The organism is Streptomyces sp. NPDC004732 (assembly GCF_040609235.1).
Lineage (GTDB): Bacteria > Actinomycetota > Actinomycetes > Streptomycetales > Streptomycetaceae > Streptomyces.
In genome coordinates this window covers 55,972-171,314 of sequence record NZ_JBEXJR010000001.1, presented here as the reverse complement: position 1 = coordinate 171,314, position 115,343 = coordinate 55,972, and the positions used below count along the sequence as shown (strand labels likewise).

Below are 115,343 nucleotides of genomic sequence, written 5' to 3'. Positions count from 1 at the left end.
CTCCAACGGCTCCGGCAGGCCCGATCGGCCCCGCCCCGCTGCCGGACGCGGCAGACCGGCGCCATCTGCGCGAGCGCTGGGGACTGACACCGCAGCAACTCGCCTCGGCTTTCGGCGTGACGGCGGAAACGGTGCGGTCCTGGGAATCGGGGCGCACCTCGCCCCGGGGAGAGCGACGCCGGGCGTACGCACTGTTCCTCGCGGGCTTGGCCCAGCGGACGGCTCCCGCGCACCCGCCACGCGCCGACCGCCCGGTGCCCGGGGTCGTGCGGGTGGTGGCGGTGCGGCCGGGCGCGGCGCCCATGACGACCGGCCGCCCTGTCCGGGGGGAGCCCGACCCCGTCTGCCCGCGGCGCCTGCGCAGGCTGCGTGTGGTGGCCGCGGGGGTCGGTCTGTGGAGCATTTTCGTGCACCTCATGGTGACGTCCCCTGTCCCGCCTCTCTGAGAATCGCTCCCAGGTTGCGCGGGTACGGACGGCCACCTCGCGGGGTGCCCACGGCAGGGCGGGGGTCACCTGCCGCACGCAGTGCGACGTACGGCAGGTGACAGGCGGAAGAGGCCGACGGCCGGCTCCGGGCGGAGGGATTCCCGTCCTAGTCCGCCGGGAGTGCTCAGGCCGTCGGCGTCTTCCGCGCGCGGGCCCCTCACGAGCCCGTCACTGATGATCCGTAGCCGACCGGGCCGTGGATTGGTGCGGATTGCCGCATCTCGTCGGGGGCCGCATCCGAAGCCGGGCCCGTGCCGGTATCGCAGGTAGACCGTCGAGCGCGCAGGAGGCTGTGTCACTGATGACCTTCACGATGGTGCGTGCTCTCGACGCGGTGCGTGAGCGCGCCGGACAGGCGCTGTTCGCACGAGTGGCGGGCCCGGAGGGCCCCAGGAACAGGCAGCGGATCCATGGCACTCCAGGGCCCCGGTGGTTCGAGCTCGGGAGCCCGATCCACCGTGTGCACGGCGACAGCTCCATGTTCATCGGCGGCCTCTCCGCGCTGTTGCTGCAATCGCTCCACCCGGTGGCCATGGCGGCTGTTGCCGCCCACTCCGGGTATCGGGGAGACCCCTGGGGTCGCCTTCAGCGAACCAGTACGTTCCTCGCCACCACGACCTACGGCACGGCCGAGAGCGCGCAGGCGGCCTGCGCCCGGGTGAGAGCCGTTCATGCGGGAATCGGCGGAGTGACCGCGCGGGGAACGCCCTACCAGGCATCGGACCCCCACTTGCTGCTCTGGGTGCACGTGGCCGAGATCGACAGCTTCCTGAGGGCCCATCAAGAGTTCGGCGCGCGGCCCCTGACGCCGGGTGAGTGCGACGTGTACGTCGACCAGACGGCGCACATCGCGGGCGCCCTCGGGGTTCCTGACCCGCCCCGGTCCCTCGACGCGCTGCGACAGTGCCTCGACCGGTACCGCGGCGAGCTGCGGTGCACGCGGGAAGCGATCGAGACCACGCGCTACCTCCTGTTCAAGCCGCCCATTCCGCTGTCGGCCCTGCCGTTCTACGCCGCGCTCGCCACCAACGCCGTGGCGCTCCTCCCCGGCTGGGCGGCCTCGGAACTGCGCCTCGCGCGTGCCGCCCCCGTCGACCGATGGATCGTGCACCCGACGGGGCACGCCGTCACCGGTCTCATCCGGTGGGCGATGCGGGAAGGGCCGGGGTCGACGGCGTGACGGCGTGACGGCGTCGGGCAGGCCCGCCGCGGAAACCTGCTCGTGCCGGGCGCTGACCGCGGCATAAAGTGGCCGGTGTGCTGCGTGAAGTGACTGCTGTTCGCTATGTGAACCCGCTGCGGACCGGCGGCTCGGTGCCCGGTGTCGTCGAGGCCGACGACCTCGGGACCTACGTCGTCAAGTTCACCGGGTCGGCCCAGGGCCGCAAGGCGCTCGTCGCCGAGATCATCGTCGGTGAACTCGCGCGCCGCCTCGGCCTGCGCTTCCCCGAGCTCGTGCTGGTCCACTTCGACCCGACGGTTGCCGCCGACGAACCGCACCAGGAGGTCCAGGACCTGCTGCACGCCAGCGCGGGCGTCAACCTCGGCATGGACCTGCTGCCGGGCGCCGCGGACTTCACACCGGAGGCGATCGACGTCGACCCGCTGGAGGCCGGGAAGGTCGTCTGGCTCGACGCCCTCACCGCGAACGTCGACCGCACGGTGCACAGCTCGAACCTGATGATCTGGCCCACGTTCGGTGTGTACGAGCCGAAGCTGTGGCTCATCGACCACGGCGCCGCGCTCGTCTTCCACCACCGCTGGGGCGCCTCCGCCCCCGACAAGGCGTACGACTTCCAGCACCACGCCCTGGGCGCGTACGGCCCGGACATGGCGGCCGCCGACGCCGAACTGGCGCCCCTCGTCACCGAGGACGCCCTCCGCGAGATCGTCGCTCTCGTCCCCGACGCCTGGCTCGCCGACGAGCCCGGCTTCGACTCCCCGGACGCGGTGCGCGCGGCCTACGTGGACCACCTCCTGGCCCGCGCCCGCGCCTCGGCCGCGTGGCTGCCCACCTGCTTCCCCTCCCGTGACGAACTGGCGGCCGCCGACGCCCGGCGCGCCGCCGCCACCGAGAAGGGCCGACCCTCCTGGCTGAAGCGCGTCCCCGATCTGCACGGGAAGCCCGCTGCGCAGCAGGACTGGTCGACCCATCTCGGCTGACGGCAGCCGGTCTCACATCTTCGGCATCAGGACCGTGTCGATGATGTGGACGTTGGCGTTGGCCGTCTTGACGTTGCCGCAGACGACGTTCGCCGCGTCGTTCACCTTGTACGACTCTCCCGAACCGGACGTCGTGAGCTTGGACTTCTCCAGCGTCTCGTAGGAGCCGCTCGCCAGGTCCTTCGGCGCGAGCCGCTTGCCGACCACGTGGTAGGTCAGGATCTTGGTGAGCTGGGCCTTGTCGGCCAGGACCTTGTCCAGGTCGGCCTTGGGGATCTTCGCGAAGGCGTCGTTCGTCGGGGCGAAGACGGTGATGTCCTTGGCGTTGTTGAGCGTGTCGACCAGACCGGCCTTCTTGACGGCGGTCACCAGCGTGGACAGGTCGGGGTTGTTCGAGGCGGCGGTGGCCACGGGGTCCTTCGCCATGCCGTCGAAGCTGCCCTTGCCGTCCTTGGGCACGGACGAACAGCCGGGACCGAAGGGCTCCGTCATGCTGCCCATGTCCTTGGACGGGCTCTTGGAGGCGCTCGCGGTGGCCTTGTCCTTGGCGGTGTTGCTGCTGTTGTCGCTGCTGTCGTCGGAACAGGCCGTCAGGGCGACGGGGAGAAAGGCGACCGAGACGACGGCGACGGCGGCGCGGCGGACCCGGCGGGGGGTGGTGTTCATGACTTCTCCTGGTGTCGTGGTGAGATGAATGAGCTCGGGTGCGGCGCTCGACTCCGGTCTGTGCACGGAGGAGCGCGCGGGTCAGTCGACGGTGACCACCACCGAATGGCGGCCGCTCGCCCCGTCGGGGATCGTGCGGGTCCGCTTGTCGGTCTGGACGGCGCCCGTGCGGTCGGTCGCCCGCACGGTGAGCGTGTGACCGCCCGCGGTGGCCTTCCAGGGGAAGGACCACTGGCGCCAGGTGTCCCGGGTGTCCTCGGCCGCCAGGTCCGCGAGCTGCCAGGGGCCGTCGTCGACGCGCACCTCGACCTTGTCGATGCCGCGGTGCTGCGCCCATGCCACCCCGGCGACCATCACCGTGCCCGCCTTCGGCCTGGCGAACGGCCTGGGGGTGTCGATCCGGGACTGGGTCTTGATCGGCGCCTTGGCGGCCCAGTCGCGCTTGACCCAGTACGGGTCGTAGGAGTCGAACGTCGTCAGCTCGATGTCCTCGATCCACTTGCACGCGGATACGTAGCCGTAGAGACCCGGCACCACCATGCGGACGGGGAATCCGTGCGCGAACGGCAGCGGCTCGCCGTTCATGCCGAGCGCGAGCAGCGCGTCGCGGCCGTCCATCACGTCGTCCACGGGCGTGCCGATGGTCATGCCGTCCACGGACCGGGCGACCAACTGGTCGGCGGGGCCTCCCCGGGACGGCGGCTTCACCCCGCACTCGGCGAGCACATCCGCCAACCGCACCCCGATCCAGCGGGCGTTGCCCACATAGGACCCGCCGACCTCGTTCGACACGCAGGTCAACGTGATGTCCCGCTCGATCAGTTCGCGCCCCAGCAGGTCGGCGAAGGACAGGGTCCGCTCACGCGCGACGCCCTTGCCGTGGATGCGCAGCCGCCAGGTGTCGGCGTTCACCTTGGGCACCACGAGCGCGGTGTCCACCCGGTAGAAGTCCCCGGTGGACGTGACGAAGGGGCTGATGCCCGGCACGCGCAGCCGCGCGCCCTTGGGGACGGCGGAGGCGGGCGAGGCCGGAGCGGGCAGCACGATGCCTGCGCGCGAGGCGATGGCGTCCTTGCCGCGCGAGGCGTTGAACGCCCGGCCCAGGGCGCCGACCCCGGCCGACGCGGCCGCGGCCGCGGTGGCGGCGACGAGGAAGCGGCGCCGGTCCCACCCGGTTTCCCCGGGGGCCGGGTCCGCTGCGTCCGGGTCCGCCGTGCCGCCCGCCGGGACCGGAGCCGGGCGAGGCCTCAGCAGGCCCGCGAGCACGTACAGCAGCGCCGCACCGGCCACGGCGCCCGCCAGGGAGGGCAGTGCGTCCACGAGACCGGTGGAATCCGGCCGGGACGTCGCCGCGAAGGCACCGATCAGCCCGAAGAGCAGCACGCCCGCCGTGCCGACCCGACGGTGGCGCAGGGCGACGAGCCCCAGCGAGACGGCCAGGAGCGCAAGCACCGCGACGATGCCCGACTGCAGGACGAGCTTGTCGTCGGTGCCGAACTCCCGGATGGCCCAGTCCTTCACGGACGCGGGGGTGCGGTCGATCGTGGCGCCGCCGACCGCCACCACGGGCCCGGCCTCGGGACGTACCGCGGAGGACAGCAGCTCCGCCGCCGCGAGTGCGGCGAACCCGGCCAGCGCCCCGCTCAGGGCGCCCGCCGCGATTCGCCACAGGTCGCGGCGCGGTTTCGAGCGGTTCCGTTCTGTCGTCACATGGGGTATCCGAGGCCGACGGCCGTGCGGATTGGTGAGTTCCCCATCGGAATTCCCCATCGGATTCCCCATCCGATGGGGAGATCAGGCGGGCAGGTCCATCAGCGCCACGGGCGAGGAGGTCGGCTCGTCCGAACCGCCCGCCGGTTCCACCGTGACGCCCATCCCCGTCGCCTTGCCGACCCCGCCCCGCATCAGCACCGTCGCCGCCGACCGGTCGGGGTCCATGAGACCGGCCGAGCGCATCGAACCGCCGTCGTCGAACCAGAGTTGGTAGACCTTGCCGTGCGGCGGCCGTGCCATGCCGTCGGCCACGAACACGGCCTTGTCGAGGCTCTTGGAGACGACGACCGTCCCCCTGGCCCCTTCCGTGAGCTCGCCGGTACGGGTCCTGGCGTCCGGCGCGGCGAGCACCGCCGCGAGCTCCTGGGACTCCGTCCTGGCCTGCTCCTGCGCCTGCCGGGCTTCGTCGCGCGCGTCCTGCGCACGCTGGTGCTGCCAGACCGCGGTGCCGCCGAAGGCGACGGCCGCGGCGAGGCAGGCCGCAAGGGCCCAGCGGGCCGGCCCGCGTGTCCCGCGCGGCGTGGCGCTCGGCACCGGACCCGGTTCACCGCGCGGCACGTCCTGGCGGACGGTGGCGATGCGCCGCAGCACCTCGTCCTTCATGGCGGGGCGGGGCGTGACGGCCGACGCCAGCGCCAGGCGTGCGACGGTCGCGGTCAGCTCCCGTACCTCCTGGGCGCAGGGCGGGCAGAGCGCGAGGTGCTCCTCGAACTGCGCGCGCTCGGCGTCGTCCAGGGCGTCGGCGGCGTAGGCGCCGGTCAGGGTGTGCAGGTCGGCCGCGCTGTTCATGCGCTCACCCCCAGGCAGTCGCGCAGCCGGATGAGGCCGTCGCGGAGGCGGGTCTTGACGGTGCCCAAGGGGAGGGCGAGCAGCTCGGCCACCTGTCGGTAGGTCAGGCCGCGGTAGTAGGCGAGGGTCACGGACTGGCGCTGGACCTCGGTGAGGGCGCGCAGACACCGGCGCACCTGTTCGCGCTCCAGATGTGCCTCGACCTCCTCGCTGACCTCGTCGAACGCCGGGGTGCGGGCGAGCAGTGCGGCCTTCTGGTCGCGGGCCGTGGCCGCCTCCACCGAGCGGACCCGGTCCACCGCGCGCCGGTGCGCGAGCGTGAGCACCCAGGTCATCGCCGTGCCGCGGTCCGGCCGGTAGCGGGGCGCGGTGCGCCACACCTCGACCAGGACCTCCTGGGTGACCTCCTCGGACTGGGCGTGGTCGCGCAGCACTCCGCGCACGATCCCGAGGACGGGGCCCGCCACGGCGTCGTAGACACCGGTGAACGCTTGCTGGTCCCCGCGGGCGACCCGGGCGAGCAGCTCTTGCAGATCGGGGCCGGGTGCCGACCGGGACCCGATGCGGACGACTTCATTCACGCGCAGATCCTCCAGGGCGCAGACCGACGTACACCTCTGATACGTAGCCGACCGCGCCCCGGATTGGTCAACCTGCCACGCACTTCGCCCCCGGCGCTGTGCGGTGCCGGGGGCGAAGTGTCCACGTACGAGTGAACGTATGCGTGAAGGGTGTCAGCGCAGCTGCTCGTACGCCGGAAGGGTCAGGAAGTCCGCGTAGTCCGCGTCCAGGGAGACCTGGAGGAGGAGGTCGTGGGCCTGCTGCCACTTGCCGGACGTGAAGGCCTCGTCGCCGATCTCGGTGCGGATCGCGGTGAGCTCCTCGGCGGCGACCTTGCGGGCCAGGTCCGCCGTCGCCGTCACTGTCTCTCCGGCGTGCTCGAAGACGACGCCCGCGTTGATCCACTGCCAGATCTGCGAGCGCGAGATCTCCGCGGTGGCCGCGTCCTCCATGAGGTTGAAGATCGCGACGGCGCCGAGGCCGCGCAGCCAGGCCTCGATGTAGCGGATGCCGACCTGGACGGCGTTGACCAGGCCGTCGTAGGTGGGCTTCGCGTCGAGGGAGTCGATGGCGATGAGGTCCCCGGGCGCGACCTTGACGTCCTCGCGCAGCCGGTCCTTCTGGTTCGGCTTCTCGCCGAGGACCGCGTCGAACGACTTCATGGCGATCGGGACCAGGTCGGGGTGGGCCACCCACGAGCCGTCGAAGCCGTCGCCCGCCTCGCGGTCCTTGTCGTTCTTGACCTTCTCGAACGCGACCTTGTTGACCTCCGCGTCCCTGCGGGACGGGATGAACGCGGCCATGCCGCCGATCGCGTGCGCGCCGCGCTTGTGGCAGGTGCGGACGAGGAGTTCGGTGTACGCCCGCATGAACGGGGCGGTCATCGTGACCAGGTTGCGGTCCGGCAGGACGAACTTCGAGCCGCCGTCACGGAAGTTCTTGACGATGGAGAAGAGGTAGTCCCAGCGCCCCGCGTTGAGGCCGGAGGCGTGGTCGCGCAGCTCGTAGAGGATCTCCTCCATCTGGTACGCGGCGGTGATCGTCTCGATCAGGACGGTCGCGCGGACCGTGCCCTGCGGGATGCCGACGTAGTCCTGAGCGAAGACGAAGATGTCGTTCCAGAGGCGGGCCTCCAGGTACGACTCCGTCTTCGGGAGGTAGAAGTACGGGCCCTTGCCGAGCTCGATGAGGCGCTTGGCGTTGTGGAAGAAGTACAGGCCGAAGTCGACGAGCGCGCCGGGGATCGGCCGGCCGTCGACCTGGAGGTGACGCTCGTCCAGGTGCCAGCCGCGCGGCCGCATGACGACCGTCGCGAGCTCGTCGGCGCCCTTGAGTGCGTACGACTTGCCGGTGCGCTCGTCCGTGAAGTCGATGCGGCGCTCATAGGCGTCGGTCAGGTTGAGCTGGCCGAGGACGACGTTCTCCCAGGTGGGAGCGGAGGCGTCCTCGAAGTCGGCGAGCCAGACCTTCGCGCCCGAGTTGAGGGCGTTGATGGTCATCTTGCGGTCGGTCGGGCCCGTGATCTCCACGCGGCGGTCGTTCAGCGCGGCCGGGGCCGGGGCGACCTTCCAGGAGTCGTCCTCGCGGACCGCGGCGGTCTCCGGGAGGAAGTCCAGGGTGGAGGTGCGGGCGATTTCGGCACGGCGCTCGGCACGCCGGGCGAGGAGCTCGTCACGCCGGGGGGTGAACAGCCGGTGCAGCTCCGCCACAAAGGCGAGGGCCGCGTCGGTGAGCACCTCTTCCTGCCGGGGCAGGGGCTCTGCGTCGACGATGGCCAGCGGCGACGGCGCTAGTGCGGACATGTCCTGTCACTTCCTTCAGAGAGCTGCACGGACGGTGCCGGGCGAGCCGCCGGGCAGACGCGGTGGCACTGGGTGCCACAGGGGCCGAGGTACGGCTTTGGGGCCCCGTCCGAGGTAACGGGCCTTCTGGTCAGTGGATACTAGTTTCCTTATGGTGGAAGTTCAATGGTTTGTTGACGTCGAGATTCTCTTCGTCGACAGAACATGGCGCTGAGTGCCATGCCGGTCACTCCACGTGGGCCGGGGCTCAGGAAGCCCCGGAGGCCGGGGTTCCGGGGCCGGAAGGGAGGCCGGGGCCCGGGGCGAGACGGCTCAGGTCCGCCGCCGTGTCGATGTCGTACGCCTCCGCGACGTCCCCGCATTCCACGAGCGTGATCTCGCCCACGTGCTCCCGCAAGTAGTCGCGTGCCCCGCGGTCGCCGACCGCACTCGCCCCGATCCCCGCCCAGTGCCCGTTCCCGAACAGGACGGGGTGCCCCCGCTGCCCGTCGTACGCGGCCGCGGCGAGCGTCCGGGGCGAGCGGTACGCGGCACGGACCCGCGCCGTCGCCGCCGCGCCGATCCCCGGCTGGTCGACCAGCGACACCAGGGCGGCGGCCGCGTCCGTGCCCGCCAGCGAGGCGAGACCGGCGCGGAGGGACGAGCCCATGCCCTCCTCCCACTCCGGGTTGTCGACCAGCACACAGCCGGGGAGCGAGGCCCGCGCACGCACGGCGTCGGCGGACGCGCCGATGACCACGTGCACCCGCGCGCAGCCTGCCTCGCGCAGCACCCGCACGGCGTGCTCCACGAGCGGCCGCCCCCCGTGCTCCAGCAGCGCTTTCGGCCGCCCGCCGAGGCGCCGTCCGCCTCCCGCGGCGAGCAGCAGCCCGACGACCTCTCCCGCCCCGGCGGCCTGCGCGTTCCTCGGTTCTGTCGTCATGACTCCTGGATACACGAGACAGCCGCCCCGACGGCGTGTACGAAGTGGCGCATCCCGCATCAGGAACGGTTTACTGACCCGCGGCCCCCAGGTGCCCGACCAGCAACTGGCGAGTCAGTGGAATTGCACGAGAACAGCCGCACGACGGCGTGCGCAGGGGGAGCTGTGTTGCGGAGCGTGGAGCAGAGGCAAGTGACAGGGAGCGACGAGGACCCACGGGTGGCCGAACTGCGCGCCGCCGTTGCCCGGCTGCGCCGTGAGCTCGCCGCGCATCCGGCCGAGTTCACCGACCGCGGCATCGCCGAGGACGAGCTGGCCGCGCTGGCGGAGATGGCGTACGGCGGCGCCCCCGAGATCCCCAGGATGCGCAGGTCCCTGCTGCTCGTGGCGGGTGCGATCGGCTCGGTCAGCGCACTGGCGGCGGGGCTTGCGGCGGTGCGCATCGCGGTGGAGATGTTCGGCGAACCGAACGGCCGCTAGAGCTGGGGAATCGGTTCTGCTGAGGAGCGGCGCGGGGCGCCGCGGTCCCGGCCGCCGGGTTCCTCAGGGCCTAGGGGCCTAGGGCGTGTCCGATGAGTCCTGCCAGGACGCGCGGGGTCCGGCACACACGCTCGGTACTCCCGGGCAGCCACTCGGCACGACACCCGACCGGCCCCCTCGAGCACGCCCTAGCAGGGGTGATTGATGATGTGGCTGTTTGGGCAGTACGCCGGTCGGGCCGCGGCAAACGGTGTTCCACCAGAGAGGGAGCAACGGTTCCGCATCCGGGCGCATCGGCGAGCCCGAGCAGTAGCCCCCACTGCCGACGCACCGAACGAAGGAGCACGTCGTGGAAAAGCTCACCACTTTCCGGTTTCTCATCTCGCTCGGCAATTTCCAGGTGGAGACCGCCCAGAGCGTCAGTGACCTGACCTACGGCCAGGACGTTGTCGAGATCAAGCAGATGTCCGCCTCCGGAGACCTGATCATCCACAAACAGCCCGGCCCCCGCCAGAGCGGCGAAGTGACCATCACACGCGGTCTGGACAAAAGCCAGGTGTTCACGGACTGGGTGAAGAAGACGCTGGAGGACCGGGACCTCGACGCGGCGCGCGAGAACGTCACGATCACCCTGCTCGACGCCCAGGGCAACCCGGCCCGGTACTTTCACCTCTCCAACGCCTGGGCCAGCCAATGGAGCGGCCCCGGAGGCATGGACGCGTCCGGGGCCGACCCGGCCACCGAGACCGTCACCCTCCAGTACGACGACATCAGCGTCGAGTAGGCCGGGAGAACCGGATACCGAGGTGAGGGCGATGAGCGAGGAGATGGTCATCGCCTTCAAGGTCACGACCTAGGCAGAACAACCTCGATCCCGCGGCGGTTACTCGACCCACCGGACAAGCCCTAGCGGCCTCAGGGCATAGAGCCTTCAGGGCATTGGGCCCTACGCCACCCAGTGCCTACGGACCGTGTCGTCGACCGTGGGTCGGAGGTCGCCCGACAGGGCGGTCGCCAGACGGCGCACGGCCTGCTCCGCGAGGTCCGCGGAGAGCGTGTACGGGATGCGCAGCCGGTGCTCGTGCGTCCCCGGGTCCGCCCCGAACCGGGAGCCGCCCTCGATCCGCACGCCCTGCGCCAGCACCGCACGGGCCAGCGAGGACGCGATCGGCCGCCCCAGGTCCACCCAGAGCGAGAGCCCGCCGGGCGGCACCTGCCAACGCCACTCCGGCACATGACGGGCCAGCGACGCCGTGAGCGCCTCCCGCTGCGCCCGCAGCCGCGGCAGCCGCTCGCGCAGCACGTCGTCCATGCCGTGCAGCAGATGGAGCGCCACCAGCTGCTCGATGACGGGCGTCGCCATGTCGCTCGGCACCCGCTTTGTCGCCAGCTCGGTGATCAGCCTGGACCCGGCCCGCACCCAGCCGATCCGCAGGCCGCCCCAGTGCGTCTTGCTCAACGACCCGACAGTGATGACCTGTTCGCCCGCGCCGTGCGGCGCGAGCGAGGCGAAGGGCGCGGGCGGCGGTCCGTCCAGCGCGATGTCGGCGATGGTCTCGTCGATCAGCAGCCAGGTGCCGGTGGCACGGGCCGTCTCCAGGATGCGCACCCGCTGCTCGCGCGGCATCAGGCTGCCCGTCGGGTTCTGGAAGTCCGGTACGAGATACGCGAGACGGGGCGCCGCCTGCCGCAGCGACGACTCGACGAGGCCCGCGTCCCACCCGTCCTCCGTGACCGGCACGGGCACCGCGCGCAGACCGGCGCCGCGGATCGCGTCCAGGGCGTTCGGGTACGACGGGTTCTCGACCAGGACCCGGTCGCCCTGCCTGCCGAGGAGGGCCAGGGTCAGGGACAGCGCGTGCTGGGCGCCGGTGGTGATCAGGATCTGGTCGGGGAGGGTGGGCAGGCCGCGCCGCGTGAAGCGCTCGGCGACGGCTGACCTCAACTCCGGGATGCCGTACGGGTGGTAGCCCGGCGTCGGCGCGTGCTCGGCCAGCATCGCGCCCGCCGCGGCGAGCGCCGCCCCGAGCTCCGCCTCCGGCGCGCCCGGCGCCGCCACCGCCAGGTCGAGGACGCCGTCGCCCGCCGGGAACGCCGCCACGCTGGATGGCCGCTGTCCCTGCGGCAGCTCGGTCCAGGTGCCCGCGCCGCGACGGCTGAGGGCGTAGCCGCCCTCGCGCAGCACGTCGTACGCCGCCGTGACCGTGGCCCGGCTGACGGCCAGCGCCGAGGCCAGCTCGCGCTCGGCGGGCAGCCGGGTGTGCAGGGGGATGCGGCCGTCGAGCAGCAGGCGGCACACGCCGTGGGCGAGTGCGCGGTAGCCGGGGCGTTCGCCGACGGCGCCGGTCAGGAGGTGGGCCAGCTGACGGCTGCCCAGTCTCCTGTCCACTGCGTGGACCACATGTGCGTCTGCCATGCCAACTCCTGCCGATTGGCCCTGCTGCCCAGGCCAATCAGCGTACAGACTGCCGTTCGTAGCACTTCAGTCGGCTTGTTTGGCCTGGCTCGTGAGGCCCGGGGGAAGGAGCATCGATGCCGGAGCACGAAGCGGTGGTGGTGGGAGTCAGCGGTTCGCTCGCGAGCCTCGCGGCGCTGCGGGCCGGGGCGGAGCAGGCGCGGCGCGGGGGCCGTGTCCTTGTGGCGGTGCACGCCTGGGAGCCGCCGGAGGGGGAGGGGCTGTATCTGCGCCACCCGGATCCGCAGTGGGCGCGGCACTGGTGGACCGAGGCGCGGGCCCGCCTCGACCGTGCCTTCGACGAGGTCTTCGGCGGCGCGCCGCCCGGTGTCGTGTCCGAGCGCCGGGTGATCAGGGGGCGTCCCGGCCGCGTCCTGTGCGAGCTGGCGGCGCACCCCGACGACCTCCTGGTCCTCGGTGCGCGCCCCGGCAGACACCACGTGACCCGGACCCACCGTTACGTCCACACCCACGCGACCTGCGCGGTCCTCACCGTCCCCGCGCCCCCGGCCCCGAAGGGCATGCGCCGCACCCTGAGGCGCATGACGACGGAGGACTTCGCCCTGGCGAACCAGTAGGGGGTGGATCCCTACGGCGTGGGCGGGGCTCCTACGGCAAGATTGCGGTGCGGAGATACGGGTGGGCGGGTGGGAAAACACCCGCCGCGAAGCGGCGGCACCATCGCTCCCCCCCCCGGCGGAGAACCGCCCAAGGCTCAGGAGCCAGGCCCCGCACTGGCAAGCGCCGCCGAAAGCTCCACCGCCACCTGCTGCAGCACCGGCACGATCTTGTCCGTCGCCGCTTCGGTGACCCGGCCCGCGGGGCCGGAGATGGAGATCGCCGCGGCCGTGGGGGAGTCGGGTACCGGCACGGCCAGGCACCGGACGCCGATCTCCTGCTCGTTGTCGTCCACCGCGTACCCCGTGCGGCGCACGTCTTCGAGTGCGTCGAGGAAGCCCTCGGGCGTGGTGATCGTCTTCTCCGTGGCGGCGGGCATCCCGGTGCGGGCGAGCAGCGCGCGGACCTCGTCCGGCGACGTGTTCGCGAGCAGCGCCTTGCCGACGCCCGTGGAGTGCGGGAGGACCCGGCGGCCGACCTCGGTGAACATCCGCATGGAGTGCTTGGACGGCACCTGCGCGACGTACACGATCTCGTCGCCGTCGAGGAGCGCCATGTTCGCGGTCTCGCCGGTCTCCTCGACGAGCCGGGCGAGGTAGGGCCTGGCCCAGGTGCCGAGCAGTCGGGAGGCGGATTCGCCGAGGCGGATCAGGCGGGGGCCGAGCGAGTAGCGGCGGTTGGCCTGCTGGCGTACGTATCCGCAGGCGACCAGCGTGCGCATGAGGCGGTGGATCGTGGGCAGCGGAAGGCCGCTGCTGGCAGAGAGTTCGCTGAGGCCGACCTCGCCCCCCGCGTCCGCCATCCGCTCGAGCAGATCGAAGGCGCGCTCGAGGGACTGGACGCCACCGCTCGCGGCGGGGGTCTTGGAGGCGGCGGTTTCAGCAGGGGCGTCGCTGGCACTTGACGTCGGCACGGCGCGTTCCTTTCGGTGCTGGCGGGCAAGGGAGCAGCCTACCGGTCGGTTCGTCACGAGGGCTCTTGCTCGGCATGCCGTCGTCGCCGGTCAGGGGGCCTTTGTCCCCGTCTTCGCGGGGTTGTCCCGCGAACCCTCGACGCTCGCGTTGTGCATAGCTACGTTCTGGCAAGCGGAATTCTAATTCCACGTTGTGGAAACGTCCAGTCCGGGGCGAATTCGGCGCCCGCCGCGCCGGGGTGCCGAAGCACACCCTTGACGTCACGAGAGCAAGCGTGAAAACTTCTTCAACAGAACGTTGAATTCCGTTAAGCGGAAACAAAAGGTCTGTGTAGCGGAACAGAAGAGAGGGGACGCGGGTGTCCGAAAAGGACGTGGACGTGGACGCGACGGCGGGCGCGGATGTGGAACTGGTGCTCCGCTCGACCCGCGTCATCACCCCGGAGGGCACCCGGGCCGCATCGGTCGCCGTGTCCGGCGGGAAGATCGTGGCCGTCGAGGCGTACGACGCCGAAGTGCCGGACGGCGCACGCCTCGAAGACTTCGGCGACGACGCCCTGCTGCCCGGCCTGGTCGACACCCACGTCCATGTGAACGACCCGGGCCGCACGGAGTGGGAGGGCTTCTGGACCGCCACTCGCGCCGCGGCCGCCGGTGGCATCACCACCCTCGTCGACATGCCGCTCAACTCCCTGCCGCCCACTACGACGGTGGACAACCTGCGGACCAAGAAGGACGTCGCCCGCACCAAGGCGCACATCGACGTCGGCTTCTGGGGCGGCGCGCTCCCCGACAACGTCCAGGACCTCAAGCCCCTGCACGACGCGGGTGTCTACGGCTTCAAGTGCTTCCTGTCCCCCTCGGGCGTCGACGAGTTCCCCGAGCTGAACCAGGACCAGCTCACCGACTCCATGGCCGAGATCGCCGGGTTCGGCGGGCTCCTGATCGTGCACGCGGAGGACCCGCACGAGCTGGACGCCGCCCCGCACAAGAGCGGCCCCAAGTACGCGGACTATCTGGAGACCCGGCCCCGCGTCTCCGAGGACACGGCGATCGAAGGCCTCATCGCCGTCGCCAAGCGGATCGGCGCGCGCGTCCACGTCCTGCACCTGTCCTCCTCCGACGCGCTGCCGCTCGTCGCCGCCGCCAAGCGCGCGGGCGTCGAGCTGACCGTCGAGACCTGCCCGCACTACCTCACCCTGACCGCCGAGGAGGTCCCGGACGGCGCCAGCGAGTTCAAGTGCTGCCCGCCCATCCGTGAGGCGGGTAACCAGGACCTGCTGTGGGAGGCGCTGGCCGACGGCACCATCGACTGCGTCGTGACGGACCACTCCCCGTCCACCGCGGACCTGAAGACCGACGACTTCGCGACCGCCTGGGGCGGCATCTCCGGGCTCCAGCTGAGCCTGCCCGCCGTCTGGACCGAGGCCAGGAAGCGCGGTCACTCCCTGGACGACGTGGTGCGCTGGATGTCCACGCGCACCGCACAGCTGGTCGGACTCGACCAGAAGGGCGCCATCGAAGTCGGCCGCGACGCCGACTTCGCTGTCCTCGCGCCCGACGAGACCTTCACCGTGGACCCCGCGGAGCTGCAGCACCGGAACCGAGTCACGGCGTACGCGGGCAAGACCCTCAGCGGCGTCGTGAAGTCCACCTGGCTGCGCGGCGAACGCATCCTGCACGGCGGCGAGTTCAGTGAACCCGCAGGCCGCCTTCTGGAAAGGAACAACTGAAACAGTGACGGCGATACCCTCCTTCACCGGCGACGCGAGCCCCTACGGCGGCGGCGAGCCCTTTGCCGACTACCGCACGGCCGACTTCCCCTTCACCCAGTACGCCAACCTCGCCGACCGGCAGCTCGGCGCCGGTGTGATCGCCGCCAACGACGAGTTCTTCGCGATGCGCGAGAACCTGCTCCTCGCCCACCCCGCCGTGTTCGACCCCGAGCACTTCGGTCACAAGGGCAAGGTCATGGACGGCTGGGAGACCCGCCGCCGTCGCGGCGTCTCGGCCGAGCACCCGTGGCCCACCGCTGAGGACCACGACTGGGCGCTCGTCCGGCTCGGCGCGCCCGGTGTCATCCGCGGCATCGTCATCGACACCGCGCACTTCCGCGGCAACTACCCGCAGGCCGTCTCCGTGGAGGGCACCAGCGTCGACGGCTCGCCGACGCCCGAGGAGCTCTCCGGCGACGACGTGAAGTGGACGACCATCGTCCCGCGCACGCCCGTCGGCGGCCACGCCGCGAACGGCTTCGCCGTCGACATCGAGCAGCGCTTCACGCACCTGCGCGTCAACCAGCACCCCGACGGCGGCATCGCCCGCCTCCGTGTGTACGGCGAGGTCGTCGCCGACCCCGCGTGGCTCGCCGCGCTCGGCACGTTCGACGTCGTCGCCCTGGAGAACGGCGGCCAGGTCGAGGACGCGTCCGACCGCTTCTACTCCCCGGCCACCAACACCATCCAGCCGGGCCGCTCCCGCAAGATGGACGACGGCTGGGAGACCCGCCGCCGCCGCGACACCGGCAACGACTGGATCCGCTACCAGCTGGTGCAGCAGGCCGAGATCCGCTCGGTGGAGATCGACACCGCCTACCTCAAGGGCAACTCGGCCGGCTGGGCCGCCCTTTCGGTACGCGACGGCGAGTCGGGCGAGTGGGTCGAGGCCCTGCCCCGCACCCGCCTGCAGCCCGACACCAACCACCGCTTCGTCCTGTCCACACCGGCCGTCGGCACGCACGTCCGCGTCGACATCTTCCCGGACGGCGGCATCTCCCGCCTCCGCCTGTTCGGTTCCCTGACCGAAGACGGCGCAGCCAAGCTGGCGGCCCGCCACCAGGAGCTGGGCGGCTGACCCGCCCCCGCTGAACGTGGGGCGCGCCGGGTGGACAGCCCCGGCGCGCCCCGCACTCATGCCCGGACCCGTCAGGCGGCGTGACCGCCGTCCACCGACAGTTCCGTGCCCGTGATGTACGCCGCGTCGTCCCCGGCGAGATAGCCGACCAGGGACGCCACCTCGGTGGCCGAGCCGAAGCGGCCGAGGGCGGTCATGGCGCTCTGGGCGTCGGCGAAGGGGCCGTTCGCCGGGTTCATGTCCGTGTCGATCGGGCCCGGCTGGACGAGGTTCGCCGTGATCCTGCGGCCGCCCAACTCCCTTGCCAGCGCCTTGTTGAGGCCGATCAGCGCGGCCTTGCTCGTGGCGTACAGCGTGCCGCCGGGGCCGGGGACGCGCTGGGCCATGCAGCTGCCGATGGTGATGATCCGGCCGCCGTCGCGGAGCCGGGTGGCCGCCGTCTGGGAGGCCAGGAAGACCCCTCGTACGTTCACGGCCAGGACCCGGTCGATGTCGGCGAGCGACAGATCGGTGACGGGGCCGAGGACGCCGATCCCCGCGTTGTTCACCAGGATGTCCAGGCCGCCCAGGTCGTCGGCGGCGCGGTCCACCGCACCGGCCGCGTCCCCGGCGTCCGCCGCGTCCGCCCTGATGGCGAAGGCGCGCTGCCCCATGGCCTGGATCTTCGTGACCACCTCGTTCGCGGCCGCCTCGCCGTGGACGTAGGTGATGGCCACGTCCGCGCCCTCCTGGGCGAGCCGCAGCGCGATCGCCGCGCCCATGCCGCGGCTGCCGCCGGTGACCAGGGCCGTCCTGCCGGTGAGTCCGGTGTGTTTGGTGTGTTCGGTGTGTCCGGTGGGCTCGGTGGGCTCGGTGTGCTCGGTGAGAGAAGACATTTCAGAACCTTTCGCGTCATCACTAAGTGCTTGCGGGTTCAATGAAAGTCGTCCGGTGTGGGTGGAGGCTGGCGGCAATCGGACACGTAAATCCTTGCCGCCGTTCCGGCAGAGCCGGTTACCGTGTGCCCTCCGCGTGCGAGCCGCCGAAGTCTCCACACCCCCGCACCAGCCAGCCCGTTGGAGACCGCCCCCGTGTCGTCGCTCGCCGCCCCCGCCGCGCTCGCCCCGCGCCGCGCCTGGCTCACCGATCTGCCCGTCCTGCTCGTCGCCGCCGTCTGGGGTGCCAGTTACCTCGCGGCCAAGGGCATCACCACGACCCACACGGTCGTCGCCGTGCTCGTGCTGCGCTTCGCGGTGGTGCTGCCCCCGCTCGTGGTGGCGGGGCTGCGCCAGTTGCGCGCGCTGACCGCCACGCAGTGGCGCGGAGCCGCGGTCCTCGGGCTGATCCTCGGAGGGATCTTCCTCCTGGAGACGTACGGCATCGTCCACACCTCGGCGACCAACGCGGGCCTCATCATCAGCCTCACCATGATCTTCACGCCGCTCACCGAGGCCGTGCTGGAGCGGACCCGGCCGCCGCGCGCCTTTCTGGCCGCGGCGGGGCTCTCCGTGCTCGGCGTGGTGCTGTTGACCCAGGGCGCCGGATTCACCCGTCCCTCGCTCGGCGACCTGCTGATCCTCCTCGCCGCCCTGGCCCGTACCGCCCACGTACTCGCCATGTCCCGCATGAAGGCCGTGCGGGGTGCCGACGCGCTCTCCCTCACCACGGTCCAACTGGGTTCCGCGGTCGTGGTGTTCGCGGTGCTTGCGGCTGCCGGGACGGGGGAGACGCCCTGGTCCGTCGCCGGGGGCTTCGGGGCGCGGGAGTGGGCGGGACTGATCTTCCTCTCCGTCTGCTGCACGCTCTTCGCCTTCTTCGTGCAGATGTGGGCGGTGCGCAGGAGCTCGCCGTCGCGGGTCAGCCTGCTGCTCGGCACGGAGCCGTTGTGGGCGGCGGCGGTCGGGATCACGCTCGGCGGCGAACGGCTGGGCTTGCTGGGGCTGTTGGGCGGGGTGCTGGTGTTGGTGGGGACCAGTTGGGGGCGGCGGGCGGTCGGGTGAGATTCCGATCGGTGGGCTGGCCGGACCGCCAGCCCCTCATCCGGTCGTCCGGGTGACGGGACGTCTTCGGTTGGTTAACTCCCGGAAAATTTCACCAACTTGACATTGACACGCCAACCTCTACGCGCGTCACACTGGACCCATGCGAATCCCCCCACGAATCGTCAGCATCACCGCCCTGGCCGCCGCCCTCCTCGTCGGCGGCCCTGTCGCGGCCACGGCGAGCGCCGCCCCGGCCGCACCGGTCACCTCTGCCGCTGCCGTCTCCGTCTCGCACTCCATCACCGCGGTCGGTGACATCTGCCTCTCCAAGCTGCCCTCCCAGGCACACGACACCCTCGACCTGATCAAGGCGGGCGGCCCCTACCCGTACCCGCAGGACGGCACCGTCTTCCAGAACCGTGAGGGCGAGCTGCCGAAGCAGAGCGCCAGCTACTACCACGAGTACACGGTCGTCACGCCGGGCTCCGACGACCGCGGCGCCCGCCGCATCGTCACCGGCGAGAAGAACCAGGAGGACTACTACACGGCCGACCACTACGCGTCGTTCGACCTGGTCGACCACGGCTGCTGAGCCGACGGACCCGGTCAGCCGGTCCGCGGGCTCCGCACCGCGGCGAACAGCGCGCAGCCCAGCACGATCAGGGCCACGCTCGCGTACGTCTCGAAGCCGTCGAGGAACCCGAGGCGCTGCACCAGGCCCCAGCCGCGCAGCTCACCGGTGAGCCTGTGGACCAGGCCGACACCGCCCTGGAACAGCAGGGCCACACCGAGAAACTCCAGTAGCTGCTTCATGGAAAGATCCTCGCCCCGCACTTTCCCCGCGGACATCCGCCGCGAGGCGAGGATCTTCCCCGCGAAGGGGTCCGAAAGTCGGCGACCTGCGCGACTTTGGTAGCCGATCACGTGTGAGGAGCGTCCGCGCCCCCCTGCGGTGCGTAGATTTGTCGACCATGAGCGGCACGAGCGGCACTGATCCCACGCGACGGCGCGAGCACGAGCCGACGCCCCTGAGCAGCCCCCTGGCCCGGAGACCGTGGATGCTGCCCTCCGCCGTCGCCCGGGAGTTCGACCCGAGCCGCGTGGGGCGCAAGTCGCGGCGGACCGTCCGCGACTGGATCGCCGACTTCACCTGCTTCCTCGCCGCCGTCCTCATCGGGATGCTCGGTGCCGACGCGGTCGCCGACAACCCGCACATCGCCCAGGGCTACGCGGAGTTCGACCAGGTGCTCGGCGCGCTCGCCTGTGCCACGGTCTGGCTGCGCAGGCGCTGGCCCGTCGGCCTCGCCCTCGTGATGGTGCCGGTCTCGGTGGCCTCCGACACGGCGGGCGGCGCCGCGGCGGTGGCCCTCTTCACCCTCGCCGTGCACCGGCCGTTCCGGTACGTCGCGTGGATCGGCGGCGCCTCGATCGCGGTGGTACCCCTCACCTTCTGGCTGCGCCCCGACCCCGCCATGTCCTACGGGATCGCCATCGCCTTCGGCGTGCTCCTCACCGGCACCGTCATCGGCTGGGGCATGTTCGTGCGCTCCCGGCGCGAGCTCCTGCTCAGCCTGCGCGACCGCGCCGTCCGCGCCGAGAACGAGGCCGCGCTCCGCGCCGAGCAGGCCCAGCGGCTCGCCCGCGAGGACATCGCCCGCGAGATGCACGACGTCCTGGCCCACCGCCTCACCCTGCTCAGCGTCCACGCAGGCGCCCTGGAGTTCCGCCCCGACGCGCCCCGCGAGGAGATCGTCCGGGCGGCGGGCGTCATCCGGGAGAGCTCCCACGAGGCGCTGCAGGACCTGCGCCAGGTGATCGGCGTCCTGCGTGGCGGCGAGGCAGACGCCTCCGGGCGCCCGCAGCCCACCCTCGCCGCCCTGGACACCCTGGTCGCCGAGTCCCGTGACGCGGGCATGAAGGTCGTCATCGCCAACCACGTCGCCGACCCCGGCAGCGTGCCCGCCGCCCTGGGCCGCACCGCCTACCGCATCGCCCAGGAAGGCCTGACCAACGCCCGCAAACACGCCCCCGGCGCCGAGGTGACCGTCACCGTCACGGGCGCCCCCGGCGAGGGCCTGACCATGTCCGTCCGCAATCCCGCACCGCCCGGCCCCGTGCCCGAGGTGCCCGGCTCGGGGCAGGGCCTGATCGGGCTCGCCGAGCGGGCCTCGCTCGCGGGCGGCAGGCTCGGCCACGAGGCCGGGCCCGACGGCGGGTTCCACCTGGAGGCCTGGCTACCGTGGGCGTCATGAAAACGATCAAGCTGCTCCTCGTCGACGACGATCCGCTGGTGCGGGCAGGGCTCTCCTTCATGCTCGGCGGCGCGGACGACATCGAGATCGTGGGCGAGGCGGGCGACGGCACCGAGGTCGCCCCGCTGGTCGGCGAACTCCGGCCCGACGTCGTCCTGATGGACATCCGCATGCCCACGATGGACGGCCTCGCCGCCACGGAGGCCCTGCGCAAGCGTCCCGGCGCCCCCGAGGTCATCGTCCTCACCACGTTCCACGCGGACGGGCAGGTGCTGCGTGCCCTGCGCGCGGGCGCGGCCGGGTTCGTCCTCAAGGACACCGCGCCCGCCGAGATCGTCGCGGCGGTGCGCGCGGTGGCCGCGGGGGAGCCGGTGCTCTCGCCGACGGTGACCCAGCAGCTGATCACGCAGGTGACCGGCGTCGACCCCCAACTCGACCGCAGGCGGCGGGCGCTGGACCGGCTGGCGACGCTGGGGGAGCGGGAACGGGAGGTGGCCGTCGCGGTCGGCCGCGGCGGGTCCAACGCGGACATCGCGGCCCAGCTGTTCCTGAGCATCGCCACGGTCAAGGCGCACGTGTCGAGGATCCTGACGAAGCTGGACCTCAACAACCGCGTGCAGATCGCCCTGTTGGCACACGACGCGGGACTCCTCGATCAGGACAGCTGATCAAGAAGGCTGATAAGGGTGGTTATGGGGAACCGATCACCGCGCCCGGCACGTTGGCCACATGAGCCCCCGGAGGAGACAGCATGGCGGAGAGCATCGACCTGGTGACGTACGGCGCGAGATTCAGAGAGGACCCGCACTCCGTCTACGCGGACCTGCGCGCCCTCGGACCCGTCCACCGCGTCCGGCTGCCACCCCCGGAGGATATGGGCGACACCTATCTGGTGGTGGGGTACGACGAGTGCAGAACCGCGCTCCGCGAGCCCCGCTTCGCCAAGTCCGCCGCGGCCGCGGGCTTCGCCTTCCACGAGGAAGAGCTGATCGGCACGCATCTGCTGATAGCCGACCCGCCCCAGCACACCCGGCTGCGCAGCCTCGTCACCCGGGAGTTCACCGCGCGCCGGGTCGAGGCCCTGCGGCCCCGCATCCAGCGCATCACCGACGACCTCTTGGACGAGATGCTCGTCCACGGCGAGTCGGCCGGGACGCGACGGGCCGATCTGTTCGAGGCGCTCGCCTTCCCCCTGCCGATCACCGTCATCTGCGAGCTGCTCGGCGTCCCCGACATCGACCGCGCGGCCTTCCGCCGCATGTCGAACGGCGTGGTGGCGTCGCCGACGCAGGAGGCCGAGCGCGCCGCCTTCGAGGAGCTGGCGGCGTATCTTGCCGAACTGGTCGAGGACAAGCGGTCGTCGGCCCCGGGCGGCGATCTGCTGAGCGCGCTGATCCGCACCACGGGCGACGAGGACGGCGACCGCCTCTCCACCAGCGAGCTGCGCGCCATGGCCTTCGTGCTGCTGATCGCAGGACACGAGACGACGGTCAACCTGATCGCCAACGCCGTGCACGCCCTGTTCACCCACCCCGACCAACTGGCCGCGCTGCGCGCCGACATGTCCCTCCTCGACGGCGCCATCGAGGAAGCCCTGCGCTATGAGGGCCCGGTGGAGAGCGCGACGTACCGCTTCGCCACCGAGCCCACCGAGCTCGGCGGCATCGTGATACCTGCCGGTGCCGTGGTCCGGATCGGTCTCGCCGCGGCCGACCGGGACCCCGACCGCTTCCCCGAGCCCGACCGCTTCGACATCCGCCGTGCCCCGCAGGGCCACATGGCCTTCGGACACGGTCTGCACCACTGCCTGGGTGCCCCGTTGGCCCGGGTCGAGGCGAAGATCGCGCTCGGTTCGCTCCTGGAGCGCTGCCCCGGCCTCGCGCCGGACGGGCCGCCGGGCGAGTGGCTGCCGGGGACTCTGATCAGGGGGATGCGGCAGCTTCCCGTCCGGTGGTAGTAGTCGGGCATGACCGAGCCCTGGACCGAGCCACTGCCCGCGCAGCCCACCGATCACCAGCCCACCGATCAGCCGCCCATCGATCACCAGCCCGTCGACCAGCCGCCGCAGGACCTGCCCGACCCCCTGGATCTCGCCATGGCCCAGAAGGTCCTGGAGGCCCAGCCGTTCAGCCGTCTCGTGCGGGCCCGCGTGACGCGGTTCGGCGAAGGCGCGGCCACGCTGGAGATCGGCATCCGTGCGGAGCTCCACCAGCAGAACGGCTTCCTGCACGGCGGGGTTCTCGCCTACGCGGCGGACAACAGCATCACGTTCGCCGCGGGCACGACGCTCGGCCCCGCCGTGCTGACCTCCGGCTTCTCCATCCAGTACGTACGTCCGGCGACCGGCGTGGCCCTCGTGGCGCGCGCCGCCGTCGTCCACTCGGGCCGCCGTCAGGCGGTGGTCCGGTGCGAGCTGTCCGCGGTCGGTGAGGAGGGCACCGAGACGCTGTGCGCGATTGCGCAGGGCACGGTGCTGTCGACCGCCTGAGTGTCACGGCGAGGCGGTCTCCTCGGAGATCTCCGTCATCCGCACCGGCCGCCGCTCCCGCCGCGACCGCTCGCACGCCTCCGCGATCCGCAGCGCGTGCAGCGCCTCGCGGCCGTCGCAGGGGTTCGCCCGCGTCCCCTGGACGACCTCGACGAAGGCGGCGAGCTCCGCCTCGTACGCGGGGGCGAAGCGCTCCAGGAAACCGGGCCAGGGCTTGACCGGCGCGGGCGGGCCCGCCGGTTCCACGGAGGTGAGCGGCGTGCGTTCGTCCATGCCGACCACCAACTGGTCCAGCTCCCCGGCCAGTTCCATGCGGACGTCGTACCCCGCGCCGTTGCAGCGCGTCGCGGTGGCCGTGGCGAGCGTGCCGTCGTCGAGGGTGAGCACCGCGGCCGCCGTGTCGACGTCGCCCGCGTCGCGGAACATCGCGGGTCCCGCGTCGGAGCCGGTCGCGTACACCTCCGTGACCTCGCGCCCCGTCACCCACCGCAGAATGTCGAAGTCGTGGACCAGGCAGTCGCGGTAGAGACCACCGGAGAGCGGCAGGTACGCGGCCGGGGGCGGCGCCGGGTCGGAGGTGATCGCCCGCACGGTGTGCAGCCGCCCGAGCCTGCCCGCGCGCACCGCCTCGCGCGCCGCCGCGTACCCCGCGTCGAAGCGCCGCTGGAAGCCGAGCTGCAGCACCGTCCCCGCGGCCTCGACCTCGGCGAGGGCGGCCAGCGTGCCCGGCAGGTCCAGGGCGATGGGTTTCTCGCAGAACACCGGGAGTCCCGCCCGCGCCGCCCTGCCGATGAGCTCGGCGTGCGCCGAGGTCGCCGCCGTGATCACCACCGCGTCCGCCCCCGCGGCGAAGACCTCGTCCACCGAGGCAACCGCCGTCGCCCCGGTCCGCGCCGCGAGGGCGGTCGCCCGCGCGGTGTCGGCGTCGGCGATCACCAGGGACGTCACGTCGGGATGGTGGCTGAGGGCTGCCGAGTGAAAAGTGCCGATACGGCCCGTTCCGATCAGTCCGATGCGCATGGACCCACCCTCGCGACGCCGGACCGCCCTGTCAATCCTTTGTCCGGACAACAGAACTTAAGAACTTCCCGTCATCATCTCCTGGGACTACGCTCGCCACGTGTCCAAACCAGTCGCCAAAGCAGCTCAGGACAAGCCGGTCCAGGACCCCACGGTGGACCTCCGGCTCGGCGTCGACCGCAGCAGCCCCGTCCCGCTCTACTTTCAGCTGGCCCAGCAGCTCGAAGCGGCGATCGAGCGCGGCGCCCTGACCCCGGGCAGCCTCCTCGGCAACGAGATCGAGCTCGCGGGGCGGCTCGGCCTGTCCAGGCCCACGGTCCGCCAGGCCATCCAGTCCCTCGTCGACAAGGGCCTGCTCGTGCGGCGCCGCGGCGTCGGCACCCAGGTCGTGCACAGCCAGGTCAAGCGCCCCCTGGAGCTCAGCAGCCTCTACGACGACCTGGAGGCCGCGGGCCAGCGCCCCGAGACCCGCGTCCTGCGCACCACCCTGGAGCCCGCGACCGCCGAGGTCGCCGCGGCGCTCGGGGTCGCCGAGGGCGACGAGGTGCACCTCGTCGAGCGGCTCCGGCTCGCGCACGGCGAGCCCATGGCCCACCTGCGCAACCACCTCCCCACCGGCCTCCTCGACCTCGACTCCGCACGCCTGGAGGCCACCGGGCTCTACCGCCTGATGCGCGCGGCGGGCCTCACCCTGCACAGCGCGCGCCAGTCCGTCGGCGCCCGCGCCGCCACCGCGGAGGAGGCGGAGCTGCTCGCCGAGCCGGTCGGCGCCCCGCTGCTCACGATGCGGCGCACCACCTTCGACGACACGGGACGGGCCGTCGAGTTCGGCTCACACGTCTACCGCGCCTCGCGCTACTCCTTCGAGTTCCAGCTCCTCGTACGACCGTAGTCAGAATGTTCTGACAAACTTATTGACGGTGCCGCGCGCCCCCCGCTAGAACTCCTCCAGCCGCACCGAGGCGGCCGGGAGACGAGGGGTGGTCCACCATGCGCACATCCCGTACGGCCAACGGAGTCTTCGCCTGTCTGGCGGTGATCGCACTCGCGGCCGGCTGCAGCGGCTCCGGCGGCAAGGACGACGAGGACAAGTCCGGGGACGGCGGCGGTGGCGGCACGGGCGTGCACACGCCCCGCCTCAAGATCGCGATGGTCACGCACTCGGGCGAGGGCGACACCTTCTGGGACATCGTCCGCAGCGGCGCCAAACAGGCCGCCCGCAAGGACAACGTCCAGTTCCTCTACGCCAACGACAAGGAGGCCAAGGGCCAGGCCGAGCTCGTCCAGTCCTTCGTCGACAAGAAGGTCGACGGGATCGTCGTCACCCTGGCCAAGCCCGAGGCGATGCGGTCCGTGCTCGGCAAGGCGCAGGCCGCAGGGATACCGGTCGTCACGATCAACTCGGGCGGCGAGTACTCCGCGAAGTTCGGCGCGCTCAGCCACATCGGGCAGGACGAGTCCGTGGCGGGCGAGGCCGTCGGCGACGAGCTCGACAAGCGCGGCAAGAAGAAGGTGCTCTGCGTCATCCACGAGCAGGGCAACGTCTCGCTGGAACAGCGCTGCGCAGGGGTCAAGAAGAGCTTCGGCGGGTCGGTCGAGAACCTGAACGTCGAGGGGACCAACGCGCCCGCCTCCCAGTCCTCCATCAGCGCCAAGCTCCAGGCCACCAAGGACATCGACGCGGTGGTCACCCTCGGCGCGCCCATCGCCGCGTACTCGGTGCAGGCCAAGGAGGATACGGACAGCAAGGCCGAGGTCGACACCTTCGACCTGAACGCCGAGGTCGTGAAGAGGCTCAAGGCCAAGGAGGTCGGCTTCGCCGTCGACCAGCAGCCCTACCTGCAGGGTTACCTCTCCGTCGACGAGCTGTGGCTCTACAAGACCAACGCCAACGTGCTGGGAGGCGGCAAGCCCGTCCTCACCGGACCCGCCATCGTCACCGGGAAGGACGTGCCGAAGCTGGAGAAGTACACCGCTCGCGGTACCCGATGAACACACGCGTGATCCGCGTGGTCGATACTTGGGCGGCTGGGGCCGGGGATCCGGACCGGCCGCACAGAGCAGCAGAGCAAGAAGGGCACGGCGTCGTGGCAAGGGTGAAGACAGGGGTACGTACGGTGGGCGCCGTGCTGGTGGCGGTGCTCGGGGTGACCGCGGGGCTCACCGGATGCAGCAGCACCGGCGGCAAACGCGCGGAGGACGCCCGCAAGGCGGCGACCGCCCAGGGGAAGGCCGCGGTGAGCACACCGCGCTGGACCTTCGGCATGGTGACTCACTCGGGCGATGGCGACACCTTCTGGGACATCGTCCAGAGCGGTGCCAAGGAGGCCGCCCGCAAGGACAACATCAACTTCTTGTACGCGCATGACGACGAGGCCCAGCAGCAGGCCCAGCTCGTGGACTCCTACATCGACAAGAAGGTCGACGGGATCATCGTCACGCTGGCCAAGCCGGACGCGATGAAGGGCGCGCTGGCCCGCGCCGAGAAGGCCGGGATTCCGGTGATCACCGTGAACTCGGGATCGGCCGAGTCCAAGGAGTTCGGCGCGCTCACCCACATCGGTCAGGACGAGACGATCGCGGGCGAGGCCGTCGGCGAGGAGCTCAACAAGCGCGGCAAGAAGAAGGCGCTCTGCATCCTGCACGAGCAGGGCAACGTCGGCCACGAGCAGCGCTGCGAAGGCGCCAAGAAGACCTTCGACGGCAAGATCCAGAACCTGTACGTGACCGGCACCAACATGCCCGACGTGCAGTCCTCCATCGAGGCCCGGCTGCAGACCGACAAGTCGATCGACGCCGTCGTCACGCTGGGCGCGCCCTTCGCGGACACCGCGGTGAAGGCCGCGGACAGCGCGGGCAGCAAGGCCGAGGTCGACACCTTCGACCTGAACGAGAAGGTCGCGGCCGGGCTGAAGTCCGGCGACCTCGGCTTCGCCGTCGACCAGCAGCCCTACCTCCAGGGCTACGAGGCCATCGACCTGCTCTGGCTGTACAAGTACAACGCCGACGTCCTCGGCGGCGGCCGCCCCGTCCTGACGGGACCGCAGATCATCACCAAGGACCAGGCCGCCGAGCTGGAGGAATACGCGAAGCGAGGAACCCGATGACCGCGACAGCACCGGCGCCGGCACCGGGCGCCAAGACCGACGAGCGGCTCGTCAGGACCTCGCCGCTGAAGAAGCTGATGGGCAGGCCCGAGCTCGGCTCGGTCGTCGGCGCCATCGCCGTGTTCATCTTCTTCTCGTTCGTCGCGGACAGTTTCCTGCAGGCCAACAGCCTCGCGACGGTCCTGTACGCCGCCTCGACCCTCGGCATCATGGCGGTGCCGGTGGCCCTGCTGATGATCGGTGGCGAGTTCGACCTGTCGGCGGGCGTCCTCGTGACGACCTCCGCCCTGGTCTCGTCGATGTTCAGCTACCAGATGACGGCGAACGTCTGGGTCGGCGTCGGCGTCTCGCTGCTCGTCACCCTCGCCATCGGCGTCTTCAACGGCGTCATGCTGACCCGCACGGACCCGCCGAGCTTCATCATCACGCTCGGTACGTTCCTGATGCTGACCGGCATGAACCTCGGCTTCACCAAGATGATCAGCGGCACGGTCTCCACCAAGTCGATCTCCGACATGGAGGGCTTCTCGTCCGCGAAGGACGTCTTCGCCTCGACGATCCCGATCGGCGGCGTCGACTTCAAGGTCACGATCCTGTGGTGGCTCGCCCTGATCGTGGTCGCCACCTGGATCCTGCTGCGCACCCGCGTCGGTAACTGGATCTTCGCGGTCGGCGGCGGCGAGGACGCGGCCCGCGCGGTCGGCGTCCCGGTCGCCAAGACCAAGATCGGCCTCTACATGGGCGTCGCGTTCGGCGCCTGGATCTCCGGCCAGCACCTGCTGTTCTCGTACGACACCGTGCAGTCCGGCGAGGGCGTCGGCAACGAACTGATCTACATCGTCGCGGCCGTCATCGGCGGCTGCCTCATCACCGGCGGCTACGGCTCCGCGGTCGGTGCGGCCGTCGGCGCGCTGATCTTCGGCATGGTCAGCAAGGGCATCGTGTTCGCCGAGTGGAACTCGGACTGGTTCAAGTTCTTCCTCGGCGTGATGCTGCTGCTCGCCACCCTGCTCAACCACTGGGTCCGCAAGCGGGCGGAGGCGACGAAGTGACCACGGACATGACGAAGACCGACGCGGTCCCCGCGGACGAGGGCGGGCGCACGCCGCTCGTCGAGCTCGACGACGTCAGCAAGTACTACGGCAACATCCGCGCCCTCGAAGGCGTCTCCCTCGAAGTGCACGCGGGGGAAATCTCCTGCGTGCTCGGCGACAACGGCGCGGGCAAGTCGACCCTGATCAAGATCATCGCGGGGCTGCACAAGAACGACGCGGGACGCTTCACGATCGAGGGCGAGGAGGCGCGGCTCGCCAACCCGCGCGACGCGCTGGACCGGGGCATCGCCACGGTCTACCAGGACCTCGCCGTGGTCCCCCTGATGCCGGTCTGGCGCAACTTCTTCCTCGGCTCCGAGCCGACGAAGGGCGTGGGCCCCTTCCGCCGCATGGACGTCGACCTCATGCGCGAGACGACCCACGCGGAGCTGCTCCGCATGGGCATCGACCTGCGCGACGTGGACCAGCCCATCGGCACGCTCTCGGGCGGCGAGCGCCAGTGCGTGGCCATCGCCCGCGCCGTCCACTTCGGCGCGAAGGTCCTCGTTCTGGACGAGCCGACCGCCGCGCTCGGCGTCAAGCAGTCCGGTGTCGTCCTGAAGTACGTGGCGGCGGCGCGGGACGCGGGCCTCGGCGTGGTCCTGATCACCCACAACCCGCACCACGCGTACCTGGTCGGCGACCGGTTCGTCCTCCTGAAGCGCGGCACGATGTCCGGCAGCTACACCCGCGACGACATCACCCTCGACGAACTGACCCGCCAGATGGCGGGCGGCAGCGAACTCGACGACCTCCGTCACGAACTGGAGGGCCGAGGCCCAGCCTGACGGCTGGGGGCCCGCCTCTAGGGGCGCGGGGAACTGCGCGACCAGCCACGCAGAAGCCGCAGACGCGTCCGCGGGGTCGCCCGGCAGTCGCGGCTGCGGCTCTTCGTGGGCTGAGCGCGCAGTTCCCCGCGCCCCTAAGGACCCCGGGGCCGGAGGCACCCGGATATGCGCCCCCGGCCGGGGTCCCGTTGTGCGCCGTCCCGCTACCGTGAGGCAGAATCGCCGCAATGAGCACCTACCGCGACCTCGCGCACCGCGGCTCCGCACGAGCCACCGTTCTGCGGACCGTGGGCACCCGCGAACGCCGATCGCACCTCACGGCGCCCCGCGTCAACACCGTCGGCATCGACATCGGCGGCACCAAGGTGATGGCGGGCGTCGTCGACCCCGACGGGAACATCCTGGAGACCCTCCGCACGGAGACCCCGGACAAGTCCAAGAGTCCCAAGGTCGTCGAGGACACCATCGTCGAGCTGGTCCTCGACCTCTCCGACCGGCACGACGTGCACGCCGTCGGCATCGGCGCCGCGGGCTGGGTCGACGCGGACCGCAACCGCGTGCTCTTCGCCCCGCACCTGTCCTGGCGGAACGAACCCCTGCGGGACCGCATCTCGGGCCGCCTGGCCGTCCCCGTCATGGTCGACAACGACGCGAACACCGCCGCCTGGGCGGAGTGGCGCTTCGGTGCGGGCCGCGGCGAGGACCACCTGGTCATGATCACCCTCGGCACCGGCATCGGCGGCGCGATCCTGGAGGACGGCCAGGTCAAGCGCGGCAAGTTCGGTGTGGCCGGAGAGTTCGGCCATATGCAGGTCGTCCCCGGCGGCCACCGCTGCCCGTGCGGCAACCGCGGCTGCTGGGAGCAGTACAGCTCGGGGAACGCGCTGGTCAGGGAGGCCCGTGAGCTCGCCGCCGCCGACTCCCCGGTCGCGTACGGCATCATCGAGCGCGTGAAGGGCAACGTCCCCGACATCACGGGACCGCTCATCACCGAGCTGGCCCGCGAGGGCGACGCCATGTGCGTCGAGCTCCTCCAGGACATCGGCCAGTGGCTCGGCGTCGGCATCGCGAACCTCGCCGCCGCCCTCGACCCCTCCTGCTTCGTGATCGGCGGCGGCGTCAGCGCCGCCGACGACCTCCTGATCGGCCCGGCCCGCGACGCCTTCCGCCGTCACCTGACCGGCCGCGGCTACCGCCCCGAGGCCCGCATCGCCCGTGCCCAGCTCGGCCCCGAGGCGGGCATGGTGGGCGCCGCCGACCTGTCCCGCCTCGTCGCCCGCCGCTTCCGCCGCGCCAACCGGCGCCGCGTGGAGCGCTACGAACGCTATGAGCGCTACGCAGAGGCGCGCCGCACCAACGACCGCACATCCCAGGGAACCCAGTAGATGACCGTGCCACGCCAGCCCTCGTCCCCGGACCAGCCCGGTGCCCCCGAGCCGTCGGAGCGGGAGGGGGGCAAGGCCCGCAAGACCGAGGACCGCAGCCACATGCTCCGCCGCCGGTGGCTGACGGCGATCATCATCGTGCTGCTCATCGGCGTGCCCGCCGGATATCTGGTGATCTCCGCGAACCAGAGCCGCAACAGCGGCCGCGACAAGGAGGACAAGTACTCGGCGACGGGCCTCACCGAGGGCTGGCCCTCCAAGGTGCAGCGCCGTCTGTACGACGTGCCGGTCCAGCCGTACTCGGAGGAGGTCGCCTACTACGAGACGAACAACTGGCGCACCAGCCGCCTCTACGTCCAGTTCCTCACCAGCAACGCGGGCCTGAAGAAGTTCCTCAAGCAGATCGGCACCACCGAGAGCGCCCTGAAGGCGGACGACATCACGATCAGCAAGCGCGACCAGAAGGTCGTCGGCTGGGAGTTCACGGGCCCCGGCCCCTGGTACGGCCTCACCCACGAGCACAAGGACCCGGCGCCGACGCTGGACGTGGTCGTGGACCGCTCGAACGCGCAGCATCCGATGATTTACGTCGTGTCGACGACGACGCCGTGAAATCGACCGGCCGATTGTGAAGATGGCGGCGATCACCCGGTGTGCCGCCGCCGGGCCTCCTACCGTGAGGCCATGAGCAGACTTCCGGAATCAGAGGCGTCGTACGACAGACGCAGATTGAACCAGTGGTTAGCCGGACGGGCCCGCGCCGGCGGGGTGGGGCGCCGCGACATGCTGAAGCTGGTCGCCGCCGCGGGCCTGGTCTCCGCGGTACCGGCAGGCTTTTCGACGGCCCCGGCGGCCGCGGCGGAAGGGGGCATCGTCAAGTCCCTGCCGCCGGAGTGGTTCATCGTGCACGGCACGAACGCGGAGGCCCGCTTCGAAGCGTTCGCGGACACCGGCTTCACCACCCCGGTCTCCCGCTTCTTCGTCCGCAACCACACGAAGACCCCCCTCATCGACGCGGCGGCCTGGAAGCTGAACATCTGGGGCGACGGGCTGACGGGCGGCGCGCGGGAGTTCACCCTCGCGGACCTCAGGCGCTTCAAGCCGGTGACCCGCACCGCGTTCGTCGAGTGCGCGGGCAATGCACGGAACTTCTTCAAGACGCAGCAGGGCCAGGCACCCTTGGGCACCCCGTGGACCACGGGCGCGATCGGCATGGCCCACTGGCGCGGGGCACGCCTCTCCGACGTCCTGCGCAAGGCAGGCCTCTCCGGCCGGACGGTCGACATCATGCCGCGCGGCCTCGACGACGAGTACGTCACGTCGAACGGCACGAACTACGGCCGGGTGCGCCGCCCCATGCCGATCTCCAAGGCGCTGGACGACGTCATCCTCGCGTATGAGATGAACGGCGAGCCGCTGCCGCCCGACCACGGGTATCCGGTGCGCCTCCTCGCCCCCTCCTGGGTGGGCATCTCCTCGATCAAGTGGCTGGGCGACATCGAGGTCTCCACCACGCCGCTCTACTCGCCCTGGAACACGGACTTCTACCGTCTCTACGGAGAGGCCTATCCGCCCGAGGGCAGCGCCCCGCTGACCCGGCAGACCCTGAAGTCGGCCTTCGAGCTCCCGCTGAACGCGACCCTGTCCGCGCACACCCGGCACCGGCTCACGGGCCGCGCCTGGTCGGCCGACGGAGCGATCACCCGGGTCGAGGTGAGCACGGACGGCGGTGCGTCCTGGCAGAGGGCGCGGCTGCACGACCCCGGGCGGCGAGGCTCCTGGAGCCGCTGGTCGGCCCCGTGGAAGCCCGGCAAGGCAGGCCCTGCCGAGCTCCTCTCCCGCGCCACGGACTCCACGGGCCGGACCCAGCCGGAGACGACCGTGTTCAACACCCAGGGGTATCTGTTCGACGCGGTGCTGCGGCACCCGGTGACGGTGAGCGGCTGAGCCTCCGGCCGAGGCACCTCACCCGGCGGCCGCCCACCGTTCGTACGCGGCGGCCGCCACCGCCAGGTCCTCCCAGGCCATCCCCGCCGACTTGAACAGCCGGGGCCGCCCTTCCTCGGCCCGCGCCTCGCCCCTGACCAGGGCGTCCAGCGTGTGCAGCCGCGCCATGTCGAAGGCTCCCTCGGCGGCCGCGAGGACCAGGTCGCCGCACTCCCGCGCCGCCACCGAGCGGGACTCCGCCACCACCGTGGCGCGGCCCACGAGAGCGGCGTCGACCTCGCGGGCGTCCGGCTCGTGAGAGCCGACCGCGGCGACCGTGGCGTGGCCGGGCAGCAGGGAGCTGTCGAAGAGGGGTTCGCGGGCCGTGGTGCAGCAGCAGACCACGTCCGCGCGGGCCACGGCGTCCGCCGTCGCCGCGGACGCCGAGAGGCCCGCGGCACGGCAGCGGGCGACGAAGTCCGCCGTCCGGCCCGCGTGCCGCGCGACCACGTCGACGTGGCGCAGCCCCGGACGCACCGCCCGCACCGCCTCCACGTGCCCCCACGCCTGCGGCCCGGTCCCGAAGACGACGAGCCGCCCGGCGTCCGGGACCGCCAGCCGGCCGACGGCCACCCCGGACACGGCCGGGGTGCGCAGTGACGTCAGCGCGATGCCGTCCAGGAGGGCCAGCGGGGTGTGGGTCCCGCCGTCCAGGAGGACGTACAGGCCCTGGACGCGGGGGAGGCCGCGGTCCGCGTTGCCCGGCGTGACCGTGGCGACCTTCACGCCCGCGTACGACGCCGTGGCCGACGGCATCATCAGCAGCTGACCGCCGGGCACGTCCATGACGCCGCGGTCCGGCTCCGCCGCGGGGTCGAGCCCGGCGGCGAGGACGTTCTCCAGCGCGTCGATCGCGGCGGACATGGGGACGAGGCGTTCGATGGCTCCGGCATCGAGGTGGTGCATATCAGGACAACCTTCCACGCAAGCGTTAAATTGCACTGGCAGTGGCTGCAGTGCGTCCTGGCCTCTATGCCCCCGGACCGCTCCGGAAAGGCACACCGTGACAGAGAACGACACCACCGGACCGGGCTACGGCGTCCACTCCGAGGTCGGCAGGCTCCGCAAGGTCCTGGTCTGCGCGCCCGGGCTCGCCCACCGCCGCCTGACCCCGACCAACTCCGCCGACCTGCTCTTCGACGACGTGATGTGGGTCGAGAACGCCCAGCGCGACCACGCCGACTTCGTCGACAAGCTCAGGCGGCGCGGTGTCGAGGTCGTCGAGCTGCACGACCTCCTCGCGCAGACCGTGGGCGTCCCCGGCGCCAGGGACTGGCTCCTGGAGCGGAAGATCACCGCGAACCAGGTCGGGTTCGGTCTCATGGACGACACCCGCGCCTTCCTGGAGACGCTGGAGCCGCGGAAGCTCGCCGAATACCTGATCGGCGGCCTGGCCACCACGGATCTGCCGGACGAGTTCCGCTCCGACTACGTCGCGCTCGTCCGCGAGTCCACCGGCGCGGGCGAATACCTGATGCCACCGCTGCCGAACACCCTCTACACCCGCGACACCACGTGCTGGCTGTACGGCGGCGTGACCCTGAACCCGCTTTACTGGCCCGCCCGGCACGACGAGACGCTGCTGATGAAGGCGGTCTACCAGTTCCACCCCGACTTCACCGGCTCCACCGTCTGGTGGGGCGACCCCGAACTCGACTGGGGCCAGGCGACCTTCGAGGGCGGCGACATCATGCCCGTCGGCAACGGCGTCGTCCTCATGGGCATGAGCGAACGCACCTCCCGCCAGGCCATCACCCAGGTCGCCGCCGCGCTGTTCGACAAGGGCGCGGCCGACCGGATCGTCGTCGCGGGCATGCCCAGGCTGCGCGCCGCGATGCACCTCGACACCGTGTTCACCTTCGCCGACCGCGACATCGTCACCCTCTACCCGAAGATCATGGACGACGTACACACGTTCACGCTCCGCCCCGGCGACGGCCCCGCCGGGGTCTCGATCACCGACGAGGGGTCACGCACGTTCGTCGACGTGGTCACCAAGGCGCTCGGGCTCTCCTCGATGCGGGTGATCGAGACCGGGGGAGACGTCTACGCGTCGGAGCGCCAGCAGTGGGACAGCGGCAACAACGCCGTCGCCCTGGAGCCGGGCGTGGTCTTCACGTACGACCGCAACACCCAGACCAACACCCTGCTGCGCAAGGCAGGCGTCGAGGTCATCACGATCGTCGGCGCCGAGCTGGGGCGCGGCCGCGGCGGCGGCCACTGCATGACGTGCCCGCTGATCCGGGACGCGTGAGGGCGGAACTTGGTGGGCGGGGGCGGCGGAACCGGGTAACGTCATGGGCATGTTCTTCCAGACGTTGATTTACGAGTGAGAGCGTGACGGGCCCCTGCTGACGTCCTTCGACGTCGCCGCGCCCGTCCCCCACCGATGAATCCGTAGTTCACTTCACATCACTTCGGGAGAACCCGTGAGCAAGAACATCAACAACCCGGTCGGCATGGGCGGCGGCAAGCGCAAGAGGCTGTCCCGCGCCGAGCGGCAGAACAACGGTCCGCACCGCAACCTCGACCGCCAGGGTGCCGCCGACCAGAAGGCGGAGCTGGTGCGCAAGATGCGCGAGAAGGTGGGCGGCGCTCCGGCAGTCGAGAGCGCCGAGCCCGGGCAGACGGGCGACGACACCGCCCAGAGCTGACGCACCGCCGCCGCGGGGCGGCATCGCAACCGCATGGCACAGGGCCCGGACCGCGACGCGCGGTCCGGGCCCTGTGCTGCGGTCCGGCCCGCGCGCCCGGAACCGCCTCAGACGCTCCGGAGTACGAGCAGGGTGATCTCGCTGGGGGCGAAGATGCGGAACGGCGGGCCCCAGAAGCCGGTGCCGCGGCTCGTGTAGAGCAGGGTGCGGGCGCCGTGGCGGCTGAGGCCCGCCAAAGCGGGCTGGTCGATGCCGACGAGGTGGTGGAAGGGCCAGATCTGGCCGCCGTGCGTGTGGCCCGAGAGCTGGAGGTCGACTCCGGCGGCCGCGGCCCGGTCGATGAACTTGGGCTGGTGGGCCAGGAGCAGGACGGGCAGGTCGGGGTCGGTGCCGTCCAGGGCCCCGGCGAGGTGGGCCCTGTGACCGGCCAGGCCGGAGGACTCGGCGGTGACGTCGTCCACACCGGCGACCACGAGGGTGTCGCCGCCGCGTTCGAGCAGCAGATGACGGTTGCGCAGCGGCTCCCAGCCCAGCTCGCCCATCAGGTCGACCCAGCCCTGGGCCTCGCTGTAGTACTCGTGGTTTCCGGTGACGTAGACCTTGGCCCTGGCGGCGCGCACGGTGCCGAGCGGAGCGGCCTGGGCGCGGCGGCGTTCGGCCGTGCCGTCCGCGATGTCGCCGGTGTGGCAGACCAGGTCGGCGTCCAGGGTGTTGACCGTCTCGCAGACCCGCGCCGACCAGCGGGCGCGGTCGAGCGGGCCGTAGTGGGTGTCGGTGATGAGGGCGACGCGGGTGCCGTCCAACCCGGCGCCGAGACGCGGGAGTTGCACGTCGAGCCGTCGCACCCGTGGCACCCGGCGGGCCTCGGCGTACCCCCAGGCGAGCAGCGCGGCGGCGGCGCCGAGGACCGCCCAGGTGACGATCCGGGCCCGGGTCCGCCCGTCGCCCGCACCGGCCACGGTCAGGGCGAGCCGCAGCAGGACGCCGAGCAGGACGGACCAGGTGAAAAGGACCCAGCTGGTCCCGAGGAGGGTGGCTCCGACGATCGCCGCCCGGTCCTGCTGCCGCCGCCCGTGGCCGCGCATCATCGCGACCGGCATGGTGACCAGACCGACGACGCACAGGGCGGTGCCGCCCAGCGCCACGGGGAGCGGCCAGTGCTGTCCTGCGTGCAGCAGCACCCAGCAGGGCACGGCCCACAGCAGGACGGGGGCGACCAGAGGGAGGTAGCGCATCAGGCGGCGCAGCCGACTCTGCTCGGCCGCACGGGCCGCATCAGCCGCGTCGTCAGCAGCGTCGTCCGCGGATCGGGCCTCGCTGGTGTCGGTCATGCGTCCCCTCCTCGGGCAACCGGGTTGCAGGCGCGCACTGTACCCGGTCGCCCTGAGGGCCTGTTCTCAGGTGCGGTAAGCGAAGTAGCGCGCGTCGGGGTAGGACGCGACCAGGCTCGCGAGCGACCTGCGGTAGGTGTCGGTGTCGTGGTAGGTCAGGTACGGCATGCCCTGCCTGTCGCGGTACGTCACCAGCATGGTGTGGTCCTTGGACCCGTCCTTGTCGAAGTCCACCTGCAGGACGTCGCCGACGTCCATCTGGTAGGCGCTCGCCAGGTTCGGGGCCCGCCGGTTGGACAGCGTGAACCATGCCCATTCGTTCACCCCGACCCAGGAGGTGCTCTGGCCCGCGCTCTCGTACCACCAGTTCCGGTAGTCGTAGGCGGAGCCGGGGACGGGCTTCCAGCCGCCCGCCTTCAGCGCCTGGCTGACGAAGTTGGTGCAGTCGCCGCCTGCTCCGTTGAACTTGCGGTAGGCCGGGTTGTAGCTGCGCCAGTACTTCTCCGCGTACTGCGCCATGGCGGAGTAGCCGTAGGCACCGGCCGTCTTGCCCGAGGGCATCGGCGTGGTGGGGTACTTGGTCGAGGCCGGTGTGCCGTCCGGGTACTGGTTGCCGTCGTCGTCGACGGTGTTCGTCCGGGCCGCCGAGGGCTCGTCGACCGCGACAGGGCCCTGGTTGCGCGAGGTGATCGCGGTCAGCCGCCAGCCGCCGTCCTTGGTACCGGCGAGCTTCAGCTCCTGCCGCGTCGAGGACGAGGTGGTCCGCGGCCCGTCCCCGCGCACCTTCTTGTACGTGAACGTCGTCGACGCCGTGACCTGGACGGTCGCCGTGCTGCCGGTGACCGTGGCGCGGTCCACGACGACGCGGGTGTCCGCCTTCGTGTAGGCCTCGCCGAGCTGGGCAAGGCGCGACTTGCGGGCGCGCAGCGACCGCAGCGCGGCGTCCTCGTCCGTCCGCAGTCGGCCGGACATGCGCGTCGTCGCCGCGTCGGCGTCCGGGCCGCCGAGCCCCGCGCGGTCCTCCACCAGGGCCTGGGTGCGCCGGGAGAGGACATCATCGGCGATGCGGGCGAAGGCGGTGAGTGTCCGGTGGTCAGCCTTGCGGGGCACCCCACCGGCGTCCGCGTGCGCGGACGGCGCGAGCAGGCAGCCGGACGCCACGGCCGCGGCCACACCGGCGAGGGCGGCGGGTCTGTATCTCTTCGGTATCGCTATGGATGTCACTGTGTTTCCTCTTCCGGTGTCCCGATCACCCCGATCGGGGCACGAAATCTTGACACAACTGCGACTACTTCCACAGTTGTTGCCCTTCCTTTGCAGAACCCGAAGGCTCCCAAACCAGGCATCCAGGGCCCCGCAGGCCCGTCCGCGCGCCTTCAACTGCCTCTAATGTGAGCGCCATAGCGCAACAGGGGAGGCATACGGGGTGGGTGGGCGCAAGATGGCCGTGGGGCAGGGCAGCGGGAGACGGCGGGCGGCAGCGGGGGAGCGCCGCGCGTCGACCGGTCGGCGCAGGAAGTCCAGGCAGCGGCCCACGGGTGGCATACCCGGCGCCCTCGCCGGGGTGCGCGGACAACTGCGTCGGCTGCGTCCGGCCTATCCCCGGCCGGGCCGCAGCGGTTGGCGCCGGTGGCTGCCTTCGTGGCGCCAGTGGCTGGGCGCTTTCCTGTACTTGGCCCTCGGCCTGACCGGCTTCGTCACGATCGCGTACGCCACCACGGACATACCGGATGACCTCAACTCGTTCGCCACACAACAGGACAACGTGTACTACTGGTCCGACGGCAGTGTCATGGCCCGCACCGGCTGGGTCATCAGGCAGGAGATACCGCTGAAGAAGGTGCCGCCGAAAGTCCGGGGCGCCGTCCTCGCGGCCGAGAACGCGAGCTTCTACTCGGATGCCGGCGTCTCACCGACCGGTGCCCTGCGCGCAGCGACCGCCGCGCTCACCGGAGGAGAGACGCAGGGCGGGTCGACCATCACCCAGCAGTACGTGAAGAACGTCTACCTCAGCCAGGACCGCACCCTGTCCCGGAAGTTCACCGAAGCCCTGCTCGCCGTGAAGCTGGACAACCACACGAGCAAGGACAAGATCTTCCAGAACTACCTGAACACGAGCTGGTTCGGGCGGGGCACGTACGGCATCCAGCGCGCCTCGCACGCCTACTACGGCAAGGACGTCTCGCGCCTCAACCCCAGCGAAGGCGCCTTCCTGGCCGCTCTCCTCAAAGGCGCCGGACTCTACGACCCGGCCCTCGGCAAGGAGAACCGCGAGCGGGCCGTCGAACGCTGGAACTGGATCCTGGACCGCATGGTGGAGACCGGCCACCTCACCCAGGCCGAGCGGGCCACCTACAAGAAGTTCCCCGAACCCACGAAGTCGGGCTCGGGCGACATCCCGGGCGCGCGGACCGGCTACCTGGTGGAGCTGGCCAAGCGGCACGCGATGAAATCCGGGCACATCACCGCCGCCGACTACGACCTGGGCGGCTACCAGATCCGCACGACCTTCGACCGCAAGCGCACCAAGGCCCTGACCGCCGCCGTCCACCGGGCCGAGAAGGACTTCGACGCCGAGCGGCGGCCCGACACCGACCAGCACGCCAGGATCGGCGCGGCGAGCGTGGCCCCGGACGGCAGGCTGCTCGCCGTGTACGGCGGCCGCGACTTCCTGAAACAGGGCTTCAACCAGTCCAACGCGACGACCATTCCGGCCGGTTCGGCGTTCACCCCCTTCGTCTATGCCGCCGCGCTGGAGGACGGCGTCAAGCGCACCCGGGAGGGGGGCCGCACTCCCGTCTCCCCGGCCAGCGTCTACGACGGCGACGACAAGATTGCCGTAAAGACGCCGGAGGGGCCCTACTGGGACCGCAGCGGCAAGGTGGTCAAGGGCCGCAACGAAGGCGGCCGCGACTGGGGCGAGGTGACCTTGCGCCAGGCCGTCGCCGACTCCGTGAACACACCCCTGCTCCAACTCGGCCTCGACGCAGGCCTGGACCGGGTGGAGAAGTACGCCCTGCGGGCGGGACTGCTCCCCTCCAGCCTGGGGGAACGGATCCCCGTGTTCGCACTCGGGGAGAACTCGACGCCCAGCGCCATCCGGATGGCCGGCGCCTACCAGACCTTCGCCGCCCACGGCATGCACACCGACCCCTACTCGGTGAGCTCGGTGACCCGGGCCGGGGACGCCGTGCCGCTCGCCGTACCGCGACCCGCCCGGGCGATGTCGAAGAAGACCGCCCAGGCGGTCACGGACGCCCTGCGGGCCACCATGACCGACGGGTCGGCCAAGGCGGCGGGCGCGGCACACCCCGACGCCGTGGGCAAGACCGGGACGACCACCGCGAACACGGCGGGCTGGTTCGTGGGAGGCACCCACGACGAGACCACGGCCGTGGTCGTCTACCGCATGTCGCTCAAGGACCTGGTGCCCCTGCCGCTCAAGGGTCTTGGCGGCGACGCTGCCACCACACCCGCCAGTCGGCGAGCGGTGGATCTGTGGTCCCACTACATCGAGGCGCTCACCTAGGGCCGTTCGTTTGGACCAGGCCGCCCCGCTACTTGATGAGCGACTTCCACTTCGGTGCCTGCGCAGGGTCGAGCAGGCGCAGCCGGTCCAGGACCTTCGGGTCCTGGACATCGAGCCAGTCGGCCAACTCGCGGAACGACACGCAGCGCACCCCCTCGCGCGGACACACCTTGCGCATCACGTCCTCGACGGCGTTCATGTAGATGCCGCCGTTCCAGTCCTCGAAGTGGTTGCCGATGAACATGGGCGCCCGGCTGCCGTTGTAGACGCGGTTGAACCCGTTCATGTACGACGTGGAAACCTGCTCCTGCCACGCAGGGAACCTCGCCGGGTCGCCCTGGGTGCTGTCACCGGACTGGTGGTAGAGGAAGTTGAAGTCCATGGAGAGGACCTGCACCTCTTTGCCCTCCAGGGGCAGCAGCTGCAGAGGGAAATTCCACAGGCCCCCGGCCTTGGACGGCCATATCTGGAAGTCGCCCGACGAACTCGCGTCGTAGCGCCAGCCGAACGGCTTGGCCGCGGCCAGGAGGCTCTTCTGCCCCTCCAGACAGGGCGCACGGCCGCCGACCACTTCCCGGTCCGGATCGAAGGGCAGGGGCCCCTCCTCGGTGAACCCGGTGTTGGTCTTCCACTCCTTCATGAACGCGTACGTCTGCTCGATCTCGCTCTTCCACTCCCCGGCACTCCAGTCACCGCCGCCCTTGGCGCCGCAGAAGTGCCCGTTGAAGTGCGAACCGATCTCGTGCCCGTCCTTCCAGGCACCGCGCAGCTGCTCCAGCGTGGTCTGGATGTGCGGGACGGTCGGATACGAGATGGCGGCCGACCCCGGGTTGTGCTGCGGCGGACGGTAGAGCGACTTCCTGCTCTCCGGCAGGAGGTAGATCCCGGTGAGGAAGAACGTCATGTGGGCCTTGCTCTCCCGCGCCACTTGGCGGAAGTGGGAGAAGCGGCGGTCATCGCCCTCCAGCGCGCCGTCCCAGGAGAAGACCACGAACTGCGGCGGCTTCTCACCGGGCTTCAGCTTCTTGGGCTTGAGCTGCCCGTGCTGCGGCCCGGTGTACGAGGTGGAGCCGTCCCCCAGCACCCGCACCTTGCCGTCCCACTTCTCCTCGCCCTTCATCGCCCGCTTGGCCGCACGCGCCTTCTGCGCCGCACTGCCGGAAGAAGCGGACGCGGTGCGCCCGGAGCCGCCCCCGTCCCCGGAGGAGTCCGCCAGAGCGATGACCCCCGTGGTGGCCGCCCCGCCCAGCCCGATCACGGCCGCGATCACGGCCATCTGCTTGCGCCGCCGCGCCTTCGTACGTGCCTTGCGGGCAGTACGGGCCCCGGCCCGGGCGGGTCCAGTGCCGCCGGGTTCGATCACTGTGGTCCCACCCCGTGTCCAGCGCGGCAGGGCCACGCGTGAATTGTTTGTACGAATATAGGGCTGGTGGCGTGAGTGTCCGCACCCCGGGGCGCCTGTAAGGCCTCACCGGCACCGACAGGGGGCTGTGGAGCCGGTCCGTCACTCGAATGGGCGTACGTTACGGGCTTCGACCCCGGCAGAACGGGTGGGAAGAGGCGGGCGGGCGGAGGATGGCAAGGGGGTCCGGCAAGCCTGCGAGGTGGTCGCTGTGCAGAGCAGAGCGGTGGTATCGGAGTTCCTCGGGACGTTGCTCCTTGTCTTCTTCGCCGTGGGGTCGGCGGTGCTCGGTGCGGAGTTCATCGGCACGCTCGGCATCGCGCTGGCGTTCGGCTTCACGCTGCTGGCCCTCGCGTACACCCTCGGCCCGATCTCCGGCTGCCACGTCAATCCGGCAGTGACGCTCGGCATGCTCGTCGCGCGTCGCATCGACGGCCGCACCGCCGTCACCTACTGGATCGCGCAGTTCCTCGGCGGTATCGCGGGCGCGGCCCTGCTCTTCCTGCTCGCCAAGCAGGTGCCGGGCCTGAAGACGAGCGAGGCGTTCGGCAGCAACGGCTACGACGACCGCTCCGAGGTCGGCATCAACCTGGGCGGCGCCTTCCTCGCGGAAGTCGTCCTGACCTTCCTCCTCGTCTTCGTCGTCCTCGGCGTGACGCACCGGGTGGCGGTGACCGGCTTCGACGGGCTGCCGATCGGCATCGCGCTGGCCGTCATCCACCTGGTCGGCATCCCGCTGACCGGCACCTCGGTCAACCCCGCCCGGAGCCTGGGCCCCGCCCTGTTCGCCGGGGGAGCCGCGCTGTCCCAACTGTGGCTGTTCATCGTGGCCCCCCTGGTGGGCGGCGCCATCGCGGCGCTCGTGCACCACGTGACCCACCCCGCGGGCGAGGAGCGGGTCATCGCCGACAAGGCGTCCGCCGCGTGACCCGGAGCCGCCCGCCCCGCTGACCGCGGCCCCGGCGACCGGCAGGGGAGTCAAGGCAGCTGCGGCACCCGGAACCTGCGCCGGTATTCACCGGGCGTCGTGTTCAGGCGGCGCCGGAACGCCCGTACCAGCGTGTCCACCGTGCCGAAACCGCAGTCGGACGCGATCCGTTCGAGCGTGGCGTCCGAGGACTCCAGGTCGTGGCGTGCCTTCTCCACGCGCACCGACTCGATGTACGCGTGCGGGGTGACGCCCAGTTCGGTCTTGAACAGGCGCGTCAGGTGCCGGTCGCTGACATGCGCGTACTCGGCGAGTTCGGTGACGGCCAGTGGTTCGGCGATGTGGCGCAGGATGTGGTGGCGCAGGTCCTCGATGCGGCGCGTCGTGGACACCTGGGTCAGCGGGACGCTGAACTGGCTCTGCCCGCTGGGGCGTTTGAGGTACATCACCAGCTGGCGGGCCACCCGCAGCGCGACCGCCTCGCCGAGATCGTCGGCGATCAGCGCCAGGGAGAGGTCGAGGCAGGCACTGATACCGGCCCCGGTCCACACGTTGTCCTCGCGGATGAAGATCGGGTCGGCGTCGACCTGAACCTCCGGGTGATCGGCGGCCAACTGCTGCGCGGTCGACCAGTGCGTGGTCGCCCGCTTGCCGTCCAACAAGCCCGCCGCGGCGAGCAGATGGGCGCCCACGCACACGGAGGTGATCCGGTGCGAGCGCCCGGCGAGAACCTGCACCCACTCGACGAGCCGGGGATCGACGAGCGGGTGTACGCGGCGCTCCTCGTCCACTTCCACGGCGCCGGGTACCAGCAGGGTGTCGATGCTGCGGTGTGCGGCCTCCTCGAAGGTGAGGTCGGGCAGGATGCGTACGCCCGCCCCCGTGGTGACCGGGTCCATGCTCGCGGCGGCGAGCACGACCTGGTAGCCCGCCGCCTCGTCGGTCTCGCGCAGGGCGAGGGAGAACACCTCGGGCGGCCCGGTGACGTCGAGCAGGTCGACGCCCTCGAAGAGCACGATGACGATGAGCCGTCGGGCGGCGGTGTCCGGCACGGAACTCTCCCTGGTCGGCTGAGCGGCGGGCATGTCTGGATCTGCAGATTACATGTCATTGCCGACGTCCCGGCCCGGTCCTAGCGTGAGAGGCAGCTCGGCGGACCACCGCCAACTGCACCTCTCCCACGCATCACCGAAGGCGGTACACCCATGTCCAGAACGACGCTGCGCGAGCTCAACGGCTTCGACCAGGAGCCCGCGAAGCTGACCGGCTCGACGCTGATCCTGATCGACTTCCAGAACACCTACACCCAGGGCGTCATGGAACTCGACGGCTGGGAGAAGTCCCTGGACGCGGCTGCGCAGTTGCTGGCGCGGGCCCGCGAGGCCGGCACCCGCATCGTGCATGTCATCAACGACGGCGGCGAGGGCACCCCGTACGACATCCGCGCCGAGATCGGCAGCATCCACCCCAAGGTCGCCCCCGTGGAGGGCGAGCCGGTTGTCGTCAAGCAGGTCCCGAACGCCTTCGTGGGCACCGACCTGGCCAGTCACCTGACCGAGGGCCAGGACGTCGTCATCGCGGGCTGGATGACCCACATGTGCGTGGCGTTCACCGCGCAGGGCGCCTTCCTCAACGGCAACCGCCCCACCGTCGTCGCCGAGGCCACCGCGACCCGCTCGCTCCCGGTCGCGGGCACCGACATCGACGCCCGCCAGGTGCACTACGGCGCGCTGGCCACCATCGCCGACCTGTACGGGGTCGTGGTTCCCACCCACAAGGAGATCGTCCGATGAAGACCACACTGCTCCGTTCGGCCGCCGCCCTGGGGGTCGCCGCCGTGCTCGCCACCACCATGACCGCCTGCGGCACAAGCTCCGAGGCCGCCACGCGCACCGACGACCGCGACCGGCGCCACGAGAAGAACCACGCCAAGGACACCACGACGCTGCGCCAGCTGATGAAGCTGGACGAGACGCCCGCGAAGCTGTCCGACGCGACGCTGGTCCTCGTCGACTACCAGAACGTCTACACCGGCGGCACGATGGAGCTCACCGGCTGGCGCGAGGCGGTCAAGAACACCAAGACCCTCCTGGAGCGGGCCCGCAAGGCGCACACGCCCGTCATCCACATCGTGGAGAAGGGCTACGACCTCAAGTCGAAGGCCGGCCAGATCATCCCGGCACTCAAACCGGCCAAGGGGGAGACCGTCGTCGAAAAGGCCGTCCCCAACGGCTTCCACGACACCGACCTCGCCGCCGAGCTCAAGAAGACCGGCCGCAAGAACGTCATCATCTCCGGCTTCATGACCCACATGTGCACCCTCTCCACCACCGAGGGCGCCGTCTACAACGGCTATAACCCGACCGTGATCGGCGACGCCTCGGCGACCCGCCCGCTCCCGGTCAACGGCAACCCCCGCGGCATCCCCGCCCGGCAGGTGCACGAGTCCGCCCTCGCCACGATCCAGGACCGCTTCGGCGTCGTGGTCCCCAAGCAGCGCGACCTCAAGTAGCCCCCACGGGCCGCGCTCGGCGCCCGCGCACTCTTCGGCAGGGAAGCGGCCGTCCCCGGCTTCCCTGCCCTTGCGCGCGCCCCCTCTCACCCCACCCCATCCCCCCAACAGGGAGATTCCCCCCCCATGGCGGACGGGGTGCCTCACTCGGTACCACCTGGCACAGGTAGGCAGAACCGTCTTCTGACGTCCACGTGGTCCAGCTGACCTGATGTCGTCGAAAGGCCGTTGGCCGCTGTCATTGAGCTGAGGCGATGCATCACCAGTTCGTGTCTGAGGAGTTGCGGCGTCCCTGCCCTCTCGCAGGGCGAGTGTGGGCTATTGCTTTGTGCCGACGCGATATGGACAGCGACGCCGCACTCGCTCAGGCGCTCGGCTTGGCGTCAGGCGCCTGTGCGGGAATCGTCTTCATGTTGCGGGGGCGATCCACCTTCGGCGAAGTCCTCACGGCCGCAGCGAGCATGAGGACAGCAGGCACAGGTTGCCTCCTTGGGTCAGCCCTATCGCTCCGGAGCTCGGGCCTTCGGACCCGATGGAACACCGGGAGAGCAGACACAGATTGAACCCCTGTGTGCCTCGGTAGCCGCCCTGCTGGCTCGGAACGCTGTGGTCCATGAGTGACATGGATTGAGCTGGCCGTCCAGCGTCCCGCACGGCCGGTGCGTCAGCAGCCGATGCGCTTGTCGCGCCCGCGAGTCCCAGGATCGCGACGCTGCCTGCCACAGCCATACCGCTCAAGGTCCTGCCCCATCCTGATCGGTGCATCAAGTGTGCTCCTTTGTGTCCGGAGTTCGGCGGCCTGCCGCCGACTGCGCCTTGTGCCCTTGATCCGTAGCCCTCGTGTGAGGCGGATGGGTCCGTGTTCGAGCAGGGGGAGGTGGACGTTCTACGCAGTAGTAACAAAGCGTGTCGTGCATCACACACCAATCCGTAGTCCCACGCGTCACGGATTAAGCACGGAAGTCGATGTCTGGAGTGCTTCGCACACGCATCGAACCGGGTGAGATGGGGAGGGTGGTCGACGGTGTCGGCACGCGTTACATCGGTACTGGGGCGGGGCGCATGACTGAGGAGTCCGCCGACTCGCTCGCGGTGACTCCGGCTCAGGAGTCTTTGTGGTTCGCGCACGCGCTTCGCCCGCTGAGCAGCGAATTCACGATCGCCGAGTACATAGATATCCAGGGGGAGTTGAACCCTGCGACGCTGCGGCGAGCGGTGACGCACGTGAGGGGCGAGATCGACGCGATGTGCGCGGCGATATCCGATGGTGGGGCAGACTCCACAGATTCCACGGTGCGTCAGTTCGTCCGCCGGGGCCTGCCTGCCGACATCCCCTTCGTCGATCTGTCCGCGAATGCGAACGGCGAAGCAGAGGCTCACGAGGCGATGCGACGGGACCTCTCCGCGCCCGTGGACGTGACCGGTGCCGCGGTGACGGCCTTCGCTCTCTACAAGCTCTCGCAGGCACGCCATCTGCTGTACCTGCGCACGCACCACCTGGTGTTGGACGGATACGGCGCGGCTGTGGCACTCGGCCGGGTCGCCGAGACGTACGGACTGCTCGCCGCCGGGGCCGACGTGCCCGCCGAGCCCCGTCCCCTTGAGCCTCTGGTCGCCGAAGCGCGTCAGTACCGGCAGTCTGCCCAGTACGACGAGGACGCGGCCTACTGGCGTGACCGGCTCACGGGTGCTCCGTTGCCCGAACGGTTCACCGATGCCACGGGTTCTGCCGGTGAACAGGTGCTGCGGCAGTCGACCGTGCTGGACGGCGACCGGTGGCGGCGACTGCGGGACGGCGCGCGGCGCGCCAAGGTGGCCTGGCCCACGCTGTTCGTCGTGGGGACGGCGGCCTATCTGCACCGGATGCGAGGGGCGGGCGACCTGCTCCTCGGCATGCCGGTGACCGGACGGCGGACCCGGATCGCCCGGGAGACACCGGGAATGATGTCCCAGGTTCTTCCGCTGCGGCTGCAACTGTCCGCCCAGGACACGGTCCAGGACCTGCTGCGACAGACGACGGACGCCATGCGGGCCGTTCTGCGGCACCAGCGATTCCCCGCGCAGGAACTGCGGAGACAAAGGGCACTGCGGCGGGGTGAGCCTCTGACCGGACCGTCGGTGAACGTGCTGTCCTTCGACGGGGATCTCCGGTTCGGTGCGGCGTCCGGCACGCTCCACAACCTCTCGCTCGGGCCGGTCGAGGACCTCACGCTCGCCGTGCACCCCGCACCCGGCGGCGCGAGCGCCCGTATCGACGTCCTGGCGAATGCGGCGCTCTACGACGACCGCACGGCGGCTGGACACCTCGAACGGATCGTGCGGGTGACCGAGGAACTCGTGACTCACCCGGCGCGCCGCCTCGGCGCGCTGGATCTCGCGGGTCCGCAAGAGCGGGACGTACTGCTGGCCATGGGAACCGGCCTGCCGGACGACAGGGAGAACACGGGCCGGGGTGGCGGGCACACGGCCGGGGGCGAGCCCACCCTGCCGGAGGTACTGGCACAGCTGGCCCGTGAGATGCCCGACGAGCCCGCCGTCGGTGACGGCGCGGGCAACGTCACCTTCGCCGAGCTGGACCGGGCTGTCGACGTGGCCGCCACGGCCCTGCGGGGCGACGGAGCAGGGCGCGGCACGGTCGTCGCGGTCGCGCTGCCCCGCTCGGTCGACACCGTTGTCGCTCCGCTCGCCGTCCTGCGCACCGGTGCGGTCTACCTGCCCGTGGACCTCTCCTATCCGGATGAACGCATCGCCCAGTTGCTGGCCGACGCGGCGCCCGCACTCCTCGTCTGCGCGCCCGGTAGTCCGGTCGCCTCACTGGCGCCGGCCACCACGAAGGTCCGGAGCCTGGCCCACCTCCCTGGTGAGGTACCGGCCCCTGCCACAAGCGGGCCGCGGGGTGACGACGCGGCCTACCTCATCTACACGTCCGGATCGACGGGCAGGCCCAAAGGTGTGCTCGTCGAGCACCGCTCGATCAGCAATCTGCTGGCCCACCATCGCAAGGAGTTGCATGCGAGCGCGGAAGCCGCTCAGGGACGCCAGTTGCGCGTGGCGCTCACCGCGGCGACCTCCTTCGACGCCTCCTGGGATCCGCTGCTGTGGATGCTGAGCGGACACCACCTGCACATCGTGGACGACGCCACGCGCCGTGATCCAGAGGCACTGGTCGCCTTTCTGCGCGCTGGACGAATCGACGTCATCGAGACCACCCCCAGCTTCCTCCAGCAGCTCCTGGCCGCCGGCCTTACGTCGGAGGCAATCGGCCCGACCCGGAAAGCGCCGCACCGCCCCACGGTGATCGCCCTCGGCGGCGAACCGGTCAACGCCGAGCTGTGGCAGCGCCTCGCCTCCGAGCAGTCCCTCGTCGCCTACAACTTCTACGGCCCCACCGAGACGACCGTGGACGCCGTCACCGCACGCGTGCGCGGCACGGATCCGGTGATCGGGCGCCCTGTCCGAAGAGCACGCTCCTACGTGTTGGACACGGCCCTGAGGTTGCTGCCGAGCGGCGTGACCGGGGAGCTCTACCTTGCCGGAGAGGGAGTGGCGCGCGGCTACGCCGGCCAGCCCGGACTGACCGCGGACCGCTTCCTCGCCGACCCCTTCGGAGAGCCGGGGACGCGTATGTACCGCACCGGAGACCTGGTGCGGTGGCACGAGAACGGCTCCTTGGAGTTCGTCGGGCGCAGCGACGGACAGATCAAGGTCCGCGGGCACCGGGTGGAAACGGGGGAGATCGAAGCGGCGCTCACGGTGCTGCCGGGGATCGATCAGGCTGCTGTCGTCCTCAAGGGCGGCCCGGAAGGGGAGCGGCTGGCCGCCTACCTCGTGCCGTCCGGCGACGCGGCAGGAGCGCGGGTGCGCGACGACGTACGTCCGGTGCGGGACGCGCTCGCGACGTTGCTGCCCGCACACATGGTGCCCGCGGTCTACGCGCTCGTCGAACAGCTCCCGCTGACCCCGAACGGAAAAGTGGACGCGGCAGCCCTCCCGGAGCCCACCACCCTCTCCGCAGGCGCATCGAACGCGCCGGTCACGCGGACGGAGGAGGACGTCTGCGCGGCGATGGCCGACCTGCTCGGCCTGGCCGAAGTCGGCAGGGAGGACGACTTCTTCGCACTCGGAGGCCACTCCCTCCTGGCCACTCGCCTGCTCAGCGCCGTGGCCGAGCGCACGAGCGTCCGGCTTCCGGTTCGCGCCCTCTTCGAAGCGCCGACGGTCGCCGCACTCGCACTGGCGGTCGACGCCCAACGCGCCTCCCAGGAAGCCGGGCGCGGGTCCGCCGCCCCTGTCACCCGGCAGCGCCCGGCTCGTCTGCCGCTCTCGGCGGCCCAGCACCGGCTGTGGCTCCTGGAACACATGGGGGAGGGCAGCGAGCGCTACCACATCCCCGTCGCCATCCGTCTCGAGGGCGACCTCGATGTCGGTGCTCTCCAGGCAGCCTTCGCCGACCTGTTGGTGCGGCACGAGAGCCTGCGCACCGTCTATCAGGAGGACGAGCAGGGTCCGCACCAGGTCGTGCTGGACCCCAGCGCGTGCACTGTGACGCTGCAGGTGAGTCCCGCACGGTCGGGCGCGCGCCCCGGGGACTTTCCCAGTCCTGACTTCACCCTGTCGCAACAGCCCCCGGTACACGCCGTGCTGGTGCCCACCAGTGAGCCTGATGCGGAGACCCGGACGCATCTGCTTCTTTTGACGCTCCATCACATCGTGGCCGACGGATGGTCGATGGGGCCCCTGGTCCGCGACCTGAGTGAAGCGTACGAGGCTCGTCTGCACGGGAGCGAACCGCGCCGGACGCCGCTGCGCGCCCAGTACGCGGACTACGTACTGCGGCAGCAGGAGCGGCTCGGTGCCCGGACGGACACCGACTCGCTCACCACGCGTCAGCTGACCGGCTGGCGGGACACGCTGGAGGGCTTGCCGCCCGAGCTCCCCCTGCCCTACGACCGTCCGCGACCGGAACAGGCCACGTTCCGCGGGGGCCGTGTACCCGTGCGCCTTGACGCCCCAGAGCACCGCGCTCTGACCGCCCTCGCCAGGCAGGCCGGTGTCAGCCCGTTCATGGTGCTGCACGGCGTGCTGGCCGCCCTGCTGCACCGGCTGGGCGCAGGCGACGACATCGTCATCGGGACCCCGGTCGCGGGACGCGACGAAGAGGAGTTCCACGACGTCGTGGGCTTCTTCGTCAACACCCTGGTGCTTCGCGTCGACGCCGGCGGCGACCCGGTGTTCCGGGACCTTCTGGAACGGGTGCGGACGACGGACCTGCGCGCCTACAGCTCCCAGGACCTGCCCTTCGAGCAGCTGGTGGAAGCACTCGCACCGCCGAGGTCGCTCTCCCGCCACCCGCTCTTCCAAGTGATGCTCGCCCTGAACAACACCGCCGCTCCCCGCTTCGAACTGCCCGGTGTTGAGGCGCAGGTCCTCCCGTCCGAGCGGAACACCGCCAAATTCGACCTCATCTGGGACTTCACCGAGTCGCACAGCTGTGACGGACTGCCCGCCGGACTGAGCGGCGAGGTGGAGTACAGCTCCGAACTCTTCGACGAAAGCACGGTGCGCCGTTTCGTCGGCCACTTCGTCCGCCTGCTGCGCTCGGCACTCGCCACCCCCGACGCACGCCTGAGCGCGCTGGGCATGCTCACGAAGGAGCAACGGGACGCAGCCCTCGACACCGGCGTCCCGGACGGCGACGTGTACCAGGGGCAGGACCTGGTGCACAGCGTGTCCGACGTACTCGACACCCAGGCTGCGGTCACCCCGAACCGCATCGCCGTGGCCGAAGGGCATCGCACCCTGACCTTCGGCGAACTCACCGAAGAGCTGCACAGCGTGGCACGGCGCCTGGTCGCCGCCGGGGTTCGCGCGGGAGACCGAGTCGCCGTCGCGCTGCCCCGGTCCGGGAGGCAGATCGCGGCCGTCTTCGGCGTACTGCGCGCCGGCGCGGTCTACGTACCGCTGGACCCGACGCATCCGCCAGAGCGAAACGCGTACATCTTGGACTCCGCGCAGCCGGCCATGCTGCTCACCGAGCATCAGTGCCGCGCTGCCCTGCCGGACGTCCGGATCCCCGTGCGCTATCTGGACGACGCGCCCACGGCAGACGTCCACACCGCCCCGCTGCCGTCGGACGGGCCGGACGCCTCCGCCCCCGCGTACGTCCTTCACACCTCGGGGTCCACCGGCCGGCCCAAGGGCGTCGTCGTGGAGCACCGGGCGCTCGCGAACCTGCTTCGGCATCACGCGCGTCACCTGATCGCTCCCGCCGAGAGCGACAACAATGGTCGCCCGTTGCGGGTGGCCCTCACCGCGGCGGCGACCTTCGACGCGTCCTGGGACCCTCTGCTGTGGATGGTCGCGGGACATGAGCTGCACCTGGTGGACGACGCGAGCCGCCGTGACCCCGAGGCGCTGGTGCGGCTGCTGCACGAAAGAAGAATCGACGTCGTCGAGACGACCCCCTCGTTCCTCGAACAGCTGCGTGGCAGCGGCTTGTTCGCGCCGGGCAGGCCCTGGCCTCGCGTCGTGGCCCTGGGAGGCGAGCCGGTGCACGAGAGGCTGTGGAACGAGCTTGCTGAGCTGGACGGCGTCACCGTGTGGAACCTCTACGGACCGACCGAGACGACCGTGGACAGTGTGATCGCCCCGGTGACTCGCGGGTCGACACCCACCATCGGCCGGGCGATCACGGGAATGCGTGCCCGCGTGCTCGACGCACGGTTGAGCCCCGCGCCACCCGGTGTCACCGGCGAGCTGTACCTGGCCGGGGCCGGCGTGGCCCGCGGATACGACGAGGCGACCGGCATGACCGCGGACCGCTTCCTCGCCGACCCCTACGGCCCCTCGGGCAGCCGGATGTACCGCACCGGCGACCTGGTACGCAGGCGCCCGGACAACTCCCTCGTCTTCATGGGCCGTACGGACTCCCAGGTCAAGGTACGCGGATTCCGTGTCGAGACCGGAGAGGTGGAGGCGGCACTGACCGCGCACCCCGCCGTACGACGGGCAGTGGTGACCGTCCAGGAGGGTGAGGACGGCGGCCGGCTGGTCGCCTGGGTCGTACCGGAGGCCGCGGCGGCGGAACCCACCGTCGCGCTGCTGCGCTCGTTCGTCGCCGGCCGCTTGCCGGCCTACATGACGCCGACCCGCCTCGCGCTGGTCGACGACATACCCCTGACCGCGCACGGCAAGACGGACTTCGCCGCCCTGCCGGAACCGGGAGCGGAGCCGTCCGAGCAGGGAGAGCGCCCGCGCACGCCGCAGGAGGAGATTCTCTGTGCCCTCTTCGCGGAGTGCCTCGGTACCAGCCCCGTCGGCCGCGACGCCGACTTCTTCGCGCTCGGCGGCCACTCGCTGCTGGCCACGCGGATCGTCAACCGCATCCGGCACGCGTTCGGAGTCGAGATCCCGGTGCGTGCCCTGTTCGAGGACCCCACCCCGGCCGGACTCGCTCCCCATCTCGACGGGGCCGCCCGCGGCCGCCCATCGCTGCACGCCCAAACCGGCCGGCCCGCCGACCTTCCCCTGTCCTACGCGCAGCACCGGTTGTGGTTCCTCAACCGCATGCGCCCGGGAGACCCCTCGTACAACCTCCCCATGGCGGTGGCTCTGCGGGGGTGCCTGGACACCGCCGCACTGCACCGCGCGCTGGGCGACGTCGTGGCCCGGCACGAGAGCCTGCGCACGGTCTTCCGCGACGCGGTCGGCCGGTCCGGCACCCCGATCCAACGGGTCCTGCCCGCGGGAGCGTCCCGCCCGACCCTCACCGTCACCTCCTGCGCCGCAGACCGGATCGCCGAGGCGTTGAGCGCGTCGGCCCGGGAAGGGTTCGACCTCACCGAAGACCTGCCGCTGCGCGCCGAACTGCTGCGGATCACGGCCGAGGAGCACGTCCTTCTCCTGACGCTCCACCACATCGCCGCCGACGCATGGTCCATGGGCCCGCTGGCGCAGGACCTGGCCGCCGCCTATGCCGCCCGGACCACCGGACGTGCACCCGCGTGGACCCCGCTTCCGGTCCAGTACGGCGACTACGCGCTCTGGCAGCAAGACGTCCTGGGGCGCCCCGACGACCCCGACAGTGTGCACGCCCGCCAGCTCGCCCATTGGAAGGGCGAACTGGCCGGTGCGCCCGTCGAAGCGGCCCTTCCCACGGACCGGCCTCGCCCCGAGCACGTCTCCGGGAACGGTGGCAAGGTCACCCTGCCGCTCACGAAGGACGACGGCTGCCGACTCGCGGCCCTGGCCCGGCGCGAGGGCGCCAGCACCTTCATGGCACTGCACGCCGTACTCTGCGCACTGCTGGAAAGGTACGGAGCCGGCGACGACATCGTGGTCGGCACTCCCGTCGCCGGACGGTCCGACGAGGCGCTCACGGGACTAGTGGGCTTCTTCGTCAACACCCTGACGCTGCGCGTGCGTACCGACGGCGACCCGGACTTCCGCACGCTGCTGGCACGCGCTCGACAGACCGACCTGGCCGCGTACGCGCACCAGGATCTGCCCTTCGAATCACTCGTGGAGCACCTCGCCCCGCCGCGCTCGCTCGCCCGGCACCCGCTCTTCCAGGTGATGCTCTCGCTCAACAACGCCGGGACGCCCGCCCTCGACCTGCCGGGCCTTCATGCAACGGTGCGGGGAGTGGACACGGCCGCGTCCAAGTTCGACCTGTCGTTCAACTTTTCCGAACAGTCCGACGACAGACGGCTGACCGGCGAACTGGAGTACTCACGAGACCTCTTCGACACCGGGACGGCACAGAGCCTGGCCGACTCCTTCGTCGCGCTGGTCCGGCTCGTCGTCACGGATCCGGACGCGCCGCTCTCCCGCCACGACGCCCTGGCGAGGCAACGCGACGCCCTGCTCGACCGCGGGCAGGGACCGCAGGCGATCCCGCCCCACCCGACCGTGCTCGCCGGCTTCGAGGCCACGGCCGGGGCGGCGCGCAGCAGCGACATCGCCGTACGCCACGGTGCGCACGCCCTCTCCTTCGCCGAACTGGCCCAGGACAGTGCCCGCCTGGCGCACCTGCTGCGGGCCCACGGCGTGGGGCCCGACCGTACGGTCGCCGTCCTGCTGCCGCGCTCGGCCGAATCGATCACCGCGATGCTCGGAGTGCTGGCCGCCGGCGGCGCGTACGCCCCGCTCGACGACGCCCTGCCCAGGGTGAGGATCGGCGCCGTGCTGGACGACGCCGAGCCCGTGGTGGTCCTGGCGACCACGACGACAGCGGACCTGATCCCCGACGGCCCCTGGCGGACGGTCCTGCTCGACGCCGCCGACACGAGGGCCGCTCTGGCCGCACTGCCCGGTGTGCCTCCGCGCACGGCGACACCCGGCCCCAGCGACACGGCATACGTCCTGCACACGTCCGGTTCCACCGGACGCCCGAAGGGGGTCGTCGTCGAGCACCGGTCACTGGCCCAGCTGTGGGAGCATCACCGGCACGCCCTCTTCGCCCCGGCGCGGGCCGCGGCCGACGGGCGCAGGCTACGGGTCGCCCTGACCGCCTCACTGTCCTTCGACGCCTCATGGGATCCGGTCCTGTGGATGCTCGACGGGAACGAGCTGCTGATCGTCGACAACGACACCAGGCGGGACCCCGCGGCACTCGTCCGGACGGTCCGCGAAGAAGGCATCGACGTGCTGGAGACCACCCCCAGCCACGCGGCCGCCCTGCTCGATGCCGGACTCTGTGATCCCGCGGCCGACGGCCACCAGCCGTCCGTGCTGGCCCTCGGCGGGGAGGCCGTACCGCCCGGCCTGTGGCGGCGACTTCGTGAGACGCCCGCCCTGACCGTATGGAACCTCTACGGCCCCACCGAGGCCACGGTGGACACCCTTTACACGTCTCTCGACGGCACGGACACGCCCGTCCTGGGCCGGCCCGTCACCGGGACCCGCTCCTACGTCCTCGACCGCTTCCTGCGACCCGTCGCGCCCAACTCGACCGGAGAGCTGTACCTCGCCGGTGCCTGCCTGGCCCGCGGTTACGTGGGCAGGCCGGGCGAGACCGCCTCCCGTTTCGTACCGGACCCCTTCGGCGCGCCGGGTGAGCGCATGTACCGCACCGGAGACCTCGTCCGCTGTGCCGCGGACGGCCGGCTGGAGTTCCGCGGTCGAGCAGACCATCAGGTCAAGGTGCGCGGATTCCGCGTGGAACCCGGCGAGATCGTGACCGTACTGGAGCGGCAGTCCGGCATCGCGCGGGCCGCCGTCGTCGCCCGCCGGGAGACCGGAACGGAAGACCGCGGTACGGACCGGCTGGTCGCCTATGTCGTGCCCGCCCACGACCCGGCCGCGACCGGCGCACCGGCCGTGCCGGACCGCGACGTCCTGCGGGCGGCTGTGGCGGCCGAGCTGCCCAGCTACATGGTTCCCGCGGCGTTTGTCACCGTCGACGAGCTGCCGCTCACGGCGAGCGGCAAGCTCGATGCCACCGCACTGCCGGATCCGGACGACGAGCACCTGACTCGAGGAACCGGCCGCCCTCCCGCCGGACCGCGCGAGGACCTCCTCTGTGCCCTGTTCGCCGAGGCCCTCGGCCTCGAACACTGCTGGGCGGACGACGACTTCTTCGCCCTCGGCGGGCACTCGCTGCTGGCTGCCCGGCTGTTGGCACGCGTGCGCGACTCCACCGGCACCGAGCTGGGCATCCGGGCGTTGTTCGAAAGCCCGACGCCCGCCGGGCTCGCCGCGGCCCTGACGGAACACGACACGCCCCCGGGTGACGGTGACGCGGCCACGGCGGATCTGGCGTGCCTGCTTCCGCTGCGCGTCACCGGCAGCCTGCCGCCCCTGTTCTGCGTCCACCCCGCCGGCGGTCTCGCCTGGTCCTACGCGGGTCTGTTGCAGCACGTCACCGACAGGCCGGTCTACGGCCTGCAGACCCCTAACCTGGACGGCACCCAGCACTTCCCCGACAGCATCGAGGCGATGGCGGCCCATTACGTCGCCCAGCTCCGCGCGGTTCAGCCGCACGGCCCCTACCGGCTGCTCGGCTGGTCCTTCGGCGGCAACGTCGTCCAGGAGATCGCTGTCCAGCTCCAGGAGGCCGGCGAGGAGGTGGCCCTGCTGGCGGTCCTGGACGCCTTCCCCGTACCGCCCGCCGACGGTCTAGAGGATGCCGGACGTGACACGGTTTTCCGCGCCCTGCTGACCGCGCTCGGGCTCGACCTGTCCGAGTGGGACGACGATGCCCCGCTGGACGCGGAGGCCGTGCGCGACGCGTTGCGTGACACGGGCAGCCCACTGGGAGCGTTGGAACCGGCGACCATCGAGACCATGGTCGGCAACTTCGCCGACCAGGCCCGGCTGATGCGCCGCTACACCCCGCGCACCTTCAACGGCGGCGTCCTGTTCTTCCGCGCCACGGAAGGGGACCCTGCGAACGGTCTGACGCCCGCTCTGTGGGCTCCCTACGTCGAGGGCGATCTCGAGGTCCACGACGTGCCGTGCGGGCACGCCCAGATGCTGCGTCCCGACTCCCGGGCGGTCATCGGCCCCGTCCTCGAGACAGCCCTGCGCATGTACTGACCGCGCGCCCACCTCGCCACGGTCCCGAGGGCATGGCCGACGTGAGGACGAACCAACGCCCCAACCCTCGACAACTCTCCGCCCCGCACCACGAAATGAGGCACTTCACCATGACCAATCCCTTCGACGACCCCACCGTGCGGCACCGCGTCCTGATCAATGACGAAGGCCAGCACTCCCTGTGGCCCGACTTCGCCGACGTGCCCGCGGGCTGGCACCCGGTCCACGGACCCGCCCCCCGCCAGGATTGCATCGCCTATGTCGACGCCAACTGGACCGACCTCACTCCGCGCAGCGCGCTGGCCTCGCGATGAGCCCTTCCGGAGTGGATCTCAGGGGTGTGCCCCGGCAGCCCCTGCCCCTCGCGACGGTCGCCGCGTCTCGAGGTGACCAGGACACGATCGAGGCCCACGGGCTGACGAGAAGCTTCGGCGACCGCCAAGCGCTCGCAGGCATCGACCTGCGAGCCCCGGCGGGCAGTGTGCTCGCACTGCTGGGTCCCAACGGAGCGGGCAAGACCACCACCGTGCGCATCCTGACCACGTTGCTGCGACCGGACGGCGGCCGGGCAACGGTCGCCGGACACGACGTCCGCACCGCGCCCCACGCGGTCCGCGAACGGATCGGGCTCTCCGGCCAGTACGCCGCCGTCGACGAACGCCTGACCGCGCGTGAGAACCTCTACCTCGTCGCCCGGCTCCACGGCATGAGCCGCAGGACCGCGCGGGGCCGCGTCGTCGACCTGCTCGACAGGTTCACCCTCACCGAGGCCGCGGACCGTCCCAGCGGCGGCTTCTCCGGGGGCATGCGCCGCCGCCTGGACCTGGCGGGCGCGCTGACCACCCGGCCCGCGGTCGTCTTCCTCGACGAGCCCACGACGGGCCTCGACCCCCGCGGCAGAGCCGACACCTGGCAGGCCGTACAGGATCTGGTGGCCGACGGCACCACGGTCCTGCTGACGACCCAGTACCTGGAGGAGGCCGACCAACTCGCCGACTCCATAGCCGTGATCGACCACGGCCGCGTCATCGCCCGCGGCACGGCCACCGAGTTGAAGGCGGCCGTCGGCGGAGAACGCATCTCGCTCCGGGCCGCGCTGTCGGACACCGTCGGAGCCATCGCCGACGTACTGGCGGGCGTGGGCCCGCACCCGCCGGAGATCGACCGCCGCACCGGTCACGTCTCGGTCGCCACCGACAACGGCTCCACGGACCTCCAGCACGTCCTCGCCGCGTTGGAGACGGCAGGGCTCGCGGTGGCAGACGTCTCCCTGGCGTCTCCCACTCTCGACGACGCGTTTCTCGCACTCACCGGCAAACCCCGCCGCGTCCCCGGCGCTGCGGACTCCGCCACGCCCGCACGCCGCGGAGGTCGCAAGAAAGGAGACCATGCATGGCGACACTGAACCTCGCCGCCCGGCACCCGGCAGGACCGATGCGCACCGTGCGCGACGGAGCGCTGATCGCCTGGCGCAACCTCGTGAACCTGCGCCGCACACCCGGTGCGGTCGTGGCCGCGCTCGTCCAGCCGCTGATGTTCGTCCTGCTCCTCGCCTACGTCTTCGGGGGGAGCCTGGGTGGTGCCGAATACCGCACGTTCCTGATGGGAGGCATCTTCGCGCAGGCGGTTACCTTCAACGCCTCGTTCACCGCGATCGGCCTGGCAGCCGACATGGACAAGGGCATGGTCGACCGTTTCCGCGCACTACCGATGCCCCGCGGATCCGTCATCCTCGGCCGAACCCTGTCCGACCTCGCCATGAGCGCCGTCACCCTTGCGGTGACCTCGCTGTGCGGACTGCTGGTCGGCTGGCGCGTCGAGGGGTCCGCGGCCGCCGCCCTCGCCGCGTACGGTCTGGTCCTGCTCTTCGCCTTCGCCATGTCCTGGGTCGGAGCGACGGTCGGACTGATGGCCCGCAGTGTCGAGGTCGCGCAGAGTGCCGGGCTCATCTGGCTCTTCCCCGTCACCTTTGTTTCGGGGGCGTTCGTCTCGGTCGCCACGATGCCGGCCCCGCTGCGCGCCGTTGCCGAATGGAACCCAGTCTCTGCGACAGCCACGGCCGCCCGCTCATTGTTCGGCAACGAGGCCCCGTCGGCGGTTGTCCCACCCAGCGGGTGGCCTGTCCAGCATGCAGCGCTTTACGCGGTGTTGTGCTCGTGTGTGATCATTGCGATCTTCATGCCCCTCGCTGTCAGCCGGTATCTGCGGATAGCCCGCGGTTGAAGGTCGGCCTCGGCAAGCGCCGCAGGGCTTTTCGCGGTGGGGGCGGGCAACAGCTGGGAGCGCGTGGTCCGGACGGGTGAACTGGCGCCCTGCGGCCAATCCAGCTGCCCCGGACGTTCCGGATGGCCAGTGAGAAGCGGACCGCTTCTCGTCCTCGCCCGCAGGGGCGTGGGCTGTGCGGATGAGTGTGGAGCGTTTCATGTCTCGTGTGCTGAAGAGTGCGGCGATCGCGGTGGCCATCGGCGGTTCGGTCCTGGCCGGTGCGAGCGCGGCGTCCGCGGACGCCGGGGCCCAGGGAGCCGCTGTGGGGTCGCCGGGCGTGCTGTCCGGCAACGTCCTCCAGGTGCCGGTCCACGTTCCGGTCAACGCCTGCGGCAACACCGTCAACGTCATCGGCCTGCTCAATCCGGCCTTCGGCAACAGCTGCGCCAACGGCTCGGACAGCTGGGGCGGGCACGCCTGGGACGAGGGCCACATGGGCCACCACGGCTCGATGAACCATGGCGGCGACATGGGCATGTGGAAGTAGTCCACGAGCCCATAGGCCTTGACGACAGGCCTGCCCGGCCTGTTGCCGCAGTACGCATCCCTGGTACCGAAGGATCATCCGGCACCAGGGATGCCGTACGCGCGAACGGTGCATGACTCATGGCCACGTGCCGACAGCTGGTCCGGGCGCACGGAGTTGTGATCCTGGCGGCACGATGTCGGTGCGCTGTCCGTTGGTCGGAAGACGGCAAGGACGGTCTGAAGGGCGTCAGCTCTTGGGCATGAGGACACTGTCGATGATGTAGACGTTGGCGTTGGCGGTCTTCACGTTGCCGCAGACCACGTTGGCGGAGTCGTTGACCTTGTAGGACTCACCGGAACCCGAGGTGGTCAGCTTCGACTTCTCCAGCGTTTCGAACGAGCCCTTCTCCAGGTCCTTGGGCGCGAGCTTCTTGCCGACCACGTGGTACGTGAGGATCTTGGTGAGCTGGGCCTTGTCGGCGAGAACCTTGTCCAGGTCCGCCTTCGGGATCTTCGCGAAGGCGTCGTTGGTCGGGGCGAAGACCGTGATGTCCTTGGCATTGTTCAGCGTGTCCACCAGGCCCGCCTTCTTCACCGCGGACACCAGGGTGGAGAGGGCCGGGTTGTTGGACGCCGCGGTGGCGACGGGGTCCTTGGCCATGCCGTCGAACGAACCGGCACCGTCCTTGGGCACCGACGAACAGGCAGAACCGAAGGGCTTGTCGGAATCCGTCATGTCGTCCGACGGGCTGGCCATGTCCGACCCCTTGGATGCGGCCGCCGACGAGCTGTCGGACGCCTTGTCCTTGGAGTCGCTGTCGGAGCACGCCGTCAGGGCCAGCGGCAGCATAGCGGCGGCAACAACAGCAACAGCAACGCGACGGACTCGAGTCTGCATGACAATCCCTCAACGATCAGATCCGTGAAGGCCATCCGCCTCCATCGAACGGAATCCGGAGCGCAGGGCGGGGCGGATTGGTGGGTTCCCGAAAGAGTGAGCTCCGTACGAGCTCTTCAGTGACAAATCCCAGGTCGGACGCCGTCGTGCGCATCTCCCCGCGACCACGTGCACAGCAGAGTCCGGGCTGCCCTGTCGGTTGTCAGGTGGGCTGGGCCATCGTCGCCAGGGGCGGACTGGTCGGCTGCTGTGAGCCGCCGGCCGGCTCCAGCGTGACGCCGAGTCCCGTGGCACGGCCCACGCGGCCGTCCATGAGCACGCTCTGGTCGGTGCGCGACGCATCCATCAAACCGGCCGGGCGCATGTGGCCGCCATCGGCGAACCACAGCTGGTACACCTTGCCCTTCGGCGGTGCGGCCATGTGGGATGCGATGAACACGGCCCTGCCACTGCTCTTCGAGACGACCACGGAACCGTGTGCTCCACCGTCCAGGGACGCCGAGGCGACCTTGGCATCCGGTGCGGCGAGGACTGCGGCGATCCGGTCGGACTGCTCCTGCACGGCCTCGGCCCGGTGGCGAGCATCATCGGCCCGCTGGTGCTGCCACACAGTGGTTCCGCTGAGCGTGGCGATCCCGGCCGCGCAGGCAGCCAGGGCCCACCACACAGCCTTTCCGTGCCTGCTCTTCGTCGGGCCGGGCACACTGGCCTGCCGGCCGGGGGGGGGCTCCTGGCGAACCTCACTGATCCGCTGCAGCACATGCGACTTCAGATCCTGAGGCGCGCGGCTTGTCGTGGCCAGGGCGAGGCGTCCGGCGGTGGCGGTGAACTCCCGCACTTCCAGCGCGCAGGTTTCGCACCGGGCCATGTGCGCCTCGAACACGGCGCGTTCCTCGTCGTCGAGTGCGTAGTTCTTCCCGCTCCTGTTGTGCCTGGACCTGCTCGGACACTTCGTCGAACTCCCGAGGCCGGTCCAGCAGAGCGGCCGGGTGGTCGCGCGCGGCCGCGGACTCCACGGAGCGGATGCGGTCGACGCTGCGCCGGTGAGCCAGCGTGAGCAACCAGTTGAGCACCGACCCGCGCTCCGCACGGTAGCGGCCGGCCGTGCGCCACACCTCCACCCACACTTCCTGAGCGACTTCCTCAGCCTGCGCGTGATCGCGCAACACCTTGCGGATCAGCCTGAATACGGCATCGCAGCCGGCGTCATAGACGCCGGCGAACGCCTCCCGGTCTTCCGCTCCTACCTGCCTGATGAGCGTGGGCAGATCCGGGCCGTGTGCGGGGTTGGGGCCGATCGAGATGGATTCCGCCATACGCCGCCTGCCGAAGGCCGCTGGAACGCGGTGTGAACTGGGTGACCACGCTAGTAACTCATGTGCGCCGGACCCGCTCACCGTGAGGATCATGTTCGACGATTTCTGTCCGTTCTCATGCCTCGATCTAGTCGATGGTGACGACGACCGAGTGCCAGCCGGACGCTCCGTCGGGGATCGTCGGGGTGCGCTTCTCCGTCTGGGTCTCGCCGGTGCGGTCGGTGGCCCGGACGGTCAGGGTGTGGCCGCCTTTGGTGGCGGGCCACTCGTAGGACCACTGCCGCCAGGTGTCCCGGGTGTCCTCCGCAGCCAGGCGAGCCTCGTCCCACGGCCCGTCGTCGACCCGCACCTCGACCTTGTCGATCCCCCGGTGCTGCGCCCACGCCACGCCCGCGACCACGACCGTGCCCGCCTTCGGACGCCCGAACGGCTTGGGGGTGTCGATCCGCGACTCGGTTTTGATCGGGGCCTTCTGCGCCCAGTCCCGCTTCACCCAGTACGAGTCGTAGGAATCGAAGGTCGTGAGCTCGATGTCCTTGATCCACTTGCAGGCCGACACGTACCCGTACAGGCCGGGGACCAGCATGCGAACCGGGAAGCCGTGCTCGAAGGGCAGCGGCTGACCGTTCATGCCGACAGCGAGCATCGCGTCCCGGCCATCCATCACGTCGTCAACCGGACTGCCGATCGTCATGCCGTCCACCGAACGGGCCACCAACTGATCGGCCGGACCGCCCTTCGACGGCGGCCGCACCCCACACTCCTTCAGGAGATCGGCCAGGCGTACGCCGATCCAGCGGGCGTTGCCGACGTACGGGCCGCCGACCTCGTTGGACACGCAGGTGAGGGTGATGTTCCGTTCGATCAGCGGCATCTTCAACAAGTCGTCGAAGGACAGCGTCCTCTCGCGCGTCACCCCCTGCCCGTGGATGCGCAGCTGCCAGGACGTGGCGTCGACCTTGGGTACGACCAGGGCGGTGTCTACGCGGTAGAAGTCGTCGTTGGGCGTCATGAACGGGCTGATCCCGTTGATCCGCAGTGCGGCACCTTTGGGCACTGGGGCTGCCGTCGACGATGCGGCCGGAATCACGACCTTCTTGCGGGAGGCGACGGCGTTCTGGCCCTGCGAACCGTTCAGCGCGCGGCCCGCCAGTCCGGCACCGGTGGAGGCCGCGGCCGCGGCGGTCGCGGCCAGGATGAAACCCCGCCGGTCCCACCCCGAGCCCTCTGCGCCTCCCTCGGAGCCTACGGGAGACGCCCCTCCCACCGGTGCGCCGTCCGCCACGGAGTCGTCGTCCGCGGCTTCCGTCGGCGCGCCCGGCTCGTCCGCTGCCTTGCGGAAGGTTCCCAGCCGGCCGACCAGCCAGTAGAGGAGTCCGGCACCGATCACGGCTCCCACTACGGAGGGCAACGCGTCGCTGACGCTCGTCGAGTCAGGCCTGCTCGTGGCGGCCAAAGCGCCGACCACGCCGAAGGCAAGCACCCCCAGCGAACCGATGACCCGCCAACGGGCGGCCACCGCACCCAGAGCCAGGGCCAGGACCGTCAGCACGGCAAGGATGCCGAGTTGCAGGACCAGCTTGTCGTTCGTGCCGAAGTGCCGAATCGCCCAGTCCTTCACGCCCGGCGGCGTGCGATCGATCGCCGCACCACCGACAGCAATGACCGGCCCCGATTCCGGCCGCACGGTGGCCGAGACCAACTCGGCCACCGCGATGGCCGCATAACCGGCGAACAGTCCGCTCAGGGCGCCGAGCGACAGGCGTTTGAAGCCGCGAAGCGGCCTGGGTCGTACCTCGTGGTCCATGACCGGAATCCGTCCCGTACCCGCGCGCGGATTGGTCCTTCACACCATTGAGGTGAAGCGCGCTGTCCCACAGGAGTAGCAACCTTCAACCGGCCGCTGGCGATGACACCTCTCACTGGGGGCCAGTTCCGCCAAAGGGCGCAACCCAAAGGTGCCTGGGGGATGGGGCCGAGGGCCGGAGACATGGCCGATGCTCCATTCCCCGAAGGTGCTCGACGGCCGACGACAGGGACGCCGGGGTGATTGCTCGGGGCCAGCCGTCAGCCGATCCGTTGAACGAGTTCACTCTTGGAACGACAACGGGCGGTTGCGGCCACTTTCTGATGGCTGGACTTCGGGAAGGTGCTGCGGAACTCGCCCAGGGGCACCCGCATGGCTGGCCGGGGTCGGCACCCGCAGCGGCGTGGCGAGCCGGGCTGGGCGCCGCAGCGCGGGCAGTCGTGATGATCGAGGGCGTCGGCGTCGCTTCCGGTGGTGTCCTGAGGGTCTGCCACGCGCGGGAAAGTCTCGCAAACCATTCCCGGAACAGGGGTCCGTCACCTCTTGAGCGAGGACGAGTTCGGAGAACCGGTCGGGCGTCCGGGTCGCCCCTGGCGACGGTTCTTGATCGAGCTGCGGGAGAGTGCCGTCTATGAGGGGCGCAACCCCTGAAGGAGCAGTTCGATCAGCCTGCGCGGGTCGTAGCGCGGGTCGCTGTCGCGTCCGATGCAGAGGTTGCCGATGCCGCGCATGAGTTCGTAGGGCTGCATGCCGGGCCTGATCTCGCCCGCGGCGACGGCGGCGTCGAGTAGCTGGGCGCAGATGGGCATCAGCCGCTCGAGGAAGTGGGTGTGCAGCGTGGCGAAGCGGTCGCTGTCGGACTGGAGGGCGTCGGCGAGTCCGTGCTTGGTGACCAGGAAGTCGGTGAAGAGGTCGACCCACTGGCGCAGCGCGTCGAAGGGTGAGTCGGCAGCGGCCAGCAGCGTCGGGCCCGCTTCGGCGCAGGCCTCGATCTGATGGTGATAGACGGCGGTGACCAGGTCCGCCCGGGTGGGGAAGTGACGGTAGAGCGTCCCCAGCCCGACACCTGCCCGGGCGGCGATCTGGCGGGTCGGTGCATCGATCCCCGAGGTCACGAACACCTCTGCGGCGGCGTCGAGCAGCGTCTGCTGGTTGCGTACCGCGTCTGCTCGCTTGCTGCGGGCGGACGCTCCTCTGGTCGGGCCTGCTGTGGGCACCACGCTGTCCTTCCGGCGGCCGTTGACGAAACGGATCAGCGTTCCATATTCTAAATGGAACAACGATCCGCTTTCAGGTTAGCTGACTGCGGTCACTCCGCCGTGCCTGTCGCCGTCCGCGGACGGCGACAGGGCCATCGAAGGGCATGCTCCTCATGAGCGAACCTGCTTACACAGCCGACACCCTCCACTCGCCCACCCCCGTCCTGTCGGTCGGCCCGGTGGTGCTGGCGACCCCCGGCCGCGCTGTGGACCTCCAGGTGCGCGTCTCCGCGCCGGTGACCGGGAGCGAGCTGCCCGTCATCCTCCTCTCGCACGGTCTCGGCTTCTCCAACAACCTCTCCTCGCTGAACGGCTACGCCCCGCTCGCGAACTTCTGGGCCGCACACGGCTTCGTCGTGATCCAGCCCACCCACCTGGACTCCAAGACGCTGAGCCTGGAGCCCGACGCCCCCGCAGCCGCCGCACACTGGCGCACCCGGGCCGAGGACATGACGCGCGTCCTCGACCGGCTCGACGTGATCGAGGATGCCGTCCCGCAGCTCGCCGGCCGTCTCGACCGGAGCCGGGTCGCCGTAGCCGGGCACTCCATGGGCGGGCACACCGCGAGCCTGCTGCTCGGTGCCCAGCTCACCGATCCCCATGACGGAACGACGGTGAACCTGGCCGATGACCGGATCAAGGCAGGCGTCTTGCTCGCCGCGCCCGGCCGGGGCGGCGACGCCCTCACCGAGTTCACCGTCGAGAACTACTCCTTCTTCCTGACCACGGACTTCTCCACGATGACGACGCCCGCGCTCGTGGTCGCCGGAGACAAGGACGACTCCGCCTTCCTGACGGTCAGTGGCCCGGACTGGCACACCGACCCCTACGTCCTCTCCCCGGGCCCCAAGTCTCTGCTCACCCTGTTCGACGCGGAGCACGGGCTCGGAGGGGTCTCCGGATACGACGTCGCCGAAACCACGGACGAGAACCCGGCGCGGGTCGCCGCCCTCGCCACGCTCGCCTGGGCCTACCTGCGCAGCGAGCTCTACCCCGGGGACTCCGCCTGGCAGGTGGCCCGCGACGCGGTGACGGCCGGCCCCAACCCGTTCGGACGGGTCGAATCCAAGTAGACCCATGCAGGCCAGCTCCACGGAATGACCTCGTTCGCTGCTCCTTCCCGTGAGCTCTGGATGTGAGCCTTCGTCAGCCTCTGGGAAATCCGGGTCGATTCGACGCGGGCACTGTGTCGTCATTCGCCATCGATTGGTGACAGAGTCGGGCAGTGCCTGGTCTCAGGGCGCTTTCAGCCGGTGGGGGTGCCGACCTGGTCGCGTTCGAGTACGGAGCGCAGCTGGCGGAGGGCGTGGGCGGCGGCTGCCGTCGTGGACTGGTCGAGGGTGCCTTCGACCAGCTCGCTCAGGCCCGCGGTGAAAGTGGTTTCGGCGGCATCGAGGAGCTGTGAGCCGTCGTCGGTCAGCGCCAGGAGCGAGGACCGGCGGTCCGCCGGATTGGCCTGACGGACGATCCACCCCTGCTTCTCCAGGCGGTCGACGCCCTTACTCGTTGCACCGGCGCCGATGGCGAATTCCGCGGCGAGGTCGGCCACCCGGGACCCCGGGTGCTCGCGCAGGAACCGCAGGAACTCGAACTGCGACGTCACGATCCCGTGCCGCTCACGCAGGCGGTCGTTCAGCGCGTTGTACAGGCGCGTCTCGCAGCGGACAAGATCCGCGAAGAATCCCTGGAGGTCGGCGACCCCATCCGATTTATATGCCACGGCATATAGTGTAGAGGAAGCCATTCCGCGGGAGGAAGCAGATGAGCAAGGAACAGCTCGCCAAGGTCGACGCGATGCTCCGCCGGCCCCGGCCCGAGGGCCGGCGCTCCGTCGAGGAGCTGCGCGCCGGGTTCAGGGCACTCATGGACACGATGATCGTGCCGGACGACGTCCGCACCACGCAGACCACGCTCGGCGGCCGACCCGCCCTGCACGTCACACCGCACGACGGCGCCCGCCCGGGCACGATCCTGTACTTCCACGGTGGCGGCTTCGTCTTCGGCTCCCCCGAGACCGCGCTGTCGCTCACCGCGCAGCTCGTCTCGAAGACCGGGTTCGACTCGTACTCGGTGGACTACCGGCTGGCCCCCGAGCACCCGTTCCCGGCCGGTCTGGAAGACAACCTGAGCGCTTACCGCGCCCTCCTCGACAGCGGCCTGGCCCCGTCCGCCATCGCGTTCGCCGGGGACTCCGCCGGCGGCGGCTACGCGGTCACCACCGCCCTGGCCGCCCGCGACGCGGGGCTTCCGCTGCCCGCCGCGATCGTGGCCTTCTCCCCGGGCCTGGACGCCACCCGGACCGGGGAGAGCATGACGACCAAGGACGGCATCGATCCGATCTTCACCCGCGAGGCCGTAATGCACACCGGGGCCATGTACCTCGCCGGCCAGGACCCCAAGCAGCCCCTGCTCAGTCCGGCCCTCTTCGCCGACCTGACCGGGTTCCCCCCGCTCCTCATCCAGGTAGGCACCAACGAGATCCTGCTCGACGATTCCACCCGCCTCGCCGCCCGCGCCCGCGACGCCGGAGTCGACGTCATCCTCGACATCACCGCCGACGCCCCCCACGTCTTCCAGACCTTCGCCGGCGGCCCCCTCGACGAAGCCGACCAGGCACTCGACCGCGCCGCCCTCTTCCTCACCCAGCACATCCCCACCCCCTGACGCCCCAACCGCACCAGTGCGACGGGGCATCACCCCGAGACCCCGGCCGTGTCATCGGAGGGCGTGTGCGCGGCCCCGGCATGGTCCGGGCGGTCAGGCCCAGGTCAAGGACGTCGGGAGATGGTCGCAGGCGAACGCGGTGCGTACCGCCCGCCCGAGTTCTTCGACCGCATGTCAGGCGGGGTGCTTGAGGCCGCCACGGTGAAGCGGCGCAGGACCTGTTCGGCCTCGGCGGTGCCCAGGCGCAGGGAGGTGGTGCACCTGAGGCGCGACTCCTCGATCATGACTGTCGGCCATACCGGCCGTATGGCCTCGTCGCTTCGGCCTCCTGCGCAGCGTCCCTGCGAGAGCTGTGCCTGTCGGCGCGATGTGCCTGCGGGGATCTGGGCCAGTGAGGAGTACGCGAAGCTCCGGCGTTACGACGCCGACACTCCTGATCAGCCCACGGGACTGTGCCAGTGCCATCAGGCCGATGCTGACCGTGCTGTCCGGCGCATCTGTGGCGGGTGGGCTGGATGCCACGAGGGCGAGCAACTGCTCGCCCTGCGCCTGGCTTTGCCCGACGGCCGCATCGACACCGCCACATACAAGACTGTGGTCTTCGAGTGCGTGGCGCCGGTACCACTGTTCGGGTCGGGCCACGAGGCCGCAACGCACGGCGAATCCCGGTGCTGCCAGGTGAGGAGCGGGACACATCGTGCGGGCTGGGGTCCCTACAGCAGGGCGCCACCCGACACTTCGAGCCGCTGGGCGGTGACCCATCGCAGGTCCTCGGAGGCGAGCGCGGCAATCGCGTCGCCGATCTCCTGCGGTTCGCCGACGCGGCCGAGCGCGGTCTGCGCACCCAGTCCCTCGCGCATCTGCGCGTCGTCCCGCATGGCGCCGCCGTTGAAGTCGGTTGCGGTCGGCCCCGGCGCGACGGCGTTGACGCGGACCCCCCGCGCACCCAGCTCCACGGCCAGGGTCCGGCTGAGGACCTCGACCGCCGCCTTGGAGGCCGCGTACACCGAGGTGCCGGAACTGGTGTGGCGGCTGAGGGAGGAGGAAACGTTGATGATCCGCCCCCCGTCGGCCAGCACGGGCGTAAGCGCCTGGATGAGGAAGAACGTGCCGCGCACGTTGGTGTCCATCACTGCGTCGTAGTCGTCGACCGTGACCGCTTCCAGCGGTCCGAACAGCCCAATCCCGGCATTGTTGACCAGGACGTCCAGCCGGGTCGCCTCCCAGCGCTCCAGTTGCGCGGCCAGGTGGGAGACGAAGGAGGGAAAGGACGCCACGTCGCTGATGTCCAGCCGCAGTGCGGCAGCCGTGGCGCCGATTTCCTGAATGTTCTTGACCGTCTCCTCGGCCTCCTGCGCGTCGCCGCGGTAGGTGACGACGACGCGCAGCCCGTGCCGGGCCAGCGACTGGGCCGTGGCCCGGCCCAGCCCGCGATTGCCGCCGGTCACCAATGCGATCTTGCCTGACTCCATGAGTGCTTCTCCTTACGGGAACGCCACGACGCCGGCGGGGAGTGCTCCCGCCGAGCAGAGGCGAGTCGTTCGACTCGCCTCCCCATTCACGTAAACATCTGCACAGTGGCGAGTCAAGTGACTCGCCTCGTGATGGGCCATACTGGACCCATGACCGCAGGACTCTCCGCGCACCATCAACGACTCGCTCAGCGCAAGCGCGAGGCGATCACCGCGGCGGCCACGAAGCTGTTCCTGGAACGGGGCTATGACGGGACCTCGCTGGCGAAGATCGCGCAGGAAGCGGTCGTCTCGAAGTCCACGCTGTTCAAGCAGTTCCCCACCAAGGCGGCGCTCTTCGAAGCCATCGTCACCGAGTACTGGAAGGGCGGGCCGGACCCGGCGGCGCCCGCGACGCGGCCCGGTGACCTGCGCGCCGGCCTGAGCGCGATCGGCCGCCAGTACGCCGACCTGATCGGCCGACCCGCAATGGCGGGCCTCTTCCGTATCGTCATCGCCGAACTGCCGCGCTTCCCGGAACTGGGACGGGCCCAGTTCGAGCTGGGCAAGCTGCCCTACTTCATCTCCGTCCAGCACTACCTGGAGGCCGAGCACGCCGCAGGCACTGCGGTGGTACCCGACGCGGAGAGCGCCACCAACCAGTTCCTCGGAATGATCGCCAACTACGTCCTGTGGCCGCGGATGCTGCTCGCCGACTGGAGCCCCGCACCTGCCGACGTCGGCCACGCCGTCGAGGAGGCGGTCGCGACGATGCTCGCCCGCTACGGCCGCAGCGCCGACGGCCCGCAGCACTCCTGAGGGCTCCGGCGCCGCCACGGCTGCGGACGGCGCCCGCCCCCGCCCCCCTCCCGGAACGCTGCGGGAGGCCGCCGGTCAGTGCCGAGGCGGGCATGTTCGGCGAGCGTTCCGGACAGGGCGGTCCGGCGGCCTGTCCGGTACCGACGGCGGCGATCAGCCAGGCGTACGCCTCGGTCGTGGTGCCGGGCGGGGCGAGGGCGTCTAGGTGCACGGCTATTACGGCCAGCCCACGGTCTCGACCCGTCCATAGGGCCTGTTTCAGAAGTGACGTTCTGAGGCGCTAGTGAGCGTTGCGTTCTGCGGCGGCATGCCACCAGCCAGGTGGAGATGTGCCGGTGACCTTGGCGGTGGACTGGTCAGGATGAAGCCCGAGCCGTCGAAGCGCGCTGGCGTGGATGCGGATGTCGAACCAGCCGTGCCAGTGGCCGTCAAGGCCGATGCCGCAGGCCAAACCCCACTGGATCTCGTCTGGGCTGAAGGGCATCCAGTCGATGCCGCGGTCACGCAGTCAAGCGCGGGTGGCCGCCATCGGGCGGAGGCGGCCCGGCAGGTTTTCGTAGGCCGCGATGGTGATCCAGTCGGTGCTCGGCGTGTCCACGGCACCCATGATGCCGGGCAGCCGCGCTGGTGTCATAGCCATTCGTCGAGTACGGCGATGAGGACAGTCGCCTCGTAACGGACGGCCAGCTTGTCGGAGCGAGTGGCCACCGCTTGGTGCCGCTTGAGCCGATTGATCCCGCACTCCACAGCGTGTCGAGCGGCGCAGCAGCGCGACAGCGTTGAGGGCCAGCGGAACGTAGAACGGCATCGCCGCCACCGGAAGGTGTGGCTTGAACAACAGGTACCGGGTGGTCTCCAGCAAGGGCCTGGCCGATGCGGGCCGTCTGGGCGACGCACTCGTCGCACTCATCGGGCGTCAGAGGGCGGGTGCCGAACCGCTGATGCGCGCGCAGGAAAATGTCGACCTCGGCCACATGGACCCAGCCCAGCAGATGGGGGGCCGATGCGTGGTAGGCAATCCCACTGGGGGTGCACGCCGCTGATCGCCGCGTGCACCCCCTGACGCGCTCACAGGCCACCTGGGCAGCCGGCCACGACGGCTGGGGCACTTCGAAGATGCCGCGCCGCCCTCTGATGCCGTGCAGCACAAGAGAGGCAGCCAGGGACTGTCCGGAGCGCTGATCAGTGCGAGGAGGAAGCGTGATCCTCGTAGTCCATCAGCCGAGCGATGTGCCCCGCCCCAGGATCAGTGGGATTGCGGCGCATGCAGAGTCCGGCTTCGGGCCGTGGACCGGTAGCAGGAACCGCGGGGGGCCATCCGGCCCTGGCCAAGTCTTCCAACCGGGCAAGGGCGCGATTTTGGACGGTCTTAAGGTGGTCCCGCCGAGCCTCGTCCGTGCCATCACACCCCTCAAGGGTTCCGACAGCGACGCACCTGCCGTCGCGAGAGTGCGTCGGCCCAGTTGATGACACGGTCGTGACAACTGTGATTGACATTGCCCCCTGTCGGTTGTCTCGACGGGGGCCTTCGCTGTGGGGTGGAGAAGGCGTGCGACTCAACGCCAACGATCGACGAGCGGGGAGATCTGTCGCCGTTCGACGATCGCCGTCGCCTGGCACGCGCTGACGCACGCTGCTCAGTCGGCCGTTTGCAGTCGATCACGCCTCGTTCCTTCTGCGGCACGAGAAGTGCTCGGGCAGCCCTTCTGGGCCTGGAAGGCTCGTGAGCAGCTGGTGGGCCAGCTCGCTCAGGAGGGCCGCGGCGCGGGTTTCGCCCGGCAGGGCGGTGCGCTGCTTTTCCGCTGCCGCGATGACCTTCTCCGCGATGTTCTGGGGGTTGCGGACTTTGCGCCGCTGAAGCCATGTGGCCAGCCGTTTTACGCCGGTGCGCCGCAGGGCGGAAGGGGTCTGACAGCGCGTCAGCATGATGACCGCGCCCTTGGAGCGGGCTTGGTCGAAGGCTCCCTCCAGGACCGGGCTGATTCCGCAGAGCAGGTCGCGCATTCGGTTGGTGAGGTGGATGCGTGGAGTACTAAGCGCTTTCAGCCAGAGAGCACCGCGCATGGGCCGTGATCTCTGGCGTGATCCCTCCTAGCTGCTTGATCACTTTCGGCTTAGCGTCAATCGCGTTGTGTAGTTGGCTTGGAGGGGCAGTCATGGCGGACGAAATCACTTACAAGATCACCCTGTGGACTGAGCACATCAGCGGCGCGGGAACCGACGCCACCATGTACGGACAGTTGATCGGCGAGAACGGCAAGAGCGCCGAAGTCGTATTCGACAACGCGGGCAACGACTTCGAGTACGGAACGTGGGGGACGTACTCGATCACGACGACAGACATCGGCGAGCCCACACAGCTCCGCCTCTTCCACGACAACGGCGGCTACCGTCCCGGCTGGTGCCTGGGGCTGGGACACGTTCAGCACTACGCGCCGGTCGAGGGCTCGCGATACCCGAAGCTCACACAGTGGAATCTGGTGATCGATACCACGGTCGAAGCCGATGACCTTACAGACGCCTTCGGTGAGAGGACCAAGACAGTTCCCGGCGTGTGGCTGGCATCAGATTCCGGTGGCATCGACAAGACGTTCAACCTGAAGAGGTCCTCAAAGCGCTAAGCGTCCTCAGCAGAAACTCAGCCGTCTGCCCGGCCATCCCATCCGGTGGCCGGGCAGACGGCTGCGTCCGTTGAGACGCGTACAGCGCTCCCTCTTCCCGCTCAAGGGCTGTGAACCGGCAGCCTGGAACGGGACGGGCGTCAGGTCAGCGCGAACTTGGCCACGTACTCGTCGAAGGGTTCGATGCCGACTTCCGCACGGAGTTCGTCCATACGCTCGGGCTCTTCACAGGGCCACGGAACCGGCGCCCCGTCCTTCACGCCGGCGATCTGAGTGCCGTAGACCTGCTTGCGGCCCTCATTGACCAGTGTCCGGTCGTGCAGAAAGGCCAGCTCGCGCGGGCTGGCCGCGCCTGCTGACACCGCCACTTGCATCAACTGGAGGGCGCGCCGCTGAACGTCGAGCTGCCGGTCGGCATGCTGGGCGATCAGCCATGCTGCACGTGCGGCTTCCTCGCCGACCAGGTCCGCCGTCGGCCAGCCGTACTCATCCATGATCTCGCCGAGTCGGTCACCGTGCCGCGCGGTCAACTGGCGCCACGCCAACTGCTCCGCCGGGTCATCGCTGTTCGCGCGGACCGAGGACTGGTGATCGGCCGCAGCCATCTCTGTGAGCTCCACTGCCAGCGCGGCAACGTCGTGCGCCACTCTCAACTCCCATGTGTCGGTGCGTTGTACTCGTGAGCCAGAGCCGGATCGCCATGACGGTCACGGTGCCGTGGAAGACGTAGGCACGCTTGTCGTATCGCGTGGCCACCGCCCGGAAGCCCTTGAGGGCATTGATCGTCCGCTCGACCTCGTAGCGGCGCTTGTAGATCTCCTTGTCGAAGCTGGCAGGACGACCGCCCTTGCTGCCCCGGCTCCGACGGTTGGTCCGCTGATTCCTCGACTCGGGGATGGTGTGCTTGATCTGTCGTCGGCGCAGGTAGCGGCGATTGCGCCGGGGGGAGTACGCCTTGTCGCCACCGAGATGATCCGGTCGGGTGCGGGGGCGTCCGCCACCAAGGTGGCCCCCGGGAGCGTCCGAGTCCCTCATCGGGCCGGTGCTGGCGGGGCGTGCGTCTTTTCCCGGCACCCACGGAGATCTCTTACGCGCTCCCGCGGCGTGCTTGTGGGCTCGGTAGGAGGTGGAGTCCACACTCACCATGGACCAGTCGATGCGGCCTTTCGCGTCGGCGTCGGCCAGGACGGACGCGTAGATCTTGTCCCATGTGCCGTCCGCCGACCAGCGTCTGTGCCGCTCGTACACGGTCTTCCACTTGCCGAACCGTGCAGGCGGATCCCGCCACGGCACCCCGGTGCGCTGCCGAAAGAGGATCCCATTTATCACTCTGCGATGACCCACCCAACGCCCGCCTCGCTGACCGGACTTCGGTAGATGCGGACGCAGCCGCGCCCATTCATTGTTCGTGAGATCTCCCCGCCCCATGGGCAAGCCAACGACTCGAAGCCGAGACGGTCGTGATCCGCCGGACGGACCCTAGCCAAGCATCGATCAGCGATTGCCCGCTGAACTGATCGGGGCGCATTACCCGCACCTGCTCGGTGCAGACCGTGGAGACGGTGCTGAGCCGTGTCTACCGAAAGCTCGGCATCCGCTCCCGGACCCAGCTCGCCGCCGCGCTCACCGGACAGCCGGCCTGCCTCATACGTTGCCGGTGTGGCTCAAGTGCCGGTGTCAGCGCGGTCGTCGGCGGCTCCGGGCGGACTGGCGGCGGTCGGCTCGCGCCTGGGCCGCGGCTCGGGTGGGGGGCGGCGTCGCGGGGGTCTCCAGGAAGGCCGCGAGGCTCGCGACGGTGGGATGACGGAAGAGGTCGACCATCGAGAACTCCCTTTCCAGGGCCGCCTCCAGGAGGTTGTGCACGCGGGCGAGGTGGAGCGAGTGCCCCCCGAGGTCGAAGAAGTTGTCGTGCGGGCCCACGCGGTCCACGTGCAGGACGTCGCGCCAGGTGCGGACGACCAGTTCCTGGGTGGGGCCGGACGGAGCGCCGGCTCCGCCGGACGACGACTCTCCCCCGGTGTCGGAGAGGACGCAGCTCGTCGGGTGGCCGTAGCGGTCGGACAGTGCGGCCGGGGGCTCCGCCTGCGGTGCCGGGGTGTGGGCGCTCAGGCGGTGGACCAGTCGCGCGGGAGCGTCGAGACGGCTGCGGATGAACGGCTTGGACGCGTCGAGGCCGATCAGTACGTGCGGGCGGTCGTGCCGCAGGGCGTGCAGGAAGGCGCGCAGTCCCTCGCCGCGGCCGATGGGGTGGTAGCCGCGGGCGCGGCTGGGTTCGGTGAGGTGGCGGCCCCTGCTCATGCCGGTCTCCTCCCACAGGCTCCAGGCGAGACTGCGGACGCGGAGGTCCTTCGACCGGTGCGCCCTGGCGTCCAGGTGGGCGTTGGCGGCCGCGTACCCGCTCGCCAGCGCCGCGCCGAGCGCGCCGTTGACGGAGGAGAAGCCGATCAGCACGGTCTCCGAACCGCTTTCGGCGAGGCAGTCGAGAAGGACCTGCGTGCCGGTGGTCTTGGGGGCCAGCACGTCGGCGAGTTCGTCGACGCTCTGGGTGAGGAACGACTGCTGGCGGAAGCTGCCCGCGAGGTGGATCACTGCGTCGGGCTCGCGTGACCAGCGCGCCCGGGCCAGGTCCAGGGCGGCCCGCGTCCGGTCGGCGTCGCAGACGTCGGCCACGGCGTACAGGACGTCTCCGCCACGGGCCCGCAGCGCCCGCAGGCTCTCCACGCGTGCGCGGGCCACGGGATCGTCGGCCGCCGTACCGGCATCCTCCGGCAGCGGGGTGCGGCCGAGGATCAGCAGCCGGGCGTCGTAGGCGTCGAGCAGGTGCGTGCAGATCTCGGCGCCGAGCCCGCCGAGTCCACCGGTGACGACGTACACCCCTCGGTGCCGCAGCGGGGGGCCCGACTCCGCGGGGGTGGCGGGCAGTTGGGCGAGGCGCGGGGCGAGGCGGCGCCCTTCGCGTACGGCGGCTTCCGGCTCACCGGGGCGGGCGGTCAGTTCGGCCAGCAGATGCGGCAGGTCGCTGCCGGGGGTGCCGTCGCCGGGCAGGTCGAGGTGGGAACCCGTGAGCCAGGGGATCTCCTGGAGGAGGCTGACGAGCAGCGCCAGACGCGCCGCCCGGTCGCTGTCGGGCTCGTCACCGGGGGCCGCGTGCTGGGTGTGGCGCCCCACGACGCGCAGGGTGCGGTCGCCGCCGTCCTCGTCGCGGTGGGCGTCCAGGGCCTGTACGAGGTGGACGAGGCAGGCGGTCTCGGCGGGTACGGGCCGGTCCGGTTTGCCCTCGGCGGGCGGCGCGTAGGTGCTGAGGTCGACGATCTCGCCGGGAGTGAGGCCGTCGGCGTCGAGCGCGTCCAAGAGCCAGTCGTGGTCGTCGCGGTGGTCCGGGCGTATGCGGTAGTGGCCGGCGGCGAGCCGGGCACGGTCCTCGCCGAGGTCGACGCGGGCGGCACGGCGCCCGTCCGCGTCGAGCAGGGGCAACAGGCCGTCGGCCAGGCCCAGTCGGTCGGCGATGACCAGCATGGTGGCGTCGGAACAGGGGCCCTGCTGAGGCCGGGCGGGGGTCCAGCGGCGTTCGTGGAACCAGTTGGGCAGGGTCCGTTCGTTGCCCAGGGCGAGGTCGGTGGCGCGGATCAGCTCGATGAAGTCCCCCGCGTGGAAGCGGTCGCGCAGCTTGGAGCGCTGGATCTTGCCGATCTCGGTCTTGGGGATCTCCTCGCGGTCCACGGGCAGCACGTGGCGGGGGTTCAGGCCGGTCCGGCGTACGAGGTGGGAGCGGATCTCGCGAATCGCCTCCGCCGGGTCGGCCGGTCCGCCCCTCAGGTGGACGAAGAGCACGAGTCCGTCGGTGGTGGCACCGGGGTCACGGACCGCGCACGCCGCGGTGAAGGAGTTCTCGACGCTGTCGAGTTCCTCCACCACTGACTCGATCTCGTGGCAGTAGTGGTTGACGCCGTTGATGATCAGGACGTCCTTGGCGCGACCCGTGATCGTGAGGGCGCCGTCGCGGAGCACGCCCAGGTCGCCGGTGTCGAACCAGCCGTCCTGGGTGAACGCGGCCCGGTTGGCGTCGGGGTTGTCGTGATAGCCCGACGTGACCGTGGGCCCCTTCACCAGCAGGCGCCCCGGCACCCCCTCGGGCAGGGTGCGCTCCTGCGCGTCGGCGATGCGCAGGGTGGTGCCGGGAAGCGGACGGCCGACCTCGGTGAAGGGGTCGTCGTCGCCGGTGGACTCGAGCGTGAAGGCGTCGGAGTACGTGACGGCCGACGACGTCTCGGACATGCCCCAGGAGGGACGCATGGCCGTGGCGGGCAGGCCGTGGGGGGCGAGCGCGGACAGGAACCTGCGGGCGACGCGGGGCATGATGGCCTCACCCGCGTTCTGGATGAACCGCAGGCACGACAGGTCCCAGGTCGCCCCTGCGGCTTCCGCCACCCGGTCGTTGACGAGGCCGAACGCGAAGTTGGGCGCCCAGGTCAGCGTCACCCGGTGGGTGTCGACCGCCTCCAGCCAGCGCAGCGGCTCCTGCAGGATCCACGCGGTGGGCGCGTGGATCTGACGGCAGCCGAGGTAGACGTCCCGCACGTGGAACATCACGATGCCGCCGACGTGGTCCAGAGGCATCCAGTTGAAGGACACGTCGCCGGGGCCGAAGCCGTTGGCGGCGCCGGTGGCCGCGCAGCGGGCGAGCACGTTGCGGTGGCGCAGGGCGACGGCCTTGGGGGCGCCGGTGCTGCCCGAGGTGAGCAGCAGCAGCGCCACGTCGTCGGGGTCCGCGGGGTGCGGTGTGCCGGGGGCCGCGGTGCGCAGTTCGTCGAGGACGCCGATGCGTACCGGAGTGGTCCAGGAGCGGCGGGCGGCGGCCTCTTCGAGTGCGGCGGCGGTCGTGGGGTCGGTCAGAACGATCGGTGCGCCCAGCAGTTCCAGGGCTCCGGCGAGCCGGTCGACGGCGGGGCCGTCCTGGGCCGGGGAGACGGGTGCCAGCGGTACGGGAACGATGCCGCCGAGCACGCAGGCCCAGAACGCGACGAGGAAGTCCCGGTGGTCGGGGCATTGCAGGAGGGCACGGTCACCGGCGGCCAGGCCGGCCGCCCGCAGTCCGCCGAGCACGCGTCCGGCGTCATCGGCGAGCGCCGCGTAGTCCAGTTCGCGTTCCTCTCCCTGGTGGTCGAGGAGCAGGATGCCGCCTTCGGCGGTGGCGGTGGCGGCGGCGCGGTGCAGCGCCTCGGGGAGGGTCGTTACGTCCGGTGTCGCACTGCCGGGGCCGGTGAACAGCGCGAGGCGGGTGTCCTCGCCGGGCGCCGCCTGGGGGGTGGCGGAGTCGGTGGTCCCGGCCGCGCCCCCGTCGTCCGCCGGCTGGTCGGCGAGTGGCCCGGGGATGTCGGTGTGGACGCGGTCCTGCGGGCTCGCGGCGGTGTCCTCGGTCAGGGTGACCTTCGCCGAAGGCAGGGCGTCCTCCCACCGGCGGATCAGTTCCTCGTCGAGCACAGGCAGGGCCCGCAGGGCGGCTTCGTCCAGGCGTCCGGCGCGGGTGCGGGGCAGGGAGGTGACCGCGACGTAGGCGCCGGGGACCAGTGCGGCGGGCAGGAGCGCCGCCGCGTGGGCGCGCAGCCGTGCGGGGTGGAAGGGGCCGGTGGGCACCACGTACGCGACGAGTTCCTCGACCCCGTCGGTGGTGGTCAGGGGCAGTACTGCGCACGCGGCGAGCGATTCCTCGCGCAGCAGTGCGTTCTCGATGTCGGCGGGTGCGGCGCTGCGGCCGTCGCGGCGCAGCCGGTCCGCGGTGTCGTCGAGGGAGAGGCGGCCTGCGGGCAGCAGGCGGCCGCGCCAGGTGACGGGCTGCCGGGCGCCGGGGGTATGGAGGGACCCGGGTGCGTGGAGGGGGCCGGGGATGCCGGTCGCGAGCGGCCGGGAGCGGGCGTCGACGGGGACGACCGGGCGGTTGCCCGGCTCCGCGCTGCTCAGCTCCTGGTCGGTCAGGCCCGGTGCGCAGTGCAGGGCCGCGGCGTAGCCGCCGGCTTCGGGGAGCGGCCACAGGCGGTGCAGCTCGGCGTCGCTGTGGGCGTGGAAGCGGTCAGCGAGGCGGGCGGTCAGCCGGCCGCCGTCGGTGAGCACCAGGCGCAGGCGTGCGGCTTCAGCGGCGACCGGGGTGGCCAGGGCGGTGGGCGGCAGGAACGCGACGGTCGCCGGGGTGTGTTCGGCAGACCGGGCCGGGTGCACGGACGCGCCGTGCAGCAGGGGCCACAGCAGGGCGTGGACGGTGGAGAGCAGCGCGTCGGGCCGGTGGTGCAGCACGGTGTCGTCGGCGGTGAGCGGGGTGCGCCGCTGCAACCAGTCCACGGTGTCGCAGAGTTCGGCGTGGGTCACCGCGACGGGTCCGTGGTCGCCGTGGACGACGACGGCCGGATCGTCGGGCTGTACGGGCCGGGTCTCCGGTTCGCGGGCGCCCTCGGCGGTCGGCAGGTCGGCGAGGTCCAGCGTGGGCAGGGTGAGCGGCCAGGGCGGCGCGCCGGTGGTGAGCAGCAGCCGCGCCTCGCTGTCGGCGAGGAAGGCGTGCGCCGCCGCCTCGGGCAGGGCGGGGTCGAGCGGAATCCAGACCGCGCCGAGCCGGAGCAGCGCGAGCGCCGTCGTCACGGAGGCGGGCCCGGGCGGCAGACACACGGCGACGCCCTGCCCGTGGCGCGCCCCGTGAGCGCGGAGCTGCTCGGCGGTGGCCTCGACGCGTGCGGCGAGGTCCGCGTACGCGTACCGATCAGTGTCGGTCGTGAGGGCCGTGGCGTGCGGGGTACGGAGGGTCTGCGCGGTGAGGCGTGCCGGGACCGTGTCGGGTGCGAGGGCGGCCGGGGCGGGGAGGGCCGGGGCGTCGTCCAGCGGCAGGTCCGCCACGGGGCGTTCGGGGGTGCGGACCGCTTCGGCCAGGAGGCGGTGCAGGTGCCCGGTCAGGCCGCGTACCGTCGATTCGTCGAAGAGGTCGGTGCTGTACACGATCGTGCCGCGCAGCTGCCCCGCGTCGAGCCACAGGTGGAACTCGAGGTCGAACCGCGTGGATGCGCGCGGCAGCGCCTCGGCGCGCAACTGCGCGTCGGGCAGGGCGCGTTCGGTGTCCGGCCCGCTCTGCAACGCGAAGAGGGTCTGGAACAGCGGTGTGCGGCTCGCGTCGCGCTCCGGCTGGATGTCCTCCACCAGCTTGTCGAGCGGGACGTCCTGGTGGGCGAAGGCGTCGGCGCACATCTGCCGTACGCGGCCGAGCAGTTGTGCGAACGAGGGTTCGCCGTCGAGGTCCGCGCGCAGCACGAGGGTGTTGACGAACAGGCCCAGCAGGGCCTCGGTCTCGACCTGTTCGCGGCCCGCCACCGGGGAGCCGATCAGCACGTCGTCCTGCCCGGTGTAGCGGTGCAGCAGTGCGCTGACGCCCGCGAAGAGGGTCATGAACAGGGTTGCCCGGTGGGATCGGCCCAGTGCGGTGAGCGCCTCGGTCAGATCGGCGGGCAGGGTGAGGTCGACGCGGGCGCCGCGGAAGGCCTGTTCGTCGGGGCGCGGGCGGTCGGCGGGCAGCTCCAGGGTCGGCAGGTCACCGGCCAGCTGCCCGCGCCAGTAAGCCAGTTGGCGTTCGAGCTCGGGTCCTTCGAGGCGGTCGCGCTGCCACTCGGCGAAGTCGGCGTACTGGATCTCCAGCTCCGGCAGCCCGGTGGGTTCGCCGGTGAGCCGTTCGCGGTAGAAGGCGGTCAGCTCCCGGGTCAGGAGGTTGAGCGACCAGCCGTCGGTGACGATGTGGTGCTGGCACAGGACCAGCAGGTGCCGGTCGGGTCCCGTGGTCACGAGCGCGGCCCGCAGCAGCGGTCCGCGGGTCAGGTCGAAGGGCTGGTCCACCCAGTCGAGGGACCACTGCCGTTCCTGCTCGGGAGGCACTTCCGCGGTCTCCAGGGCCACCGTCCCCGAGGGGGCCACGACCTGGAGCGGTTCGCCGTTCTCCGTGGCGAAGGTGGTGCGCAGGATCTCGTGGCGCGCCACCACCTGTGCCAGGGCGGAGCGCAGCGCCGCGATGTCGACACGGCCCGACCACCGCAGCGCGAGCGGGATGTTGTAGTACGGGTTGTCGCGCTGCAGTTGGTGGAAGAACCACATGCGCTGCTGGGCGTACGAGGCGGGGAAGCGCAGCGGTCCGGCGTCGGCGTGGGTGGTGGGATCGGGGTGCTCGGCCAGGGACACGGCTACTCCGTCTCGGTCTTGACGTGCTGCTCGGAAGGGTCGCCCTGGGCGGGCGCGGGGACCGCGGCGGTGGGCCGGCCCCGGCGGGCGCTGCGGCGGATGCGGCCCGCGGTGGCGGGCGCGGCCTGCTCCAGGAGGAGGACGAGGTCGGCGACGGTGGGGGCGTCGAAGATGCGGCGCAGCGACAGTTCGACGCCGCACCGGTCGCGCAGCCGCGCCATCAGCTGCATGGCCAGGAGCGACTCGCCGCCCAGGTCGAAGAAGTTGTCGTGGATGCCGATGCCGTCGATGCCGAGCACTTCCTCCCAGACCGCGACGACCTCCTTCTCGCGCGGGGTGGTCGGTGCGGTGTGGGCCACGGACAGTTCGGGGCGCCGGTTGAAGGAGCGGCCGACGGCGGCGGTCCGGGGGGCGGCGGTCCTGTCGTCGGCGCGGGCGGGGGTGCCGCGGCGGGCGACGACGAGGGTGTGGTCGCCCGCGTCGTGCGTGGCGGAGCGGGGGAAGGTGGTGACGTCGGTGAGGCCCTCGGAGCTCAGCAGCTCCTGCCACACCTCCTTGCCGACCAGCGGGGAGCCCTCGCGCAGGTCGTCGTCGAAGTACCACCAGCCCTCGTACAGGCCCGTGGTCATCAGCGACCAGCGCTGCTGCCGGGACGCCTCGAGCAGCATCGTCACCCCGTCGGGGACGAGGAGGCCCGCGGCGTGGCGCACGGCCTGCCGGAGGTCGGGGGTGGCGTGCAGCACGTTGAAGGCGAGGACCAGGTCGAAGGAGCCCGCCGGGTAGCCCTGCGGCGCCGGATCGCGGGTGATGTCGAGGACGCCGAACTCCATCCCCGTCAGCCCTCGTTCCTGTGCCTGGCGCTGTCCGTCCAGGACGAAGGAGCGGCCCAGGTCGGTGAAGTGGTACTCGACGCCCGGCAGCGAGCGCAGCTCCTCGGCGACCTCCCAGGTGAGGTAGCCGCGTCCGGCGCCGATCTCCAGGACGCGCAGCGGCCGCCCGCCCGACTCCGCGGCCAGCCTGGCGACGGTACGGGCGATGAGTTTGCGGTAGAGCGGGATGTCGCTGAAGGCCAGCCTGCGGTCGATGAGGGCGCGCTGGCGCTCGTCGCTTCCCTCGGGCAGCAGCACTTCGGTGCCCGCCAGCGCTCCGGACAGGACCTGGGGGTAGTGGCGTACGCAGTGGTCGAGGTAGGCGAGGTCCTCGGCATGGTCGGGGTGGTCGCGGACGATGGCGGCGGTGAGCGCGTCCGGGTCGCCCACGGCGTCGACGGCCGGGGTGAAACGCAGCCGGCCCGCGTCGTCGGTCAGCAGGCCGTCGTCGACGAGCAGGGCCAGCAGGGCGTCCACGAGCGGCCGGTAGGCCGGGACGGTGCGGAACGCCGCGTGGACGGCGGCGCGTTCGACGACGGAGCCGGGTGCGGTGGGGAGGCCGGCCCGGTGCAGCAGCGCGCGGACGTGGGCGGCGGCCAGGGCGTCGAGGCTACGGGTGAGTTCGGCGGGCAGCCTGCGGGCGGCGTGCTCGGCGCCGAGCTGCTGCGCGGTGCCGGTCATCCAGTCCAGGTGCGCGGAGAGGGTCGCCGGGACCCGTGCCGTCGGTGGGGCGGCGAGCGGCTGGACGTCGATCCAGTGCCGGGTGCGGGCGAAGGGGTAGCCGGGCAGGGGGACGCGGCGGGGGTCCGGCCCGGTGGGCAGGGCGTCCCAGGTGACGTCCGCGCCGTGGCTCCAGGCGTCCCCCACGGCCTGGAGCAGGGTGCGCCGGTCCGGCTCCTGGGCCTGCGGGTGGCGCATCAGCGGCAGCACCGGCGTGCCGGGGCCCGCCTGGGCCCGGGCCAGCGTGGCCAGGGCGCGGCCGGGGCCGACCTCCAGGACGAGCGGGTCGCCCTCGGCGAGCAGGGTGCCGAGCCCGTCGGAGAACCGCACCGGCTCGCGGGTGTGGCGTACCCAGGCGGCGGGGTCCGTGGCCTGTTCGGGGGTGACCCAGGTGCCGGTGAGGTTGGAGACGTACGGGATCTCGGGGGCGTGAAGGGAGACGGTGCCCAGCGTCCGGGCGTAGGTGTCGAGGACCGGGTCGAGCAGGGCGGAGTGGGCGGCGGCCCCGAATCGGATGCGCCGGTGGTCGACGCCTTGTTCCGTCAGCCGTTGTCCGACGCGGGCCAGCGCGTCCTCGGGTCCCGCGACCACGCACGCGCGGGGTCCGTTGACGGCGGCGAGCGACAGCTCGGGGTCGAGCAGCACCGCCTCGGTCTCGTCGAGCGCGACGCCCATCATCCCGCCGCTTCCTGCGGCACGTTCGAAGAGTTCCTCGCGCCGCACGACCAGCGGCAGGGCCTCTTCCAGGCGCAGTACGCCGGACACGCAGGCCGCGGTGTACTCCCCGAGGCTGTGGCCGAGCAGCGCGGTGGGGCGCAGGCCCCAGGACATCACGAGGCGGGCCAGGGCGTACTCGGTCGCCACCAGGGCCGGGAAGACCCCGCCGGTCGCGGGCTCCTCCTCGTACAGCATCTTGCGCAGGTCGGTGGGCAGGTGCGGGCGGAGGATCTCGGCGCAGCGGTCGATCTCCGCGCGGAAGACGGGTTCGCGCTCGTACAGGTCGCGGCCCATGCCGAGGTGCTGGGATCCGGCGCCGGGGAAGAGGAAGACCACGGGGCGTGCGGGGGCCGCCCGGTGGGACGGTCCGGCGGGGGCGAGCGCGCGGGCCGCTTCGAGGGTGTCGCGGGCGACGACGGCGCGCCGGTGGGGGTGGGCGCGGCGGCCGGAGCGCAGGGTGTGCGCCACGTCGGCGAGGGCGAGTGCCGGTTCGTCCCGCAGGCGCTCGCCGAGCCGTTGTCCGAGGTCGTCGAGGGCTTCGGGGGTGCGGGCCGAGAGCACGAGCAGGTGTTCCGCGGCGTCCTCGGCGCGGGGCGCGGGGGTGGGCGCCTCTTCGAGGACGACGTGCGCGTTGGTGCCGCCGATCCCCAGGGAGCTGACGCCGGCGCGCCGGGGGTGGGGCGCGGCGGGCCAGGGGCCGGTCGTGGTCGGCACGTAGAAGGGGGTCGTGTCGAGCGACAGGTGCGGGTTGGGGCTGCGGAAGTTCAGGCTGGCCGGGACCGTGCGGTGCTCCAGGGCGAGGACGGCCTTGATGAGTCCGGCGATGCCGGCCGCGGCGTCGAGATGCCCGATGTTGCTCTTGACCGAACCGAGCGCGCAGAAGCCGGTGCGGTCGGTGTCGAGCGCGAACGCCCGGGTGAGCGCGGCCACTTCGATGGGGTCGCCGACCGGGGTGCCGGTGCCGTGCGCCTCGATGAGGCCGATGGTGTCGGCGTCCACTCCGGCCAGGGTCCGGGCGGTGACGAGCACTTCGGCCTGACCGGCGACGCTGGGGGCGGCGAAGCCCACCTTGCGGTCGCCGTCGTTGTTGATCGCGGTGCCCTTGATGACGGCGTGGATGTGGTCGCCGTCGGCGAGGGCGTCGGCCAGCCGCTTGAGGAGGACGGCGCCCACTCCTTCGCCGCCGAGCATGCCGTTGGCGTCGGCGTCGAAGGGGCGGCAGTGCCCGTCGCGGGAGAACGGTCCGTCCTGTACGTAGCGGTAGCCCTGGCGCAGCGCCGGGTTGAGGGAGACGCCGCCGGCAATTGCGACGTCGCAGCGCTCGTCCAGCAGGTCCTGGCAGGCGAGATGCACCGCGACGAGCGAGGTGGAGCAGGCGGTCTGCACGGAGAGGCTGGGGCCGGTCAGGCCGAGTTCGTACGAGACGCGGGTGGCGAGCGTGCTGGTGACGTTGCCGAGCTGCGCGTGGTGCTGGGCCAGGGTGTCGCCCGCGCGGACGCGGGGGTGGACGTGGTCCAGGTAGTAGCGGCTCTGCTGCGCTCCGGCGTACACGCCGACCGGTCCCTGGGTGGTGCCCGGTCCGTAGCCCGCGTGTTCCAGGACGTGGTGCGCGCATTCGAGGAAGAGGCGCTGCTGCGGGTCGAGGAGTTCCGCCTCGGCGGGCGGGTAGCCGAAGTACTCGGCGTCGAACTCGTCGATGCCGTCGACGACGGAGGCCATCTTGACGAGGTAGGGGTCGTCGAGCCGGGCGGGGTCGCCGCCCGCTGCGAGGTACTCGACGTCGTCGATCGGGGCGACCGATTCGCGCCCCGCCGTCAGGTTGTCCCAGAAGGCCGTCAGGTCGCGCGCTCCCGGGAAGCGTCCCGCCATGCCGATGACGGCGATGTCCGTGTCGGCGTACCCCTCGTCGGCTGTCTTGGCGACGTCCGTAGCGGGGTGTCCCTCGTCGGGCATCTCGGCGTCTGCTGCCAGTGCGTTGTCCACAGTCCTCATCACGTCCTCTCACCGGGGCCCTCGTGGGTCCCGGCCGTGCCCGCCGTTCCTCGGCCCGTGCGTCGCTTGCGGCGTCGGGCCCGGTCCCGCACGCGCGCCAGCTCCGGGTCTCCGCCGTCGTCCGGGTCCCGGGCCAGGTGCGCCGCGAGCGCGGCCACGGTGGGGTGGTCGTACAGCTCGACCAGGGGGATGTCCCTGCCCAGGCGGCGCCTGTACAGGGTCTGTGCGCGTACGAGCAGCAAGGAGTGCCCGCCCACGTCGAAGAAGTTGTGCCGGGTGCCGATGTCGGTCCGGCCGAGCAGCTCGGTCCAGACGGCGGCGACCTCGCGTTCCAGGTCGCTCTCGGGGTGGACGAGGGCGACGGCGGGGGCGGGGGCCGGCTCCAGGGCGAGGAGGGCGGCGCGGTCCGTCTTGCCGGCCGCGGTCAGCGGCAGCTCGCTCAGCAGGTGCAGTTCGCCGGGCACCGCGTAGTGCGGCAGCCGGGCGGTCATCCACTCCCGCAACTCCCCCTCGGTCACGGGATGTTCGGGTACGCACCAGACGGCGAGGCGGTCGCCGCCCGGCGCCGATGAGCGGACCAGTGCGACGGCTCTGCGCACCGCCGGGTGGGCGCCGAGGGTGGCCTCCACCTCGCCCAGTTCGATGCGGGAGCCGCGCACCTTGACCTGGTGGTCGGCACGGCCGATGAACTCGACGCGCCCGTCCTCGCGGTAGCGGGCCAGGTCCCCGGTCCGGTAGAGCCGTCCGCCGGGCTCGACGCCGAACGGGTCCGGCACGAACGCCGCGGCGGTGCGCGCCGGGTCGTTCAGATAGCCGCGGGCCAGCGGCATGCCGCCGATGTGGATCTCTCCCACCACGCCGACGGGGACGGGCTGTTGGGCGGGGTCGAGCACGTAGAGGCGGGCGTTGGGGTTGGGCCTGCCGAGGGTGACGACCGCGCCGTCCTCGTCCTCGTCGAAGACCTGGCAGCTGATCCCGATGGTCGTCTCCGCCGGGCCGTAGCCGTGGTACATGGTGGCGTCCAGGCGGTCACGGAAGCGCCGGTAGAGCGCGGGGGTGAGCGCCTCGCCGCCGCACCACAGGTGGCGGATCGAGCGGGCGGACCGGCTGATGTCGTCGCGCTCGAGGAGGACCTCCAGCATCGAGGCCACGATGTAGAGGAAGGTGATCCGCTCCCGCTCGATCAGTTCGGCCAGGTGGCCGACGTCGCCGTGGGCGCCGGGGTCGGCGAGGACGAGGCGGGCGCCGTTGACCAGGGGCAGGAAGATCTCGTTCACGGAGATGTCGAAGCCCATGGGCGCCTTGTGCAGGACCCGGTCCTCCTCGGTCATGCCGAGCAGCGCGGACTGCCACACCAGGCGGTTGGAGATGGCCTGGTGACGGATCATCACACCCTTGGGGGTGCCGGTCGAGCCGGAGGTGTGGATGACGTAGGCCACGTTCTCCATCGCGGGTTCGCCGGGGGAGGGGGCAGGAGCGTCGAGCGGGGGCAGGGGCTGTGCCAGGTCCAGCACGGGAACGTCGAGCGGCGGAGGCGCGGCGGTGTACCGGCTGTCCGTCAGCACCAGCCGGGGGCGGCTGTTCTCGACCACGGAGCGCAGCCGCAGAGGGGGCCAGTCCGGCTCCAGCGGCATGAACGCGCCGCCCGCCTTCAGGACCGCGAGGAGCGCCACCACCAGCTGCGGGGTGCGCGTCAGGTGCACGCCTACGATGCGCTCGGGGACGACCCCGTCGGCGCGCAGCCGGTCGGCCAGCTCGTCCGACCGGGTCTCCAGTTCGCGGTACGTGAGGGTGGTGGCGCCCGCGACGACGGCGATGTTGTCGGGGGTGCGGGCGGCCTGTTCCGCCACCAGCCGGTGCAGCGGGCGGTTCTCGGCGGGGTCCTCGCGCGAGCGGCTCCACTCGGTCAGCGCCCGGTGTTCCTCGGTTTCCGTCAGGATCCGCAGGGAGCTCAGCGGGGCGTCCGGGCGGGCCGTCGCGTCCCGCACGAACGTCAGGAGGTGGCCCAGCATCCTGCCCAGGGCCGTCGGCGAGAAGAGGTCGGCCCTGGCGGTGAGTCCGAAGGCGAGCCCGTGGGGGGACTCCCGCACCTCGAGGACGAGCGGGAAGCGGGCGGTGCCGTTGTGGTGCGGGTGCTCGGCGAAGCTCACGGTGGGGGTGTCCACCCGCCGGGGCTGTGCGGTGACGAAGGAGAACACCACGTCGAACAGGGGCGCCTGACCGACCGCGTCGGCGGGCCGCAGCGCCTCGACGACCCGGTCGAACGGTACGTCCTGGTGGGCGAAGGCGTCGGCGCAGACGTCCCGGGTGCGGGCGAGGAGCGCCCGGTAGGACGTGGCGCCCGCGAGGTCGGTGCGGAGCACCACGGTGTTGCCGAAGTTGCCGACGACGTCCTCGAACTCGGTGCGGCCCCGGTTGACGACGGGGGAACCGACGGCGACGTCGCTCTCGCCGCTCCAGCGGTGCAGCACGGCCTGATAGCCGGCGAGGAGTGCGGTGTACAGCGTGGCGCCGCTCGTGCGGGCGAGGTCGCGCAGGGCGCGGCTGTCCTCGGCGCCGAGCAGCGCGTCGCGGCGGACGCCGTCCGTGTCGCTGCCGGTGTCGCCGTCGGGGCGCGGGTGGTCGGCGGGCAGAGCGAGGGTGGCGGGCCGCTGCCCCAGGCGGCCCTTCCAGTAGTCGAGTTGTCGGTCCCAGGCACCGCCGTCGCGCTGCCTGTGTTCCCACCGTGCGGCGTCGGCGTACTGCACGGACGGGCGCTCGGGCACGGCGCCGTGCCCGCCGCTCGCCACGGCGTAGCGGGCGGCGAGCTCGTCGAGGACGCGCCCCCAGGACGTGTCGTCGAAGGCGATGTGGTGGACCGTGAGGGTGAGCAGGTGGTCGGTCGGCGTGAAGCGCAGGACCCGCAGGCGCAGCGGCGTCTCCTCGTCGAGCCGGAAAGGCCTGCGCCCCTCCTGCTCGATGGCGCGGTCCGCCGCGTGCGTGCGCTCGTCGTCGGGCAGGGCGCCCAGATCGGTCAGGTCCAGCGGGACCGTGTCCGGCGCGGGCAGGACCTTGCGGACCGGCGCTCCGTCGTCCCCGGCGGGGTAGAGGGTGCGCAGGATGTCGTGGGCGGCGATCAGGCCGGTGACGGCCTCGGTCAGGGCGTCAGGGTCGAGGGCACCTGTGAGGCGTATGCCGCCGCACAGGTTGTACGAGATGTCGTCCGGCCGCAGATGACGCAGGAACCACATGCGCTCCTCGGCGGCGGTCAGCGGCGCGGGCACCGACTCGGCGTCACCGTTCCCCGGCTCGTGGGCGGCGACGGGGGCGAAGGCGGATTCCGGCTGCCCGAGTCCCGCCTCGGCCAGCAACAGCCGGGTGAGTTCGCGCTTTTGTTCTTCGGGGGATATCTCGGTGCGGTCATCGGTGCTCGTCACTGCGCGGGTCCCCTGTTTTCTCTCTTCGGAACAGTGAGCCGGATGCCCCGACAGGCATTCCCGGAATTCCCGGAGTCGTTGTTCTCCGATGGTGCCGGTAACCGACTCCCTCGGCCCGGACCGAACGTAGCAGTGGGGTGCGCGGTCGTCTTCCAACTCCGGTAGCCATCGGGGACTCCAACTGTGGTTCCGCCTCGCGTACCGGAGTATCCCCGACCTTGTCCATAGGCAGGAGCATATGTACGATCGCGGCTCCCCTGGCGGCCGGGAATTACTCGGAGAGAGCCGGACGAAAGACGATGTCCCTTTGGGGCGCCACAGCCAAAAGACATGCGGGAGACGGAGCATGACGGCCGAAAAGACAGATCCCGGGCGGTGGCTGCGCCGTCATCCGGGGGAGCCCGGAGCACCGCGTCTGGTGTGCCTCCCCCATGCCGGCGGCGGCGCCAGTTCCTACCAGGGGTGGGCACGGGAACTCACACCCCGGGTGGAGGTTCTGGCGGTGCGCTACCCCGGGCGCGAGGACCGTTTCGAGGAGCCGCCCGCGTCGAGCGTCGAGGCGCTCGCGGACGAGATCGCGGCGGCGCTGCCGGTGTCACGGGAGCGGCCGCTGGTGCTGTTCGGGCACAGCATGGGGGCCGCTGTCGCCTTCGAGGTGGCCCGGCGGATCGAGCGGGCCTGCCCGGGCGGGCTCGCGCGGCTCTGCGTGTCGGGGCGTCCCGCGCCGCACGCGGCCCCGTCGTCCGCGGTGCATCTCCTGTCGGACGACGCCATCGTCGAGGATCTGCGGGCGATGGACGGCACGTCGCGCGACATTCTCGACAGCGCCGACTTCCGGTCCCTTTTCCTGCCCGGAATCCGGGCGGACTACCGTCTGATCGAAACGTACCGGCCCGATCCCGGAGCGCGGATCTCCGCCCCGGTCTCGACGTTCTGCGGCACCGACGACCCGCATGTGGGCCCCGGGGAAATGCTGCGCTGGGGCGAGGTGACCGACGGCGGCCTCAGCTCGCGCGTCTTTTCCGGCGGGCACTTCTACCTGCACGAACGGCTGTCGGAAGTGATCGAAGAGGTGACCGGGGCGCTGGGCTTGGCACGTCGGCTGGACGTGCCTTCGGCGTAAGGGGTATCAAGTGCCGGCGGTCCAGTCGGCACCAGGTGCCCGCGAGGCAGTCGGTATTACGTGCCCGCGGTGCGGCCGGCGGTGCGGGGCGCCCTCTCCGGCGCCCCGCACCGTCAGCCGGCGGCCCTGGGTTCCGAGACCGCGCCGGCGACACCCATCTCATACGCGAGGATGACCGCGTCGACCCGGTTGCGCAGGGCCAGCTTGCGGCAGATGCGGTTGAAGTGGGACTTGACCGTCGCCTCCGAGAGCACGAGCACATCGGCGATCTGCTGGTTGGTCAGCCCTTGGGCGACGAGCTGGAATATCTGCATCTCACGGGGTGTGAGCAGGGCGAGTTCCCCGGAGGGGCGGAGCGCGTCGAGCCGGTGGGTGCGCCGCAGCGCCTTCAGCACCTGACCGACGATGCCCGGGCTCATGGCGGCGCCGCCCCAGGCGACGTCCCGGACGCCCGAGACGATCTCGGACGACTCCCGCTTGAAGAGGAAGCCGCGCACACCCGCGCGGGCGGCCCCCAACACACTCCCGTCGGCCAGTCCGGCCTCGGACGCCAGGAGCACCACGCCCGTGCTGCCGTCGAGCCGGTCACCGACCAACCGGCGCACCACGTCGAGCAGATCGGGGCCCGGAAGGTCGGCGTCCATCAGCACCATGTCGGGCCGGTGGGCGCTCGCCAGTTCCAGCAGCGAGGCCCCGTTGGCCGCCTCGCCCTGGACCCGGAAGGCCGGGTCGTTCTCGAAGAGCGCGCGCAATCCGCGCCGCACCAAGGGCTGTTCGTCGCCGAGCAGCAGCTTGATGCGGCCGGTGCGCACGCCCGGTCTGGGCCGCGCCGGCGTCAGTCCCTCGCGGCCGTCGGCAGCCTGTATGGCACTCACGCATCCCATCGCCAGTTCCCCCATCAGACAAGTCATCCATCCGCCGGTGCGCCTGCAACGCACAAAAAGCGTGGGCTGTTATGAGCCACAGCCTAAGTGAGGCTTACATAATTTTGCCGGAATTTAATCTTCCGCTTTTATGTTGGCGCGTTTTTCCCTCCCGTCGGGACGCCGGGAGTCCGCACCGGAGGTGTCACTTCCGCCCCAGCTCTGCGCTCTCAAACCTTTTGCGATATGAAAACTGTTATCACGTCGATCTGTGGGTACCCTTATTCAGCCACGGAATTCCTGCCCCTTACAGGCGTCACCGGGTCGGACCAACTCGTGCATATAGCAAGAAGTTGGACCGAATGTCCCTCGAAGCGCGCCCGGATCACGCCCGGATCACGCCCATTGAATCGAGCGGTATGCGCCTTCGACGGACACGCCACCGGGCTGGTCCGGCAGCGACTCCAGGAGCACGAAACGCCCCGGCAGCACGGACTCGCCGCCCTGCGCGCGCACATGGGCGCGCAACTTGACCGGGCTCAGGTTCTCCACCCGCCCGTACCACGGCCGGTTGACGGGCCGACGCGGCGGGGCCGGCTCCTCGGGGAAACGGACCTCCGGCGCCGCCGCCCCGTCGTCCACGCGCACCAGGCTCACGTCGAACGCCCCGTCGGGCAGTGAACGGGCCCAGCTGAGACGGACCGCATAGGGCAGGTCGTCGCCCAGCGACCAGATCTCCTCCGGCTCCATGCCGCGGGCGGACTCGGCGTCGGCACGGGCGCGCACCTCCCCCGCCACGGCCGGACGGTCATGACGCGCGAGGAGTTCGGCGGCGACGTGGTCGGCCAGCACCCGCGCGTTGGGCACACCGAGCAGACCGAGCACGGCGGGGCGCTCCTCCTCCAGGTGGCGGCGGAGCTCTGCCGCGCCCCAGCGATCCCGCTCCCAGGGCTGCCACTCGGGCACCACGGCCTCACCGCCGGGCAGACGGTCGAGGCGTATCACCACGTCGTAGCGGAACCGGTTCATCTCGGTGCGGCGCGTCCCCCGCCGCAGCAGCACCGCCACGTGCGCGACGCGCGGCAGCCTGCCGGCCAGGGCGGTGAAATAGCTGGGGTCGATGATGAGTTCGGTCCCCGTGCAGCAGCGGCGCTCGACGAGGGCCTGCACCTTCTCGCTCGGCGCCCGCTCCGGGGCGCGGGCCAGCTCCAGGCCCGCGCCGAACGCCCGGCCCAGCGCCGCCGAACGCACGTCCCCGATGAAGAGGAACCCTCCTTCGTCCACCGCCTCGACGGCCTGGCGCACGACCCGGTCCAGATACTCCTCGTCCGGGAAGTACTGCGACACCGAGTTCACGACGAAGCCGTCGACAGAGCGCGGGGGCACCGCGGACATGTCGTCGGCGGGCGCCTGGAAGACCTCGACGCCCTCCGGCAGTTCGCCGCCGAAGGCCCCGCGGATGCGGTCCACCGCGCCCGCCGAGATGTCACTCGCCAGGTAGCGCTCGGTGCCCGGAGCCAGCCGGTGCAGCAACAGGCCGGTGCCGCAGCCCACTTCCAGGAGGCGCCGCGCACCGAGGCCCTTGATGCGGTTCACCGTGCCGTCCAGCCAGGCCCGCATGTCGTCCTCGCTCAGCTCGCCGCCGGTGTAACTGCTCAGCCAGCCGCGGATGTCGAAGGTCGGGTCGTCGGACGTCGGCTGCGCGTAGACGTGGTCGTACACGCCCTGCCACTCGGCGACGTACTGCCGGCGGAGGGCGGCGCCGTCGTCCTGGACGACCTCGTTGCGGCGGGGGACCACATACGCCGTGCGCACCGGCACGCCGTCGGGCGCCACCTCGGTCAGGACGGTGCAGTGTTCGACACCGGGGTGGGTGCCGAGGATGCGCTCCAGCTCATCGGCGGCCGCCGCCGCTTCGGAAGTCCGCGCGTCGAGAGCGGGCATGTGATTCTCCTTCTCTGAAGGCCATGGCGGGCCGGGAGCGGCAAGCCATCGGAAGTGCGGATTCCCGCGGTCGGCCACTGGAATGCGGAAAGGCGGTTCGGGTACGCCCGTATCACCACCGGAAGATGCCCACATGCTATCGATCGGCATTGTCCACCGGAAGGCGATTGTCTGCCGAGCGGTGTACTACATCCCACGGTTTACACGACGTCCCCTTCTTGCACACTCGGTTGCAGAGCGGATTGCCTACTCGAGTTGGAAGACCCGCTCCACTGAACGCTGGTAGCGTCCTCGCCGATCGGTGCCCGGGGCCAGGGCAGCGCAAGGAAAAGCTACCGGCGGGGTGAATTCACATGGCAGAGAACGTCATCGGCGAAATACCCGAGTGGGGTCCCGAGTGCATTCGGGATTTGCAGGAGACGCTCCTGTCGAGCACGTCGCCCTTCCCCTGCACTTTCGCGGTGTCGGGGACCAAGCGGGACAGCCTGCGCTTCGGCTTCGTGGAGTCCCTGGACGACCGCGGCACCTGGGACGGACTCGGGGACACGCTCAACGCCTATCTGTCCGGATACAAGGAACTTGGCCGCGAGACGTCACTGATCGTCTTCTTCCGGCCGGACGGCCGCACCCGCACGATGGGGGAGTACCGGGCGAAGTTCTGGTCGGTGCTCCAGCATCTGCACGACACGGACGAGAGCCCGTGGCCCGCGGAGGTGCCCCACGACACGGACGACCCGTGGTGGGAGTTCAGTTTCGGCGACACCCCGATCTTCGTGGTCTGCAACACCCCGGCGCACGTCCTGCGCCGCAGCCGGCACAGTCCCGTCTTCTTCATCACCTTCCAACCGCGGTGGGTCTTCGAGGAGTTGGGCGCCGAAACGGCTCCCGGTGCCGCGGCGCGGCGCATCATCCGCAAGCGGCTCAGCCGTTACGACGCCGTCGAGGCGTCCGAGGAACTCGGCTCGTACGGCGACCCGGACAACCGGGAGTGGCGCCAGTACTTCCTCGCCGACTCGTCGGACGCCCCCGAGGCCGAAGCGAGCCGCTGCCCCTTCCGGTCCCGCGACGGCGAACGCGTCTCCGCCGGTCAGGCCACCGGGCTCGACAGCACCATGCGCTTGGAGCCGAGGACGGTGGGCGAGGTGTAGGGCACCGGCGGCTCGGCGAAGCGCAGTTCACCGCATCGCTCGAGGAACATCCCCAGCGCGATCCGGGCCTCCATCCGGCCCAGCGGGGCCCCGATGCAGAAGTGGACGCCGTGGCCGAAGGACAGGTGCGGGTTGGGGCTCCGGGTGATGTCGAAGGTCTCGGGGTCGGTGAACTGCCGCTCGTCGTGGTTGGCCGAGAGCACCCAGGAGGCCACCATCACGTCCGCCGGGACGTCCACTCCGCCGAGGGTGGTGTCGCGCGTGGTCAGCCGGTACGCGAGCGGGGCGGGCGGGCTGTAGCGCAGCACCTCCTCCAGGGCTCCCGGGACGGCCGCCGGGTCCTCGCGCAGGGCGGCGAGGGCGGTCGGATTCTCGTCGAGACATACCAGGCTGTTGCCGAGGAGCAAGGTGGTGCTGATGTGTCCGGCGAGCAGCATCATGAGGGTGATGGTGAACACCTCGGACTCACTGAGGCGTTCGCCGTCGACCTCGGCGGCCACCAGCCGGCTGAGCACGTCGTCGCACGGCCTGCGGCGCCGGTGGGCGGCGTGGTCGAGGATGTAGTCCTGCATCTCCAGCAGCAGCGCGTTCATGTTCTCGGGCAGCTTCAGCCGCTCGGCGTCGACCGCGCTCGCGTCGTGGTTGGCGGCGACGAGGTCGTCGGCCCAGCCCCGGAACATCGCGTGGTCCGACGCCGGGACGCCGAGCAGTTCCGCGATGACGGTGACGGGCAGCGGGTTGAAGAAGCCGGTGACCATGTCGACCTCGTCGCGGCCCGCCATGGCGTCGAGGAGCCCCGTGGTGATCTCGGTGATCTTCCCTTCGAGCGCGAGGACGGCACGCGGGGTGAGCGCCTGGGCGACGAGCTTGCGCAGCTTGCTGTGGCGCGGCGGATCGGTGACGCTCAGGTGTCCTTCGAGCAGGTTCGGCACCGGGCGGCCGTCGGCCGTGGTGGCGGCCTCCCCCGTGGGCGGCGGCACCAGTCTGCCGAAGTCGGAGGAGAAGGTCTGCGGGTCCTTCAGCATTTGCTGGGTTTCGGCGAAGCCGAATACCTGGCAGGAGCGCGTGGCCTCGTCCCAGAGCGCCGGGTTCTCCCGACGGTTTCGGGCCAGCCATTCGCGCAATGGCCGTCCGCCGTCCTCACTTCCGGGCGGCGGGCTGGTCACGGTCTCGGTCATCGGTCCACTCCCCATTCACGGCCGTGGTCGGGTTCACAAGTCGGCCGGCCCGGTCACCATAACCACGGGGGCGGCGGCTTGCCCAGGTCTCTCAACTTCGGGTGGTAGACGGGGTTTCCACCCCTGGTTGGACGACTCCCGCCGAGGTCCGTTGTTAGCTTCATATCCGCTCGAGGTCGCGCGCGAACAGTGCGTCACCATCGGCGCCGAAGAAAGGGAAAGAATTCATGTCCCCTGTCTCGCGTATCAAGAGCGCCCCGGACGACCCCAATGGAATTGTCCGGCGATACGCAGCCAATAGCCCTTTCCGCAGTGCGACGGCGGAAGAACTGGTCAACGAGGACAACCCGTTCAGGCGGCCGGTCCGCCCGCACGACCTGGGTTTCCTCGACTACGGCACGCCGCTGACCGCCGACCGCGTACTGCGGCTCAGCGCCCTTCTCGGCCACCGGATGCTGCGTACCGTGCACGACGCCGACCTGCTGTTCGTGCCGGCCGGTGGTGCCGGACATCCCAGCGCCGACGACGCCGAGGCGTTCCGGTCGGTGGAGAACCGTGTCCTGGCACTCCAGGCGGGCCAGGTCCTCGAACACCATCTCTTCCACTGGCTGGGCGAGCAGCACACCCCGGTCGAGGGCGGGACCGACGCCGTCGTCCGCCATGTGCAGGGCGTCCTGGAGGAGCGGCGGGCCCACCCCGGCAAGGCCCTCGACGTGGCCCGGTCCACCCGTCACCGCGCCGACGCGGCGACGTACCTCCTCGCGCAGCTGACCGCGGCGCGACCGGCCGTCCAGAGCGGCGTGGGCCGCGGCCTGCTCGGCGACTACGGCACCGCGCACCCCGCGCTGCGGGGGCTGCTGCTCGACGACCTGCGCGAGCGCGCGGACCGTCTGCCGCACTACGAGGCGCTGCTGGGCGGCGCGGAGCTCTCCGCCGAGCCGTACGCCTACTGGCAGTTCCTGCTCGGTTCGTCGCTCGCGGGCGCCAACCATCTGCACTCGGTGGCCCGCGACCACGCGCGCCTCGGCGAGTTCCTGGGCGCCTGGGTCCACCACCGCCTCGACGAGTCCGTCACCGCGGCCGCGTACGGCGAGGTGTTCCGGGAGGCGTTCGGCGAGGACGGCGCCGCGTACTTCACCGGTGTGCCGCAGCTGACCGGTGAAAAGCTCGCCGAACTGACCGGGGCGCTGCTCGGGCCGCTCGTGGAGCGGTTCGGCGCCGACGGTGCGCTCTCCTTCCACCGCGGCTTCGAGGACGCGCGCCGGCTCGCCGCGGTGTCCGACGGCGATCTCGCCGTGCAGCTGGACTGGGCGGACCGGCTCGACGAGTACAAGGACAAGGCGGAGAAGCTCGACGCGCTGATCGCGGCGAACGGCATCGAGGTCGACCTCGAGACGTTCGTGGAGTCCCACGAGGAGACGTCCACCACCCATGTGCACGACGACCACCGGCTCGTCGTCGTGGAGGTCGGGCAGATGCACTTCTGGAACAACGTGGGCCAGATGATCCCCATGAACGAGGGCGACAAGCTGCTCATCCCCGCCGAGCGGCTGCACGGGTCGATGGTGCGGTCGGGGACCTGCACGTACCACCAGCCCGTCATCTCGGAGGAACTGCTCAGTCAGGTCTGAGCCCGCCGTCCCCCGCCCACCCCAGCACGCCGTTCCACGGGCTGGCGCCCGGTACTTCGCGAAGGACTTCCGGTGACACTTCCGGCAACAGAGGAGCAGGACGGCAGCGCGTACCGCGTCGTCGTCAACGACGAGGAGCAGTACGCGCTGTGGCCTGCCGACCGGGCCGACCCGCCCGGCTGGCGCCGCGAAGGAACCACGGGGACCCGCGCGCGGTGTCTGCGCCGCATCGAAGAGGTCTGGACGGACATGCGCCCCGCGTCGCTGCGGCGCCTGATGGACGGGCGGGCGACGGCACAGTGAACGCATACAGCCACGACGACGCACCCCTGGAGCGGGGCGGCGACGACGAGCGCGGGGACGACCGGATCGCGGTCGTCGGTTTCTCCGGCCGCTACCCGGGTGCGTCGTCGCCGCGGGAGTTCTGGGCGCTGCTCCGCGACGGCAAGGAGGCGCATACCGAGTTCACCGAGGAGCAGCTGCGCGCCTCCGGTGTCCCGGAGGCGCTCCTGGACGATCCCCGGCTGGTGCGGCGCCGTCCGGTCCTCGACGGGGTGGAGCTCTTCGACGCCGCCTTCTTCGGCTGCACCCCGCGCGAGGCCGAACTGATGGACCCCCAGCAGCGGTTGTTCCTGGAGTGCTCCCTGGAGGCGCTGCAGTCGTCCGGGTACGAGCCGGCGGCCTTCGACGGTTCGATCGGGGTGTTCGGCGGCGGCGGTCCGACCTCCTACTGGCAGCGCCACCTGTCGGCCGATCCGGCCTATCTGCACGAAGTGGGCGAGTTCCAGGCCCTGTTGGGTAACGAGAAGGACTTTCTCGCCCCACGGGTGTCGTACCGCCTCGATCTGCGCGGGCCGAGCATGAGCGTGCTCACGGGCTGTTCGTCGTCCTTGGTGGCGGTGCACCTCGCGGTGCAGAGCCTGCTCGGCGGCGAGAGCGACCTGGCTCTCGCGGGCGGCGTCACCGTGTACTTCCCGCAGCAGGCCGGCTACGTGCACAACGCGGGAGGCGTCAACTCGCCCGACGGCCGCTGCCGGGCGTTCGCCGCCGACGCCAACGGCACCGTGCCGGGTGACGGCGCGGGCGTGGTCGCCCTCAAGCGTCTCGCGGACGCGCTGGCGGACGGCGATCAGGTGCTCGGCGTACTGCTCGGCACGGCCGTGAACAACGACGGCGCGCACAAGGTGGGCTTCACCGCGCCGAGCGTCGGCGGGCAGGCCGAGGTCATCGCCGAGGCGCTGGCCGTGGCCGACGTCGAGTCCGAGTCGATCTCGTACGTCGAGACGCACGGCACGGGCACCCCGCTGGGCGACCGGGTCGAGGTCGCCGCGCTGACGGAGGCGTTCGGGACGGAGAAGCGCGGCTTCTGCACGCTCGGCTCCCTGAAGCCGAACATCGGCCACACGGACACGGCGGCCGGCGTGCTGGGGCTGATCAAGGTGCTGCTCTCGCTGCGCCACGAGGAGATCCCGCCGGCCGTCAACTGCGCGGTGCCGCACCCCGACATCGACTTCCCGAACACCCCGTTCCGCGTGAGTTCCCGGCCCACGCCGTGGCCGCGCGGCGGCGAGGCGCGCCGCGCCGGCATCAGCTCCTTCAGCGTGGGCGGCACCAACGCCCACATCGTCGTGGAGGAGCCGCCCCTGCCGCTCCCCTCCGCCGCCGAAGAGGGCCCTCAGCTCCTCGTGCTCTCCGCCCACGGCGACGCGGCGCTGCAGCGTTCCGGGGCGGCGCTCGCGGACTGTCTGCGTGCCGAGGAGGCTCCGGCGCTCGCCGACGCCGCGCACACCCTGCGGGTCGGCAGGCCGGCCTACGCGCACCGCATGGCGCTGGTGAGCCACGACCGTGCCGAGGCCGTGTCGGCCCTGGACGGCACGGGTGTCACCCCCGTCACCGTGGGGCGCGCCGACCCGTCCGGGCCCGCCCCCGACGTGGCGTTCCTCTTCCCCGGTCAGGGCAGTCAGCGTCTCGGCATGGGGCGCGGGCTGTACGTGACACAGCCCGCGTACCGCGCCGTCGTCGACGAGTGCGCCGCGCTGCTCGCCCCCGAGCTGGGCGAGGACCTGCGCGCGGCGCTGTACCCGGCCACCGAGGACGCCGATGCCCTGGACCGCGCGACGCGGCGCCTCACCGAGACACGGCTCGCCCAGCCCGCCCTGTTCACCACGCAGTACGCCCTCGCCCGGCTGCTCGGCACCTGGGGCGTGCACCCCGCGGCGCTGCTCGGGCACAGCGTCGGCGAGTTCACCGCGGCGTGCCTGTCGGGTGTCCTCGCGCTGCCGGACGCGCTGCGCATGGTCGCCCTGCGGGGCCGGCTCCTCCAGGACTGCCCGCCGGGCGCGATGGCTTCGGTGCCGCTCGCCGTCGAGGGGGTGCGGGAACTCCTCGACCCGGCGGGCGAGGTGACGGTGGCTGCCGTCAACGCCCCGGAGCAGACCGTGGTCTCGGGCCCCGTCGCGGCCGTCGAGGAGCTGACCGGCCGACTGGTCGCCGCCGGGCACCGCGTCACCGCACTGCGGACCTCGCACGCCTTCCACTCGGCGCTGACCGCCTCGGCCGTGGAGCCGTTCACCGCGGCGATGGCCGGTGTGCGGCTCGGCGCGCCCGAGGTGCCGTACCTGTCGAACGTGACCGGCACCTGGATCACCCCGGAGCAGGCCACCGACCCGGCCTACTGGGGACGGCAGTTGCGCGAGCCCGTGCTGTTCGGCGAGGCGCTGCGCACCCTGCGCGACGCGCCCGCCCGGACGCTGCTCGAGGTCGGCGCGGGCAACACGCTGCGGGCTCTCGCGGGGCGCGGCACCGGTCCCGGCGGCGCCCCCGTGGTGGCCACGCTCGGCTCGGGCCAGGACGCGGCCGACGCCGCTCCCCTGCTGGACGCGGTGGCCCAGCTCTGGGTGCGCGGCGTGCCGGTGGACCTCGCCGCGCTCGGCGGGGACGCGCAGCGGCGCCGGGTGGCGCTGCCGACGTACCCCTTCGAGCGGCAGCGCTACTTCGTCGACGTGCCCACCGGTGTCGTCGGCGCGCATGTGGCCGGGCCATCCTCCGCTGCGGCGGCGGCACCTGAGCCGGCCGTGCCCGCCGAGGCGCCGGAGGAGCCCCGTCTCACCCGGTACGAGCGGCCCGAGCTGCCCACCGCGTACACAGCGCCGCGCACCCCGCTGGAGGAGACGGTCGCGGAGGTCTGGCAGGACGTCATGGGCGTCACGCCGGTCGGGGCGCACGACAACTTCTTCGATCTGGGCGGGCACTCGCTGCTCGCGGCGCAGGTGGTCGCCCGGCTCCAGGCCCTGCTGCCGGTCACCCTCACCGTCACCGATCTGCTCTCGCAGGCGCAGACCGTCGCCCAGACGGCCGAGGCCGTGGAGCGGCGGCTGCACGAGAAGTTGCTCGGCATGTCCGACGAGGAAGCCGCCCGGCTGCTCGACGAGTGACTCCGGGGCCGCCCCGCGGCACACCAGAACATCCCAAGCGCCCGCTACCGGGCACGAGCGAAGGTTGACGCCCCCATGGTTCCACCTGGTTCCCGCGCGGACGGCGCGGAGCTGTCCACGACGAAGCAGCGGCTGATGGAGAAGTGGCTGACCGGAGGTGCCGGGCCCCAGGCGCCGCGGATCCCCCGCCGGGGCCTGGACACGGCCGACCTGTCGTTCGCGCAGGAGCGCCTGTGGTTCCTCGCCCAGCTGCACCCGGAGAGCGCCTACCACCACATGGTGGAGGCGATCCGGCTCCGCGGCCCCCTCGACGTGGACGCCCTGCGGCACGCCCTGGAGCACGTCGTACGCCGTCACGAGGCGCTGCGCACCGTTTTCCACGTGCAGGCGGGCGAACCCCGGCAGGTCGTCGTCGCGGGGCAGCCGCTCGCGTTCGACGTGGACGACCGGGGGCGGGGCGAGGACGAGGCGGTCGAGCTGCTGCGGCAGGACTCCGACCGGCCGTTCGACCTCACGAAGGGCCCGCTCATCCGCTTCCGGCTGATGCCGCTGGGTGGCGACGAGCACGTCCTGATGGTGACCATGCACCATCTCGTGGGCGACGGCATGTCGATGGGTATCCTCTTCCGGGAGCTGTTCGCCTTCTACGCCGCCGGGATTGAGGGGAAGGAGGCGGCCCCGCTGCCCGAACTCCCGGTGGGCTATCCGGACTTCGCCCAGTGGCAGCGCGATCTGCTGCGCGGCCCCGAGCTGGAGCGGCGTCTCGCGCATTGGAGCCGGGCGCTGCGTGAACCGCTGCCCACCCTGGACCGGCTCACCGACCGGCCGCGTCGGGGCCGTACCAGCCTGCGGGCCGTCAGCCGGGCCTTCACGCTCGACGAGCCGGTGGCGACGCGGCTGCGCGCGCTGGCCCGCGAGCACCAGGCGACTCTCTTCATGGCGCTGCTCGCCGGGTTCAACACCCTGGTGCATCTGCGCTCGGGAGACGAGGACATCGTCACCGGGTCGGTGGTGCACGGCCGTGACCAGCCGGAGGTGGAGAACCTCATCGGCTTCTTCGCCAACACCCTGGCGCTCCGCTTCGACCTGCCGGCCGGACTCACCTTCGCGCAGGTGCTGCAACGGGTGCGGGATACCTGCCTGGAGGCGTACGCCCATCGCGACACGCCCATCGAAGTGGTCGCCGCCGAGCTGCGCCCGGGACGCAACGGGGGCGACAACCCGCTGTTCCAGGCGGCCGTGGTGGGAGAGAACCCGGCCGGGGCCGCGCGCATGGGCGACCTGGAGGTGGCGGCCTTCGACTTCGGGCTGGACACCTCCGAGTTCGACCTGGTGCTGCACTACTGGGAGACCGACGGGCGCATCGACGGCGGGGTGCGCGGCAGCGTGGACCTCTTCGACCCGGAGTCCGTCGACCGGTTCACGGAGGACCTGCAGCGGCTCTTCGCCGCCGTGCTCGACGCGCCCGACCTGCCGGTGGCCGAACTCGGCCTCCTCGAAGACCCGGTGGACCGGGCCGCCCTGCCGTCCCCGGTGGTGACCGAGGCCCCCACCGACGAGGCGACCGTCGCGACCGCGGACGACGACGTGGCGCTCACCGCCACGGAGCGTGAGGTCGCGGCCGTCTGGCGCGAGGTGCTCGGCCTGCGCGAGGTCGACCCCGACGAGGACTTCTTCGAGGCGGGCGGACATTCGCTGCGGGCCGTGCGGGTCCTGCTGAGGCTGCGCGAGCGGCTCGGCGTCGACCTGCCCGTCCAGGTGTTCTTCGACGCGCCCACGGTGACCCAGCTGGCCGCCGTGTTCGACCGGGCACGTGCCGCCGGGGGCACCGGGGCCGCGCAGGAGGATACGGCCGATGCGGACGCGGCGGAACTGCGGGCCGACGCCGTCCTGGCGGAGGACGTCGTCGCCGCCGCTCCGGTGGACCAGGCGCGCGTGGCCGCGCCGGAACACCTGTTCCTGACCGGCGCCACCAGCTTCCTGGGCGCCCACCTGCTGGCCCGGCTGCTGACGGTGACGGGGGCTCGCCTGCACGTCCTGGTGGACGCCGAGGGCCCCGGCGAGGCCGAGCGGGCCCTGGCCCGCGCGCTGACCCGCTTCCGTCTCGACGTGCCGATGGATCGGGTGACCGTCCTCGCGGGCAGTCTGCGCGAACCGTTCCTCGGCCTGTCGACGATGACGTTCGCACGCCTGGCCGGGACCGTCGACGCGATCCACCACGTCGGCTGCGAGGCCAATCTGGCCCAGCCGTACCGGCAGTTGAAGGCGGCCAACGCGGGCGCCACGGCGGAGGTGCTCAGGCTCGCGGCGCGCGCCAGGACCAAGCCGGTGCACTACGTCTCGTCGCCCGGCGTCCTCTTCGCTCGCGGCGCCGAGCCGGGCGTCCTGCGCCCGGACGGCAGGGTGCCCGCGGACGCGGTCCTGCCCTCCGGCTACGTGCGCAGCCGTTGGGTGGCCGAGGAACTGGCCGACGAGGGCAGGCGGCGCGGGATACCGGTGTCGGTGTACCGGCCGGGACGGCTCGGCGGCGATTCGGTGACCGGCAGCGGCGACCCCGACGCGGCGTTCTGGCGGTTCATCGGCGCCTGCGTGGAACTGGGCGCGGTGCCCGACTTCGGTGCGGACGCCGACTTCGACCTGGTGCCCGTCGACTTCGCCGTCGCCACGCTCACCCACCTGTCGCTCACGCCCGCGGCGTTGGGCGGCACCTATCACCTGGCCAACCCGGAACGGACCCGGCTCGACGCGGTCGTGGCCCGGCTGCGTGCGGCCGGATACCGGCTGGCGTCGACCGACGCGGACCGCTGGTCCCGGCTGGTGTCGGAGGACGTCCTCGACGCGGGCGGCGACGAGGGTTCGGTGCCGGTGGCGGCGCTGGCGGGAGCCTCGCACGGCATGCCCGGCTTCGGCAGCCTCCGCCTCGACGTCTCCGGCACGCTCGACGCGCTCGCCGGCTCCGGAGTGCGCTGCCCGGTCGTGGACGGGCCGCTCCTCGACCGTTACGTGAACCACCTCGTCGGCGCAGGTCTGCTGCCCGCACCGGACCGTGCGGGCCCCTCCCCGCACTCCTCCGGCACCCTCCCGGCCCCCCGCGAGGCCCAGGACTTCCGATCGGAGAACACCGTATGAGCACCGGCCTCGCCCGTGACACCGGCGCCGCGGTACCGCGCGGCCCCCGCCTGCCCCAGCTGGCGCAGCCGTCCGACGGCGACCGCGCGAGCCATCTCGTCCACGTCGACGCCGGGGTGTGGCGCGGCGTCACCGAGGGGGCACGTGCCGCGGCTCTGGACACCACCGCCGTGCTGCGCACCGCTTTCTCGGAGGTCCTCGGCCTGTGGTCGCGGGATCCCCGGTTCACGCTGCGCGAGCGCGCGGCGGACGGCTGCCGGACCCTGGTGGCGGACACGCTCGCCGAAGGCGGGTTCGCAGGCCGTGCCGCCGCGCCCTCCGGGACGGTCGACGCCTCGGGCATGGACCTCGGTCCGCTGGTCGAGTTCGTCGACGCCCTGGACGCCGACCCGGCGCCGGCGCCCGCGGGTCCCGGCCCGGTGCTCGCGCTGCGCGTGGCGCGGGCGGACGGCAGGGTCGAGGCCCGGTGGGAGTACGCCGACGGCGCGCTGCCCGACGGCATGGTGGCCGACATGGCGGAGTCCTGGCTCGACCTGCTGACCGCGCTGGCCAGGCGTCCCCCGGCCTGGACGGCGGCGGTCACGCCGGTGCGGCTGCCCGCCGCGCAGGAGCGGCAGCGCACGGAGGTCAACGCGACCGCGGCGCCACTGCCCGAAGGGCTCCTCCAGGAGGCGGTGGCCCGCGCCGCCGCACCCCGCCCCGAGCACACCGCCATCGTCTCGGGCGAACACCGCCTCTCGTACGGCGAGTTGCTGAGCCGGGCGCGCCGTATCGGGCGCCGCCTCAGGGAGCTGGGCGCGCGCCCCGGAGGGCCGGTCGCGATCTGCATGGAGCGTGGCTGGGAGCAACCCGTGGGCCTGCTCGGCGCGTTGGAGTCCGGGGCCGCCTGGATGCCGCTCGACCCCGCAGTGCCCGCCGACCGCCGGGAGCGGCTGCTCGACATGACCGGCGTACGCCTCGTCCTGACCCAGCGGAAGGTGGCGGGGCGGTGGGAGTGGCCGCGCGACGTCACCGTCCTCGCGGTGGACGACGACGCGGCGTGGGCGGACGTGGACGACAGCCCGCTGGCTCCGGCGCAGAGTCCCGAGGACCCCGCCTACCTGCTGTTCACCTCGGGTTCCACCGGCACGCCCAAGGGTGTCCTGGTGCCGCACCGGGGTGCGCTCAACTCGCTCGTCCATGTGATCGAGAAGTACGGCGTGACGGAGCGGGACCGGGTCATCGGCCTGTCGGCGATGAGCTTCGACCTGTCGGTCTGGGACCTGCTCGGCACGCTGTGCGCCGGGGCCACCCTGGTCCTCCCGGACGCCGGCACCGACCGGGACCCCGGGCACTGGCTGGACCTCGTCCGCCGGGAGGACGTCACCACCTGGCTGGGTGCCCCCGCCCTGTTCGAGCTGTTCTGCGAGCAGGTGGAGCGCGACCCCGAGCCGTGGGTCGCCTCGCTGCGCCTGCTGGTCCTGGGCGGCGACTGGATCCCGCTGTCCCTGCCCGAGCGGGCCAGGGACATCGCGCCGGACGTGCGGTTCGTGGGGCTCGGCGGCAACACCGAGGCGTCGATCCTCTCCAGTACGTACGACGTGGACGAGGTCGACCCGGCGTGGCCCAGCATCCCGTACGGCACTCCTCTGCCCAACCAGACCCTGCACGTGCTCGACGCGGCGCTGCGGCCCCGGCCCGTGGGTGTGCCCGGTGACCTGTACATCGGCGGGGCCGGGCTCGCGCTGGGCTACTGGCGCGACCCCGAGCGCACGGAACAGGGCTTCCCCGTCCACCCGGTGACCGGCGAGCGGCTGTACCGCACCGGGGACGTGGCGCGGTTCCTGCCGGACGGGAACCTGGAGCTCGTCGGCCGCGAGGACTTCCAGGTGAAGCTGGACGGCCACCGGATCGAGCTGGGCGAGATCGAGACGGCGCTGCGGTCCCATCCGGGGGTCGGCACCGCGGCGGTCGTTGCCCTGCCGCGCCAGGACGGCGAGTTGGGCAACCAGGCGCTCGCCGGGTACGTGTCCTCCGCTGCCGACGTACCGCCCTCGGCGGCGGAGCTGCGCGCGCACATCGCCGGGCGCCTCCCGCACTACATGGTGCCCGCGCACCTCCTCGTCATGGCGGCGCTGCCGCTGACCGCGCACGGCAAGGTGGACCGCGCGGCGCTGCCCCGGCCGGGCTCCGCGCAGCCCTCGGCGGCGGACGCGGGCGCGCCGCGCTCCGAGCTGGAGGAGCTGGTGGCCGGCCTGTGGTCGGAGCTCCTCGGCGTGGACAGGGTGGGCGTGCACGACACGTTCTTCGAGCTGGGCGGCAACTCGCTGCTCGGGATCCGCGTGATGAACCGGCTGCGCGAGCGGCTCGGCCTGGACCTCGACCCGCACAGCGTGTTCCGGCACCGCACGGTGGCCGAGCTGAGCCGGGCGATCGAGTCGGAGCGGGGCGGCTCCGCCGACAGCAGGGACGGCGCCCCGCTGCCCGTGGTGCAGTCCGATCCGGCGGCTGCGCACGAGCCGTTCCGGCTCACCGACCAGCAGCAGGCCTACGTCGTGGGGCGCACCGGGTCGCTGTCGTCCGGGAACGTCTCCGCCCACATGTACCTGGAGTTCGAGGGCGAGCACCTGGACGTGCCGCGGTTCCGGGCCGCCTGGCAGCGGGTGGTGGACCGGCATCCGATGCTGCGTGCCGTGGTGCTGCCCGACTCGATGACCCAGCGGGTCCTCGCTTCCGTGCCCCCGTACGAGATGCCGGTCGTCGATCTGCGCACGGCGGACGAGGACAAGGTGCGCCGGGGGCTCTCGGAGATCCGCGAGCGCTACTCGCACGAGGTGCGTCCCGTCGACGTCTGGCCGCTCTTCGACGTCGTCGTCGCCGAGCTGCCCGGCGACCGGTTCCGGGTGCACTTCAGCATCGACGCGCTCTGCGCCGACTTCGCCAGCATCCGGGTCCTCTGGGACGACCTGACCCTGTTCTACGGGAATCCGGACGCGGACCCGGCGCCGCCCGCCATGGACTACCGGGACTATGTCCTCGCCACCGCGGACCTCTCCGGCACGGAGGCGCACCGGCGCTCGGCGGAGTACTGGGAGCGGCGGCTCGTCGATCTCGCGCCCGCGCCCCGGCTGCCCATGGTGCGCACGCCCGAGTCGGTGGAGCATCCGCGGTTCGTCCGGCGGTCGGTGCGGCTGACGGCGGACCGCTGGCAGCGCGTCACCGACCGGGCCGCCGAGGTGGGGCTCACGCCTGCGGGGCTGCTCCTCGCGGCGTACGCCGAGGCACTCGCGCCCTGGGCGCAGGCCCCGCGGTTCACGCTGAACGTCACCAACCTCAACCGCATCGGCGCGCATCCCGCTGTCGACGACACCGTCGGCGAGTTCGCCTCGTTCGCCCTGGTGGAGGTGGACTCCGCCACGCCCGGCGGCTTCCTGGACCGTGCGCGCCGCGTGCAGGAGCAGCTGTGGAGCGACCTGACGCATTCCTACGTCAGCGGTGTCCATCTGCTGCGTGAACTCATGCGGCTGCGCGGCGGGTTCGACGGGGCGTTGATGCCCGTGGTGTTCACCAGCGCGGTCCCGCTGAGCGGCGGCAGGGGCACGCTCCTCGACGGCCTGTTGGAGCAGACGGGCGGCATCACGCAGACGCCGCAGGTCTGGATGGACCTTCTCACCGAGGTGCAGGACGGGGCTCTGGTCGTCAACTGGGACGTGAACGAGGCACTGTTCGACCCCGGGATGGTGGACGACGTCTTCACCGGGCTGAGCTCGCTGCTCGACAGGCTGGCCGACGATCCGGCCGCCTGGGACGAGCAGGAGCCGCTGCAGGCTCCGGTGCCGCTGGGCGCGGACGGCAGGGAGTTGGGCGACGGCGGTCTCCGTCCGCTGCCGGACCGGCTCGTGCAGGACGACTTCCTCGACCAGGTGGCCGCCCGCCCCGACCAGGTGGCGGTCGTCGCCGACGGCCGGACGCTCAGCTACGGCGAGCTGCACCGTGAGGCCTGCCGGGTGGCCGCGTGGCTGCTGGCGAACGGCGCCTCGCGGGACAGGCCCGTCGGCGTGGTCCTGGACAAGGGCTGGGAGCAGGTCGTCGCCGTGTACGGCGTGCTGTACGCAGGGGCTCCTTATCTCCCCCTCGACCCGGAGGTCTCGCCCGGACGTGCGGGCGGCCTGCTCGCCCGGTGCGGGGCGGACCTGGTCCTCACCCGGCAGGGCCTCGCTCCCCTCGCGGGCGAGCGGCGCGTCCTGTGCCTGGACGCGCTGCCCGAGGACGTGCGCGAGACGGAGCCCGCACTGCCGGTCGTGTCGGCCCAACCGTCCGACCTGGCCTACGTGTTGTTCACCTCCGGCTCCTCCGGGCAGCCCAAGGGCGTGATGGTCGAGCACCGGGGCGTGGTCAACGCGCTGCGCGAGACCCGGGAGACCTTCGCGGTCGGCCCCGGCGACCGGGCCCTCGCGCTGACCGCGCTGCACCACGACATGTCCGCGTTCGACCTGTTCGGGGTGCTCGGCGCGGGCGGCACGCTGGTGCTGCCGCGGGCGTCGGAGCGGCGCGAGGCGGCGCACTGGGCCGACCTCATGACCGAGCACGGCGTCACCGTGTGGAACTCGGTGCCCGCGATGATGGAGATGCTCGTGGAGCATCTGGGCCCGCAGGAGAACCCGTTGGCGGCGCTCCGGCTCGCCTTCCTGGGCGGTGACTGGCTGAACGTGGCGACGGTGCGGCGCCTCGGCGAGGAGTCGGGCGTACGGGTGGTGAGCGTGGGCGGGCCCACCGAGACCACGCTCTGGAACATCTGGCACCCCGTGGACCGGCCGGACCTCGACCGCCGGAGCATCCCGTACGGCAAGCCCGTCGCCAACACCCGCTACCGCGTCCTGGACGACCGCATGCGGGACCGCCCGGTGTGGGCGACCGGCGAGATGTACTGCTCCGGCGTGGGGTTGGCCCGCGGCTACTGGGACGATCCGGAACGGACCGCGGCTTCGTTCGTCACGCACCCGCGAACCGGCGAACGCCTTTACCGGACAGGCGACTTGGGACGCTTCCTGCCGGACGGGACCATCGAGTTCATCGGCCGTGCCGACTTCCAGGTCCAGGTGAACGGCCACCGGATCGAGCCGGGCGAGGTGGAGGCCGCACTGCTCACGCACCCGGACGTCGCCGCTGCCGTCGTGGTGGGACAGGAGCGCGCGGGACGCGCGGGCCACCGGGGACTGACCGCGTACGTCGTGCCGGGCGCCGGAAGCACGGCGCCCGCGGACCTCGCGGTGCGGGAGCACCTGCGGGCGACGCTGCCCGAGCACATGGTGCCGTCGGTGTTCATGACGCTGGACGCGCTGCCGCTCAACGCCAACGGCAAGGTGGACCGGGCCGCGCTGCCCGAGCCGCGCCCGGAGCTGTCCGGGGCCGCGCAGGGCGCACCGCGCTCGGCCGTCGCCGAGGTGTGCGCGCAGGTGTGGGCTCAGGTGCTGGAGGTCGACGCGGTCGGCGAGCAGGACAACTTCTTCGCCCTGGGCGGGGATTCGGTCCTGGCGACCAGGATCGTGACCCGGTTGCGTCAGGTGTTCGCGTCGGACGCGGTGACGCTGCGCACGGTGTTCCTGTCGCCCACGGTGGCCGGGCTCGCGGCGGGCGTGGTCGCCGCGGAGGAGGTGCCGGGCCGGGCCGAGGCCATGGCCGATGTGCACCTTCGGGTGGCCCGGATGTCGCCCGAGGAGGTCCGGCGCGAGTTGTCGGCGCGGCAGGCCGCGGCCGGAACGGCGGCGGGAGCGTGAGCGCGGGTGCGGCGCGTCGCCCGCTCATCCATGAACTCGTGGCCCGTCAGGCGGCCCTGACCCCGGACGCGGAGGCGGTCGTGGCCGGCCGGGAGCGGCTGAGCTACGGCGAGCTGGAGGAGGCGGCGCAGCTCCTCGCCGGGCATCTGCGCGGGCTCGGCGCAGGCCCGGAGACCCTGGTGGGCATCTGTCTGGGCCGGTCGCCGTGGATGCTGGTGGCGATGCTCGCGGTCCTGAAGGCGGAGGCGGCGTACGTGCCGATCGACCCCGCCTTCCCCCTCGACCGCCGCCAGTTCATCCTGCGCGACAGCGGCGCGGAGCTGATCGTCACCGAGGAGGCGCTGCGGGACAAGTGGCCGGACCGTCCGTGCACGCTGGTCTCGCTCGACCGTGACTGGGACCGCATCGCCGCGGCGCGGCCGTGGTCAGCGGCGGGCACGGGCGAGGGCACGGGCGGGGACGCGCACCTGGCGTACGCGCTCTACACGTCGGGGTCCACCGGCCGTCCGAAGGGCGTCGCGGTCGAGCATCGCAGTGCGGCCGCTTTCCTGGCCTGGGCGCTCGAATGCTTCACGCCGGACGAGCTGCGGTACACCCTGGCCTCCACGTCCATGTGCTTCGACCTGTCGGTCTTCGAGCTGTTCGCGCCGTTGGCGGTCGGTGGCACGGTGGTCCTCGCGGAGACGATGTTCCATCTGCCGGTGGCCGCCGCGGACCGGCCGGTGACGCTGGTGAACACCGTCCCGAGCCTGCTGCTCGACCTGCTGGCGTGCGGGGCGCTGCCGCCCTCGGTGGTGACGGTGAATCTGGCCGGCGAGGCGCTGCCCGCCGCGCTGGCCCGGCAGTTGTACGCGATGGGGACGGTGCGGAAGGTCTACAACCTGTACGGGCCCTCCGAGGACACCACGTACTCGACGTGGAGCCTGGTCGGGCGTGACGTGGACAAGCCGTCGATCGGCCGTCCCGTCACGGGCACCACCGCCCATGTCCTGGACGCCGAGGGGCGTTTGGTCGTGAACGGCGAGGCCGGGGAGCTGCACCTGGGCGGCGACGGGCTCGCGCGGGGCTATCTGGGGCGGCCCGGCCTGACGGCGGAGCGATTCGTGCCCGATCCGTTCTCGGACCGCCCGGGTGCGCGGCTGTACCGGACCGGCGATCTCGCGCGGTGGCTGCCGGACGGCGAGCTCGACTATCTGGGGCGCGCCGATCAGCAGGTGAAGGTCCGGGGTCTTCGCATCGAGCCGGGCGAGATCGAGCAGGTGCTGATGGAGCACCCCGACGTCCGGCGCGCGGCGGTGCTCGCGCGGTCCGGGAGCGCGGACGAAACCGGCCTGGTGGCCTATGTGGTGAGCGGGGAGAGCGCCGATCTCTCCTCGGTGCGGCGCTTCCTGCGGGACCGGCTGCCGTCGTACATGGTGCCCGAGCTGTTCGTGCCGGTGGCGTCCATCCCGCTCACGGTGACGGGAAAGGTCGACGTCGGGGCGCTGCCCGCCGCCGCGTCATGACCACGGGGCCTGCACAATTTCACCGCACACGGGAAATCATTTCATTTTGATGCGCCCTTCAAAGCGCCGGAAAACGAGTGCTACACTCACGCAACCATGCGCGGTAAGGTAAGCCTTACCCTGAATGGCGGCACTGTTCCTGAATTGCATTGGAAACGGTTTTCAATGCACCGCGCAGGGTCGGACGGGGCCGCCGCACCACGCCTTCGGAAGAGGAATTCGTGAGCGCCACGGATACCACGACGAGCTCCCAGGCTCGTATCGTCCTGATTATTACCGTCGTAGCGTCGGCGCTATTGGTTATCGATATCACCATCGTTTCCGTAGCGTTACCCGAGATCCAGTCGGACCTCGGGGGGTCGCTGGCCGCCCTGCAGTGGATCATCATCGGCTACACGGTGACCTTCGGCGCCTTCCAGCAGGCAGCGGGCTCGCTGTCGGACCGACTCGGCCGACGAGCCATGTTCATGGGCGGCATCGCCCTGTTCACCCTGTCCTCGCTGGCCTGCGGCCTCGCCCCGAACGCCATCGCACTCGACATCGCCCGCTGTGTGCAGGGCATGGGTGCCGCCTTCGTGCTCGCCAACGCGATGCCCCTGATCGCCCAGGTCTACGACGGGCAGGCCCGGAACATGGCCATCGCCGTCTGGGGCACCACGCTCGGCGCCTGTGGTGCCGTCGCCCCGGTCGTCGGCGGTCTCCTCGTGGACCTCACCGAGTGGCGCTACCTCTTCCTGATCAACGTGCCGGTCGGTGTGGTCGCGCTCTTCCTGTGCCGCACCCGCCTGCCCCTCGACCCGCCGCGCAGCTCCCTCGCCGGCATCGACTGGACCGGCGCCGGCCTGCTCGTCCTCACCCTCGGTCTGGTCAACTTCGCCCTCACCCGGGGCGAGGACCAGGGCTGGGGGTCGGCGGCCACCCTCGTCCAGCTCGGCGTCTCCGCCCTGCTCCTGGCCGGCTTCCTGGTCCTGGAACGGCGGGTCGCCGCGCCGACCCTGGACCTCTCCCTGTTCAAGGTGCCGACCTTCGTGGCGGCCACCCTGATCGCCTTCTTCTCCCGCTTCGCCACCATCGGCGGCTCGGTCTACTACATCCTGTACTTCCAGAGCGCCCGTGGGCTGAGCCCGCTGCAGACCGGCCTCATGATGATGGCCATCTTCGCGCCGCAGCTCGGCATGGGTCTGGTCGCGGGCAAGCTCCAGGCCAAGTACTCGCCCTCGCACATCATCGGTGCGGGCTTCGGCATCCTGGCACTCGGCGGGCTCGCCATGTCCTGGTCCTTCGATCTGGACCAGGCGATCTGGGTGGCCCTGCCCGGCCTCCTGCTGTGGGGTGTGGGCGGTGGCCTCGCGGGCAGTCCGTCCATGTCGCTCGCGGTCAACGTCGTCCCCAAGCAGCGGGCCGGCATGGCGTCCGGCGCGATCAACAGCCTGTTCATGTTCGGGGCCGGCATCGGCGCCGCGATCTTCGGCGTCCTGTTCCGCAGCCGGATCGAGGACCAGGCGGCCGGCGGTCTCCGCACGGGCTCGGCCGACCGGGACGACGTCATCTCCGCCGCGGCGCAGGGCGACATCTCGCGGGCCCTCAAGCACGTCCCCGACGACCTCGCCGGCCAGGCGCGGAGCACCCTGGAATCCGCCATCGCCGACGGTGCCTCGTTCGTGATGCTGTGGGCCGCGGTGGTCTGCGTCGGCACGGCGGCCGTCGCGCTCACCCTGGTCCGCAAGAAGGACCTCCTCACCGGCGCCCCCGAACCCGCCAAGGAGGACGACAAAGCGGCGCCGGAACCGGCCTGACGCGGTGGGGCGGCCCCGGCACGGGGCCGCCCCGCACCCGTCTCCCACCTTCCCCGTACGCACGCCCGTACGCACGCCTGCCAGGAGCCCCGCGATGCCCCCCAGCCCCCCCACCGGCCCGCCGCTGCGTCTGCTGGTGCTCGGCGGTACCGGCTTCGTCTCCGGCGCCGTGGCGGCGGAGGCCCTCGCCCGCGGCCACGACGTCACCTGTGTCGCCCGGGGCACCGGCGGCGCGCGACCGCCCGCCGGAGCGCGGCTCCTGCGGGCCGACCGCAACGCGCCGGAGGGCCTCGCCCCGCTGCGCGGCATCCGTTTCGACGCGGCCGTCGAGACCGCGACGCTCTCCCTGCCCTGGGTCCGCAGAGCCCTGCGCGACGTGAGCGCGGAGCACTGGACGTTCGTCTCCTCGATCAGCGTGTACGCCGACACCTACACGCCCGGCCAGACCGCCCGCACCGCACGGCTGCGCCCCGCCCTGACGGACGTCGGCACCTACGACCCCGCCGTCGACCCGGAGCCCTCCCAGGCGACGTACGGCGGCGTGAAGCTCGCCTGTGAACAGGCCGTTCGCGAGGCCACCGGCGGCACGGCCTTCGTGGTCCGCCCCGGCCTGGTCGTGGGCCCCGGCGACGACGTAGGACCCTTCGGCTACTGGCCGTTGCGCATGGCGCGCGGCCGCGCCACCGCCGTGCCCGCGGCGCACGACGCCGACGGCCTCGCCCTGCCCGCCCAATGCGTCGACGTGCGGGACCTGGCCACCTGGATCGTCGACCGCGCGGCGGCGCGTGCGTCCGGGGTGTACGACGCCGCAGGCCCGCCCGTGCCCCTGGAGTCACTGCTCCACGAGGTGGCCGACGCCGTGGGCCACGACAGCCTGGAACTCGTGCCGGTGCCCGAGGACGTGCTGCGCGAGGCCGGGGTACGACCGTGGACCGGGCGCCCCTCGATGCCCCTGTGGCCGCCCCGCGAGCTGTACGGCGCCCTCAGCCGCGACGTCTCGTCGTCCTTCGACGCGAGCCTGCGCGTCAGACCGGTCGCCGAGACCGCGCAGGCGGTGCTGAGCGACCGCCTCGGACGCGGCGCGAGCATGCCCCCTATAGCGGGCCTCACCCCCGTGGAAGAGGCCTCTCTGCTGCGCCTCGCGGGCGTCTGAGATCTCCCCGGACGGGCTCGTCGACGCTCCCGAAAGCACTCCAAGAGGCCCGTGTGCAACCGGGGTTGGACAGCGCGATGCCATCTCGGGGTGGCATACATCCGGCCATGTCCGTTGATACGTTCGGCGCGTTTTTGACGCTTCGAACATGTCAGGAGACGCCGTGGCCACGGCCGTGCCGTTCCTTCCGTCCGCCGCGAGACTTCCCTCGCTGACCGGCCTTCGCTTCGTCGCCGCGTTCGCCGTCTTCGCCTCGCACGCCTATCTGGCGATCTGGTTCGACGGGGTGTGGGAGGACAACACTCCGGCCATGATCGCGCTGATCACGGCGCGTTCCGGGGTCGGATTCTTCTTCTTGCTCAGCGGGTTCGTCCTCGCCTGGTCCGCACGGCCCGGCGACAAGGCGGTGTCCTTCTGGCGCCGGCGCGCGGCGAAGATCTACCCGGTGCACGCGGTGACCTGGTTCGTCGCGCTCGTCCTGATCAACTGGACGGGCGGTCAGGTCGCGGCCCGCCAGGCCGTTCCCAATCTGCTCCTCGTGCAGTCCTGGACCTCCACGTTCGACGTCTACGACAGCGTCAACGGCGTGTCCTGGTCGCTGTCCTGCGAGGCCTTCTTCTACCTGGCCTTCCCGCTGCTCATCCACCTGATCCGCCGCATCCCCGCCCGCATGCTGTGGGCCTGCGCGGCAGCCGCGGCCCTCGCGGTGATCGCCATGCCTTTGGTGGCCGCGGTCGCGTTCTCCTCGGAACCCAAGTTCTTCTCGTTCCCGGTGACGCTGCACCAGTACTGGTTCATCTACACGTTCCCGCTCACCCGGCTCCTGGAATTCGTCCTCGGCATCCTGCTGGCCCGCGCCGTCCTGGAGGGCACACGGGTGACCGTCCGCTTCCGGCACGCTCTGCCCGCGCTCGCGGTCGGCTATCCCCTCGCGCTCCAGGTGCCGTTCCTGTACGCGATATCCGCGGTCCTCGTGGTCCCGATGGCGCTGCTGGTGCTCGCGGGCGCGGGGGCCGACATCCGCGGTTCGCACTCGCCGGTCCGGTCGCGGCCCATGGTGTGGCTGGGGGACATCTCGTTCGCGTTCTACATGGTGCACATGCTCGTACTGACGCACGTCTACCGCCTGATCGACGAGGAGCACACCGCCTCCGGCGCCGTACGGGCCGGTTCCGTCGTACTGATCTTCGGACTCTCCCTGCTCGCATCGTGGGCGGTGAACGTCCTGGTGGAACGGCCCGCGACGCGGCGCTGGGGATCGGGCAGGACCGTACGGCCTGCCGCCGGGGCGCCGCGCGACGAGAAGCCCGTCGCCCCCTGACCCGTGCGGACACGGGTCAGGGGGCGACGGCTGGACCGTCCCGTCGGGGGAAGGCCAGGACGGTCCGGATCGGGGAGGAATCAGTGAACAGGTGATTCCTTGCGGAGCACGGTGCCGTGCGGCTCCTCGCAGTGCTGACGAGCGTCCGCGCCCGCACCGGTGAGCCGCTCGGGGGCGTGGTCGACCTCCAGCGTGGCGTGCGTGATGCCGTGGTCCTCGCGCAGCCGGGCCTGGATGCTCTTGCGCACCGCGTGGCAGTCGCCGCCGGGCTCGACCAGCACATGGGCCGAGAGGACCGGCTGACCGGAGGTGATCTCCCAGATGTGCAGGTCGTGGATCTCGACGACGCCGTCGAGGCCGACCATGCCGCCGCCCACGTCGTCGGGATCGAGGTCGGCGGGCGCGGCCTCAAGGAAGATCCGTCCCGAGGCCCGGACCAGCGAGACCCCCGAGCGGAGCATGAGCACGACCACGATCATCGAGGCGATGGAGTCGGCCCGTGCGAAGCCGGTCGTCATCACGACGGCACCGGACACGGCCGTCGCGATGAAGCCGTAGAGGTCGGTGAGGATGTGCTGGAAGGCGCCCTCGACGTTCAGCGACGAGCGGTTGGCCTTCGACATGCACCAGGCCGCGGCGATGTTCACCGCCACGCCCGCGAGCGCGGTCACCAGGACCAGGGTCCCGCCGACCTCCGGCGGGTCGAGCAGCCGATCGATGTTCTCGTACGTCAGCCACGCGGAGAGCAGCAGCAGGGTGAGCCCGTTGGCCTGCGCCGAGAGGATCTCCGCGCGCTTGAAGCCGTAGGTGAAGCGGCCGCGCACCGGCCGGCTCGCGAGCTTCATCGCCCACAGCGCGAGCGCGATGGCCGCCGCGTCCGAGAGCATGTGCGCCGCGTCCGCGAGGAGGGCCATCGACTGCGCGGCGAACGCGACGACGACCTCCACCGCCATATAGCCGACGATCAGGGCGAGTGAGAGGGATAACCACCTGCGGTCCGCGTCGTCGGCGACCGCGTGACTGTGTCCAGCGTGGCTGTGCGCGTGACCTTTGTCGCCATGGTGATTCGATGCGTGGGAATGCCCGTGGTCATGCCGGTGATTCATCGAATTCCCATCACTTCGCGTGTCGTGGACAAGCAAAGTGAAGCGCATCATTCACCCAATATCAAAGGCTGCAATGAAGACGGTTATCAATTACCGAACCCTTTTGCCATTGCATGAGGAATCCGACCGGTCGACACATGGATGTACCACCCCCGCATGGCTGGAAACCGGTCCGAGAAGGGCAGGAAAGCACCGGTCGAAGGGCAGCGCGGAGTCACGCGCACCACCGCCGCTCAGGATCCGTACTTCTCCGTGTAGGCGCGGGCGATTCCCAGCTGCTCCCGCTCCATCCACTCGGCGGCCACCAGCACACC

At 71.3% G+C, this 115,343-nt stretch carries 83 protein-coding genes and 4 pseudogenes (2 of these 87 only partly in view); 50 read left to right on the top strand and 37 right to left on the bottom strand.

Annotated features, from left to right (window positions below):
- From ABZV77_RS00715 to ABZV77_RS00705, 3 genes are all read left to right on the top strand, one after another.
- A protein-coding gene (locus ABZV77_RS00715; RefSeq protein ID WP_356248830.1) for a helix-turn-helix transcriptional regulator crosses the window boundary here: on the top strand, positions 1 to 446 show its 3' portion. Its footprint begins 190 nt before the window's first position; 446 of the gene's 636 nt are visible here — the last part of the coding sequence; its start codon lies off the left edge, out of view; its stop codon occupies positions 444 to 446.
- A gap of 343 nt (positions 447 to 789) precedes the next feature.
- Positions 790 to 1,668, top strand: coding sequence for an oxygenase MpaB family protein (locus ABZV77_RS00710; protein WP_356248828.1), 879 nt, complete (start codon positions 790 to 792; stop codon positions 1,666 to 1,668).
- 77 nt (positions 1,669 to 1,745) lie between these two features.
- Positions 1,746 to 2,651: a HipA family kinase gene (locus ABZV77_RS00705; RefSeq protein WP_356248826.1), complete on the top strand. Its 906-nt coding sequence runs from the start codon at positions 1,746 to 1,748 to the stop codon at positions 2,649 to 2,651.
- Between the two features lie 12 nt (positions 2,652 to 2,663).
- Here ABZV77_RS00705 and ABZV77_RS00700 read toward each other — a convergent pair whose 3' ends face one another.
- The 6 genes from ABZV77_RS00700 to ABZV77_RS00675 form a co-directional block, all read right to left on the bottom strand.
- A complete protein-coding gene (locus ABZV77_RS00700; RefSeq protein ID WP_356248824.1) occupies positions 2,664 to 3,317 on the bottom strand; it encodes a fasciclin domain-containing protein in 654 nt (217 codons plus the stop codon).
- An 81-nt stretch (positions 3,318 to 3,398) separates the two neighbouring features.
- Complete coding sequence (locus ABZV77_RS00695) at positions 3,399 to 5,087, bottom strand: sulfite oxidase (protein WP_356248822.1); 1,689 nt, start codon at positions 5,085 to 5,087, stop codon at positions 3,399 to 3,401.
- A 24-nt stretch (positions 5,088 to 5,111) separates the two neighbouring features.
- The gene (locus ABZV77_RS00690) at positions 5,112 to 5,879 is read right to left on the bottom strand and encodes an anti-sigma factor (RefSeq protein ID WP_356248820.1); all 768 of its coding nucleotides are present in this window, start codon (positions 5,877 to 5,879) and stop codon (positions 5,112 to 5,114) included.
- On the bottom strand, positions 5,876 to 6,460 hold the full coding sequence (locus tag ABZV77_RS00685; protein ID WP_356248818.1) for a sigma-70 family RNA polymerase sigma factor: 585 nt from the start codon (positions 6,458 to 6,460) through the stop codon (positions 5,876 to 5,878). The genes ABZV77_RS00690 and ABZV77_RS00685 overlap by 4 nt, the downstream gene beginning before the upstream one ends.
- A gap of 153 nt (positions 6,461 to 6,613) precedes the next feature.
- A complete protein-coding gene (aceB, locus tag ABZV77_RS00680; RefSeq protein ID WP_356248816.1) occupies positions 6,614 to 8,242 on the bottom strand; it encodes a malate synthase A in 1,629 nt (542 codons plus the stop codon).
- Between the two features lie 247 nt (positions 8,243 to 8,489).
- Positions 8,490 to 9,164 (bottom strand): nucleotidyltransferase family protein, encoded by a 675-nt coding sequence (locus ABZV77_RS00675; RefSeq protein WP_356248814.1) that lies wholly within the window; start codon positions 9,162 to 9,164, stop codon positions 8,490 to 8,492.
- A gap of 165 nt (positions 9,165 to 9,329) precedes the next feature.
- Between ABZV77_RS00675 and ABZV77_RS00670 the strand changes: the two genes are divergently transcribed.
- Complete coding sequence (locus tag ABZV77_RS00670; protein WP_356248812.1) at positions 9,330 to 9,644, top strand: DUF5955 family protein; 315 nt, start codon at positions 9,330 to 9,332, stop codon at positions 9,642 to 9,644.
- Between the two features lie 349 nt (positions 9,645 to 9,993).
- Complete coding sequence (locus ABZV77_RS00665) at positions 9,994 to 10,428, top strand: phage tail protein (RefSeq protein ID WP_356248810.1); 435 nt, start codon at positions 9,994 to 9,996, stop codon at positions 10,426 to 10,428.
- Between the two features lie 162 nt (positions 10,429 to 10,590).
- On the opposite strand, the gene ABZV77_RS00660 is transcribed toward ABZV77_RS00665, so the two are convergent.
- On the bottom strand, positions 10,591 to 12,060 hold the full coding sequence (locus tag ABZV77_RS00660; protein ID WP_356248808.1) for a PLP-dependent aminotransferase family protein: 1,470 nt from the start codon (positions 12,058 to 12,060) through the stop codon (positions 10,591 to 10,593).
- A 116-nt stretch (positions 12,061 to 12,176) separates the two neighbouring features.
- Between ABZV77_RS00660 and ABZV77_RS00655 the strand changes: the two genes are divergently transcribed.
- Entirely contained in the window at positions 12,177 to 12,677 is a 501-nt protein-coding gene (locus tag ABZV77_RS00655; protein ID WP_356248806.1) for a universal stress protein, read from the top strand.
- A 137-nt stretch (positions 12,678 to 12,814) separates the two neighbouring features.
- Here the strand turns inward: ABZV77_RS00655 and ABZV77_RS00650 are convergent, their stop codons facing one another.
- Positions 12,815 to 13,630: an IclR family transcriptional regulator gene (locus tag ABZV77_RS00650; protein ID WP_356248804.1), complete on the bottom strand. Its 816-nt coding sequence runs from the start codon at positions 13,628 to 13,630 to the stop codon at positions 12,815 to 12,817.
- A 359-nt stretch (positions 13,631 to 13,989) separates the two neighbouring features.
- Between ABZV77_RS00650 and allB the strand changes: the two genes are divergently transcribed.
- Positions 13,990 to 15,363, top strand: coding sequence for an allantoinase AllB (gene allB / locus ABZV77_RS00645; RefSeq protein WP_356248802.1), 1,374 nt, complete (start codon positions 13,990 to 13,992; stop codon positions 15,361 to 15,363).
- A 4-nt stretch (positions 15,364 to 15,367) separates the two neighbouring features.
- Complete coding sequence (alc, locus tag ABZV77_RS00640) at positions 15,368 to 16,483, top strand: allantoicase (protein ID WP_356248800.1); 1,116 nt, start codon at positions 15,368 to 15,370, stop codon at positions 16,481 to 16,483.
- A gap of 71 nt (positions 16,484 to 16,554) precedes the next feature.
- On the opposite strand, the gene ABZV77_RS00635 is transcribed toward alc, so the two are convergent.
- Entirely contained in the window at positions 16,555 to 17,358 is an 804-nt protein-coding gene (locus ABZV77_RS00635) for a 3-oxoacyl-ACP reductase family protein (RefSeq protein ID WP_356248798.1), read from the bottom strand.
- A 195-nt stretch (positions 17,359 to 17,553) separates the two neighbouring features.
- On the opposite strand from ABZV77_RS00635, the gene ABZV77_RS00630 reads away from it, so the two are divergent.
- Both ABZV77_RS00630 and ABZV77_RS00625 read left to right on the top strand, forming a co-directional pair.
- Positions 17,554 to 18,462 carry a DMT family transporter gene (locus tag ABZV77_RS00630; RefSeq protein ID WP_356248796.1) on the top strand — a complete coding sequence of 303 codons (909 nt, stop codon included), beginning with the start codon at positions 17,554 to 17,556 and terminating at the stop codon, positions 18,460 to 18,462.
- 142 nt (positions 18,463 to 18,604) lie between these two features.
- Positions 18,605 to 19,036, top strand: a complete 432-nt coding sequence (locus tag ABZV77_RS00625) for a ribonuclease (protein WP_356248794.1) — start codon at positions 18,605 to 18,607, stop codon at positions 19,034 to 19,036.
- A 14-nt stretch (positions 19,037 to 19,050) separates the two neighbouring features.
- On the opposite strand, the gene ABZV77_RS00620 is transcribed toward ABZV77_RS00625, so the two are convergent.
- Complete coding sequence (locus ABZV77_RS00620) at positions 19,051 to 19,257, bottom strand: hypothetical protein (protein ID WP_356248792.1); 207 nt, start codon at positions 19,255 to 19,257, stop codon at positions 19,051 to 19,053.
- Positions 19,258 to 19,502: 245 nt separating this feature from the next.
- Here ABZV77_RS00620 and ABZV77_RS00615 point away from each other — a divergent pair, with 245 nt between their 5' ends.
- The 4 genes from ABZV77_RS00615 (at position 19,503) to ABZV77_RS00600 (ending at position 23,184) form a co-directional block, all read left to right on the top strand.
- Positions 19,503 to 20,696, top strand: coding sequence for a histidine kinase (locus ABZV77_RS00615; RefSeq protein ID WP_356250101.1), 1,194 nt, complete (start codon positions 19,503 to 19,505; stop codon positions 20,694 to 20,696).
- Positions 20,693 to 21,364: a response regulator transcription factor gene (locus ABZV77_RS00610; protein ID WP_356248790.1), complete on the top strand. Its 672-nt coding sequence runs from the start codon at positions 20,693 to 20,695 to the stop codon at positions 21,362 to 21,364. The genes ABZV77_RS00615 and ABZV77_RS00610 overlap by 4 nt, the downstream gene beginning before the upstream one ends.
- A gap of 83 nt (positions 21,365 to 21,447) precedes the next feature.
- Positions 21,448 to 22,653: a cytochrome P450 gene (locus ABZV77_RS00605; protein WP_356248789.1), complete on the top strand. Its 1,206-nt coding sequence runs from the start codon at positions 21,448 to 21,450 to the stop codon at positions 22,651 to 22,653.
- Positions 22,654 to 22,791: 138 nt separating this feature from the next.
- Entirely contained in the window at positions 22,792 to 23,184 is a 393-nt protein-coding gene (locus ABZV77_RS00600) for a PaaI family thioesterase (protein ID WP_356250099.1), read from the top strand.
- A gap of 3 nt (positions 23,185 to 23,187) precedes the next feature.
- On the opposite strand, the gene ABZV77_RS00595 is transcribed toward ABZV77_RS00600, so the two are convergent.
- Positions 23,188 to 24,204, bottom strand: a complete 1,017-nt coding sequence (locus ABZV77_RS00595; protein ID WP_356248787.1) for a Gfo/Idh/MocA family oxidoreductase — start codon at positions 24,202 to 24,204, stop codon at positions 23,188 to 23,190.
- 154 nt (positions 24,205 to 24,358) lie between these two features.
- Between ABZV77_RS00595 and ABZV77_RS00590 the strand changes: the two genes are divergently transcribed.
- From ABZV77_RS00590 to ABZV77_RS00555, 8 genes are all read left to right on the top strand, one after another.
- Complete coding sequence (locus ABZV77_RS00590; RefSeq protein ID WP_356250097.1) at positions 24,359 to 25,096, top strand: GntR family transcriptional regulator; 738 nt, start codon at positions 24,359 to 24,361, stop codon at positions 25,094 to 25,096.
- Between the two features lie 98 nt (positions 25,097 to 25,194).
- Positions 25,195 to 26,196 (top strand): sugar ABC transporter substrate-binding protein, encoded by a 1,002-nt coding sequence (locus ABZV77_RS00585; RefSeq protein ID WP_356248785.1) that lies wholly within the window; start codon positions 25,195 to 25,197, stop codon positions 26,194 to 26,196.
- Between the two features lie 95 nt (positions 26,197 to 26,291).
- Positions 26,292 to 27,311, top strand: coding sequence for a sugar ABC transporter substrate-binding protein (locus ABZV77_RS00580; RefSeq protein ID WP_356248783.1), 1,020 nt, complete (start codon positions 26,292 to 26,294; stop codon positions 27,309 to 27,311).
- A complete protein-coding gene (locus ABZV77_RS00575; protein WP_356248781.1) occupies positions 27,308 to 28,363 on the top strand; it encodes an ABC transporter permease in 1,056 nt (351 codons plus the stop codon). The genes ABZV77_RS00580 and ABZV77_RS00575 overlap by 4 nt, the downstream gene beginning before the upstream one ends.
- A gap of 8 nt (positions 28,364 to 28,371) precedes the next feature.
- A complete protein-coding gene (locus ABZV77_RS00570; protein ID WP_356248779.1) occupies positions 28,372 to 29,193 on the top strand; it encodes an ATP-binding cassette domain-containing protein in 822 nt (273 codons plus the stop codon).
- Between the two features lie 227 nt (positions 29,194 to 29,420).
- Positions 29,421 to 30,578: an ROK family glucokinase gene (locus ABZV77_RS00565; protein WP_356248777.1), complete on the top strand. Its 1,158-nt coding sequence runs from the start codon at positions 29,421 to 29,423 to the stop codon at positions 30,576 to 30,578.
- Complete coding sequence (locus ABZV77_RS00560) at positions 30,579 to 31,190, top strand: sugar kinase (protein WP_356248775.1); 612 nt, start codon at positions 30,579 to 30,581, stop codon at positions 31,188 to 31,190.
- A 72-nt stretch (positions 31,191 to 31,262) separates the two neighbouring features.
- Complete coding sequence (locus ABZV77_RS00555; protein ID WP_356248773.1) at positions 31,263 to 32,525, top strand: sulfite oxidase; 1,263 nt, start codon at positions 31,263 to 31,265, stop codon at positions 32,523 to 32,525.
- 18 nt (positions 32,526 to 32,543) lie between these two features.
- Here the strand turns inward: ABZV77_RS00555 and ABZV77_RS00550 are convergent, their stop codons facing one another.
- On the bottom strand, positions 32,544 to 33,470 hold the full coding sequence (locus ABZV77_RS00550) for an ornithine cyclodeaminase family protein (RefSeq protein ID WP_356248771.1): 927 nt from the start codon (positions 33,468 to 33,470) through the stop codon (positions 32,544 to 32,546).
- A gap of 97 nt (positions 33,471 to 33,567) precedes the next feature.
- Between ABZV77_RS00550 and ABZV77_RS00545 the strand changes: the two genes are divergently transcribed.
- Both ABZV77_RS00545 and ABZV77_RS00540 read left to right on the top strand, forming a co-directional pair.
- The gene (locus ABZV77_RS00545; protein ID WP_356248769.1) at positions 33,568 to 34,818 is read left to right on the top strand and encodes an arginine deiminase; all 1,251 of its coding nucleotides are present in this window, start codon (positions 33,568 to 33,570) and stop codon (positions 34,816 to 34,818) included.
- Between the two features lie 175 nt (positions 34,819 to 34,993).
- A complete protein-coding gene (locus ABZV77_RS00540; RefSeq protein WP_356248768.1) occupies positions 34,994 to 35,218 on the top strand; it encodes a DUF6243 family protein in 225 nt (74 codons plus the stop codon).
- A gap of 107 nt (positions 35,219 to 35,325) precedes the next feature.
- On the opposite strand, the gene ABZV77_RS00535 is transcribed toward ABZV77_RS00540, so the two are convergent.
- On the bottom strand, positions 35,326 to 36,549 hold the full coding sequence (locus ABZV77_RS00535; RefSeq protein WP_356248766.1) for a metallophosphoesterase: 1,224 nt from the start codon (positions 36,547 to 36,549) through the stop codon (positions 35,326 to 35,328).
- Between the two features lie 66 nt (positions 36,550 to 36,615).
- Positions 36,616 to 37,773 (bottom strand): amidase domain-containing protein, encoded by a 1,158-nt coding sequence (locus tag ABZV77_RS00530; RefSeq protein ID WP_356248764.1) that lies wholly within the window; start codon positions 37,771 to 37,773, stop codon positions 36,616 to 36,618.
- 202 nt (positions 37,774 to 37,975) lie between these two features.
- Between ABZV77_RS00530 and ABZV77_RS00525 the strand changes: the two genes are divergently transcribed.
- Positions 37,976 to 40,078, top strand: a complete 2,103-nt coding sequence (locus ABZV77_RS00525; protein WP_356248762.1) for a transglycosylase domain-containing protein — start codon at positions 37,976 to 37,978, stop codon at positions 40,076 to 40,078.
- 28 nt (positions 40,079 to 40,106) lie between these two features.
- On the opposite strand, the gene ABZV77_RS00520 is transcribed toward ABZV77_RS00525, so the two are convergent.
- Positions 40,107 to 41,441, bottom strand: a complete 1,335-nt coding sequence (locus ABZV77_RS00520; RefSeq protein ID WP_356248760.1) for a hypothetical protein — start codon at positions 41,439 to 41,441, stop codon at positions 40,107 to 40,109.
- Positions 41,442 to 41,691: 250 nt separating this feature from the next.
- Between ABZV77_RS00520 and ABZV77_RS00515 the strand changes: the two genes are divergently transcribed.
- Entirely contained in the window at positions 41,692 to 42,408 is a 717-nt protein-coding gene (locus ABZV77_RS00515; RefSeq protein ID WP_356248758.1) for an MIP family channel protein, read from the top strand.
- A gap of 50 nt (positions 42,409 to 42,458) precedes the next feature.
- On the opposite strand, the gene ABZV77_RS00510 is transcribed toward ABZV77_RS00515, so the two are convergent.
- The gene (locus ABZV77_RS00510) at positions 42,459 to 43,460 is read right to left on the bottom strand and encodes a helix-turn-helix domain-containing protein (RefSeq protein ID WP_356248756.1); all 1,002 of its coding nucleotides are present in this window, start codon (positions 43,458 to 43,460) and stop codon (positions 42,459 to 42,461) included.
- A 153-nt stretch (positions 43,461 to 43,613) separates the two neighbouring features.
- Between ABZV77_RS00510 and ABZV77_RS00505 the strand changes: the two genes are divergently transcribed.
- The 7 genes from ABZV77_RS00505 (at position 43,614) to ABZV77_RS00475 (ending at position 59,210) form a co-directional block, all read left to right on the top strand.
- A complete protein-coding gene (locus ABZV77_RS00505) occupies positions 43,614 to 44,201 on the top strand; it encodes an isochorismatase family protein (protein WP_356248754.1) in 588 nt (195 codons plus the stop codon).
- On the top strand, positions 44,198 to 44,920 hold the full coding sequence (locus ABZV77_RS00500; protein ID WP_356248752.1) for an isochorismatase family protein: 723 nt from the start codon (positions 44,198 to 44,200) through the stop codon (positions 44,918 to 44,920). The genes ABZV77_RS00505 and ABZV77_RS00500 overlap by 4 nt, the downstream gene beginning before the upstream one ends.
- A gap of 1,062 nt (positions 44,921 to 45,982) precedes the next feature.
- Positions 45,983 to 56,458, top strand: a complete 10,476-nt coding sequence (locus ABZV77_RS00495; protein WP_356248750.1) for an amino acid adenylation domain-containing protein — start codon at positions 45,983 to 45,985, stop codon at positions 56,456 to 56,458.
- A gap of 110 nt (positions 56,459 to 56,568) precedes the next feature.
- Positions 56,569 to 56,772: an MbtH family protein gene (locus ABZV77_RS00490; protein ID WP_356248748.1), complete on the top strand. Its 204-nt coding sequence runs from the start codon at positions 56,569 to 56,571 to the stop codon at positions 56,770 to 56,772.
- Between the two features lie 86 nt (positions 56,773 to 56,858).
- Entirely contained in the window at positions 56,859 to 57,863 is a 1,005-nt protein-coding gene (locus ABZV77_RS00485; protein WP_356250095.1) for an ATP-binding cassette domain-containing protein, read from the top strand.
- On the top strand, positions 57,851 to 58,681 hold the full coding sequence (locus tag ABZV77_RS00480; protein ID WP_356248747.1) for an ABC transporter permease: 831 nt from the start codon (positions 57,851 to 57,853) through the stop codon (positions 58,679 to 58,681). The genes ABZV77_RS00485 and ABZV77_RS00480 overlap by 13 nt, the downstream gene beginning before the upstream one ends.
- 199 nt (positions 58,682 to 58,880) lie before the next feature.
- Complete coding sequence (locus ABZV77_RS00475; RefSeq protein WP_356248745.1) at positions 58,881 to 59,210, top strand: chaplin; 330 nt, start codon at positions 58,881 to 58,883, stop codon at positions 59,208 to 59,210.
- Between the two features lie 228 nt (positions 59,211 to 59,438).
- Here the strand turns inward: ABZV77_RS00475 and ABZV77_RS00470 are convergent, their stop codons facing one another.
- The 5 genes from ABZV77_RS00470 to ABZV77_RS00450 form a co-directional block, all read right to left on the bottom strand.
- Complete coding sequence (locus ABZV77_RS00470) at positions 59,439 to 60,089, bottom strand: fasciclin domain-containing protein (protein WP_356248743.1); 651 nt, start codon at positions 60,087 to 60,089, stop codon at positions 59,439 to 59,441.
- Between the two features lie 202 nt (positions 60,090 to 60,291).
- A complete protein-coding gene (locus ABZV77_RS00465) occupies positions 60,292 to 60,927 on the bottom strand; it encodes an anti-sigma factor (RefSeq protein ID WP_356250093.1) in 636 nt (211 codons plus the stop codon).
- Complete coding sequence (locus tag ABZV77_RS00460) at positions 60,830 to 61,405, bottom strand: sigma factor (protein WP_356248741.1); 576 nt, start codon at positions 61,403 to 61,405, stop codon at positions 60,830 to 60,832. Before ABZV77_RS00460 ends, ABZV77_RS00465 begins: the two co-directional genes overlap by 98 nt.
- Before the next feature lie 127 nt (positions 61,406 to 61,532).
- Complete coding sequence (locus ABZV77_RS00455) at positions 61,533 to 63,212, bottom strand: sulfite oxidase (protein ID WP_356248739.1); 1,680 nt, start codon at positions 63,210 to 63,212, stop codon at positions 61,533 to 61,535.
- Between the two features lie 629 nt (positions 63,213 to 63,841).
- A complete protein-coding gene (locus tag ABZV77_RS00450) occupies positions 63,842 to 64,429 on the bottom strand; it encodes a TetR/AcrR family transcriptional regulator (protein WP_356248737.1) in 588 nt (195 codons plus the stop codon).
- 155 nt (positions 64,430 to 64,584) lie between these two features.
- Between ABZV77_RS00450 and ABZV77_RS00445 the strand changes: the two genes are divergently transcribed.
- Complete coding sequence (locus ABZV77_RS00445) at positions 64,585 to 65,544, top strand: chlorophyllase (protein ID WP_356248735.1); 960 nt, start codon at positions 64,585 to 64,587, stop codon at positions 65,542 to 65,544.
- Between the two features lie 173 nt (positions 65,545 to 65,717).
- On the opposite strand, the gene ABZV77_RS00440 is transcribed toward ABZV77_RS00445, so the two are convergent.
- Positions 65,718 to 66,215, bottom strand: a complete 498-nt coding sequence (locus ABZV77_RS00440; RefSeq protein ID WP_356248733.1) for a MarR family transcriptional regulator — start codon at positions 66,213 to 66,215, stop codon at positions 65,718 to 65,720.
- A 17-nt stretch (positions 66,216 to 66,232) separates the two neighbouring features.
- On the opposite strand from ABZV77_RS00440, the gene ABZV77_RS00435 reads away from it, so the two are divergent.
- Both ABZV77_RS00435 and ABZV77_RS00430 read left to right on the top strand, forming a co-directional pair.
- Entirely contained in the window at positions 66,233 to 67,135 is a 903-nt protein-coding gene (locus ABZV77_RS00435) for an alpha/beta hydrolase (protein ID WP_356248731.1), read from the top strand.
- A gap of 120 nt (positions 67,136 to 67,255) precedes the next feature.
- Positions 67,256 to 67,792: pseudogene (locus tag ABZV77_RS00430) on the top strand (DUF6283 family protein); the annotation flags it as partial.
- Positions 67,793 to 67,848: 56 nt separating this feature from the next.
- Here ABZV77_RS00430 and ABZV77_RS00425 read toward each other — a convergent pair.
- Positions 67,849 to 68,607 (bottom strand): SDR family oxidoreductase, encoded by a 759-nt coding sequence (locus ABZV77_RS00425; RefSeq protein WP_356248729.1) that lies wholly within the window; start codon positions 68,605 to 68,607, stop codon positions 67,849 to 67,851.
- 150 nt (positions 68,608 to 68,757) lie between these two features.
- Between ABZV77_RS00425 and ABZV77_RS00420 the strand changes: the two genes are divergently transcribed.
- The gene (locus ABZV77_RS00420) at positions 68,758 to 69,405 is read left to right on the top strand and encodes a TetR/AcrR family transcriptional regulator (RefSeq protein WP_356248727.1); all 648 of its coding nucleotides are present in this window, start codon (positions 68,758 to 68,760) and stop codon (positions 69,403 to 69,405) included.
- A gap of 280 nt (positions 69,406 to 69,685) precedes the next feature.
- On the opposite strand, the gene ABZV77_RS00415 is transcribed toward ABZV77_RS00420, so the two are convergent.
- The 4 genes and pseudogenes from ABZV77_RS00415 to ABZV77_RS00400 form a co-directional block, all read right to left on the bottom strand.
- Positions 69,686 to 69,889 carry a hypothetical protein gene (locus tag ABZV77_RS00415; protein ID WP_356248725.1) on the bottom strand — a complete coding sequence of 68 codons (204 nt, stop codon included), beginning with the start codon at positions 69,887 to 69,889 and terminating at the stop codon, positions 69,686 to 69,688.
- A gap of 24 nt (positions 69,890 to 69,913) precedes the next feature.
- Positions 69,914 to 70,045 carry a hypothetical protein gene (locus tag ABZV77_RS00410; RefSeq protein WP_356250219.1) on the bottom strand — a complete coding sequence of 44 codons (132 nt, stop codon included), beginning with the start codon at positions 70,043 to 70,045 and terminating at the stop codon, positions 69,914 to 69,916.
- 277 nt (positions 70,046 to 70,322) lie between these two features.
- Positions 70,323 to 70,484: pseudogene (locus ABZV77_RS00405) on the bottom strand (oxygenase MpaB family protein); the annotation flags it as partial.
- Positions 70,485 to 71,130: 646 nt separating this feature from the next.
- Positions 71,131 to 71,430, bottom strand: a pseudogene (locus tag ABZV77_RS00400) (IS110 family transposase); the annotation flags it as partial.
- A gap of 131 nt (positions 71,431 to 71,561) precedes the next feature.
- Between ABZV77_RS00400 and ABZV77_RS00395 the strand changes: the two are divergent.
- Entirely contained in the window at positions 71,562 to 72,026 is a 465-nt protein-coding gene (locus ABZV77_RS00395; RefSeq protein ID WP_356248723.1) for a PLAT/LH2 domain-containing protein, read from the top strand.
- A 140-nt stretch (positions 72,027 to 72,166) separates the two neighbouring features.
- On the opposite strand, the gene ABZV77_RS00390 is transcribed toward ABZV77_RS00395, so the two are convergent.
- The 5 genes and pseudogenes from ABZV77_RS00390 to ABZV77_RS00370 form a co-directional block, all read right to left on the bottom strand.
- Positions 72,167 to 72,673 (bottom strand): DUF6624 domain-containing protein, encoded by a 507-nt coding sequence (locus tag ABZV77_RS00390; protein ID WP_356248721.1) that lies wholly within the window; start codon positions 72,671 to 72,673, stop codon positions 72,167 to 72,169.
- A 34-nt stretch (positions 72,674 to 72,707) separates the two neighbouring features.
- Positions 72,708 to 73,454: pseudogene (locus ABZV77_RS00385) on the bottom strand (IS5 family transposase); the annotation flags it as partial.
- 249 nt (positions 73,455 to 73,703) lie between these two features.
- Positions 73,704 to 80,228 (bottom strand): SDR family NAD(P)-dependent oxidoreductase, encoded by a 6,525-nt coding sequence (locus ABZV77_RS00380; RefSeq protein ID WP_356248719.1) that lies wholly within the window; start codon positions 80,226 to 80,228, stop codon positions 73,704 to 73,706.
- Positions 80,229 to 80,230: 2 nt separating this feature from the next.
- Positions 80,231 to 84,526 (bottom strand): beta-ketoacyl synthase N-terminal-like domain-containing protein, encoded by a 4,296-nt coding sequence (locus tag ABZV77_RS00375; protein ID WP_356248717.1) that lies wholly within the window; start codon positions 84,524 to 84,526, stop codon positions 80,231 to 80,233.
- Positions 84,526 to 87,942, bottom strand: a complete 3,417-nt coding sequence (locus ABZV77_RS00370; RefSeq protein WP_356248715.1) for an amino acid adenylation domain-containing protein — start codon at positions 87,940 to 87,942, stop codon at positions 84,526 to 84,528. The genes ABZV77_RS00375 and ABZV77_RS00370 overlap by 1 nt, the downstream gene beginning before the upstream one ends.
- A 346-nt stretch (positions 87,943 to 88,288) precedes the next feature.
- Between ABZV77_RS00370 and ABZV77_RS00365 the strand changes: the two genes are divergently transcribed.
- Positions 88,289 to 89,065 carry an alpha/beta fold hydrolase gene (locus ABZV77_RS00365; protein WP_356248713.1) on the top strand — a complete coding sequence of 259 codons (777 nt, stop codon included), beginning with the start codon at positions 88,289 to 88,291 and terminating at the stop codon, positions 89,063 to 89,065.
- Positions 89,066 to 89,178: 113 nt separating this feature from the next.
- Here ABZV77_RS00365 and ABZV77_RS00360 read toward each other — a convergent pair whose 3' ends face one another.
- Both ABZV77_RS00360 and ABZV77_RS00355 read right to left on the bottom strand, forming a co-directional pair.
- Positions 89,179 to 89,940 (bottom strand): response regulator transcription factor, encoded by a 762-nt coding sequence (locus ABZV77_RS00360; protein WP_356248711.1) that lies wholly within the window; start codon positions 89,938 to 89,940, stop codon positions 89,179 to 89,181.
- Positions 89,941 to 90,324: 384 nt separating this feature from the next.
- Complete coding sequence (locus ABZV77_RS00355; RefSeq protein WP_356248709.1) at positions 90,325 to 91,872, bottom strand: class I SAM-dependent methyltransferase; 1,548 nt, start codon at positions 91,870 to 91,872, stop codon at positions 90,325 to 90,327.
- A gap of 353 nt (positions 91,873 to 92,225) precedes the next feature.
- Between ABZV77_RS00355 and ABZV77_RS00350 the strand changes: the two genes are divergently transcribed.
- On the top strand, positions 92,226 to 93,020 hold the full coding sequence (locus ABZV77_RS00350) for a YqcI/YcgG family protein (RefSeq protein WP_356248707.1): 795 nt from the start codon (positions 92,226 to 92,228) through the stop codon (positions 93,018 to 93,020).
- Here ABZV77_RS00350 and ABZV77_RS00345 read toward each other — a convergent pair.
- Positions 92,960 to 94,198: a cytochrome P450 gene (locus ABZV77_RS00345; RefSeq protein WP_356248705.1), complete on the bottom strand. Its 1,239-nt coding sequence runs from the start codon at positions 94,196 to 94,198 to the stop codon at positions 92,960 to 92,962. The two genes, ABZV77_RS00350 and ABZV77_RS00345, sit on opposite strands and share 61 nt — an antisense overlap.
- 227 nt (positions 94,199 to 94,425) lie before the next feature.
- Between ABZV77_RS00345 and ABZV77_RS00340 the strand changes: the two genes are divergently transcribed.
- From ABZV77_RS00340 to ABZV77_RS00300, 9 genes are all read left to right on the top strand, one after another.
- Positions 94,426 to 95,829, top strand: a complete 1,404-nt coding sequence (locus ABZV77_RS00340) for a hypothetical protein (protein WP_356248703.1) — start codon at positions 94,426 to 94,428, stop codon at positions 95,827 to 95,829.
- A gap of 72 nt (positions 95,830 to 95,901) precedes the next feature.
- Positions 95,902 to 96,132, top strand: coding sequence for an MbtH family NRPS accessory protein (locus tag ABZV77_RS00335; RefSeq protein ID WP_356248701.1), 231 nt, complete (start codon positions 95,902 to 95,904; stop codon positions 96,130 to 96,132).
- Complete coding sequence (locus tag ABZV77_RS00330) at positions 96,129 to 99,263, top strand: beta-ketoacyl synthase N-terminal-like domain-containing protein (RefSeq protein ID WP_356248699.1); 3,135 nt, start codon at positions 96,129 to 96,131, stop codon at positions 99,261 to 99,263. The genes ABZV77_RS00335 and ABZV77_RS00330 overlap by 4 nt, the downstream gene beginning before the upstream one ends.
- A 75-nt stretch (positions 99,264 to 99,338) precedes the next feature.
- Positions 99,339 to 102,392 (top strand): thioester reductase domain-containing protein, encoded by a 3,054-nt coding sequence (locus ABZV77_RS00325; protein ID WP_356248697.1) that lies wholly within the window; start codon positions 99,339 to 99,341, stop codon positions 102,390 to 102,392.
- Complete coding sequence (locus ABZV77_RS00320) at positions 102,389 to 108,148, top strand: amino acid adenylation domain-containing protein (RefSeq protein ID WP_356248695.1); 5,760 nt, start codon at positions 102,389 to 102,391, stop codon at positions 108,146 to 108,148. Before ABZV77_RS00325 ends, ABZV77_RS00320 begins: the two co-directional genes overlap by 4 nt.
- Before the next feature lie 38 nt (positions 108,149 to 108,186).
- Entirely contained in the window at positions 108,187 to 109,653 is a 1,467-nt protein-coding gene (locus ABZV77_RS00315) for an amino acid adenylation domain-containing protein (RefSeq protein ID WP_356248693.1), read from the top strand.
- 221 nt (positions 109,654 to 109,874) lie between these two features.
- Positions 109,875 to 111,449: an MFS transporter gene (locus ABZV77_RS00310; RefSeq protein ID WP_356248691.1), complete on the top strand. Its 1,575-nt coding sequence runs from the start codon at positions 109,875 to 109,877 to the stop codon at positions 111,447 to 111,449.
- A gap of 94 nt (positions 111,450 to 111,543) precedes the next feature.
- Positions 111,544 to 112,602 (top strand): NAD-dependent epimerase/dehydratase family protein, encoded by a 1,059-nt coding sequence (locus tag ABZV77_RS00305; protein WP_356248689.1) that lies wholly within the window; start codon positions 111,544 to 111,546, stop codon positions 112,600 to 112,602.
- Positions 112,603 to 112,750: 148 nt separating this feature from the next.
- Positions 112,751 to 113,923 (top strand): acyltransferase, encoded by a 1,173-nt coding sequence (locus ABZV77_RS00300; protein ID WP_356248687.1) that lies wholly within the window; start codon positions 112,751 to 112,753, stop codon positions 113,921 to 113,923.
- A gap of 80 nt (positions 113,924 to 114,003) precedes the next feature.
- Here the strand turns inward: ABZV77_RS00300 and ABZV77_RS00295 are convergent, their stop codons facing one another.
- On the bottom strand, positions 114,004 to 115,029 hold the full coding sequence (locus tag ABZV77_RS00295; RefSeq protein WP_356250091.1) for a cation diffusion facilitator family transporter: 1,026 nt from the start codon (positions 115,027 to 115,029) through the stop codon (positions 114,004 to 114,006).
- On the opposite strand from ABZV77_RS00295, the gene ABZV77_RS00290 reads away from it, so the two are divergent.
- Entirely contained in the window at positions 114,955 to 115,146 is a 192-nt protein-coding gene (locus ABZV77_RS00290; protein ID WP_356250218.1) for a hypothetical protein, read from the top strand. The genes ABZV77_RS00295 and ABZV77_RS00290 overlap by 75 nt on opposite strands.
- Positions 115,147 to 115,262: 116 nt before the next feature.
- On the opposite strand, the gene ABZV77_RS00285 is transcribed toward ABZV77_RS00290, so the two are convergent.
- A protein-coding gene (locus ABZV77_RS00285) for an MOSC domain-containing protein (RefSeq protein WP_356248685.1) crosses the window boundary here: on the bottom strand, positions 115,263 to 115,343 show its final stretch. Its footprint extends 588 nt past the window's final position; the window shows 81 of its 669 coding nt (coding positions 589-669); its start codon lies beyond the right edge, outside the window; the stop codon is at positions 115,263 to 115,265.

Bases quoted from the DNA above. Each gene is read 5' to 3' on its own strand.
- ABZV77_RS00710 (WP_356248828.1), top strand. From the start codon at position 790: ATGACCTTCACGATGGTGCGTGCTCTCGACGCGGTGCGTGAGCGCGCC.
- ABZV77_RS00700 (WP_356248824.1), bottom strand. From the start codon at position 3,317: ATGAACACCACCCCCCGCCGGGTCCGCCGCGCCGCCGTCGCCGTCGTC.
- ABZV77_RS00695 (WP_356248822.1), bottom strand. From the start codon at position 5,087: ATGGGGAATTCCGATGGGGAACTCACCAATCCGCACGGCCGTCGGCCT.
- ABZV77_RS00690 (WP_356248820.1), bottom strand. From the start codon at position 5,879: ATGAACAGCGCGGCCGACCTGCACACCCTGACCGGCGCCTACGCCGCC.
- aceB (WP_356248816.1), bottom strand. From the start codon at position 8,242: ATGTCCGCACTAGCGCCGTCGCCGCTGGCCATCGTCGACGCAGAGCCC.
- ABZV77_RS00675 (WP_356248814.1), bottom strand. From the start codon at position 9,164: ATGACGACAGAACCGAGGAACGCGCAGGCCGCCGGGGCGGGAGAGGTC.
- ABZV77_RS00660 (WP_356248808.1), bottom strand. From the start codon at position 12,060: ATGGCAGACGCACATGTGGTCCACGCAGTGGACAGGAGACTGGGCAGC.
- ABZV77_RS00655 (WP_356248806.1), top strand. From the start codon at position 12,177: ATGCCGGAGCACGAAGCGGTGGTGGTGGGAGTCAGCGGTTCGCTCGCG.
- ABZV77_RS00635 (WP_356248798.1), bottom strand. From the start codon at position 17,358: ATGTCTTCTCTCACCGAGCACACCGAGCCCACCGAGCCCACCGGACAC.
- ABZV77_RS00625 (WP_356248794.1), top strand. From the start codon at position 18,605: ATGCGAATCCCCCCACGAATCGTCAGCATCACCGCCCTGGCCGCCGCC.
- ABZV77_RS00620 (WP_356248792.1), bottom strand. From the start codon at position 19,257: ATGAAGCAGCTACTGGAGTTTCTCGGTGTGGCCCTGCTGTTCCAGGGC.
- ABZV77_RS00615 (WP_356250101.1), top strand. From the start codon at position 19,503: ATGCTGCCCTCCGCCGTCGCCCGGGAGTTCGACCCGAGCCGCGTGGGG.
- ABZV77_RS00610 (WP_356248790.1), top strand. From the start codon at position 20,693: ATGAAAACGATCAAGCTGCTCCTCGTCGACGACGATCCGCTGGTGCGG.
- ABZV77_RS00605 (WP_356248789.1), top strand. From the start codon at position 21,448: ATGGCGGAGAGCATCGACCTGGTGACGTACGGCGCGAGATTCAGAGAG.
- ABZV77_RS00600 (WP_356250099.1), top strand. From the start codon at position 22,792: ATGGCCCAGAAGGTCCTGGAGGCCCAGCCGTTCAGCCGTCTCGTGCGG.
- ABZV77_RS00595 (WP_356248787.1), bottom strand. From the start codon at position 24,204: ATGCGCATCGGACTGATCGGAACGGGCCGTATCGGCACTTTTCACTCG.
- ABZV77_RS00585 (WP_356248785.1), top strand. From the start codon at position 25,195: ATGCGCACATCCCGTACGGCCAACGGAGTCTTCGCCTGTCTGGCGGTG.
- ABZV77_RS00575 (WP_356248781.1), top strand. From the start codon at position 27,308: ATGACCGCGACAGCACCGGCGCCGGCACCGGGCGCCAAGACCGACGAG.
- ABZV77_RS00570 (WP_356248779.1), top strand. From the start codon at position 28,372: ATGACGAAGACCGACGCGGTCCCCGCGGACGAGGGCGGGCGCACGCCG.
- ABZV77_RS00565 (WP_356248777.1), top strand. From the start codon at position 29,421: ATGAGCACCTACCGCGACCTCGCGCACCGCGGCTCCGCACGAGCCACC.
- ABZV77_RS00560 (WP_356248775.1), top strand. From the start codon at position 30,579: ATGACCGTGCCACGCCAGCCCTCGTCCCCGGACCAGCCCGGTGCCCCC.
- ABZV77_RS00555 (WP_356248773.1), top strand. From the start codon at position 31,263: ATGAGCAGACTTCCGGAATCAGAGGCGTCGTACGACAGACGCAGATTG.
- ABZV77_RS00550 (WP_356248771.1), bottom strand. From the start codon at position 33,470: ATGCACCACCTCGATGCCGGAGCCATCGAACGCCTCGTCCCCATGTCC.
- ABZV77_RS00535 (WP_356248766.1), bottom strand. From the start codon at position 36,549: ATGACCGACACCAGCGAGGCCCGATCCGCGGACGACGCTGCTGACGAC.
- ABZV77_RS00505 (WP_356248754.1), top strand. From the start codon at position 43,614: ATGTCCAGAACGACGCTGCGCGAGCTCAACGGCTTCGACCAGGAGCCC.
- ABZV77_RS00500 (WP_356248752.1), top strand. From the start codon at position 44,198: ATGAAGACCACACTGCTCCGTTCGGCCGCCGCCCTGGGGGTCGCCGCC.
- ABZV77_RS00495 (WP_356248750.1), top strand. From the start codon at position 45,983: ATGACTGAGGAGTCCGCCGACTCGCTCGCGGTGACTCCGGCTCAGGAG.
- ABZV77_RS00490 (WP_356248748.1), top strand. From the start codon at position 56,569: ATGACCAATCCCTTCGACGACCCCACCGTGCGGCACCGCGTCCTGATC.
- ABZV77_RS00480 (WP_356248747.1), top strand. From the start codon at position 57,851: ATGGCGACACTGAACCTCGCCGCCCGGCACCCGGCAGGACCGATGCGC.
- ABZV77_RS00475 (WP_356248745.1), top strand. From the start codon at position 58,881: ATGTCTCGTGTGCTGAAGAGTGCGGCGATCGCGGTGGCCATCGGCGGT.
- ABZV77_RS00470 (WP_356248743.1), bottom strand. From the start codon at position 60,089: ATGCAGACTCGAGTCCGTCGCGTTGCTGTTGCTGTTGTTGCCGCCGCT.
- ABZV77_RS00460 (WP_356248741.1), bottom strand. From the start codon at position 61,405: ATGGCGGAATCCATCTCGATCGGCCCCAACCCCGCACACGGCCCGGAT.
- ABZV77_RS00455 (WP_356248739.1), bottom strand. From the start codon at position 63,212: ATGGACCACGAGGTACGACCCAGGCCGCTTCGCGGCTTCAAACGCCTG.
- ABZV77_RS00445 (WP_356248735.1), top strand. From the start codon at position 64,585: ATGAGCGAACCTGCTTACACAGCCGACACCCTCCACTCGCCCACCCCC.
- ABZV77_RS00440 (WP_356248733.1), bottom strand. From the start codon at position 66,215: ATGGCTTCCTCTACACTATATGCCGTGGCATATAAATCGGATGGGGTC.
- ABZV77_RS00435 (WP_356248731.1), top strand. From the start codon at position 66,233: ATGAGCAAGGAACAGCTCGCCAAGGTCGACGCGATGCTCCGCCGGCCC.
- ABZV77_RS00425 (WP_356248729.1), bottom strand. From the start codon at position 68,607: ATGGAGTCAGGCAAGATCGCATTGGTGACCGGCGGCAATCGCGGGCTG.
- ABZV77_RS00420 (WP_356248727.1), top strand. From the start codon at position 68,758: ATGACCGCAGGACTCTCCGCGCACCATCAACGACTCGCTCAGCGCAAG.
- ABZV77_RS00415 (WP_356248725.1), bottom strand. From the start codon at position 69,889: ATGCCCTTCAGCCCAGACGAGATCCAGTGGGGTTTGGCCTGCGGCATC.
- ABZV77_RS00410 (WP_356250219.1), bottom strand. From the start codon at position 70,045: ATGGCTATGACACCAGCGCGGCTGCCCGGCATCATGGGTGCCGTGGAC.
- ABZV77_RS00395 (WP_356248723.1), top strand. From the start codon at position 71,562: ATGGCGGACGAAATCACTTACAAGATCACCCTGTGGACTGAGCACATC.
- ABZV77_RS00375 (WP_356248717.1), bottom strand. From the start codon at position 84,526: ATGAGGACTGTGGACAACGCACTGGCAGCAGACGCCGAGATGCCCGAC.
- ABZV77_RS00365 (WP_356248713.1), top strand. From the start codon at position 88,289: ATGACGGCCGAAAAGACAGATCCCGGGCGGTGGCTGCGCCGTCATCCG.
- ABZV77_RS00355 (WP_356248709.1), bottom strand. From the start codon at position 91,872: ATGCCCGCTCTCGACGCGCGGACTTCCGAAGCGGCGGCGGCCGCCGAT.
- ABZV77_RS00350 (WP_356248707.1), top strand. From the start codon at position 92,226: ATGGCAGAGAACGTCATCGGCGAAATACCCGAGTGGGGTCCCGAGTGC.
- ABZV77_RS00345 (WP_356248705.1), bottom strand. From the start codon at position 94,198: ATGACCGAGACCGTGACCAGCCCGCCGCCCGGAAGTGAGGACGGCGGA.
- ABZV77_RS00340 (WP_356248703.1), top strand. From the start codon at position 94,426: ATGTCCCCTGTCTCGCGTATCAAGAGCGCCCCGGACGACCCCAATGGA.
- ABZV77_RS00325 (WP_356248697.1), top strand. From the start codon at position 99,339: ATGGTTCCACCTGGTTCCCGCGCGGACGGCGCGGAGCTGTCCACGACG.
- ABZV77_RS00320 (WP_356248695.1), top strand. From the start codon at position 102,389: ATGAGCACCGGCCTCGCCCGTGACACCGGCGCCGCGGTACCGCGCGGC.
- ABZV77_RS00305 (WP_356248689.1), top strand. From the start codon at position 111,544: ATGCCCCCCAGCCCCCCCACCGGCCCGCCGCTGCGTCTGCTGGTGCTC.
- ABZV77_RS00300 (WP_356248687.1), top strand. From the start codon at position 112,751: ATGTCAGGAGACGCCGTGGCCACGGCCGTGCCGTTCCTTCCGTCCGCC.
- ABZV77_RS00295 (WP_356250091.1), bottom strand. From the start codon at position 115,029: ATGAATCACCGGCATGACCACGGGCATTCCCACGCATCGAATCACCAT.